The organism is Actinoplanes subtropicus, assembly GCF_000721705.1.
In the GTDB taxonomy this organism is placed as follows: domain Bacteria; phylum Actinomycetota; class Actinomycetes; order Mycobacteriales; family Micromonosporaceae; genus Actinoplanes; species Actinoplanes subtropicus.
In genome coordinates this window covers 115,343-230,685 of the sequence record NZ_JOJL01000002.1, presented here as the reverse complement: position 1 = coordinate 230,685, position 115,343 = coordinate 115,343, and the positions used below count along the sequence as shown (strand labels likewise).

Sequence of the window (115,343 nt, the reverse complement as noted above, 5' to 3'; positions counted from 1 at the left end):
GCGTCGGCACCCGTGACTCGCGTACTCGTGACCGGCGGCGCCGGTTTCATCGGATCCCATGTCGTGCACGCGCTGACCGCCGCCGGCTGCGAGGTGACCGTCCTCGACCGCGGTCACCCGGCCGCGCACCGCGACCCGCTGCCCGCGGAGATCGCCGGCGCCCCGGTGTCGGCGGCCGATCTGCGCGATCCGGCGGCGGTCGATGCCGCGCTGGCCGGCGTGGACGTGGTCGTCCACCAGGCCGCGATGGTCGGGCTCGGGGTCGACCTGGACGACCTGCCCGAGTACGTGGGCTGCAACGACCTCGCGACCGCCGTGCTGCTGGCCCGGATGGCCCGGGCCGGGGTGCACCGGCTCGTGCTGGCCGGCTCGATGGTGGTGTACGGCGAGGGCGGCTACTCCTGCGCCCGGCACGGCCGGGTCCGGCCCGGTCCGCGGGAGGTCGCCGATCTCGCCGCGGGCCGCTTCGAGCCGCCCTGCCCGCGCTGCGGGGAGCCGCTGGCGCCGGAGCTGGTCGGCGAGGACGCCGCGCTCGACCCCCGCAGCGTCTACGCCGCCACCAAGGTCGCCCAGGAGCACCTCACCGCCGCCTGGGCCCGGCAGACCGGCGGCGCCGTGGCGGTGTTGCGCTACCACAACGTCTACGGGCCGGGGATGCCGCGGGACACCCCGTACAGCGGCGTCGCGGCGATCTTCCGGTCCGCGGTGGAGGCCGGCCGGTCGCCGCGGGTCTTCGAGGACGGCGGTCAGCGCCGCGATTTCGTCCACGTCCGGGACGTCGCGGCCGCGAACCTCGCGGCGGTCGCGGCCACCGGGGCGCTCGACGGCTGGCGGGCGTACAACGTGGCCTCCGGGCGACCGGCCACCGTGGGCGAGGTCGCCGGGCGGCTGGCCAAGGCGGCCGGCGGGCCGGAGCCGGTGACCAGATGAGCCCGGCCCCCGACCGCCCGGCCGCGCGGATGAGCCCGGCCCCCGACCGCCCGGCCGCGCGGATGAGCCCGGCCCTCGACCGCGCCTCCGCACGGATGAGCCGGGCGCGAGCCGATCGTCTCGCCGCAGCGGGGGCGGCCGCACTGTTCGTCGTCGCAGCCGTCGCGGGCACGTTGCTGGGGCTGGCCGGCCACCCGGTCCACGCGGGCGCCGCTCCCCTGTTCGCCCACTGGCTGCCGCACGTCGGCCCGGGCACCCCGCTAGCCGTCGCGGTGGCGGTGCTGGTCTGCCGGTACGGCCCCTGGCTGGCCGCCCGGCTGCGGTGGCGGCCGCTGCTGGCGGTCTCCTACCTGACCGCCCTCGCCTGGACGCTGTCGCTCGCGCTGGTCGACGGCTGGCAGCGCGGGGTGGCCGGCCGCCTCACCACCCGCCCCGAGTACCTGACCGAGGTGCCCGGCGTGACCAGCGTGCCCGCGATGCTGCGCGGCTTCACCGGCCGCATCCTGGACCACCAGCCGGACTCGTGGACCACCCACGTCGCCGGCCATCCGCCGGGCGCCCTGCTGGTCTTCGTCGGGCTCGACCGGCTCGGCCTCGCCGGCGGCGCCTGGGCCGGGCTGCTGTGCGTCGCGGTGGGCGCGCTCACCGCGGTCGCCGTGCCGGCCACCATGCGCCTGACCGCCTCGGAGCGGGCCGGGCGGGCGGCGGCTCCCTTCGTGGCCCTGTTCCCCGGCGCGATCTGGGTGGGTGTCTCTGCGGACGGCCTGTTCGCCGGCGTCACCGCGACCGGGATCGCCCTCCTCGCGTACGGCATGGCCCGGAGATCCGTGCCCGCGGCCGTCACCGGCGGCCTGCTGCTCGGCGCGAGCGGGTACCTCTCGTACGGCCTGGTATTGATCTTCGTGATCGTGGCGGCCGTCGTGCTCGCCGTTCCGGGCGGCCGTCGCCTGGCATGGTGGGCGGCGGCCGGCGCGGCCGTCGTGGTGGCGGCGTTCACCGCGGCGGGCTTCGACTGGCTGACCGGCTACCACCTCGTGACGCGGCGCTACTACCAGGGCCTGGCAGCCCAGCGCCCGTACGCGTACTGGGTCTGGGCGGACCTCGCGGCCGTCGCCGTCGCCGCCGGCCCGATGGGCGCTGTGGTCCTTCGCCGCGCGACCCGGGCGCTCCGTCGCCGGACCGTGCTGGGCGGCGCCTGGCTGCTGCCGCTCGCCGCCGCGACCGCGATCCTCGCCGCCGACGTCAGCGGCTACAGCAAGGCCGAGGTGGAGCGGATCTGGCTGCCCTTCGCGGTGTGGCTGATGGCCGGCGCCGCGCTCGTGCCCGGCCGGCCGCGCCGCCACTGGCTGATCGCGCAGGCCACGGTCGCCCTGATCGTCAACCACGTCCTGTTCACCGTCTGGTGACCGCGGTCCGGTGGCGACCGGCCGTTACAGTCCCGTCATGTCTGCGGTTTGGCGCCCCGGCGATGTCGTCCTCGGCCGGTACGAGGTGAAGGCCGTCCACGAGAACGGCGGGATGGGCCTGGTCTACCGGGTGCGGCACCGCCGCTGGAACACCGACCTCGCCATCAAGGTGCCGCGCCCCGGCGTGCTGAGCGAGCCCACCTTCCGGAAGCAGTTCGTGGCCGAGGCCGAAACCTGGGTCGGCCTCGGCACCCACCCGCACGTGTGTACCTGCCACTACGTCAGCGTCGACGACGGCGTCCCCCGCGTCTTCGCCGAATATCTCGAGGGCGGCAGCCTGCGCGACTGGATCGACGACCGCCGGCTCTACCGCGGCGACCCGATCGCGGCGCTGGCCCGCATCCTCGACCTGACCATCCAGATCTGCTGGGGCCTCGACCACGCGCACGCCAACGGGCTCATCCACCAGGACGTCAAGCCGGGCAACATCCTGCTCGACGCCGACGGGCAGGCCAAGGTCACCGACTTCGGCCTGGCCCGGGCCGCCGGCGCCCTGGTGACCGCGCCCGCCACCCCGACCAGCCCGGCCACCGTCACGATGATCGCCACGGCCGGCGGCCTGACCCCCGCGTACGCCTCCCCGGAGCAGGTGGCCGGCGCGAAGCTGACCCGGCGTACGGACGTCTGGAGCCTCGCGGTCGTCGTCCTGGAGATGTTCACCGGCCGGCTCACCTGGCCGTTCGGGCCGATGGCCGGCGCCGCCCTGGCCGACCACCTGGCCCGCCCGCCCCAGCCGCATCTGCCGCCGATCCCGGCCCCCCTCGCCGATCTGCTCGGCCGCTGCTTCCAGGACGACCCGGCGCAGCGCCCCGCGCGGATGGCCGACCTCGCCGCCGAACTCGCCCAGATCCACCAGGAGACGCTCGGCCGGCCGTATCCGCGCGCCGCGCCCCGCCAGGCCGAACTCCGGGCCGACGAACTGACCAACCGCGGCCTGTCCCTGCTCGACCTCGGCCGCACCGCCGAGGCGGAGGAGGCGTTCGCCGCGGCCCTCGCCGCCGACCCGCAGCACATCGAGGCGACCTACAACGCCGGCCTGCTGCGCTGGCGGCAGGGGCAACTCTCCGACACCGCCCTGCTCACCTCCCTCGACACCGTGCGCGCCACGCTCGGCGACCCGTGGCCGGCCCGCTACCTGATGGCCCAGGTCCACCTCGAACGCGGCGACCTGGCCGCGGCCTCGACGCTGCTGGCAGACGCCGGCGACGACCCCGACGTGTCGGCCGCCCTGGCGGAGGTACGTGCCATGGTCGGCAGCGACGCCCTGGCCGGCTTCGACGACCACGGCACGGCGGTGACGAGCGTGGCCGTGTCCGCCGACCGCCACGTCGCGGTCACCGGTGACGCCGCCGGCCTGCTCCGGGTCTGGGACTTCGACGAAGAACCAGGCTTGCGGTACGCCGTGACCGCGCACGAAGACGCGGTGCTGGCGGTCGCGGTCAGCGCCGACGCGAAGGTGGCCGTCTCGGTCGGGGCCGACGGCACCGTCCGCGTCCGCGACCTCGAGCGCGGCGGCTGGCGCCGGCGACGGCGCGAGCTCACCCTGGCCGGGCACACCGACGCGGTTACCCGGGTCGCGATCACCCACGACGGCCGCCGGGTGCTGACCAACGACGGCGAGACCGTCCGGGTCTGGGACGCGGGCAACGGCCGCTGCCTGCGGGTCCTCACCGGACACACCGGGCGGGTGGCCGTCGTGGGCGTCAGTGCCGACGGGCGGCAGGCGATGTCGGTCGCCGGTGACGGGACCGTCCGGCACTGGGACCTGGAGACCGGCGCCTGCCTGCGGGTACTGCCCGGTCCCGAGTGGATCGGCCACGGCGGGGTCAGCGCCGACGGGCGGCTCGGCCTGGCCGCCAGCCGGAAGACCGGCGCCCACCTGTGGGACCTGCCGGCGGGCCGGCTGCTGCGCACCGTCGAGGCGCATGCCGACGTGCAGATGGCGTTGCGCCCGGCGCCCGCCGCGATCAGCGCCGACGGGCGCCGCATGATCACCGCGGGCCGGTACCACACCTTCCGGGTGTGGGAGACCGCCACCGGCCGCTGCCTGCGCACCTACACCGGGCACGAGGCCGAGGTCTGGGCGGTCGCGCTCACCGGCGACGGCCGGTTCGCCGCCACCGCCGACCGCGGCGGCGTCCTGCGGTGGTGGCGGCTGCCTGCGGCGCACACCAGCCCGTACCGGCTGTGCCGGCCCCGCACCCACGTCGAGCTCAGCGGCCTGCGGAACCAGGTCGACGCGCTGCTGGCCCAGGCCGAGCAGGACCTCGCGGCCGGCCGCTACCCGGCCGCGCACACCCTGCTCAGCACGGCCCGGGCCACGCCCGCCTACGAACGGGAACCTCGCGTCCTGGACGCCTGGCGGCGCCTCGGCCGGCACGCCACCCGGGCCGGGATCCGCGCGGTCTGGCCGGTACGCACGCTGACCGACGCCGCCGGCATCACCCGGGGCGTCAGCCTCGACGCCGACGGGACGCACGCGCTGACCGCCAGCGACAACGCCGTCCGCCTCTGGCGCACCGACGGCACCGGCGCGTACCTCGAGCACGACACCGGCGACTCGCCCTCGACCGCGTCGCTGAGCGCCGACGCGACCGTCGGCCTGACCGCCGGCAAGCGCCTGCACGTGTGGGACGCGCGCACCGGCGAGCTGCGGCGCTCCTTCGGCGGGCACACCCACTACGCCGTGCTCAGCGTCCACCTCGCCGGCGAGGGCCGGCTGGCGGTCTCCGGCGGGGGCGACAACGCCGTACGGCTGTGGGATCTCGAGATCGGCAAGCAGGTACGCGCCTTCGAAGGGCACCGCACGAGGGTGACGTCCGTCCGGTTCGGACCCGGCGAACGGCAGATCGTGTCCGCGGGCGCCGACGGGCACGTACGCCTGTGGGACGTGGCCGGCGGCGAGTGCCTGCAGGTGTTCGCGGGCCATCGGGGCTCCGTCGCCACCGCCGTCCTGACCCCCGGCGGCGAGACCGTGGTCTCCGGCGGCGAGGACGGCACGATCCGCCGGTGGGACGCGGCGACCGGCGAGTGCCTGAGCATCCTCGAAGGGCACACCGGCTCGGTCAACGAGCTGGCCCTCAGCGGCGACGGCCGGTTCGCCGCGTCGGCGGGCCACGACAACACCGTACGGCTGTGGGACCTGGAGGCGGGCCGCTGCCTGCACACGGTCGACGGGCACACGTATCCGGTGTGGTCGGTGTCGTGGAGCGGCGACGGCCGGTACCTGCTGTCCGGCAGCCACGACCGCGGCATCCGCCTCTGGGAGATCGACTGGGAGCTGGCGTAGCGTCGGTCTCATGGAGACGTTCGGGCGCGACGGCATGCGATTCCCGGTGCTGGACGAGGGACCGGCGGACGCGGAGACGGTCGTGCTCCTGCACGGCTTCCCGCAGAGCGCGCGATCGTGGAGCGGCGTCTCCCGGCGGCTGGTCGCGGCCGGTTACCGGGTCCTCGCGCCCGAGCAGCGCGGCTACGCTCCGCAGGCCCGGCCGAGGTCCCGGCGGGCCTACCGGCTCCACGAGCTGGTGGCCGACGTCGTGGCCCTGATCGATGCCGCGGGCGCCGACCGGGTTCATCTGGTGGGCCACGACTGGGGTGGCGGGGTCGCCTGGATGGTCGCCGCCACCAGGCCGGATCGCCTGCGTACGCTCACCGCGGTCTCCGCGCCGCACCCCCGCGCGCTGGTCACCGCCATGCGGAGCAGCCCCCAGGTCCTGCAGGCCTGGCACGTGCTGTTCTTTCAGCTGCCGTGGCTGCCCGAGGCCGCGTTCCGCGCCCGGGGCGGGCGGCTCGCGGTGGCCCTGCTCCAGCATTCCGGCCTGGACGAGCGGGAGGCGAGGGCGTACGTCGAACGGCTCACCGCCGACCCGGGCGCCCTGTCCGCCGCGCTCCGGTGGTACCGCGCCCTGCCCCTTGACGTCTCGACCGGCCGCGCGGCCGGCGCGATCACCGTCCCGACGACGTACGTCTGGAGCACGGGCGACGTCGCCCTCGGCCGCCGGGCCGCGGAACTGACCGGCCGGTGGGTGACCGGCCCGTACGACTTCAAGGTGCTCGACGGCGTCTCGCACTGGATCCCGGAACAGGTCCCGGAGGAACTGGCCGACTGCATCCTGCGACGGATCACGAGCTGAGCCGGACCGGCCGCCGTTGCATCAGGACGGTGGCCGAGAGAACGGCGTCGATCGGGAAGTACGCGGTGACCTGGCAACCGAACGGGGCGGCCGCGACGGTCACGTCGTAGTGCACCGGACGCGGCTGGTCCCAGTGGATGCGCACCCCGTCCCGGCCGGCGCCGAGCAGTTCGTCCAGCTCGTCCCGGCCGGGGCCGGCGGGCATCGGGGTGACCCGCAGGGCGGTGAGCGTCCCGTCCTCCTCGCTGACCTCGACGCGGCCGGTGCCGGCCGGCGGCGGGGTCAGCAGCCGGTACCCGATGGCGTCGGCGAGCGCCCCGGTCAGGCCGAGCGCGGCCAGGATCGTCGCGGTGGGACCGGCCGGGATCACGCACAGCCGCCGGGCCCAGTCGGCGAGCACGAGGGCGTCGACGCGTCCCCGGCGGGTCTGCTCGGCGGCGGCCACATGCAGCACGGCATCGGGGACGGCGGGTCGCTGCCAGCACGCCGGCCAGTCCTCCAGGTCCAGCGCCGGACGATCGTCGACCAGCAGGGTGTAGAGCGGTTCGGCGGGGAAGTCGTTGACCCGGATCGTCAGCCGGGCGCCGCCGTGCGTCGCCAGGTAGGGGAACTCGCCGTCACCGCTGCGCGTCCACGCGATCGGCTGCCCCGCCAGATCCTCCACCACCCCGACGTTGCCGCACCGGCCGCGCGCTGTCGAGCGAGATCCGGGCGGCGATCGACCATGACCCACGTCACACCGGCCGCGGCCGGGACGACATAAGGTACTGTCGAGTAGTAACCGGAAGAAAACCCTCCATGCTGCCGCGCCCGGCCGAGGAGTGTCCCATGGCTACCAGCGAGATGTCCGACCTGCGCCAGTTCCCGGTGATCCGTACCTGTCCGTACACCCCGCCCACCGAGTACCGCGAGCTCGCCCGCGACGAGCCGATCGCCCGGGTCGGGCTGCCCGACGGCGGCTGGGCCTGGGCGGTGAGCCGGCACGAGCACGTACGCCAGGTCCTCAACGACCCCAGCTTCAGCGCCGACCGGTCCCATCCGGACTTCCCCAGCCAGGCGCCGGCCGGCCAGAAACCGCAGCGGCTCGACGAGGCGGACCGCACGATCCTCACCATGGATCCGCCGGAGCACGGCCCCGCCCGCCGCGCGGTGCTCGGCGAGTTCACCGTCCGCCGGATCAACGCGCTGGTCCCCGAGATCCAGCGGATCGTCGACGAGCAGATCGACCAGCTCCTGGCCGGGCCGCAGCCGGCCGACCTGGTCGAGACCCTGTCGCTGCCGGTGCCGTCGCGGGTGATCTGCGCGATGCTCGGCGTGCCGTACGCCGACCATCCGTTCTTCCAGGTCAACACGGCCGCGATGATCAAACGGGACACCCCGATGCCGGAGCGCCGGGAGGCCTTCGACCGGATCCGCGGCTACATGTCCGACCTGATCGCCACCAAGGAGGCGGACCCGCCCGACGACCTGCTCGGCCGCCAGATCCGGCAGCGGCGGGCCGAGGGCGCGTACGACCGCCGCTCGCTGGCCGCCCTCGGGTTCCTGCTGCTGGTCGCCGGGCACGAGACGACCGCCAACATGATCTCGCTGGGCACCCTCAAACTCCTCGACGACCCGGAGCAGCACGCGAAGCTGCGGGCCGATCCGGAGCGTACGGCCGGGGCGGTCGAGGAGATGCTGCGCTACTTCACCATCGCGGACAGCGCGGTGGCCCGGCTGGCCACCGCCGACACCACGGTGGGCGACGTGACCATCCGGGCCGGCGAGGGCGTGCTCCTGCTCGGCCTGGTCGCCAACCGCGACCCCGACGTGTTCCCCGACCCGGATGCCTTCGACGTCGAGCGCCCGGCCCGCCACCATCTGGCCTTCGGTTTCGGCCCGCACCAGTGCCTCGGGCAGAACCTGGCCCGCGTCGAGCTCCGGGTCGTCTTCGACGCGCTGCTACGCCGGGTGCCCACGCTGCGGCTCGCCGCCGGCGTCGCCGACCTGCCGATCAAGAGCGACGCGTCGATCTTCGGCCTGTACCAGCTGCCGGTGGCCTGGTGACCACCATGAAGATCGTCGCGGACACCACCCGCTGCGTCGGCGCCGGCCAGTGCGTCCTGACCGAGCCCGACCTCTTCGACCAGTCCCCAAAGGACGGCACCGTGATCGTCCTGGACGACGACCCACCGCCGGAACTGCACCGAGCCGCCCGCGAGGCGGCCCTGGTCTGCCCCAGCCAGGCGCTGTCCGTAGAGGAGTGACCGCGGGGCTCATCCACCCCCGGATCCGCTGCTCCCCCGGCCGACGGCATTCGTCCTGACGGTGCCGTTGCCGACCTTGCCGGTAGCCGGACTTCGGTGTGAGGCCGGACCTTGCCCTCAAAGTGGCAGGTGGTCTGGCCGAAGGCTGGTGCAGCTAGGAACGGACCGACTGCCGACTGAGTGTCTTCTCACCCACCGACAGCAGCGACCGGACGTCCGCGGGCCATGCGGTGACGTCCTCGCCGTGCCGGTGCCGCAGGGCCAGGACGACGCGGTCCAGTCCGAACGCGAGGCACGCGCTGTGCGCCACCCGCCCGTCGGCGTCGGTGATCGCGAAGACCTCGCCGAAATGATCCTTGTGGTAGTTGGCCGAGGCGACCGCCTGGGTGATCCCGTCCGACACGGCGACCGCCAGCTCCCACTTGAGCTGCTGCGACCGCTGGTTGGCGGCGAGCAGCCCGCCGGTCCGGCCGAAGAACGGATCGTTCGCGGCGACGACCTCGACGGCCAGCCCGAGCCGCCGCAGGAACTCGGCGGCCGAGGCCAGCATGCGATCCCGCCAGGCGTCCGTCGCGGCGGCTCGGCCGAGGCAGACCACCTCGTACATCCGGAACGACCGCAGCCGGCCGGTCTCGGCGGTGGCCTCGCCGCGGAAGCAGGTCGCCTCCACGCTGGTGAGGACCTCGGAGGACACGGAGTCGCCGCAGTACAGCGGATAGAGGTGGTGACAGGCGGCTGGGGTGAGCACCAGGTCGCTCGGTGCGACCGGTCCGCCTCGGGGCGCCGCGTAGACGCTGCCCAGCAGGTGTGGGAAGGACTCCCGGTAGCCCACCTGGTCGATGGTCCGGGCGGCGATGACCGGCGGCGCGACGTAGTGTTCGTTGCCAGGTTCGCTGAACCGGTTGTCGATGGCGAAGCGCAGTCCGTCGAGAAGACGCCCTTCCGTCCGGGAGGTCAGCGGCGCTCCGGAGGCTGTCACCGTTCACCCCCGGACAGCAGGAGCATTCTCGAGTTGGCCGACAGCAGCCGCCCGTTCCCGATCATCAGGGGCGCCGAGCAGGCGTCCCGCAGAATCCGAGCCACCGAGTAGGGACCGTCCTCGGTGAAGCCGGCCATCCCGCAGACGCCCAGAGCCATCCGCGCGACGTCGACGGCGCCCTCGGACGCCGCTACCTTGAGCGCGTTCAGCTCCACCGAACGAGACAGGGTGGGCTCCTTGCCGGAGCGCAGGACCGGCTCGAGCGCCTGGACCGCAGCATCGAGCTGGGCCCGGATGCCGGCCAGCCGGATGTGCGCGCGGGCGAGCGCCGGGTCGTCGACGATGGTCGCGTCGCGGCTCCGCCGGCGTGTGCAGCAGACCGCCCGGTCGACCGCCTCGGTGGCCAGGCCCACCCATACTCCCGCCCAGAGCAGATGGGACAGCGGAACCATCGTGCGGGCCGCCACCTCCCGGAACGGGACGGGGAAGACCTGGTCCCGATCGAAGGCGGCGGCGAGGTCGAACGCCGGGCTGCAGGTGCCGCGCATGCCCAGGGTGTTCCAGTCGCCGACCTTCTCGAGCCGCACCTGAGGCCGACTGACCAGCACCGCGACCTGGTTGCCCGGGTCGGCGTCCGGGGCGGCCCGGGCGGTCACCAGGAACGCCTCCGCGTACGCCCCGTACGAGACGGTGCTGCCCCGCTTGACCAGGGTCCGCTCGCGATCCCCGGCGGCGTCGGCCTGGACGCCGGCGTGGCTCTGGCGCAGATCGCCACCGGACTTGGGTTCGCTCGTCACCGAGGCGATCAGCCACTGGCCGCGCAGGACGGGTTCGAGCATCGGCGACGCCGGGTGATGGCGTACCAAGCAGGCCAACTGCACCTGGTGCATGGCCCACACCATTGCGCTCGCGCCGCAAGCGCGGCCGAGCCGCACGGCGACGGAGACGAGCTCGGCGAGGGTCAGCCCCGGTCCGCCGAGGTCTTCCGGCGCGACGGCGTTGAGCAGGTTCCGCTCGCGGAGGGCGGCCAGCGTCTCGGCCGGGAACCGTGCCTCCCGGTCCACCTCGGCCGCCGCCGCGGCGGCGCGTTCCGCGACGTACCGAAGGTCGTCTTCCCTCTCCCTCGCCTGCTCGGCGGCGGAAGCGTGGCCGGGCGCGGCCGACATCTCGGTGGTCATCGCGCCGCCGTTCCCCGGGCGCCGAGCACCGCGGACAAAGCGGCGGCGATGGCGTCGATGCTGGCGAAGGTCTCCCGCGTGAGTGCCTCGTCGGGGAACTCCACCGCGAAGTGGTCCTCCAGCCGCACCATCACCTGCACACTGGTCATCGAGTCCATGCCGGCGCTCCACAGGTCGGCGTCGGCCGGCAACGTGTCCACGATGCCGGCCAGCTTCGGAACGGTCCTGAGCACCGCTCTCGTCTCCTCGCGCATTTCCCCTCCTCGGTTCGCGCGCACACCGGCGCGTCTGATCGGTCAGGAACCCAGTTCGGCCAGGGCGCCCACCGTGATGTCCCCAGCGCCGGCCGCGGCGGTGAGCAGCGTGAGCACCTCGCCCGCCAGCGACTCGGCCTCGGCCAGCCCGGCCGGACCGCCACCGGCGAAGGCGCGGGCGGTCGTCCGGTCGGACGCGAAGGCGAACCGCATGGTGGTGACGCTGAGGTCGTGGGCCGGCCGGAACGGTCCATGGGTGACCACGGCGCGCGGCTCGGCCGGCGCCGGGCCCGACGTGCCCTCCTCCATCCAGACGTGCAGCTGCACATAGTCGACGCCGTCCGCCAGCAGCGCCTGACCCAGCTCGGGCACCTCGCACACCAGGTCACCGACGCTGCGGACGGCGTTGCGGAAACTCCGCCAGGACCGCGACATCGTCGACTTGAGGTAGGTCGTGACGCTCTGGTCCGGGTCGACCCGGCAGACGATGGGGCGGTCATGCGCGAAATAGCCGACGGCCGATTCCAGGCCCGGCTGCTGCCGGTTGGAGACCGGGGTGAACAGCGCGATGCGCGAACGCCCGGTGCGCCGCCAGATCGCCAGGCCGGCGAGGGCCGCCAGCACCGCGAACGGCGTTACCCCGCAGGCGCCGCTCAGCGCGTCCACGCAGGCGCGCAGGCGTGGGCCCGGATACCAGAGATCCACTTGGGAGCAGGTGAGTTCCGCGTCGTTGCCGGGGCGAGGCACCAGTCCGGACAACGGTTCCACCCCGTCGAGGGCCGTACGCCAGTAGCTCGCCTCTCGATCGTCCGACGCGGCGGCCCGGGCACGGTCGCGGCACAGCCCGGCGAAGCCCGACGGCGGGCCGGCGTCCCCGCCGTTCACCAGCGCGGTCAGTTCCTCGGCCGCGACGCGGGCGGAGTACCCGTCGCAGACGAAGTGGTCGAGATTGACCAGCAGGTGCCGGTCCCGCCCATCGGCCGACTCGACCAGCTCATGGCTGGCCCGGCCGGCCACCGACCGGTCCTGCGGGACGTTCCGCAGCTCGGCACGACGTCTGGCCAGCTCCTCGCCGACGTCCTGCCCGTCGGTCAACCGCCGTACGGTCAGCGCCGGCACTGTGTCCTCCACGGACTGCACGAACTGCGAGTGCCCGACCAGCCGCGTACGCAAGGCCTCCTGACGCCGATGCAGCCGGCGGACGGCCGCCCGGACGTCGGACTCCGGGATCCGCTCTGGGACCGGAACGCGCACCGTCATGTTGTGGAAGATGCCGGGCCCGAACAACCCTTCCAGGAAGAGCATGCTGCGTTGTTCCGGGGAAAGCGCGAAGTACGCCATCGCGAGCCACTCCGTTCAGGGACAGTTCCAGAAGAAGAGCAGGTTCTGTATCGCCAGCGCCTCCCAATCGCTGAGCCCGATGCCGCAGCCGCGCAGTTCCCTTTCCAGTTCGTCGCCGTCGAGGCCGGCGAAGCCGTCGCCGCGGCTCAGCGTGCGCAGCAGGGTGAGCAGGCGCCACCACAGGAGCCCACGCAGACCGTACGGATCCTCCGGGCCGGAAGGCGCAAACGGCGCCGACAGACCCTCCAGCACATCGCGCTCGGCGGCGAGGACCTCCTGGACGACCTTCTCCCGCGGGCCGATGCCGGACTCTCGCGCAAGCCGGTCCAGCGCGGCGCGCAGGCCGTCGGCGATCGCCCGGCACGCCCGCCGGGTCTCCGGCGGCGAAACGGGGTGGTTCTCCAGCATCCGGGTCGCGCGGAGCTTGACGGTCAGGAAGATGGCGAAGGGGTCGTCGTCGGCCGCCGAGGGACGGATCGCGTCCAGCGCCGCGGTGATCGGGTCGTCGCCGGGCGCCGGGCCACCGGCGATGCGGCCCACGGCGGCCCGCACCTCGCTCTTGCCGAAGTAGAGCAGGGACTCCCGCAGGACGCCCACGCCGTCGTCCGAGCTGTGCATCAGCGCCAGAATCTTGGAGAAGCTGCGCAGCTCGCCGCGGATGGACTGCGGACTCGCCTCGCGCGGCTGGGAAGCGCCCTTGAGCCGGGCCAGCCGACCGGGTGCATCGCCGTCCGGGTGGTGCAGCAGCAGCGCCAGCGAGGCGCCGAAGCCCAGGCCGCGGCGGGTGAGGAACCAATGCGTACGCTGGTTGTCGAAGACCTTGCGGCGATAGCCGTACTTGTAGAGCTCCTCGATCTCGTCGTCGCCGAGGTATTTCACCCGCCACGCCAGGACCCGGAATCCCGCCCGGGTCACCCGGTCGACGACTTGCTCGTGCAGCCCCCGGTGAATGGCGTCGGGCGTGACGATCATGAATGCGACCTGGTCGGCCGCGCCGCTCAGGCCGGCGGCGCCCAGGTCGGCGAGGTCGGTCGGGGACAGCGGGTAGTCGGGCAGCCGGGCGGCATCCCGTACGAGGTCGCCGAAGGTCAGGGACACGAATGGGCCTCCCTATGCGGTGGGGCGGTAGAAGAAGAACAGGCTTTCGAGCGCCGTGAGTTCCAGAGCGCTGAGGGGCACGCCCAGCGCCTCCAGCACGGCGGCGAACTGAGCGAAGGGAAGCTGCGGATACGCGGCGAAATCCGCCAGCAGACGCAGGCAGGCCAGCGCCGACGCGGGCGCGAACCGGGCCGGATCCGCGGTGGCCCCGAGTATCCCCGCCTCCTCCTTCAGCAGCCCGGCGATCGCATCGGTCTCCGCGAGGAATCCCGGGTTCTCGGCGACGACCGCGTCCGCGGCGTCGTATACCGGCAGCAGGTGCTCGACCACGCCCGGCCGGTCGGCGGCGATCTCGATCAGCAGCCGGCGCTTGACCCGGTACAGCAGCCGGTACTGCTCGATGCGGCTCATCTCGGCCGGCGCGGCGTAGGAGCGAAGCGCCCCGACCTCCGCCGCGGACACCGCGGGACGGTCGAAAAGCTCCTCGATCCGGCCGGGCTCGAAGAACACCGAGGCCTCGTACACCATGCTCAGCAGATCGTCGGAGCTGTGCAGCAGGGCGAAGGTCTTGTTCGGCGTCCGATAGGCGTTGCGCAGCGTCCCCGGCTCGGCCAGCAGGGGATCGGACCGGCCCTTGGCCGCGGTGAACGTCTCCTGGAAGCCGTCGTCCGACGGGTGTCGCAGCAGCAGGCCAAGGGATTCGCCCAGATCGAAGACCTTGCGCTTGATCCACCACGACGAGATGTGCCGGCCGGGGACGTCCGTCACCAACCCGTCGACGTAGATCCGCTCCGCCAGCTCCGGGGTCATGGTCCGCACCCGGTACGCCACCACCATGTCGCCGTACTGGTCCAGCAAACGGCGATGCACCCCCTGCATGACGCCGTCCGGGGTCACGATGGTGAACGCCATTCGCGGCAGTTTCGGCAATACAGCCGGGTCGAACCCCTCGACGTGCCGGGCGTAAAACCGCTCGAGAACCGGATAGCTCGCCCGCTGGGCCGCGAGCGATCGCAAAACCTCATGCGCAGCCAACGGAAAGTCGCCCCTCAATTCGTCGTACCAATTCCGCAGAGGACACACAATAGTGGTCCAGCATTTCTCGATGCGTTCCCGCGCCATAGCAGAACTGGTCGTCAATGCCGACCCGCAGCAGCGGCGCCGCCGAGTTCTCGGCCAAGAGCTCCGCCACCGCCGAGCCGAGGCCGCCGATGATGCTGTGCTCCTCCACCGTGACAACGAGCCTCGCCCGCGCCGCCCGCTCCTCGATCAGTAGCCGGTCGAGAGGCTTGAGCGTGTGCAGATGCAGCACGCCGGCCTGGATACCGCGGGCCGCGAGCGTCTCCGCGGCGCTCAGCGCGACGTCGCTCATCGTGCCGGTGACGATGATCAGAACGTCCGTGCCCTGGCGCAGCGGGACCCCGCGGCCGGGGGTCACGGCGGCGTCGCCCGCGCCACCCGCCTCGGACTCGGGCGGAATCCGTACGTAGGCCGGCCCCGGCGCCCGGATCAACCCCCGCAACAGCGCCTCCAGTTCCCCGAAGTCGCGCGGCGCGACCACCGTCATGCCCGGGATCGCCCGCATGATCGCCAGATCCTCGATCGCGTGGTGGGTGGGCCCGGACCGCGCCGCGCTCAGGCCGCCCTTGGTGACGCAGATGGTCACGTTGAGGTTCTGATAAGCGATCGACGTCCGGATCTGCTCGCAAGCACGCATCGAGGCGAAGGCCGCGAAGGTGTGCACGATCGGCCGCATGCCCATCAGCGCCATGCCGGCCGCCAGTCCCATGGCGTTCTGCTCGGCGATGCCCGCGTTGAGGAAACGCTCGGGCCACCGGTCGCGTACGGCGCTCGTGCCGCTGCTGCGCGAAAGGTCGCCGTCCACCACGACGATGCGCTCGTCCTGGGGCAGCAGATTGAGCAGCACCCTGCCGAACGGTTTCACGGTTTGCCCACGCATCCGGTGTCCGCCAGTGCCAATCGCAGTTGCCCGGCCGACAGGCTGCCGCTGTGCCAGGAATGGTCGCCCTCCATGAAGCTGACGCCCTTGCCCTTGACGGTCCGCGCCACTGTGACCGGCGTACGTCCCGGCCGCCCGCGGTCGAGGGCGGCCATCAGCGCGTCCAGGTCGTGGCCGTCGCACTCGGTCACGTCCAGGCCGAAGGACTCGAGCCTGTTCGCCAGCGGTTCGAGCGACACGATGCCGTCGACGGCGCCGTCGGCCTGGCCGCCGTTGCTGTCGATGAGGATCCGCAGGTTGTCCAGGCCGTGCTGGCCCAGGAACATCAGGGCCTCCCACACCTGGCCGGACTGCATCTCGCCGTCGCCCAGCACGACGTACACGCGGGTGTCGAGGCCTTGCCGGCGAGCGGCATCGGCCATGCCGACGGCCACCGACAGCCCCTGCCCGAGCGAGCCGGTCGAGACGTCGATCGCCGGGGTCGTGGTCCGGCAGGGATGGCCGAGGAGCCGGCCCCCGAACTTCATCATCGTCGTGAGGTCGGCCCGGTCGATTCGGCCCTGGTCGGCCAGGATCGCGTACAGGGTGATGCAGGCGTGCCCCTTGGACAGCACGAACCGGGTGTCGGGGAACCGCGGCGCGTGCCCGTAGAGCACGGCGACGAGCATCTCGACGCACGACAGCTGCCCGCCCAGATGGTGCGGCTGGTCCACGGAGAGCCATAGGGTCTGTTCGCGGATGTGTCTGGCGGTGGCGGCCAGCTCCGCCCCGCTCTGGACCGCCGGGCGCGCCGACGCCAGGGTGGCGCTCACCGCGGCAGCTCGTAGACGAGGACGTGCTTGAAGTCGGCGATCTCCCAACCGAGCTGCACGCCGTCGGTGACCAGGATCTGGCGGTCGTCGAACGAGCGGATCGCGTACGGGCGCAGCCCGCACGACGAGACGACGCCGTCCCACTCCTGGCGGGTGTAGATGAAATGTGCCTCGCGCATCTCCGACTCCCAGTCCGGGTCGCGATACTTGGTCAGGAACTCGAGGGCGTCGTCCTCGCGTATGACGATCGTGTCGTCGGTCTCCCGCGAGAACGTGATCGGCCGGATCGAGTAGTCGCCCAGGAAGCGGTCGAAGACGGCCGACACCTCCGGGTCGGTGAACCGCATCCGCACCATGCGCCGGCTGGCGATGACGTTCTCGTAGACGAGCACCCGGCCGCCCGGCCGCAGTGCGTCGGCTGCGGCCGCCAGCGCGCGCTTGACCCCGTCCTCGCCGGTCAGGGAGTACACCTCATGCAAGGAGCGGTTGAAGATGGCGGTGTCCATTGTCCCCGGAGCGAAGAGCGGCTCCTCCAGGGAACCCTTCACGAGAAGCACGTTGTCCCGGTCCGCGGCCAGATTCCGGCCGAGGATGTCCGTGCTGTGGTCGACACCGACGAACATACGGTCGGGGTGGCGCTCGGCCAGGTAGCGCAGGGGAATGCCGTTTCCGCAGCCGAGATCGCACACCCGCGGGCCGGTGAGGTGCTCCTCCATGAAGTCCATCACCGGCTTCTGCTTCGCGAAGCGCTTCGTCAGCCCTTGGATGAGCAGGTCGTTCTGCAGTGGCGCTCGGTTCATCAACTGCCTCCGGCGAGGGTCGGGATGTCGGTCAGCCAGTCGGGTGGCGAGGTCACGCGTTGAAACAGGACGTCGATCAGGCAGCGCCGGATCCGGGCGGTCACCGTGGACGTCCCGGTCCGGTAGGTGTGGCCGTCGACGGCTCCGACCTGCCGGATCAGCTGTGCGGTGTTGGTCAGGAAGGCCTCGTCGGCCGCGTAGAGGTCCACGCGGGTGAGCGGCCGCTCGACGACGTCCCAGTCGGTGAAGTGGGCCCGGAGAAGACTCAGCACGCTCGCCCGGGTCACGCCGGGCAGGATGCCGCTCGAGACCGGTGGCGTGGCGATCGTCCTCGAGTCGTGGCTCACGACGAAGATGTTGGCCTCCGCCGCCTCGGTCAGGTGGCCGTTCCCGTCGACGAAGATGGCGTTGTCGTAGCCGCCGGCGAGCGCCTCGGTGAGCCCCAGCCGCGCGTTGAAGTAGTTGGCCGTGGCCTTGGCCTCGGCGGGCATCGAGGCACCCGGCACCCGCGTCCAGGAGGAGAGCCGGCACCGGACGGTAGCGGGGCCGTCCGCAAATACCTGCCGGTCGGTGGCCCGCGCGAACAGGATCACGCGGGGCCGCAACTCGTCGAGCCGGACCAGCGACGACCCCTGCAGGACGGTGTCCCAGCAGACCATCACCTTGAGGTAGACCGGCTCGGCGCCGATGTCGTTGCCCGCGACCACGTCGGCGATGCCGGCCAGCAACTCGGGAAGCGTGAGCGGAACCGCCGTGCCCACCACCGACAACGACCGGCGCAAGCGGACGTGGTGCAGCCCCGGCCGGAAGGCCCGCTGCACCCCGTCCGGGCCGGGATAGCACCGCAGGGCCTCGAAGAACCCGATTCCCAGGGCCGCCGTGACGCTGTTGACGGGCAGCGTCACCTCCTCCTCGGGAACCAGCACGCCGTCGACCCACGCCAACATCACTAGCAGACCCCGATGCGGTGGAGGGCAGCGCACGCGGGCCGGACGAACTGCCTCTCCAGCAGGTCGTCGACGGTCAGTCCGGTGCCGGCCGCGGCGACCGGGAAGTAGCTGCTCTCGCTCAGTCCGACCGTTGCGCCGGCGTCGAACACGGTGACCTCGTCGTCTTCGGTGACGATGGCGTTGATGTAGAAGAAGCCGCGCAGGGCGAACTCGTCGGCAAGCGCGGCGCCCAAGCGGCGGAGCTGGTCGGCGACGCCCGCGGAGACTTCGGCCGGCACGAAGGCGTACCGGCGGGAGACCTTGGTCTCGTGGTCGAAGATCGGCCCGTCCATGCGGATCGTCATGGGCGTGAAGACCTCGAGGCCGGCCGCGTCGGCGTGGTAGCCGACGCACAGCTCGACGCCCTCGGCCTGCAGCTCGACCACGACCGTGTGGTCCAGCCGGAACAGGTAGCGCAGGTGCCGTCGCATCTCGTCGATGTCGCCGGGGCTGGGGAACAGCCGCACGCCCTGGCTCAGCAGGTCCGCCGTGGCGGGCTTCATGACCACCGGCCCGGTGATGAGGCCCAGCAGGTCCCAGGCGTGCGACGGCAGGTCGCGATCCAGCACGATCTGGTCCGGCGTCGGCCAGCCCGACCGGCGCAGGAAGGTCTTGAGACGGACCTTGTCGTAGATCTCCGCCTGTCTCGCGCCCGTTCCGACGAACGGGACGCCGGCCAGGTCGGCGACGGGCTCGACGCGGCCGTAGTTGCCCTGCGAGACGTCGATCAGCACGGCGAGCGACCCGCTGGCGACGGCGGCGACGAACTCGGCGTCCAGCCGCAGGACGGCCGCCGGTATGCGCCGGTCGGCCAGCACCGTACGGAGCCGCTCCCCCACCTTGATCGAGGACTGTTCCAGCAACCCGCGCCCGCCGACCACGATGCCGGCCACCTTGGACCCGGTCGTCACTGGATCGCGTCCCCGGACGCCGGAACCAGCCGGCGACGCAGCTCCGACTCGATCGCGGCGAGGTCGTCCCGGGCGCCGAGGCCCGCCATGCCGGGATCGACCTGCCGCAGCGACCACCGCTCGAGCAGCTTCAGCACGGGGAAGGCCGAGCTCCACGCGCCGTAGTCCTTCTCGACATTGCTCCCGCGGAAGACGTCGATGTTGATGGCCTCGGCGTTCTGCTCCGCCACCCGCACGTACGACCTCCAGCGGATCTCGGAGGCCTCCCCGCTCGTCATCGTCGCGTGCGACCAGTCGCTGCCGACGTCGTCCCAGTGAACGCCCGCCTGTGGGTCGCTGAGCACGGGCATGGCCCGGTCACGGATGTTGAACACGTAGATCCCGTAGAACCCGAAGAGGTGGTCCGACATGAACGCGACCGTCTCCGCCACGGTCTGCGGGGTCTCGCCCGGATAGCCGATGATGAAGTTCGACCACGCCGAGATCCGGTGCTTGCGCAGGTTGGCCAGGGCCGGGTAGGCGTCCTTCAGCCGGGTGCCCTTCTTCATCAGGTCGAGCATCCGCTGGCTTCCGCTCTCGAAGCCGATCGACAGCCACCGGTTGTTGGCCCTCTTCAGGCGGATGACCGTCTCCTCGTTGCGCAGCGGCGTCACCCGCGAATAGGCGCCCCACGGGATCGTCATCCTCGACTCGGCGTACAGGTTGAGGAAGTCGGTGAGCCGCTTCGGCGGAATGGTGAACGTCGAGTCGAGGGCGACGATGTCCTTCGCGCCTCGCCGTTCGATCGTCGTCCAGTCCTCGATGAGCTTTTCGGCGCTCTTGAACCGCCATTTCGTGGAGACCAACGGGTACGAGCAGAAGGCGCACTTGTAGGGGCAGCCGCGCATCGACTCGTACGGCACGGACATGCCGGTCAGATCGCCGGACGGAATCGTCACGGGAATCTCGTCCAGCGGTACGAGGTGATCGGAGGTGTACACCTGCTCGCCGTTCTCGTCGCGATAGCGCAGGTTGGGCACCCGGCCGAAGTCGGCGCCGCCGCGCAGCGCCGCCAGCAGCGGGGCGATGGAATGCTCGGCGTCGCCGACGATGGCCGCGTCGGCACCGCACTCCAGCATGCTCTCGGCATTGCGCGTCGCCAGATAACCGCCGACCACGAGGTAGCCCACGTGGAGTCGGCGCAGGTTGTCCACCACCCGCCGCAGGTCGGCGAAGTTGGTGATGTAGCTGGTGGACAGCAGGCAGACGGCGTCCTTGGCGGCCGCCCGCAGCGACGTATCCGACGCGGGAATGCCGCCGACGACGCTCGCCAACTCGACCTCGGTGACCGACGCCTCGTCCCCGATCAGACTGCGCAGCGCCACCGAGACGAGCGTGGGCTCCACGCTGGTGGTGGGCGTGAAGAGACGCTGCGTGCCGCCCTCGCGCCGGATCGCCAGATCGTAGATCGAATCGACACCGATCAGCCCGGTGATGCCGGTGGTGAGTTCGTCGTTGTGGAAGATGTTCAGACGGCCGACCGACTTCTTCTCGTCCACCTCGTGATAGGGCCAGAGACCGGAAACGAGGAGCACCTTCGAAGCATCGGTTCGAGCCTGCTTCAGCTCATACGTCATCGCGCTCTCCTTGTCCATCGACGGGTTCTGTCACTCAGCGGAGCACGCGCGCCGCGTCCGCGAACGGTGGCTCCGGGGCGTGCCGAAGCTCGACCGTGAAGCGATCACACAATCGGCGACGCATGTCGCCGTCCCAGGCCAGGTAGCCGCCGTCGGCCGCGCCGGCACTGCGCAGCCACCGGTCGTCGGCCAGGTCGCGGACCCGGAGCTCGTCCACGAGCCGGCTGCCGTAGAGGGCGTCCACATGGCCGGCCACCCACGCGACCGCCGGCCTGATGCCGTACTTGCCGGAGATTTCGATGATCTCGTCCGCCGACTCGCGACCCCGGCGGTGCCAGAACCGCCAGACGTCGGCGAACTGGGTCAGCCGCGCGTCCTTCTCGCGGATGGTGCGCTCGAACCAGGCTTCCCGGAAGAGGTGCAGCAGGACGAAGAGGAACCCGTACGGCGTCGACAGCGCGGGAAGACCGTCGATCTCGGTACGGACGGCGAGCGCCTCGTCCATCGGGATCTGCCACCCGCTACTGAACCATGTCAAGCTGTGCGCGACATCGACCATGTAGTACGGGATCCCGGCGCGGCCCGGAACCCGGAAGAAGTGCGGCAGGTGGTCCGGATAGAGCTGATAGGTCAGCTTGAGCGAGCGTGCGATGTCGACGAGCTCGCCGGTCCGATGATCGATGCGTTTCCCCCCGACGTAACCGAGCTCGAACAACGTCTCGGCCGCCGCCGCACTCTGGTCGGGCAGCACCATCAGGTCGACGTCGCCGAAATGGCGCGTACCGCGGCCGTCGTAGAGGAGCTGCTGGCACACCACTCCCTTGGTACAGGCGACCCGGATGCCCTTCCGCTGGAGGGCGCCGGCCACCGACCTCGCCTCGGCCACGTACTCGGCCGTCTTGTGCCGGTTCCAGTACAGCGCGCCGAGCAGGTGGCGTTGCACGTTGTGCGGCATGCGGGTCAGCAGCTCGGCCTGCACGAGGAAGTCGGCGAGAATGGGCACCAGCGCGTGGCGTGCGGCCTGGCTGAGCAGCTCGTCGGGATCGATCCCGCCATCGCCTATGCGCCCGCCCAGGTCCGCCGCTCGCCCGAACATTTCCGTGCCCGGGTCGGCCACCGAAACCAGCTCGAGCAAATGCCAGGCGGCACTCGGCCCTTCGGTCGAATGGTCCATGCGCAAATCCCTCCGATGGTCGGCACGGTTAACCTCGGCGAACTTCAAATCGGGAGGTGGCGGCGTTAGGAAAGACCGTAACATTCATATACGTCATTGAACAACACTCGTTTTATCGAACTCCGAACATGACTTGTCACTTATCGCCGGAGCCGGCTGCGCCGGAAGCCGACGAATACCGCGCATCGCCAGCATCGTGAAGCATCCAGCCATGGCCACCACGGTGCTGATTAATAGCGTCGGCACGGATCCGATGCCGGCGACCAGCGGACCGGTAAGCGCCCGGCCCACGGGAATCAGCATGATGGAACCCGTGACGTCGTACGCGTAAATGCGGTTGAGAACCGACGTCGGGAGGTGTCTCTGCTCGGTGCTCATCCACAGCACGTGCCAAATCGTCCGCCCCATCCCACCCACCGCCATCGCGCTGAAGAGGAACGCCGGAACCGCGTTCACCGCTACCACGAGGAACTGTGGGATGTAAAGCAGGAAAGCGCACGCCGCCACGAACAAGGGCCGTCGTGGCCTGATGCGAGCGGCCGCGATTCCGCCGATCACGCCGCCGACACCCTGCATGGCGACCGACAGCCCGTAAATGGTCGAACCACGGTGCTCGGTGATGGTCGACGCGCTGATCACCAGGAACGGGCCGAACACCACCAGGCCGAAGATGCAGAAGATCAGGATGACCGTCCACAGCCAGCGACGCGACACGAACTCGTGCCAGCCGTCCACCAGGTCGGCTAGCATCCGGCCACGGCCGACCGGCGGCGCGCCCGCCGGCAGCCGGACCATGACGAGGCTGAGGCCGCTGACCAGGAAGGTGATTCCGTCGACCGCGATGACCGCGGGCGAATTCGCGACGGCGAGCAGCGCGCCGCCGACGGCCGGCCCGATGATCGAGACCATCGCCTGGGCCGTACGCAGGACCCCGTTGGCCCGCTGGACGTCCGTCGTGATCCGGGTGACGAGGCTCCCGTTGCCCGGCTCGAACAGCGCCGTGCCGATGCCGGCGACCCCCTGCAGCCCGACGATCAGCCAGAGTGACGGCCGGCTCAGCAAGAGGGAACCGGCGAGCACCACCTGGACCACGAACCGCATGGCGTCCGCGGAGATCATCATCGGCATCACGCCGACGCGGTCGGCGAGCACTCCGGTGAAGAGCATCAGCAACACCCACGACGCCATCGACGCCGCAAGCACCAAGCCGACGCCAAATGTGCCGTAGCCCGCGTGCAGCACCGCGGCGGTCAGGGCGACCGGAAGCATGGTGTCCCCGAACAGCGAGGCTATCCGCGCGGTGAAATACATCCGGAAGTTTCGCGACCAAAGTCGTTCGTCGGCGACGCTCGTGGCGGACTCGCCGGATGATTGCGACATGCTGAAGAACCCTCATCACGTGGTTTTACGTTCGTTCAGGGGGCGGTCTCGACGATCGACCGCCGACTTGATGGACGCTAAGCCGCGCATGTACACAGCGCCCCCCGGCACACCGTGGACTTCAAAGAATCGGGCATGGAAAATAGACGGCAACGCCTCGAATAGCGCATTACGCATGCCGACCAAGCGCACCGTAAAGTTTCCTTGATGTTCAAGATACTAGGTTCGTCTCGTCAATCATGTCAACCCCTCGCCGAATGCCCATACCGCACGAGCCCGGCGCCGCAGTCGGCCGAACACACGCTGAGCTGGCGGTTTATGAATTGATGACCATTGGCATCTTTCCCCGTGAGCTGGCCTCCGAGATCCGGGCAATGTCCGTGCGTGTCCATGTAGGACGTGCGACGCACCGGCCCGTACGGTAGGCTGCCGACCGCAGCACCTTGGCCATTCCGGCACCCCAGCTGGGTGGAGGCTGATCGTTTAGGTGACCAACACCTTTATAATCGTCAAGGTAAACAGCCTACGACTCGGAGAATCGGCATGGCTCGACTGAAGCTCGGCATCATCTTCGGCGGCGTCTCCGAAGAACACCCCGTATCGCTCAAGTCCGCGCGCGAGGTCGCCCAGAACCTCGATCTCGGGAAATACGAGCCGTTCTACATCGGGATCTCCGAGCACGGCGAGTGGAAGCTGTGCGAAGGCCCGGACGCAGGCTGGGAGAGCACTTCCGGATCCTCGCCCCGGACGAGGAGCTCGACGCTGACCGGCTCAACTACCCGGTCTTCGTCAAGCCGGCCTGTTCGGGGTCGTCCTTCGGCGTCAGCAAGGTGAACGGGCGGGACGAACTGCCGAGCGCGCTGGAAGCCGCCCGTAAGTATGACTCGAAGGTGCTGATCGAAGAGGGCGTCGTCGGGAGCGAGATCGGCTGCGCCATCCTGGGCAACGAGGGCGACCTGTTCGTCGGTGAGCCGGATCGCGTCGCCCTGACTCACGGCCTACAGCCGCTACCCGCGAATGATGCGGGCCGCGGGACTGCAGTTCGGCGACATGATCGACCGATGGGTCGCGTTGGCCCTGGCGGCGAGGTAACGACGTTGGGACGGGCACGACTTATCCGCACTGGTCGTGCCCGTCCGGCGGCACGCCGGAAATTCCACCGTGGGGTCTGGGGCTCGGCCCCACCGCCCCTCGCCCCTCGCACGGGCCGGCGAGCCTGCGGGCCCTGCCCGTTGCCGTCGGCGGCAACCGGCACCAATTCCCGGGTTCTGGTACGGCAGCCGCCATTAGCAGTCTGACCTGCTGGGATGTGGTGGGCGTCCGACATGGACGCGGCCGCCTGTTGATCATGTATTGGTGAGAACAACAAGATCGAAGGCAGATCCTAGGTCTGCGGGACCAGGAGGCGGATCGACGCGGCGCTCGCCTCCAGGTCGACCGGGCCGGCGGCCGCCGTGCGTACCTGAAGGTGGGTGTCGGCGGCCGATGGCACCGCGGCCTGCAGGGTCAGCGTCTGCGGCGTCGCGGTCAGCGCGACCTTGGCGCTCGACAGATCGGTTTGGCCGTTCCAGAAGTCGAGGTAGACGTTGCCCTGTCCCGCCAGGGTGACCGAGACCTGGTAGCTCTGCCCGGCGGTCAGCGGGGCCGCCGGATCCACCCAGATCCAGGTGTCGGGGGCCGCGTTCGCCTCGGTCCAGTGGATCGCGCTGGTACCTTCCGGCGTCGTGGCCGGCGCCAGCGTGCCGGGGACCGAGCCCACGCCGTTCTGCACCGGGCCCTGCCACGGCAGACCGCCGGTGGCGGTCGTGCCCAGCAGGTTCGCGCCGGTCGGGACCAGGACGGTGGGCTTGCGGCCGGGCGGGAACTGCAGTGGGCCGGCCGGGTACGAGGGCGGTTCGTCGGCCGCGCCGGTGCCCCACTTCGGGTCGGGAGTCGCGCCGAGGGTGAAGGTCAGCCGGGTGGTGTCGAGCAGGCCGGCCGAGAGCCAGTCCTTCGACCAGGGCCGGCCGTCGACGGTGAGGGACCGGACGAAGGTGCTGGTGGAGGCGCCCTGCGCCGAGATGGACAGGTGGCGGCCGCCGGGGACGTCGATCTCGGCGCGGGGGAAGATCGGGGCGCCGAGGGCGAGCACGTCGGTGCCCGGCGTCGCGGGGTACATGCCGAGGCTCGACCAGACGTACCATGAGCTCATCGCACCGAGGTCGTCGTTGCCGGGTTCGCCGCCGGGGGTGTCCGCGTAGACCGTGTCGAGCAGGCGGTGCACGATCTGCTGCGTCTTGGCGGGCGCGCCGGCGTAGTCGTAGATCCACGGCGCGCCGAAGACCGGTTCGTTGCCCGCCCATTCGTACGGCAGATCCGGTCCGGCCTGCAGTTGCTGGAAGAACGTGTCCAGCCGGGCGATGGTGGCCGCCTTTCCGCCCAGCGCGGTGATCAGCCCGTTGATGTTCTGCGGGATCATCCAGGTGTACTGGGCGGCGTTGCCCTCCTGGAAGCCGGTCTGCCCGAAGCTGCCGATCCCGGAGGTGGTGGGGTCGCCGTCGGGGAAGAGGCCGCTGCCGTCGCGCGGTTCGATGTAGCCGGTGGCGGTGTTGAAGATGTTCGTCCAGTTCTGCGACTGCTTCAGGAAGGTCGCGGCGGTCGACGAGCGGCCGAGCGCGCTCGCCAGCGCCGCGATGGAGAAGTCGGCGGTCGCGTACTCCAAGGTCTCCGACGCGCCGTTGGGCACCGGGGAGAGCGAGCTCTGCTGGGTGTTGGGCACAAAACCCATGGAGTGGTACGCCGACAGCTGGGGACGTTCGGCGTAGAAGCCCTGGCCGAGTTGGGCGGGCGTGGGATCCACCGTGGCGCCCTTCACCATCGCGGCCAGCGCCGCCCGAGCGTCGAATCCGCGGGCGCCGAACGCGTACGCCTCGGCGAGCATCGGGTCGGCCGCGTCGCCGTTCATCACGTCGGTGTACTGGTTGGCGAAGCCCCACTTGGGCAGCCAGCCGCCCTGGGCCTGGTCGTTGAGCAGGGAGGTCATCATCTGGCTGGTCTCGTCGGGCAGGAGCATGGCGAGCAGCGGTATCTCCGAGCGGTAGACGTCCCAGCCGGAGAGGTTGGCGTACTGCACCTGCCCGTGGCGGGTCCGGTGGGTCGCGCCGTCGAAGCCGAGGTAGCTGCCGTCGGCGTCGGAGAACGTGCTCGGTTCGAGCATCGCGTGGTAGAGGGCGGTGTAGAACTGGACCTGCTGGGAATGGGTGCCGCCGCCGATCCGGACGCGGCTCAGCAGCCGGTTCCACTGGTCCCGAGTGGCGCCGGCCACCCGGGAAACGCTCCAGCCCTTGTTCTCCCGGGCCAGGTTGGCCCACGCGTTGGCGGTGCTGACGTACGAAAGGCCTACCTTCATCCGTACGGTGGACTGCTTCTGGGTGTCGAAGGTGACCCACGCTCCCGACCCCAGCCCGTCCGTGCTGGAGCCGGTCGACTTGACCACCTGCTCGGCGCGGATCGACACGCCGGACACCACCGCGTCCACCGGGCCGGCGCCGGGCGTGCGCACCTGGAACTGCGGCGCGCCGATCGAGCCGGTCGGGATGGTGGTGGTCACCGTGACGGTGACCGGCTTGTCGGCGAGCGTCACCGGGTCGCCGCCGACGTCCTGCCGTCCGTTGTAGAAGTTCAGGTAGACCTTTCCGGAGCCTCGGAGGGTCACGCTCGCCTGGTAGGACGTCCCCTGGGTGACGGCCGGCGGGGTGGCCTGGATCCACGTGTTGGCCAGCGCGTCGTCCTGATGCCAGGAGACGGCGCTCTGCCCGTCGGACGTGGTGGCCGGGGTGATCGTGGCCGGTGTGCCGCCGGCGGCGACCTCGTGGTAGCTCCAGTCGAGCTGGCCGGTCGGCGCGGTGAACACGTTGTCGCCCACCGGCGCCGTGTGCCACGTGCCGTGGGAGGCGAACGGGCGGTCGAAGGTCGCCACGAAGTGCACCGGGTAGGTGCCGCCGGAGCCGCAGAACTGGCCGGCGGTCTCGGTGCCGGTGACCGTGCGGTCGCCCACCACCTGGACGTCGGCGGTCTTGTTGCCGGACTGCGCCTCGCCCATCTTGAACAGCACGTTGGCCGATGCCGTCGGCGGGTAGGTGAAGGCGGCCATTCCGGTACGGGTGGTGGCGGCCAGATCGGCCTGGATCGGCTGCGCGCCGGCCGGGTCGAGCCGCACCGCGTACGAGCCCGGCGCGGCATGCTCGGTGGCGTGGTCGAACGCCGCCGTCGTGGTGGCCGGGGCGGCGCCGATCTCGCCGACGGTCGGCAGGATCGGGAAATCGCCGTACGCGTCGCAGCCGGGGCCCGACATGTGGGTCAGGCTGAAGCCGAGCGTCGAGGAGTCGTCGATGTCGTAGCCGCCGCCGTCGGGGCGCGAGGGCGTATCGGGGCTGAACGACACCATGCCGAACGGCGCGGTCGCCCCGGGGTAGGTGTCGACCTGGCCGACCGCGGCGCCCCCGTCACCGGTCCCGATCATCGGGTCGACCAGCGACGCGGGGTCGGTGACCAGAGCGGCGGGGGGCTGCGCGGCGGCGGGGCCGGCCGCCGTGGCGACGATCGCGGCGACGGTCACACCTACCGCAGCGATCCGGTGGCGACGGACCAAGGCATCGATAACGCCCACGACGTGACCTCCCCGCCTGACAACGTTGTCAGGTGAAGCTACCGGAGAATCGCTCCGTCCACAATGGCGATCATCGATACTTCGAGAGCCCCTCGCCGGGTCCGGCGTGGGGTCGGTGGGTCACGCTTCCGTCCCCGGGGGTGCGTCGGCCGCGGTCGCCGCGCCGATCCAGGCGGCGATCTGGGTGCGGTTGCTGAAATCGAGCTTGGTAAGGACGTTCTGGACGTGGGACTCGACGGTGCGGACGGAGAGGACGAGCCGGGCGGCGATGTCCCGGTTGGTGAGCCCCTGCGCGACGAGGCCGGCGATCTGTTCCTCCCGGCGGGTCAGCGGATCGGCGGTGGGCGACGCTGCCGGGCGGCACGGCGCGGCCGCCGGCTCGAGCCGCTCGTCGAGGGCCAGCTCGACGGCCTCGTCGAGGGTGAGGTGGGTGCCTTTGGAGAAGGCGGTGGCGTAGGCGGTGTCGCCCAGCCCTCGCCGGGTGTCGTCCTGGAGGGTGGCGTACCAGGGGCCGTACGGGTTGAACTCCACCGCCAGCACTCCTTCCCGACGTTTGACCGCGTCGAGGGCGCCCAGCAGGCCGGCGGCCCGTTCGTAGTGCGTGCGACGGACCGCGGCAGCCGTGAGGATGGCCAGGCAGACGCCCGCGGCGATCGAGTCCTGCACGATCCGGAACACTGCCAGCGCTTCCCGCGTGAACGATTCCGCCTGGTCGGTGTCCCCCCGCTGGACGGCCACGACGGCGAGGATCGTCGTGCCCCAGGCACGGGTCCATTGTGCTCCGTGGGCCTCGCCGAGGCGGCGGCATTCGTCGGCGAAGCCGGTGGCGCGGGGGTCGCCGGTGGTGGCCGCTCGCATGGCCGCGTTCAGCAGGGCGAGACTGAGGTGGCGCAGGTCGCCCGTGCCGCGGGTGGCCGTCAGCGACTCGTCGACCGGAACGCGCGCGTGAGCGGGGTCCGGTCGCGGATCGGCGCTGATGCCGCGGGCCAGGGCCACCACGGCGGCTGCGTGCGGGTCGTCGAGTCGTCCGGCGAGGGCTCGGGCCTCGGCGAGCAGGCCGGCGCTCGCCGGTGCGTCGCCCAGTTGCAAGGCCAGGACGCCGGCCTCGGCAAGGGCCTGTGCGCGGGTGGGGGTCGGGCGGGTGTCGGCGGCGAGGGTGCGGGTCAGCCAGGTCAGTGCCTCCCGCTTGCGTCCGCTGGCGGACCAGAGGTCGTGCAGGTCCACCGCCATCTCCTGGGCAGTCCTGGCGCCGCCGTGCTCGGCGAGGCTGTATTGCATGGCCGAGCGCAGGTTGGGCAGCTCGGTGCGCAGCCGCAGCAGCCAGTACATCTCCCGGGGCGACACCCGCTCGGCCGCCGCCCGCCGCAACATCTCCCGGTAGTGGTCCCGGTGCCGGGCCCGCACCACGGCCTCCGCACCGGACTCGCGTAGCCGCTGCTGTGCGTACTCCCGGGCGGTCTCCGACAGCCCGTACCGCGCGATGGTATCCCTGCTCTCCAGCTGCACCAGGATCGACTTGTCCAGCAGCCCGGCCACCAATTCGATCACCTCGCCCGGCAAGACGCCGTCCCCGCCGCACACCTGCTCGGCTGCCTCCAGGTCGAATCCGCCGATGAACACCGACATCCTCGCCCACAGCGTCTGCTCGGCCGGCAGACACAACCCGTAGCTCCAGTCCAGCGTGGCCTGCAACGTCTGCTGCCGATCGGGTGAGCTGCGCAAGCCCCCGGTCAGCAACCTGAACCGGTCGTCCAAGCGGTCCAGGAGCTGCCCGACGGTCAGCACCCGCAGCCGCCGGGCAGCCAGCTCCAGCGCCAGGGGGATGCCCTCCAGCCGATGGCACACCCCGGCCACCTGGGCCCGGTTCGCCGGGGTGACCTCGAACCCGGGCGCCACCACGTGGGCCTGCTGGGTGAACAGCTGCACGGCGGTGAACGCGTGCAGGTCTCCCGGCGGCAGCCGTTCGGGATCCGGCGCGGTCAGCGGGCCGACCGTGAACACGTGCTCACCGGGCACGCGCAACACCTCGCGGCTGGTCGCCAGCACGCGTAGTCCCGGCGCTGCTCCCAGCAGCCCGGTCACCAGCGATGCGCACGCGTCGACCAGATGTTCGCAGTTGTCCAGGATCAGCAGCAGCCGCTTGTCGCGCAGGTAGTCGTCGAGCACCGACGGCACCGGCCGAGCCGTCCGCTCCGCCATTCCCAGCACCATGGCCACCGTCGACGGCACCAGCTCCGGGTCCTGTACGGCGGCCAGCTCCACCAGCCACCCGCCGTCCGGAAACATCCGCTCGGCCTGCCTGCCCACCCGCAGCGCCAATCGGGTCTTGCCGATGCCGCCCATGCCGGTCAACGTCACCAGGCGCGACGCACCCAACAGGCGCCGCAGCTCCGGCTGCTCCCGCCGACGACCCACGAACTCGCTCAACTCAGCGGGAAGATTGCCTCTGCGAGATCGGACCGCCACCCCGACAACCTAGTACGTCCGCTGGGATACGCCCCCGCCGAACGCGGCCCGGCCGGCTCGCCGTCTGGCACGTGGACCACCCCCGCAGGGGTGACAGGAATGGATGTGCCGGACAACCGGGCGCACACTGCCGTGATGGGTGATGCCACCAGCAACAGTGCGGGCCGAGCGCGGCGGGCGCTGATCGCCGCCAGCCTCGGCTCTTTCGTCGAGGGCTACGACCTCGCGCTGTACGGCTTCTTCGCGGTGATCCTGTCGAAGCAGTTCTTCCCACCGGGTGATCCGACGGCGGCGCTGCTGGCCACCTTCGCGATCTTCGCGCTCGGCTTCGCGGCCCGGCCCCTCGGGGGCTTGGTCTTCGGTCACGCCGGCGACCGGGTGGGCCGGCGTTCGGCACTGGCCGCGTCGATTCTGTTGGCGACGGTGGGGACCCTTGCCATCTCGATACTGCCCACCTACGCGCGTGCCGGCGTATGGGCGTCGGCGCTCCTGCTCGTCTGCCGCATCATGCAAGGGCTGTCGACCGGCGGCGAGGTGGCCGGCGGGAACGTGTTCGTCCTCGAACACGCCCAGGCCGGCCGGCCCGGTCGGTTTGTCTCCGCGAACCTGGCCGGCAACAGCCTGGGCTTCGCCGCGGCCGCGGGCGCCAGCCTGGTTCTGGCGGCTGTCCTGGACGCGCCGCAGTTGGCGTCGTGGGGCTGGCGGATCCCGTTCGCCGTCGCGGCCCCACTCGGCCTGATCGGCGTGTATCTGCGGATCAAGGTGGCCGACACGCCGCACTTCCAGGTCACTGCGGTGCAACTGCAGCGCTTCCCGCTGCTCCATGCTGTCCGCACCGCCACCCGGGAACTCCTGCTGTTCGCCGGGTTCGCGGCGTCGGCCCTGTTGGGCGGATATCTGCTGATCGGATTCCTGCCCAGCTACCTGACCCGGGTCGCCGGGCTGTCCACCGGCGAAACGTTCGCGGCCACCCTGAGCACAGTGGTGATCCTGGCCGGCAGCCTCGTGCTGGGCGGCGTCCTGGTCGACCGGTTCCCACCCCGCGTCGTGGCCATGGCGACCGCGCTCGCCATGGCGGTCACCGCGATACCGGGCCTGCTGATCGCGCGCCAGGGCACGCTCGCCACGGCGATACTCGGGGCGGCCCTGTGGGCCGTCGTGCTGGGCGTGGCCAACACGGTCGGAGCGTCGTTGAGCCTGATGCTGTTTCCCACGCCGATCCGGTTCACCGCCACCGCCCTGGCGCTCAACGTGACCGCAGCGCTGTTCGGCGGCACCGGCCCGTACGTGTCGACGTGGCTGGTGGACAGCACCGGCAACCCCATCGCACCCGCGGTGTACCTCACCGTGGTCGCCCTCGCCAGCCTGGCCGTCGCAACAGCGCTGCCGCGAACCGACCGGGGCCTTTCCGAAGCCCCGGCCGCCCTCTCACTGCGCGGGCTGTGACCGACCCGCACCATCACGTTACCGCCGGCGAGCGCAGCGGAGATTCGACCTCGTGACGGTGTGAACCCAGCGCGCATTCCAAGAGTGCCGGAAACGGGGCTTCGCAAGATCAGGAGAGCGGCTATCGTGTCCGGCCGTGAAGATTCTTCCCGTTGCGGCGGGTGTTCTGCTGCTGGCGCTCTCGGCCTGCTCGTCCGCCGGGGCCGCCGGGGTTCGGGCCTCGGCGGCGCCCTCGGCCCCGGCGACCCCGGAGTATTCGGCGCCGCCGCAGACGGCGTACGAGAAGGTGAAGCCCCTGCTGGCCGAGCAGGCCCGCGCCCTGCTCGCCGGCGACGAGCAGAAGTGGCTGGCGCCGGTCGATCCCGGGCGGCCCGAGCTCGTCGCGCGGTACCGGACGATGTTCGAGTCGCTGCGGGCGCTGGGGGTCGTCAATTTCAACTACTTCGCCCTGGGTCTGAAGTCGGACCCGCTCGCGGCGAAGGTCTCGATCGACGCGACCATCGACTACTGCATGGCCGGCGGCTGCCCGCTCGGTGCGGTCGATCCGCCGCCGCCGGAGGCGCATCAGCTCCTGACCATCGAGACGGTGGACGGCCAGCAGCGGATCACGTCGATGCGGGTCGACGAGCCGAAGCGGGACGACCTCGACCCGGTGCCATGGGAAGAACAAGACCTGGTCGTACGAACGGGAGCACGGGTGGTCGTGGCCGGACCGCACAGCGAGGCGAAGAACCTCGATCGGGTGCTGGCCGTCGCCGAGCAGGCCGCGAAGCTCAACGACCGGTTCGCCGCGATCGAGGACAACCCGCAGAAGCGGTACCGGGTCTACCTCGCCGACGACAAGGCATGGCGGCGCTGGTTCGGCAAGTCCGGCACCAGCGGCGCCGACGGTTACACGATCAAGACCGGCGGGCCCGACAGCGAAGTCGTGCTGCGGATGGACGAGTTGATCCGCGACCCGCGCGAGCTGGCCGTGACCGTGAAGCACGAGATGGGCCACGTGGTCACGCTCAGTGGCACCAAATCGCATACGGACGGCGACATGTGGCTGGCCGAGGGGATCGCCGAGTACATCGGGGAGTACCCGACGCCGGCCGTGCACAGTCCCCGCATGGCCTCGGTCCGCGCCTTCGGGAAGCGACTCACCACGATCGCCCAGCCGCCGCTGCCGGACAACGCCTCGCTGCGGGCCGGCGACGCCTACTACGGGCTGAGCCATCTTGCGGTCGATTGCATGGTCGAGGCGTACGGGGAACGGAAGGTCTTTGACTTTGTGAACGTCAGCATGCGCGAGGGCATCGGCTATGACAGCGCGTCCCGCGAGGCCTTCGGCAAGCCGTTCGCGACCGTCGACAAGACCTGCGTGGCGTGGATCCGCAAACAGGTTCGAGCCTGACCGGCGGGCACCGGACGTCCCGGAGCGTCGCGCTGGCCAACGGTTCGGTGCTGTACGGCCACGCCGCGCCGGAGACGAGCAGCGCGGTCGCCACCAGCCGGAACGCGTCCGGGGCGCCCAACTCCCGCAGGTAGCGCAGGAACAGCCCGGCCAGCGCCTCGATCGCCACGCGCGACGCCCGCTTGTAGCGCAGCGCGACCTCGACGGTGACGTTGGTCCAGGACCGAGGCTTGAGCACTGTTGAGGTCACACCACACCGGCCGGCGGGCCATCGACTCGGCCACGATGGCGGCGAGCCGGTCACCGCGCTCGCGGACCGTGTCCTCGGCGGGCTGCAGCGCCTGCTCCAGCGCCGGCGCAGCGAGAGACCGACCGGCGGGCACGACTTGGTGGGGCTGGGTATCGTCGCGGTCATGTCGGATGGTTTCCGAGTCGATCTTCCCGCGCTGGAGAAGGCATCGGCGGGCATCAACATGACGCTCGAGGATCTCACCCTCGCCAAGATCGACACCTTGGACGGACAGTCTTCCGCGTACGGGCACGACGGGCTCGCCTCCACCGTCCGCGACTTCTGTGACCGCTGGGAGATCGGCGTCGAGCATCTGGCCGTCGACGGCCAGGAGGTCGCGGACCGGCTCACGCAGTGCGTCCAGGACTACCGCAAGGCGGACACCGGCGCGGCCGATCGGCTCAACGGCATCCTTCAGCGCCCGACGGGGCCCGATCCGGCGGCGCACTGATGGCCGAGCTGGGACAGACCGACGACCCGAAGCAGCTGGTGCCCGGTGACGCCGTCGCCCTCACCGGTATCGCGGCGTCGCTCCGCGCGCGCGGCGACGAGCTGGCGCTGGCCGGCAAGGGCCTGCAGCGCATCGACACGAGCGACGGCTGGAGCGGCCCGGCCGCGGACGCGTTCCGGGAGAAGTTCCACGGCCAGCCGGGCAAGTGGATCGAGGCGGGCCACTGCTTCCACGGCGCGGCCTCGGCGATCGAGGCATACGCCAAGACCGTGACGTGGGCCCAGTCGCAGGCGTACGAAGCGATCCGGCAGTGGACCGCGGGTCAGGCCGCGACCAGCGAGGCGCAGACCCGATATCAGCAGTACCAGCAGGCGGGCGGCACCGAGCCGTTCCAGGATCCAGGCGCGGCCGGCCGCGCCTCGGCGCAGCAGACGCTCGACCAGGCCCGGCGGCGGCTCAAGACGGACGGCGACACCGCGCAGACGGCGGTCGGGCACGCCCGCGACAAGGCGCCGCAGAAGCCCGGCTTCTGGAGCAAGGTCGGTGACTTCTTCTCCGACGTCGGCGCCGACCTCGAGAACGCCGGCGCGCACGCGCTCAACGGCCTGGCCTCGTTCGGCAACGCGATGGTGCACCACCCGGGCGATGTCGCGCTGGCGGCGGCCGGCGCGGGGCTGATGCTGGTCAGCGGCGTCGGCGACGCCGGCGGCGTGGTGCTCGACGCGACCGGGGTCGGCGCCGTCGTCGGCGTGCCGCTCAACGTGGTGTCGACGGCGGGGGTGGTGGCCGGCGGCGGCATGCTGGCCGGCGGGGTCGGCGACCTGATGATGAACGCGTCGGGCGACGATCACGTCTCACCGGCCCGCACCGACCACACCGGCTCGGGCGGCACGAACATCCGGGACGTGCACGGCGGCGACCGCACCGCCATGCGCGGCGTGGACGTCGACCACGTCTGGGACAACGGGGAGATGTACATCCAGGACGACGGCCAGATCGTCAAGGTCCTGGACAACGGCAACGGCACGTACGATGTCGTCGTCCGGGACATGAGCAACCCGACCGGGAAGCCCACCACCGTGCTCAAGGACGCCACCGACAAGTACGTCCAGAACAAACTCGACAGCGAGAAGTGGAGCTGAGGTTGGAGAACGCCGACTGGACCGGGCCGGTCAGCGAGCGCCTGCGCTGCTGCGTCTGCGGCGACGACACCGGCGGGGCCGAGGACTACGTCGTGCTCCAGGTGACCGCCGCGCCGAGCAGTTCGGTGCAGTATCTCGGCGCGCATGCCACCCACCTCAACGGCGTCCTGGCGCCGGGCTTCAGCGTCGAGGTCCACCTGATGTGACGGCGGGTGCGGCGACCACCCGGTCTCGTCCGCCGCTTGGCCGCGTACAGGTTCTCGTCGGCGCGGGCGAGCAGATCGGGCCTGGGGCCGCGCGGGTCGGTCAGGGCTTGATCCGGTTGAGGCGCTTGTACACCGGGGCCAAGCGGTCGTGCAGTTCGCGGTAGACGTCGAACACCTCGTCGTAGACGGCGTGGTCGGCGGTCGGCTCGAAGACATGGTCGTTGCGCATGAGGGCGGGGATCTCGTCGAAGCGGATCAGGCCCGCGCCGACCGCGCCGATCCAGCCCGCGCCGCGGGCATTGACCGCGTGCGGGCGGGCGTCGCGCCGGATCTCGATGCCGAGCACGTCGGCGAAGATCTGGCACCACGAGTCGGAGCGGGCGGCGCCGCCGGTGATCACCATGGAGGTCACCGGCGCGCCCAGGAACTTGTCCACCGCCCGCATCATCCAGCGGGTGTTGAGCGCGACGCCCTCGAAGACCGCGCGGAGCAGGTCGGAGCGGCAGGTGTCGAGCGAGATGTTGAGGAAGCCGGCGCGCAGGTTCGGGTTGTCGACCGGCACCCGCTCGCCGTACAGCCAAGGGGTGTAGAGGACGCCGTTGGCGCCCGGCGGCACGGTCGGGATGATCTTGTCGAAGGCGTCGAAGATGGTGCCCTCGTCGCGGCTGACGTGGCCGGCCGAGAGGAGCGGGTCGTCGTACTCGACGATCTTGTCGCGCAGCCAGGTCAGGTTCGCGCCGGCCGTGGCCTGCAGGGCGGTCATCAGGTAGCGGTCGGGCAGCGCGCACGGCACCGACGCGATCCCGGCGCCCACGTCGGTCTTCTTCCGCCGTACGTGGGCCGCGATCCACGACGACGTGCCGAGGTAGAGGTGGGGCTCGTCGTCCCGGACGGTCCCGGCGCCGACGGCCGCGGCCGTGTTGTCGATGGCGCCGGCCACCACCTGCACCGACGCCGGCAGGCCCAGGTGCGCCGCCGCGTCCGGCGACAGCGTGCCGATCACCTCGGTGCAGGCGACGATCGGCGGCAGCTTCGCCGGGTCGATGCCGCAGTCGGCGACCAGCGCGGGCGCGTACCGGATGTCGCCGGCCTTGCGGTTGTCGGTCACCCACGAGGTGAGGATGGAGTCCACGGTGGCGACCGTGCGGCCGGTCAGCCGCAGGTTGATCCAGTCGAGCACGTTGAGGAAGGTCGCGGTCCGCCGGTAGACCTCCGGCAGCTCGTCGCGAATGAAGAGCATGTGCGCCGCCGGGTCCTTGCCGGTGACCGACGGCATCCCGCCGGTGAGCCGCAGCCAGCGCACGATCCGGCGGACGGAGAGCCCGGCGTACGACGGGAAGCCGCCGAACTGCCGGCGCAGGTGCGCCGCCCCGCGCATGTCGAGCCAGCTGATGCACTGGGTCAGCGGATCGCCGTGCGCGTCCACGGCGATCGTGCCCTCGCCCTGCGTGGAGGAGCACACCGTGGTCACCGCGCGCAGCTCGTCGGGATGATCGCGGCCCAGGTCCGCGACGACGAGGGCCAGCGCGTCCCACCACGCGAGCGGGTCCTGCTCGGCGCCGCCGCCGGGCAGGACGAGCAGCGGCACCGACCGCTCCGCCCAGCCGGTGACCGTGCCGTCCGCCGCGACGAGCGCGGCCTTCATCCCCGAGGTCCCCAGGTCGATGGCGAGGACCTGCGGGGGCGTGGCTCCGGCCAATCAGACCCCCTCGACCAGCGCGAAGACCTGGTCGAACCGGGCCAGCGCGTCGTCGATGACCTCGTCGGTGTCGGCCATCGAGGTGTACATCCGCGAGCCGGCGAGGGTGATGATGCCGTGCGCGGCGTACGCGGCGCCCATCTGCTCCATCAGCTTCTTGCGGGGCTTGTTCTCCTTGAGGAGCTTCAACGGGCTGTGCATGTCGAGCAGCATGACGCCGCTGCATTCCAGGTGCACGATCGACCCCTGGTTGTACGCCACGTATGGCAGCCCGTACTTGTCGATGAGCCGCTGCAGGCCGCGGGTGAGCCGGTCGCCGGCCCGGCCCGCGATCACCGGCGCGTTGGTGCGGGCCATCTCCTCGATCGCGAAGTAGCCGGCCGCGCAGGACAGCGGGTTGGCCGACAGCGTGCCGCCCACCTGGATGTGCGCGCCGCTCTTGCCGTCCAGGCCGGAGCCGAAGACCGCCATGATGTCGGCCCGGCCGCCGACGCCGCCGGCCATCGGGTAGCCGCCGGCCACCGCCTTGCCGAAGACGGTCAGGTCGGGCTTGACGCCGAAGTAGCCGGCCGCGCCGCCGAGGCCGGTGCGGAAGCCGGTGACCACCTCGTCGAAGACCAGCAGGGCGCCGAACTCGTCGCACAGCTTGCGCACCTGGGCGTTGAAGTCGCGCGGCACCGGGCGGGTGCCGGACTCCGGGCCGAGCGGCTCGACCACCACCGCGGCGGTGCCGCCGCGCAGCCTGTTCTCCACCAGCTTGCGCTTGAGCTGGCCGAGGTCGTGCGGGAACGCCTCCCGGGTACGGCCGGTCGCGCCGAACGGGATGCCCTTGGCGTTCATCCGGAAACTGCCGGGCACGCGCAGCCCGTACACCATCGTGTCGGACCAGCCGTGGTAGGCGCCGCCCACCTTGATGACCATCTTGTTGCCGGTGAAGGCGCGGGCGGCCCGGACCGCGGCCATCACGGCCTCGGTGCCGGAGCCGAGCGAGCGGTACATCTCGATGTGCGGCATGTACCGGTGGATGATCTCGGCGAGCTTGAGCTCGTACTCGTGGAAAAGGCCGGTCACCGGGCCGGACTCGCGGATCACCTCGGCCACCCGCTCGTTCACCGGTCCGTAGTTGCTGCCCAGGATCGTCGGGCCGCCGGCCTGCAGGAAGTCGATGTAGACGTTGCCGTCCCGGTCGGTCAGGTGCGCGCCCTCGGCCCGGTCGACGGCGAGCGGGAACGGGTAGTTGAACGCCAGGTTGTGCTGGACGCCGCCCGGGATGCGCAGCTTGGCCCGCTCGGTGATCTCCTTGCTGGCCGTGCACTTGGTGTCGAAGTAGTTGAGCACGTCGAGCAGCGCGTCGTGCCGCAGCCCGCGGACCGGCTGCGCGACCAGGGCCTTGAGCCGCCGCATGGTGTCCGGCACATCGAGATACTCGGTGATCGCGTAGCCGAGGTCCTCGGCGGCCGCCTCCGGGGCGGGCGGCGTCACGGTCGCCGCGCTGGGCAGTTCCTCGTCCGCCGGCACCCGTACCGGGGTGACGGCCTGGGTGATCTGCGCGGCGATCCGCTTCTCGTCCTTGCGCAGCTTGCCGAAGGCCACCTCGCGGATCGCGGCCGGGATCGTGTAGACCTTGCCGGCCTCGGTGGTCAGCGCCAGCAGGTAGGCGATCGACACCTTCTCCAGCAGCGCCATGTTGAACACGGCCCGGTCCGGGTCGGTGCCGACCGCCACGATGCCGTGGTTCGCGATGATGAAGGCGTTGTCCCCGCTCGCCACCTTCTTCTGCACGTTCTTGGCGAGGAAGCCGGTGCCCGACGGCGCGTAGTCGACGATCGCGACCTCCTTGCCGAGGAACCGCACCTGCTCGTCGGTGAGCGCCGGGATCGGCTTGCGAAGAAAGGCCAGGGCCGAGGCGTACGGCTGATGGGTGTGCACGATCGCGTTGACGTCCGGCCGTTCGCGATAGATGTTGGCGTGCATCCCGCATTCGATCGACGGCGCGAGCCCGGCGCCGCCCGGGTCCGGGACGTGCTTGCCGGCGAAGTCGACCAGGCAGATGTCCTCGACCCGCATCTTGTCGTAGTCGTAGTTGCTCGGGGTCACGGCGTACAGGTCGTGCCCGGGGATGCGCACCGAGACGTTGCCCTCGGTCGCCTTCAGGTAGCCGCGCTCGAGCATCGTCCGGCACATGTCCACCACGTGCTGACGAGACATCCGATGGTCCACGGGAGCACTCCGATCGTCGATCCTGCACCACCATGGTCACCCTTGCACCGGCACAAAACACCGTCGTGGAACCAGCAACAATCGGTCGCTTTATTATCCCGCCGTGACAAAATTGGCCGGGTGACCGCCCCGTGGCAGCGCCTCCCGGAAGATCTCTCCACCGCGATGCGGCCGCGCCTGCCGGCCGCCGTGCAGGCGATCGCCGAGGCGGTGACCGAGGCGACGGCGGGCCTGGTGAAGACCGGGACGGCCAAGTTCGAGCGGGACGCGCGGGCCGCGGTCCAGGTCGCGCTGGAGCGCTTCGTCGACCTGGCCGGCACCGACGAGCCGGCGCTCCCGCCGCGGTTCCGGGAGGTCTTCGTGGCGCTCGGTGCGGCCGAGGCGCGCGAGCACCGCGGGCCGGAGGTGCTGCTGGCGGCGCTGCGGGTGGCGTCGCGGCTGATGCTGCGGATGGCCTCCGGGGCGCTGGCCGAGCTGCGGCCGGTCGGCCTGGACGAGCTCATCGACCTGTCCGACGCGATCAGCGCGTACGTCGACGAGCTCGCCACCGCCTGCACCGACGGGCTCGCGCTGCAGTTGCGCGAGCAGGCCGGCGAGGGCGAGCGCCGGCGCCGCCAGCTGGCCGACCTGCTGCTGCGCGGCGGCGCGCCGGCCGGCGTGGTGCTCACCGCAGCGGCCGGGATCGGCTGGTCCGGCATCGACGCGATCGTGCCGGTGCTACTGCCGGCGGAGCAGGCCCGCGACGCCCGGTTCCGGTACGGCGCGGACGGCGTGGTGGCCGAGCGGGACCGGGACGCCGTGCTGCTGCTGCGGGCCGGGCCGCGCGCCCAGCGGGCCGAGCTGGCCGAGGCCTTCCGGGGCCGGGGCGCGGTGGTGGGCCCGACGCTGGGCTGGGCCCAGGTGCCCGCGGCGGTGCGGCTGGCCGAGGTGACCGGCGCGCTCGCCGGCGGCGGCCCGGACCCCATCTTCGCCGACGACCACTTCGCCGACCTGGCGCTGCGCGGCGAGCCCGGCGCGCTGGAGGTGCTCTCCGCCCGGCGGCTGGCGCCGCTCGCGGCGGTGCGGCCGAGCCAGCGGGACGCGCTGCTGGCCACCCTGCAGAGCTGGCTGCTGCACTGGGGGTCGCGCACGGCGGTCGCCGCCGAGCTGTTCGTGCACCCGCAGACCGTGAGCTACCGGCTCAAGCGGCTGCGCGAGCTGCTCGGCGACGACCTGGACGACCCGTCGGCCCGGTTCGAGCTGCTGCTCGTGCTGGCCTTCACCCGCCCCTGACCGGACGCGTCGGGCGATCAGGTGCGGACCCGGAACTGGGCGACGACGGCCTGCAGCTCGCCGCTCATCCGGGCCAGTTCGCTCGTGGTGGCCTGAGCCTCGGTGACCGCGGCGGCGGTGCTCTGGGCCGCCTCGGAGACGTCGCTCACCGCGGTGGAGATCTCGGCGGCGCCGGCCGCCGCGTCGCCGACGTTGCGGACCATCTCGTTGGTGGTGGCCGTCTGCTGTTCGACGGCGGAGGCGATCGTGGCCTGGAAGTCGTTGATCTGGTCGATCACGGTCTGGATCTCGGCGATCGCGGCGACCGCGCTGGCCGTGTCGGCCTGGATCGCCTGGACCCGCTGGCTGATGTCCTCGGTGGCCCGGCTGGTCTCCTGGGCCAGCTCCTTGACCTCGGTGGCCACCACCGCGAAGCCCTTGCCGGACTCGCCGGCCCGGGCGGCCTCGATGGTGGCGTTCAGGGCGAGCAGGTTGGTCTGCTCGGCGATCGAGGTGATCACCGCGACCACGTCGCCGATCTCCTGCGAGGAGACGCCGAGCTTGCTGACCGTGACGTTGGTGGTGTCGGCCAGCGTCACCGCGTCGGCGGCCACCCGGGCAGCCTGGCTGGCGTTGCTGGCGATCTCGCCGATCGCCGCGCCCATCTGCTCGGAGCTCGCGGCGATCGTGGCGATGTTCGCCCCGACCTGACCGGCGGTCTGCGACACCGAGCCGACCTGCGCGCTGCTCTCCTCCGCGGCCGCCGCGATCTGCGTGCTGGTGGCGGCGAGCTCCTCGCTGGCGCCGGCCAGGGTGACCGCGTTCTGCTCGATCGTCACGATCGTGTCCCGCAGGACGCCCATCGCACCGTCGAGGTCGCCGGCCATCCGGCCCAGCTCGTCCCGGTTGACGATGCCGGACCGGACGGTCAGGTCCCCACCGGCGAGGGCCCGCGCGACGCCGGACACGGCGGTCACGGATCGCATGATGGCCTTCGCCACCCGCCAGGCCAGCAGCAGCGCGACCAGCGCACCGACGAGCAGCACGAGGACGACCGTGGTCCGCGCCGCCTGATAGTCATCGCGGGCCAGTTGCGCCCGCTGGTCCGCGCTGGCGCTCTCCGCCGCGAACAACTGGTCCAGGTCGGAGATCGCCTTCAGGGCGGCAGGCTGAAACTGGCCGGCCCGGGCCCGTTCGAAGTCGGCCGTGCGGCCGGCCCGCGACAGCGGCAGGACCACCGTGTCGCGAATCGCCGTGGCGGCCTTCCAGTCCGTGCTGAACTGCGCCATCACCGCGGGATCGACCGCCTCGGCGCCGTACGCCGTGGCCAGGCCGTTCAGCTTCTGGTCGCCGGTCGCGATGGCCGTCTCGATCTGCTGCTTCGCGGCGGCGTCCGTCGCCAGCCCGTGCCTCATGAGATCCACCCGGGCCTGCATCACCTGCCGGTCCAGCTGACTCAGCACGATCATCGGACCGACGTTGTCCACGTACATCGTCTCGGCCTGCGCGGCGCTGCCGTGCAGCTTGATCAACGCCACCACGGCGACCAGCACCGCGACGGCCAGTGTCACGACCGCCCCGGCGACGACCTTCACCAGTACCGGAAGGTCGCCCAAACTACGCCTGCCTGACGCCATTGCCACCCCCCAGAAAGGAGACTGTCCGTACCGACCCTACCGAGAAACGGTGAAATATACGGACAATCTCCCCTTTTCCGGGGGTGGGGTGTTAGCCGCTGACCCGCAGCCGGTCCGGGCGGTGGCCCACGGTCGGCTCCGTGCCCGCCTCCTCGACCTCCAGCAGGCTCATCTCGTGCCGCTCGGCCTCGTACGCCGCGTGCCCACCACGCAGCCCGAACAGGCGCTTGGACACCAGCAGGTAGACCACCGCGGCCACGTTGATCACCAGGGCGCCCAGCCGGAACCAGGTCACCCGTTCGGTGAGCTCGTAGATCTCGATCGGCAGGCCGAGCGAGGTGGCGATCAGCGCGAAGTACTCGCCCCAGCGCTTGATCAGCCACAGGCCGGTGCCCTCGACGAGCTGGAGCACGCCGTACACGATCAGGCCGATCGCGACGAAGAGCAGCGTGTTCGACCGGGCCTCGATGACGCGCCGGAGGGTCTCCACGACCGCCGAGTTCTCCAGGTTCCAGCCGATCTTGTCGGCGAACGGCTTGAGCAGCGGCACGTCCTCGTGGAACGCGCGCTCGATGGCGTCCCGGCTGCCCCGGAACTGGATCACGCCGTAGCCGGCGGCGAGGACGAGCAGACCCTTGGTGAAGCGCTCGAGGGCCAGCAGCCGCAGGATGACCGCGTCGCGCAGCGCCCGGCCGCGCCGCACGAGCGGCGCGTCGGCGGCCGGGCCGGTCATCCGGGGCTCGCCGAGCACGAAGTCGCCACAGCGGAGGCACCGCCAGGCCGTACCGAGCGACGTCTCCGCCTGCAGCCGGGCGCGAAGATCGTCCTCCACCGGCGCATATGTCAGATGTCCGCTACGCCCGCACACCCACAAGTTCAGATCCACACCACAGTTGATACAACAGCTCTGCTACTTTCCGCCGCGTGGATCGTATTGAGTGTCAGTGGTGCCGGCTGCAGAACGCGCCCGGCGCCACCTCCTGCCTCACCTGCGGCGCGCCGCTCGACGTCCGGAACATGGTCAGCGACTCGGGCTGGCGGGAGGCGCCGCGGCTGCGGGACATGACCGAGTTCCGGTTCGGCAACTCGACCGTGCAGGTCGAGGGCGAGCTGGTGCCGGTCGCCGAGATCGCGCTGTCGCAGGGCGACGCGGTGTATTTCGAACACCACGTCCTGCTCTGGAAGGACGAGCACACCCCGGTCACCGCCATGCCGACGCAGGGCGGCGCCCGGCGGATCTTCGGCGGGATGCCGTTCGTGCTGACCATGGCGTACGGGCCGGGCCGGGTCGCGTTCTCCCGGGACTCGCCCGGCGAACTGGTCGTGCTGCCGCTGCACCCGGGCATGGAACTGGACGTGCGCGAGCACGCGTTCCTGCTGGCCAGCAACACGATCGGGTATTCCTTCGTCCGCATTCAGGGGCTGGCCAACGTGCTGCACGGCGGCAACGGCATGTATCTGGACCGGTTCGTCACCGCGGGCGCGCCGGGCCTGCTGATGCTGCACGGCTACGGCAACGTCTTCGAGCGCTGGCTGCAGCCGGGCGAGAAGATCATGGTCGAGCCGGGCGGCTTCCTCTACAAGGACGCGTCGGTCACGATGCAGGCGGTGCAGATGCCGGTCAAGACCGGCCTGCTGCGCCGCGGCATGTATCTGGCCGAGATGACCGGCCCCGGCCGGGTGGGCATCCAGTCGATGTACGTCCACCACCACGCGGAGTGACCAGATGACCATTCCCGAGGGCCACGTCGTCTGCCACTACTGCCGGATGGTGCACCCCGCCGGTGGCACCTCCTGCCCCAGTTGCGGGGCGGCGCTGGACATCCGGACGTCGGTCTCCCGCTCCGGCTGGGTCGAGCAACCCCCGATCAAGGACATGGCCCGCATCCAGTTCGGCCAGTCCCGGGTCCAGGTCGAGGGCACGTACGTGCCGGTCGCCGACTTCGCGCTGGCGGAGCCGGACTGGATCTTCTTCTCGCACCACTCGCTGCTCTGGACCGAGCCGACCCTCCGCCTGTCCAACACGTCGCTGGCCGGCGGGTGGAACCGGATGATGTCCGGCCTGCCGCTGATCATGGTGGAGGCGCACGGGCCGGGCCGGATCGCCCTCTCCGGCGACCGGCCGGGCGAGGTGGTGGCGCTGCCGCTGATGCCGGGCCGGCAGATCTGGACGCGCGAGCACCGGTTCCTGGCCGCCACTGGCAACATCGCCTACACCTGGCAGCAGACCGGCATCTGGTACACCACCGGCTCGGGCGACGACAAGGAGACGCACTACCCGCTCGGCCAGTTCGGCGACATCTTCCTGGCCCAGCAGACGCCCGGCCTGCTCCTGCTGCACGCGCCCGGCAACACGTTCCTGCGCGACCTGGCGCCGGGCGAGACGGTGCTGGTGCAGCCGGGGGCGCTGCTCTACCGCGACGTGTCGGTCACCGCCCACCTGCACCTGGAGTACCCGCAGGGCGCGCCGACCATCTCCTGGCGACGGGCGTTCAGCCAGCGCACCATCTGGCTGCGGCTGGTCGGCCCGGGCCGGGTCGCGGTGTCGTCGGTCTTCGGCCACACCAGCTCACTGGCGATCAACCAGCACTCCCCCGCGACGTCCCGCCAGTGGTGAGCCGGCATGTCCGCGGAACGGCTGGACCAGGCGGTGGGCGGGCTGTACGCGACGTTCGCGGCCTTCGAGCTCGGGGCGGTGGCCGGGTGCCCGCACTGCGTCGACGGCGATGACCAGCGGGAGATCCGGCGGGTGCCGCTGCGCGAATTGACCGGTGACGACCTGGGGCACTATGCCTTCAAGGCCGTCACCACCTGGGGCGACGCCGACGACCTGCGGCATTTCCTGCCCCGCCTGCTGGAGCTGGCCGCGCACGGCGCCCTGCCGGTCGACCTGGCCGTCGTCCTGGGCAAGCTGCGGCTGGCGCGGTGGTCGCAGTGGCCCGAAGAGCAGCGGGACGCGATCGAGGCGTTCGCCGGCGCCTGGTGGCGGCACACCCTCGCGATGTTCCCCGCGGCCGACGACGCCGCCACGGTGCTGCAGGCCATCGGCCAGGCCGTCGACGATCTGTCCCTGTTCCTGTCGGGCTGGCTCGACCCGCCCGGCGAGCCGGCCGTGCGGCACCTCGCCGCCTTCGTCGACCACCTCGCGTACACGGCCCGCCGCCGGCCCACCGGCCTGGTCCTCGGTGGCTGGTGGCACGACCAGCCCGCGCAGCTCCTTACCTGGCTGGCCCGGCCGGCGCCGCGGGACGCGCTGGAGAACGCCTTCTTCGAGGCCGGCTCCGCGCCCATCGCCGCCGAAATGTCCGCCGCGGTGGACCAATTGGCGTGGCTGACCGGCGTGTCGATCCACGGGGTGGGCGGCGGCGCCTCGGATACTGAGACGTAAGCAGGCCCCTTCCAGGTATGAGATGGAAGGGGCCTCAGTGTCCGCCGGGCAGGCCCGAGCAGGCGACGTCGTCGACGCGGCAGGCCGTCGGCTGGGCGTCCACCAGGGTCGCGCCGAGGACCTCGTAGGCGACCGTGGCCGAGGCGCCGGCGGCGATCCGCCGGGTGGCGGCGTCCGGCGTGAAGGTCCACACCGCACCGTCGTGCTCGACCGTGGCGCCGGAGACGGCGGCGATCTGAAGGGTCGGCCGGGGCAGGGTGATGGTCAGCCGCCAGCCGGTGGACGGACCTGGCCCTTGGGCGTGGAGGGTCACGGTGGCCCGGTAGCCCAGAATTCCGCTCCCGTCCGCCGCCGCGTAGGCGGCCGTCAGGCGGCCGGGCAGGTTGGTGGCGGCGCTGGTGGTGGCCGAGCCGCTCGCCGGGTCCGGGACGACGGCCCGCGCGGCGGGCGCCGACGCCGACGACCGCGCCGGGACCGGGCTGGTGGTCGTGGTCGCGGGCGCGGCGATGCTGGTGACCGGCGGCGGCGGGGGCGCGGCGTCGCCGGGCTTCGGCAGGCCGGTGAGGCTGCCCGGCGCGCCCATCAGCACGCCGATCAGGATCGCGGTGCCGCCGGCCACCACGAGCACGCCCGCGGTCAGCCAGGGACCGGCCCGGCGCGGTGACGCCGGGCGTCCGGCCGGCCGGCGGCCCGGAAAGTTGCCGGTCTGGATCGCGGTGACCAGCCCGAGCATCGCGTCCAGCAGCACCACCGTCGGCGAGCGCCGGGGAGCGGGGTGCGGGTCGTTCATCGTGGGACCTCCGCCGTCAGAGCGCGTTCAGGCCGCTGAGCACCTGCTGGAGCAGGCTCATGGCGGGGCGCTCGGCGGCGTCCCGGGAGCGCGGCACGTGGATCAGGCCGCCGTCGCGCAGGTCGGCGAGAATCACCCGGACCGGGCCGAGCGGGAGACCCAGCCGGGCCGCGATCTCGGACACCGAGAGCGGCCGCTCGATGAGTCGCACGATCGTCGACTCCGCCAGCGACAGCTCACCGTCGGGCACGACGCCGGGCACCCGCTGCACGATCGTGCTCAGCGTGAAGTCGCCGGCCGGCGCCTCGGTCCGGCCCCCGGTGATCGCGTAGAGCCGGACGATCGGGCCGGCGTCGTCGTCCCACCAGATGTCGTCGATGCTCATGACACCGGCTGCAGCTCGGGCTCGAGGGGCGACATGTCGACCGAGTGCAGCCGTACGCCGAGCCGGTCCGCGAAGGTGGCGATCCGCACGCGCGTGCCGGACAGGTCGCTGACCGCGTCGAACACCACGGCGAGCAGCATCTCCCCGGTCACCGGGACGACCACCAGCATGCGGTAGTCCATCTCGACGACGGTCTGGTCGACCCGCCCGCCGCCGTTGTTGCGGTCGGCCGCCAGGGCGATCGCGTGCAGGCCGGCCGCGACCGCGGACAGCTGGTCCGCCCGGTCGGTCCGGGTCCCGGCGGAGGTGGCCAGCTCCAGGCCGTCGGTGGACAACAGGACGACGCCCTCGGTTCCGGGCAACTCGCCGTGCAGCTGATCGAGGAGCGGACCGGCACCCGTCGCACCGATGATCCAGTCGTTCACTGCGCCTCCGTTCCGTCGGGCCGCGGACTGCCCACGTTGGAAAGATCTACGGATGTGTCCGCCAGATCGCTCATCTTGCCGACCCGCGCCCGCATCCGTTCCACCCGGTTGATCGGCGGCCCATCCGGTGGTCCGTCCGGCGCCGGGCGGGAGACCAGGCCGGCGGGCAGCCGGACCTCGGCGACGAGCCCGCCGGCCGGCCCGCGCCGGAGCCCGACCTCGGCGCCCCACCGGGCGGCGAACCGGCCCACGGCGTAGAAGCCCAGCCACATCCCGCCCTCGGGCGGCCCCGCCGCGGACATCACCTGGCGGGCCTGGTCGAGGTCCAGGTCGCTCATGCCCGGCCCGGCGTCGGCGACGGTCACCGTGTAGCCCCCGTCGGTCCAGTGGCCACCCGCCCGCACCCGAGTCTCGGCCGGCGAGAACGCGACCGCGTTGTCGATCAGCTCGGCCAGCAGGTGGGTGATCTCGAGGACGGCGTCGCCGACCAGCGCGGCCGGCTCGATCTGGGCGGTGGAGACCCGTACGTAGTCCTCGACCTCGGCGGCCGCGCCGCGCACCACCTCGCCCACCGGCACCGGCCGGCGCCACTGCCGCGCGGACGGGCCGCCGGCCAGCGTGACCGCCTTCTCCACGTTGCGCCGCACCCGGGTGGCCAGGTGGTCGGCCCGGAACAGCCGGCCGAGCTTCTCCTCGTCGGACTCGCGCCGCTCCAGGCCGTCGAGCAGGCGCAGCAGCCGGTGCAGCAGGCGCTGGCTGCGCCGGTGCAGGTCGAGCAGGAGCGGCTGCAGGTCGACCGGGGCGTCGTCGCGGGCGGGCGGCTCTGCCCGGCGCGACGGCAGCCCGGGCCGGAACCGGCGGGCCAGGACGAGCACGCCGATCACCGCGACCAGGCCGACCCCGGCGATCAGCCCGGCGTAGACCGTCGCCCGGATCGCTCCCGGGGTGGCCCGGGTGACCGCGTCGTGAGCGGCGCGGGTCTCGGCCGCGCGCAGGCCAGCATTGACCGGGGCGGCCGCGGCCGCCCACTCGGCCGGGCTGACCCGCGTGTCCTTGCCCAGGATCACCCGCGCCTCGACCGCGGCGAGCCATTGTTCCGAGGCGGCCGGTGACCCGGTGCCGCGCTCGCCGGCCAGTTCGCCGACCCGCACCCGCTCGGCGTCGGTGAGCCCGGACGAGGTGCTCAGCGCGGCCCGGAGCAGCGCGTCCTCCTCGGACAGCGCCTCCCGCGCCCGGCCGGGCGGGCCGGCGGGCAGCCAGGGCAGGCCGACGCCGGCGGCGATGATCGCGCCGTAGGCGGACAGCACCGCGGACCGTCCGATCGCGCGGCCGTCCACCTGGGAGCGGACCGGGCCGAGCCCGTCGAACGCCGACACCAGCGCCGCCGCGGACGCGGTGTAGACCCAACGGCCGGTGAGCGTACGCAGGGCCTCGCGCGCCCGGTCGGTGCGCTCCCGCGCCGCGCCCAGGCCGGCCGCGTCCCCGCCCGCGAGGAACGCCACCGACAGCCGGCGTTCGTCCTGGGCCGCCACGACGGCCGTGTCCACCGCGCGGCCCAGCCGGTCGTCGGTGGCGCGCTCGCGTACCCGATCGGCCGCGCCCAGCACGGCCGGCACCGCGGCGGCCAGCCAGAGCGCGACGATGAGCAGCCCGGCCCGCCTCACGCGAGGACTCCGTCCGCCTGGTCGGCCAGCAACTCGCGCAGGCGGGCCAGCAGCTCCCGCCGGTCGGCACAGCCGAGGCGCTGCCGGATCCGGGCGACGTGGTGCTCGACCGTCTTCGCCGAGAGGAAGAGCCGCTCGGCGACCTGCTTGTAGGTCAGCCCGGCGACGACCAGCGCGGCCACCTCCCGTTCCCGCTCGCTGAGCAGCGGCGCGGTCGACGCCCCGGCGGCGGCCGGCTCGGCGGCGGGGCCGCCCTGCAGCGCCCGGGCGCAGTCGAGCAGCCAGGTCATCGCCTTGCGGTCGGCGGTACGGATCGCGGCCTGCCCGGCGAGGCGGGCGCCGTCCCAGGCGAGGCCGGTCGCGGCCAGCGCGCGGGCGGCGGCCTCGATCCGCTCGGGGTCGATCCGGTCGGTGATCACCGCGATCCAGCCGCGCCCGGCCGCGGCCAGCACCTCGGCGTACGGCCGGTCCGCGGCGAGCCGGTCGAGGGTCGCGGCATGCCGCTCGGCCTCGGCCGTCTCCCCCGCCAGGATCGCCGCGTGCAGCCGGCTCCAGTGCAGCGGCAGGCTCCACAACGGCGGGTCGCCCAGCCGGGCCAGCAGCCGGTCGGCCTCGGCCAGGTGGGCGGCGACCCGGCGGTGCTCGCCGAGCCGGGCCGCGGCCACGGTCAGCTCGCCGAGCGGCAGCAGCGTGAACAGGTCGGCGGGCTGGCTGATCAGGACCTGGCAGGCGTCCGGCCAGACCGCGCGCAGGCCCACCGGGTCGCTGTCCCGGCGGGCCAGGGCCACCCGGAGCGCGGTGGCGAACAGCTGATCGCGGCCGGGTGCGGGCGGGCCGCCGGCGTCGTGCGCCTCGGCGAGCAGCCGGCCGGCCGCGCCGAGGTGGCCGCGCAGCATCCGGGCCCAGGCCGACAGCAGCAGGTGGCGGGCGGCCAGCGGCGGGCCGCCGGTCGAGGAGCGGATCGCCCGGTCGAGGGTGGCCTCGGCGGTGTCCAGGTCGGCACCGTGCAGGGCGACGATCGCGGCCAGCGCCGCCGGGCTGTCCGGCAGCAGGACCGTCGCGCCGGCCGGTTCGAGCAGCGTCGCGGCCTGCACCAGGGTGGACAGCGCGGCGGTCGGCGACCCGGTGACCGACTCCCGGATGCCGCGCGCGGTCAGTTCCGCGGTCGCCCGCAGCAGGGTCGGCGGGCCGTCGCCGGCGGCGCCCAGCCCGGCGAGCAGCTCCCCCGCCTCGTCCCCGCGGCCGGCGCCGGTCAGCGCGGCGGCCCGGAAACCGGCGGCCGGCCCCGGGCCGGCCCAGCCGAGCAGCTCGGCGGCGCTCTCCAGCCGGCCACGATGGGCCATCGCGACCGCCGAGACGTACGCGGACTCGGCGCGCTGCGCGGGCGAGCCGTCGGCCACCGCGCGGTCGGCGAGCCGGGCGGCGAGATCGAGATCGCCGGCGAGCGCGGCGGCCAGGGCGGTCCAGGCTTGGGTAGAGACACAGCTCCGCCGACTGATAGTCCAGGCTTGGGTAGAGACACAGCTCCGCCGACTGATAGTCCAGGCTTGGGTAGAGACACAGCTCCGCCGACTGATAGTCCAGGGCCGACTGATAGTCCAGGCTTGGGTGGAGACGCAGCTCCGGGCCGGGACGCGGCTCGCCGCCCTCGGGCAGCAGGTGGCGCACCAGCGGCAGGACCGGGCCGCCGCGCGCGAGCTGGAGGTCGGCCAGCCGCTGCCGCACGTCGATCCGCTCGGCGATCGGGCCGAGCGCGGCCAGGGCGTGCCGGGCGAGCGGCGCCATCGTGCCGTCCGGGCCGAGCATCCCGGTGGCCTGGCCGGCCGCGACCAGCTCGGCCACCTGCCGGGGGTCACCGCCGAGCAGCTTCGCGATCAGGTCGTACGACAGCCCGGCGCCCGCCTCCACGGCGAGCAGCAGCGTGCGCAGGTCGGGCTCCAGCTCGCCGAGCTCGAGCGCGAACGGGGCGAGGGCGGCGGCGGGCACCCGGGCGGGCACGTCGCCGGGCCGGCCGGCAAGCGCGTCGGCCAGCCGGGCCACGTAGCGCGGGACGCCCGAGCTGAGCGCCGCCACGTACCCGGCGAGCGGCGCACCGACCCGCTGCTCGATCTCGGCGACGGTGAGCGCGGGCAGCATGACCGGCGGGCGCCGGCGCCGCAGCACCTCGGTCAGCGCGACCAGGCCGGACGGGCGCGGCCAGGGACGGTAGGCCACCACGATCCGGGCGTCCGGACGCTCGGCGTGCTCGCGCAGCTCCGCCAGCCGGGCCTCGCCGAGGCGGTGGGCGTCGTCGACGAGCACGAGCCGGTCGTCCGCCCGCTCCAGCTCGGCCAGGAGGGCGCTCTTGCCGAAGCCGCCCGGCGCGCACACCGCCGCGCGCAGCGGCACGGCCGGGTCGGCCCGCACCTCGCTCAGCAGGCCGGCGGCGCTCACCGGTCGCCCACCAGGGGTGCGGACACCTGGACGGGTGGGCGGGCCGGGATCTCGCCCGGGCCCAGCTCGGAGAGGCCCAGGCGGCTGTCGGTGATCGGGAGCAGCTCGGTGGGCAGGACGAGGGCCTCGGCGGCGGGGGCCGGCGGCACGGCGGGACGCAGCGACAGCGCCGTGCCCCGGGCGACGGTGAGCCACGGGTCGTCCTCCCGGATCACCGGCGCCGGGACCGCGTCGGCCAGCGCCGCGGTGACCAGCGGGTGCGCGGCGCCGCCCCCGGCCGGGAGCACCGCCGCCACCTCGGCGAGCTCGACCCGGGCGGCCCGGGCGGCGCGGTGCACCACGTCGAGCACCGCGGCCATCACCGGGACGCCGCTCTCGGCCAGGTCGTCGCCGCCGAAGTCGTCCGCCGTGGACACGCCGAGCACCTCCAACCGGCCCGCCTCGTCGGGGACGACCAGGGCGACCTCGACCGAGGCGCGGCCGATCCGGCAGGCCAGCGCCGGCCGGCCGGCGGTCACCGAGCGCCCGGTGGCCGCTCGGCGTACCACGGCGGCGGCCCGGCCGACCAGCACGACGTCGCTCATCCCCGCGTCGGCGAAGGCGGCCCGCAGCATGCCCACCCGGGCCGGCCCCCAGGCGCTGGGGTGGGCCACCGCGAGCCGCTCGGGCCCCGCCCCCTCGCGCGCCCAGATCTGGTCGGCCGCCGCCCGCGCCTGCTCGACCACCAGCGCCTGCGGCGTGATGAGCAGCCGGTCGCAGTAGACCGGCACGTCGTCGCCGCACCGGCGGAACAGCCCCGGCACGGCCGGCGGCGAATCCGTGGCGACCGGCTCGGGCGGCCCCCATCCGTCCGGCCCCGGGGCGCGCCGGCAGATCGCCGCCCAGGTGGTGGCGGATCCGACGTCGAGGCCAAGCAGGTACGGCAAGGGATGGCTCCTGATTCTCCGGATTCGGGACCCCATGTTCGTACCAGATCGGGCATCGGGGGTCTTCCCCCAAAATTCGTGGCGACCGATCCCCTAATCCCCTAACCCCGGCGCCGCCACGCGCCGCGTCGACAGGGGGACGCGCCCCGATGCCCGGCCCGGCGCCGCCCCCTAGCTTGGTGGCACACCACGAATCCGTGAGGAGTGCGTCACCGATGGAGTTTTCCCCGACGTTGCAGGACTTCGTCCTCAACCTGATCTACGACCCCGACGCCCGGTCGGCGTTCGAACTGGACCCGCACGGCGCGCTGGACGCGGCCGGCCTCGGCGACATCACCACCGCCGACGTGCAGGACGTCCTGCCGCTGGTGCTCGACAACGCGCCGCTGGGCGCGGTGCACGCGCCCGCCGGGCTGTCCCCGGTGGACGACGTGACGACCGGGGTGGCGCACCTCGACGTCGTCGGCGCGGTCTCCCAGCTCCAGGCGATCACCGCCCAGGTCGGCGGCGGGGTGTACTCGCACGCGACCGGCGACCTGAACGTCGCGGCCGCCGGGGTGGTGAGCACCGGGCTGAGCGTGACCGGCGCGTTCGACCCGGGCGTCCTGGGCGGGCTCAACACGGGCGGGCTCGACCTGTCCCACGACCCGGCCGCGGGGCTGGACTCGGCGGTGCACGCGCCGGTGGAGCACACCGTCACCGACGTGACGTACGGCGCGGACAGCGTGCTCACGCACGCGGGCGTCACCGGCACCCTGGACACCACGGTCAACGCCACGACCGGGGTGACCGGATCGCTCGGGATCGATTCCGGTGGCCTTGACGTCTCCGGGGTGCACGAGGCAACCTCTTCGCTGGCCGGGCACCTCGCCGGCGTGGACCACACGGTCGGCGGCCTGCTGCCCGACGGCACCGTGGACAGCGCCACCGGCGTCGTCGACCACCACGTGTCGAGCGTGACCGGGCTGCTCGGCGGCGCGACCCACCCGGCGGCCGAACCGGCCCCCGAGGCGGGCCACGACCTGCTCGGCGGGCTGACCGGGCTGCACTTCTGATCCCCGACCGAGCGGAGAGGACGAGCGTCACGATGGAGAGTTGGGAGACCGGACCCACGGCCTATGCGGGTCCGGTCTCCCCCGTCCGGCCGGGCCGGACGGAACTCGGCGCCCTGACGCCGGCGCCGCTGTGGCTCGACGTCCTCGACGCGACGATCCGGACCTGCACCGAGCACGGCCGCCCGGACCTCGCCGGCCGGCTGTGGCAGCGCCGCACCCAGCTGCTCGACCCGAGCCTGCGGGTGCTCGTCGTCGGGGCCGCCCGGCAGGGCAAGAGCCAGCTTATCAACGCCCTGATCAATGCACCGGTCTGCGTGACCGGGGAGGACCGGGGCACCGCCGTGCCGACCGTGGTCCGGCACGCCGCGGAGCCGACCGCGCAGCTGATCCGGCGCGAGGCGGCGGACGCCGGGTGGCCGGCCGACGCGGGGCCGAACGACCGGGTGCTCCTCGCCCCCGACCGGCTGGGCGACGCGCTGGCCGAGACGCTGGCCGGCCAGCCGGCCGGCTCGATCGAGCGGATGCACGCCGACGTGGGCCTGCCCCGGACGCTGCTCGCCGCCGGGCTCCAGCTGATCGACACGCCGCCGCTGCCCGGGCTGCCGGCCGGCGGGACCGCCGCGCTCGCCCGGGCCCGCGAGCTGGTCACCGGCGGGCGGGCCGACGTGCTGCTGTACGCCTGCGACGCCGAACGCGAGCTGACCGGCGCCGAGCTCGCCGTCCTGGCCGACCTCTCGCTGCTGCTGCCCGGCCTGGTGGTGGCGTTCACGAAGACCGACTACGCCCCGGACTGGCGGCGCGGCCTCGAGGCCAACCGGATGCGGCTGGTGCAGGCCGGGGTGCGGGCCACCGTGCTGCCGACCTCGGCCGCGCTGCGCGTGCACGCCACCCGGACCGGCGACGGCGCGCTGAACGACGAATCCGGCTTCCCCCGGCTCATCGCCCACCTGCAGGCATTGCTCGCGGCCAAGCCGGAGCGCCTCTCCCGGGCCGCGGTCGGCCTGCTCGGCCGGGCGGTCACCGACGAGCTGGCCGCCCCGCTGCGGGAGAGCCGGCGGGCGGAGGACGGCGGGTCTGACGCGGCAACCCGGCTGCACGAGGCCCAGCGCCGGATGGACGAGCTGCGCAAGTGCACCACCCGCTGGCAGAGCCGGCTGGCCGACGAGGTCGGCGACCTGATGTCCGACATCGAGCACGACCTGCGCGAGCGCACCCGGGCCGTGATCGCCCGCGCCGACGAGGTCTTCACCGAGTCCGATCCGCTGCGCGTCTGGGACGACTTCGAGCCCTGGCTGCGCGAGGCGCTGACCGAGACGGGGCGGACCAGCCTCGACTGGCTGGGCGAGCGGGCCGCCTGGCTGGCCCGCGCGGTGGCGGCCGAGTTCCCGCCCGAGCTCGGCCACGTGCTGCCGTCCTGGGTGCCGGCCGTGCCCGGGGACCTGCCCAACCGGGTGACCGAGCTGGACAGCCCGCACGTCGACCGGTTCACGCTGAGCCAGAAGGTGTTCACCGGCCTGCGCGGCTCGTACGGCGGGGTGCTGATGTTCGGGCTGGCCACCAGCCTCACCGGGATGTCGCTGATCAACCCGATCTCGCTGAGCGGCGGCGCGCTGTTCGGCGGCAAGAGCATCCGGGAGGAGGGCCGGTCGCTGCTCAAGCGGCGGCAGGCCACGGCGCGCGCCGCGGTGCAGCGGCACGTCGACGAGATCTTCATCGGGATGGCGAAGGACGCGAAGGATTCCGTACGCCGGATCCAGCGCGCCCTGCGCGACCACTTCACCGCGGTCACCGAGGACCTCCAGGACGCGATCGTCGAGTCGCTGCGCACCGCCAAGGTCGCGGCCGACCAGGACGCCGCCGCCCGCGAGACCCGGGCCCGCCGCGTCGAGCAGGAGCTGATCCGCCTCGCCGGCCTGCAGAAGCAGTCCCTCGCCCTGCTCCAATCGCCGGCCGCATGAGGGCAGGCCTCGAGCAACGGGCGGGTGACCTGCTCGACCGGGCGGCACAGGCGTTCCGCGGGCACACGCGGGCTGAGGCCTGGCTGCGCCACCATCGCGCACGCCTCGGCGAGCCGCTCCGGCTGGCCGTCACCGGTGGACCGCGGTCCGGCAAGTCCACCCTGGTCAACGCGCTCATCGGGGAGGACGTCGCGCCGGTGGCGGGAAATGCGGAGGCGGTCTGGTTCCACGACGGGACGCAGCCGCTGGCCCGGGTCTTCCCGGAGGCCGCCCCACCGTTCACGGCCCCGCTGGAGCGCGCCGCCCGCCGGGGCCACACCGTCGCGCTGCCGGAGAGCGGGATCCGGCAGGTGGTGGTCGAGTGGCCGTGCCGGGCGCTGCGGCGCACCCGGTTGCTGGAGACCGCCGAGGAGGTGCCGGCCGAGGCCGACGCGGTGCTGCATCTGGTGCGGCACCTCGGGGACGACGATCTGGCGCCGCTGCGGGCGGCCGGTGCTCACCCCGTACACACCCTGGTTTTGCTCTCCCGGGCCGACGAAATGGCCGGCGGCCGGACGGACGCCCTGCTCACCGCCAAGCGCATCGCCCGCCGCAGGCGAACCGACCCGCGGACGTCCGCCGTCTGCCAGGACGTGCTGGCCGTCTCCGCGCGGATCGCGCATGCCGGGCGGACGCTGCGCGAACAGGAGTACGCGACCGTCGTCGCCATCGCCGGGCTGCCACGCCCGGACGCCGAACCGCACCTGCTGTCGGCCGACCGCTTCACCGGCGCCTCGTTCCCGTCCGCGATTCCCGCCGGCCGACGAGCGGACCTGCTCGCCCGGCTCGGCCTCGGCGGCGTCCGGCTGGCCGTGACGCTGGCCCGGACCACCGCCCGCTCGCGCGCGGAGCTGGGTGACCAGTTGGCGCGGCAGAGCGGGCTGACCGAGCTGCAGGCCTCGATCAGCGACCTGCTCACCACCCGGCGCGGCGTGCTCAAGGCCCGGGTGGCCCTGGTCGCGCTCGAGCACCTGCTGCGCGCGGAGGCCCACCCCGCCACCGGCCACCTGGCGGCCGAGCTGGAGCTGCTGCTGGCCGGCGCGCACGAGCTCCGCGAGCTGCGCCTGCTCGCGGCGCTGCGCACCGGCCGGGTCGCGCTCCCCGGCGACCTCGCCCTGGAGGCCCGCCGGCTGGTCGGCGGCGACGGCGGCGCGCACTGCGAGCGCCTCGGCCTCGACCCGCAGACCCCGCCGGAGAAGCTGTGGCCGGCCGCCGAGTCGGCCGCGGCCCGCTGGCACGAGCAGACCACCGCGGCCGCCACCGCCGCCGGCCGCCGCGCCGCCGAGGTGGTGCTCCGCAGTTGCACCGCGATCCTGGACGACCTGGGCTGAGAACGACCCGGGCTGGCTCGCCATGGCCCTGGGGGCTGCGTGGTTGCGCTGGCGGGGCCGGCCGGCTTGGTGGGTGGCCGCGCTGCTGGCCATGGCGCGGGGCTGCGTGATTGTGCCTGGCGGGGCCGGTCGGGCTTGGTGGGTGGCCGGGCTGCTCGCCATGGCCCGGGGGCTGCGTGGTTGCTGCCCGTGCGGCCGGCCGGGCTTGGTGGGTGGCCGGGCTGCTCGCCATGGCCCGGGGGCTGCGTGGTTGCGCCTGGTGGGCCGGTCACGGTAGGCGATATGCGGCGAATGCCAGGGCACCAGGCAGCGCAGGGACGATCTTCGCGGCAACGATGAAGGGGTGCTGTTCGCCACGAACAGCACCCCTTCATCGTTGGCTGGCCGTCGGTGAACCTTGATGCGTATCTGTTTGCCACGAACCGCAAGTCATCACCGTCGTGGCCGGCCGCCCACCATGCTCGGCCGGCCGCACGGGCAGCAACCACGCAGCCCCGGGCCATGGCGAGCAAGCCCGGCCACCCACCAAGCCCGACCGGCTGCACGTATTGCCCATCGGCTCGGGCAGGGCGAGATCTGCGAGGTCGGTCATGCGCCGCAGCGTAGGTCGCCGCCCGGCCGGTCAGGCGGGTGTCTCGCGCGATCCGGATGCGGAGCGCGTCAGGCGACTGTCGGGAATGACGGCGACGCCGAGGATCTCGATCAGTGCCTCCGGCTGCCACAGGCTCGTGCAGCCGACGCCGGCCATGGCGGGGTAGACCGGGCCGGCCAGCTCGCGCCAGACCTTGCCGATCTCCTTGCCGTGCGCCTGGTAGTCCGCGATGTCGGTCAGGTAGATCGTGATGCTCACCAGGTCCTCCGGCGCGCCGCCGGCCTCGCGCAGCGTGGTGAGCACGTTGCCGAACGCCTGGCGGAACTGCTCGACGATGCCACCGGGAACGATCTTCATTTCGGCGTCCAGCGCGGTCTGGCCACCCAGGTAGAGGGTGTTGCCGCTGAGGGTGCCGTGCGAATAGCCGCTGGGCGCGGGCAGGGCGGCGGGGTTCACCGGGATCGGGGTCATGGGTATTGACTTTATCTGACGGCCGTGAAAAATACGAGATATGGAGCCGGACCTCAGCAAGTACGTCCTGGAAGGCGACAACTCGATGTACCGGCTGCCCAGCGGCCTGGTAGCCCCCGTGGTGACCCGCTGCGGCCGGGAGAACGCGAACACCGCCGACTCGGGCGGCGCGGTCCGCGTGTCGGGGGTGAGCATCCAGCACACCCCGGCCACCCGGCTGTGGTTCGGGAAGGTGCACAACGACCCCGGCTACCGCTCGGTGACCCACCACCACGGCGAGGCCGAGACCGGCGGCTATGTGCTCTCCGGCCGGGGCCGCATCTACTTCGGCGAGCGCTTCGAGGACTACGTCGACCTGGCGGCCGGCGACTGGGTGTTCGTGCCGCCGTTCATGCCGCACGTCGAGTGCAACATCAGCCGGACCGAGCCGCTCACCTGGCTGACCACCCGCACCCCGGAGAACATCGTGGTCAACCTGCCCGACGTCGCCGACGAGGACCTGCCCGACTGGGTCGACCGATGAGCACCTCGGAGATCGTCACCGCGGCGCTCACGCTGAAGCCGGTCGAGGCCGAGCACTTCGACGAGGCGTACGTCGGAACCACCCAGCCCTGCCCGTGGCCGAAGGCGTACGGCGGCGACCTGGTCGGCCCGGCCACCGCCGCGCTGGCCCGCTCGGTCGGCGGCGACCGGTCGCTGCACTCGATGCACAGCTACTTCCTGCGCCCGGCGGACATCGGCGCCGAGGTCCGCTACGAGGTGGAGCATCTGCGTGACGGGCGCGGCTACTCGACCCGGCACCTCCGGGCGTACCAGTCGGGCAAGGTCGTGTACGCGGCGATGGCCTCCTTCCACGTGACCGAGGCCGGCGACACGTTCGAAAGCGCCTTCCCCGACGGCGTACCCGACCCCTCGTCGTTGCCCAGCGCGGCGGAGTACCTGCGGGACGAGCCGGTCGACGCCGCGTCCAAGGTGTACTGGTCGGGCGGGCGCGGATTCGACATGCGGCACGTGCCCGGCCCGGTCTACCTGCGGGTCGAGGGCTCCCGCGAACCGCACCAGGCGGTCTGGGTCAAGCCGTTCGACCCGCTGCGGCCGGTCGACGGCCTCACCCGAGACCAGCTGCACACCGCCGCGCTCGCGTACGTCTGCGACTACACCATCCTCGAGCCCGTCCTGCGCGTGCTCGACCGGCCCTGGGACCAGGCCGGGCTGGTGACCGCCAGCCTCGATCACGCGATGTGGTTCCACCGCCGTGGTTCGGTCGACGACTGGCTGCTGTACGCCCAGGACGCCATCGCCGCCGACGGTGGCCGCGGCCTCGGCACCGGCCGCTTCTTCACCCGGGACGGCCGCCACCTGGCGACCGTCGCGCAAGAGGGCATGATCCGCGCCGCGTCCGGAAAGGACAAAAGCCTGTGGCCTCGCCATCCGCCCACGTAGACACGTTCACCCGCGACCACCTGCCGCCGGCGCACCGCTGGCCGGCCATCGAGTTCACCCTGCCCGAGCTGCGCTATCCCGACCGGCTCAATGCCGCGACCCACCTCATCGACCGTCCGGTGGCGACGTTCGGCCCGGACCGGCCGGCGCTGCGCACCCCGGACGGGGAGACCTGGACGTACGGCGAGCTCCAGCAACGGGCGAACCAGGTCGCCCAGGTGCTCACCGAGGACCTCGGCCTGGTGCCGGGCCAACGGGTCATGCTGCGCTCCCCCAACAACCCGTGGACGGTCGCGGCGTGGCTGGGCGTGCTCAAGGCCGGCGGCGTCGCGGTCACCAGCATGGCCGCGCTGCGGGTCCGGGAGATCGCGCCGATCGTCGAGCGCACCCGCCCCGCGTTCGCCCTCGTCGACAACCGCTTCCTCGAGGACGTCCAGGCCCTGGACGACCCGTCGATGACGATCGTGGACTACGCGACCCTCGCGGCCCGGGCCGGCCGGAAGCCGGGCCGGTTCGAGAACGTCGGGACGGCCGCCGACGACGTCGCGCTGCTCGGCCCGACCTCCGGCAGCACCGGCGCGCCGAAGATCACCATGCATTTCCACCGCGACCTGCTGTCCATCGACCACACCTTCGGGCGGCACGTGCTCCGGCTCGCCCCGGACGACCTGGTCGCCTGCTCCGCGCCGCTCGCGTTCACCTTCGGCCTCGGCTCGCTGGTCGTCTTCCCGCTGCGGGCCGGCGCGTGCGCGCTGCTGACCGAGGCGGCGACGCCGGTGCAGATGGCCGAGCTCGTCGCCCGCCACGGCGTGACCGCGCTGGCCACCGCGCCCACCGCGTACAAGACCGTCCTGCGCGCGGGCCGGGAGCGGGACCTCGCCGGCTTGCGGGTGGCGGTCTCCGCCGGCGAGCACCTGCCGCGGTCCACCTGGGAGGAGCTGCGCGACCGGCTCGGCCTGCGGGTGGTCGACGGCATCGGGGCGACCGAACTGCTGCACATCTTCATCTCCGCGGCCGGCGACGACATCCGCCCGGGCTCGACCGGCCGGCCGGTGCCGGGCTGGCGGGCCACGATCCTCGGGCCGGACGGCCGGGAGCTCGGCCCCGGCGAACCGGGCCGCCTCGCCGTCATCGGGCCGGTCGGCTGCCGCTACCTGGACGACGAGCGGCAGCGGGCGTACGTCCATGAGGGTTGGAATGTCACCGGTGACACCTTCGTCCGCGACGACGACGGCTACTTCTTCTACCGGTCGCGCACCGACAACATGATCGTCTCCTCCGGCTACAACATCGGCGGCGCCGAGGTCGAGGCGGCGATCGGCACCCACCCCGACGTGGTCGAGTGCGCGGTCGTCGCACGGCCCGACAGCGAGCGCGGCTCGGTCGTCTGCGCCTTCGTGGTCCTGCGCGCGGGCGCGACCGGGGACGCGGTGAAGGCGAAGGAGATCCAGGACCACGTGAAGCGGACCCTGGCCCCGTACAAGTACCCGCGCGACGTGCGCTTCCGCGATGCCCTGCCGCGCAACGCGAGCGGGAAGCTCCAGCACTTCGTGCTGCGCGGCATCGTCGAGGCCGAGCAGGCCGAGCAGAAGGAGAAGGTCCGTTGAAGGTCGCGATCGTCGGCGGCGGCCCGGGTGGGCTCTACTTCGCCGCGCTCATGAAACAGCTCGACCCGGCGCACGACATCACCGTCTGGGAGCGCAACGCCCCCGACGACACGTTCGGCTTCGGCGTGGTGTTCTCCGACGAGACGCTGGGCGGCATCGACAACGCCGACACCGAGTTCGCCGCCGCCATGGCCGGCCGGTTCGCCCGCTGGACCGACATCGACATCCACTTCCGCGGGGTCAGCCACACCGTCGGCGGCCAGGGGTTCGCCGCGATGAGCCGTAAGGAACTGCTCGGCCTGCTCCAGCGGCGGTGCCGGGAGCTCGGCGTCACGCTGCACTTCTCGACGCTCGCCCCGGACACCGAGGCGCTGCGCGCGACCCACGATCTGGTACTGGCCGCCGACGGCGTCAACTCCGCGATCCGGGCCGCGCACGCGGAGGTCTTCGGCCCCACCCTGGACCGGCGCCGCAACAAGTACATGTGGCTCGGCACCGACCTGGTCTTCGAGGCGTTCCAGTTCTTCATCAAGCAGACGCCGTGGGGCACCATGCAGGTCCACGGCTACCCGTATTCCGGCGAGGGCTCGACCTTCATCGTCGAGATGCACGAGGAGGTCTGGCGGCGCGCCGGCTTCGACGATCCGGCGCTGCCGGCCGGGGTCTCCGACGAGCGGGCCGTCGCGCGGCTGCGGGAGATCTTCGCCGACGAGCTGGCCGGGCACGAGCTGCGGGCCAACAACTCCAAATGGCTCAATTTCACGACCGTACGCAACAGGCACTGGCACCACGGCAACCTCGTGCTCGTCGGCGACGCCGCGCACACGGCGCACTTCTCGATCGGCTCGGGCACCAAGCTGGCCATGGAGGATGCCCTCGCGCTGGCCGCCTGCCTGCATGAGAACCCCGACATCGAAACCGCCTTGACCGCGTACGAAGCGGAGCGTCGCCCGGTGGTGGAATCGACCCAGCGGGCGGCGCAGGCGTCCCTCGAGTGGTTCGAGAACATCGGGCTGTACGTCGGCCAGGACCCGACGACGTTCTGCTTCAACCTGCTGACCCGCTCCCGTCGCATCACCTACCAGAACCTGCGTACCCGTGATGCCGCCTTCGCCGATCGGGTGGACGCCGCCTTCGCGGCCGCGCACCGGCTGGACACGGTCGCGCCGGCGATGTTCCAGCCGTTCCGGCTCGGCCGGCTCGAGCTGAAGAACCGCGTCATCGTGTCGCCGATGGACATGTACGCGGCGGTCGACGGCATGCCGGACGACTTCCACCTGGTCCATCTGGGTTCCAAGGCGATGGGCGGCGCCGGGCTGGTGATGACCGAGATGGTCTGCGTGTCGCCGGAGGGCCGGATCACGCCGGGCTGCACCGGGATCTGGACCGGTGAGCAGCGCGACCGCTGGGCCCGGATCGTCCGCTTCGTGCATGAGCGCAGTACCGCGCGGATCGGGCTGCAGCTCGGCCACTCCGGGCGCAAGGGCTCGACCCGGCTGATGTGGGAGGGGATGGACGACCCGCTGCCGGCCGGCAACTGGCCGGTCCTCGGCCCGTCCGCGCTGCCGTACGGCCCGGACTGCCACGTGCCCCGGGAGGCCACCCGCGCCGACCTGGACAAGGTGGTGGCGGATTTCGTCGCCGCCGCGCGCCGGGGCGCCGAGGCCGGCTTCGACCTGCTCGAACTGCACTGCGCGCACGGCTACCTGCTCTCCTCGTTCCTGTCGCCGGTGGCGAACCGGCGCACGGATGAGTACGGCGGTTCGCCGGCGAACCGGCTGCGGTTCCCGTTGGAGGTGTTCGACGCCGTGCGTGCCGTCTGGCCGGCTGGACGGCCGATGAGCGTGCGGATCTCGGCCACCGACTGGATCGAGGACGGCAACACCGAGCACGACGCGGTCGAGATCGCCCGGGCCTTCGTGGCGCACGGCGCCGACGCCGTCGACGTCTCCTCGGGCCAGGTCGCCAAGCACGAGCGGCCCGCCTACGGCCGCTCGTACCAGACGCCGTTCGCCGACCGGATCAAGCACGAGGTCCCGGGTGCGGCCGTCATCGCTGTGGGCGCCATCGCCTCGTACGACGACGTGAATTCGATCCTGCTGGCCGGACGCGCCGACCTGTGCGCGATCGGCCGCACCCACCTGTACGACCCGCACTGGACCCTGCACGCCGCGGCGGAGCAGGAGTATCGGGGCGCCGCCGCGGACTGGCCGGTGCAGTTCCAGGCCGGCCGCCGCAAGCCGCCGTCGTCCCGCACCGACGCCGTCCGGCCGCGGCTGTCGCTGCTCCGCCCGGCGGTCGCCGGGACCGACACCCACCTGCGCTGGAGACCGCACCGTGAAGTGGCGCTCAGGTAGGGTACGGCCATGACGGCGGAGGTGGCGACGGCGCCCGCACTGACCGGCCGCGACACCCGGCTCGCCCAGCTGATCATCACGATCTTCGCGCTGTACGCGCGGGCCGAGAACAACTGGCTGTCGGTGGCGTCCGTGGTGCGGCTGATGGCGGATCTCGGCGTCGACGGCCAGGCCGTACGCTCCTCGATCTCCCGCCTGAAACGACGGGGCGTGCTGTGCAGCGAGCGGCACGACGGCGCGGTCGGCTACTCCCTCGACGGCCCCACCCTGGAGATGCTCGCCGAGGGCGACATCCGCATCTTCGAGCGGGTCCGGGCGGTCGCCGCCGACGGCTGGCTCGTGGTCGTCTTCTCGGTGCCCGAGTCCGAGCGGGAGAAGCGGCACGCGCTGCGGACGAGCCTGACCCGGCTCGGCTTCGGCACGGCGGCGCCCGGCGTGTGGGTGGCGCCGGGCAACCTCGCGGCGGAGACCCGGCGGACCCTCGAGCGGCGCGGCCTCTCCGGCTACGTCGACATCTTCACCGGCGACTACTTCGCCTTCGGCGACCTGCGCTCGAAGGTGCCCCAGTGGTGGGACCTGGACGACCTGACCGCCCTGTACGAGGACTTCCTGAGCCGGCACCGCCCGCTCCTCGAACGGGTCACCGCGAGCGGGGCGACACCGCGGGAGGCCTTCGGAATGTACGTGCCGATGCTCACCGAGTGGCGGCGGCTGCCGTACCGGGATCCCGGCCTGCCCCTGGAATTGCTGCCGCCCGGCTGGCCCGGCGTGACCGCCAGTGCCCTCTTCGGCGAGCTGAACGCGGCGCTCGGCGCGCCCGCCCGGGAGCACGCGCACGCGGTCATGCACGGCTGAGCCGGATTAGAGATTTTTCGAATCAGCCCCGGTGCCGCGTGGTGCGGACAACTGTATGGTCATGCGGGGCAAACTGGGCGGGTCGTTCGACGATGTCAGCGTCAGCGTCAAGATCGTTTCGGCGGTGGTCACCGCGGTCGTGGTGACGGTAGCAGTCGGTGTGCTCGGCCTGGTGCGCCTCCGGGACAGTAGCAACGCCGCCCAGCTGATCTACAACAGCAACGTTGCCAACATCAAATTGGTCAGCCAGCTGAAAGCGGCGATCTACCAGGCCCGGCTGGCCGCGGCGAACCAGATCGGTTCCATCACCGCCGCCGACGTGACCAAGTACACGGGCGCGTTCAACACCAAGGCGGCCGAGTTCGACGCGGCGATGGCCAAGTATCAATCCAGCAACCCGGCCGGCGACCCGAACACCATCGACCAGCTCAACACGGCGTGGCAGCAATATCTGTCGCTGGCGAAGACCAAGCTGCTGCCCGCCGGGGCGAGCCACGACCTCGGCACCTGGGCGACGGTGCGCGACAACGAGACGAACCCGGTCGTGGCGAAGGTCGATGAGTACCTCACCGAACTGGACGCGGCCGAGACGGCCGACGCCGCACGCAACGCGGCATCGGCCAAATCCGGGTACCAGTCGGGCAGCCGGATCTCGATCGTCGTCATGATCCTCGGAGCGGCACTGGCGCTGGCCGTCGGCCTGCTGGTGGCGCGCCGGATCGTCACCTCGCTGCTGCGGGTCAAGGGCGTCTGCGACACGCTGGCCGCCGGCGACCTCACAAGGACCTCCGGGGTCACCTCCCGCGACGAGCCCGGGCAGATGGCCCAGGCCCTCGACGTCGCGATCGGCAACCTGCGCGAGACCGTGCAGACCATCGACACCTCCGCGGCCTCGCTGGCCAGCGCCACCGAGCAGATGAGCAGCACCGCCGCGCAGATCGCCGGCTCGGCGCAGGAGGGCTCCACCGAGGCGCAGGCCGTCTCGTCCGCCGCGGACGAGGTCTCCCGCAGCGTCGAGACCGTCTCCGCCGGCAGCGAGCAGATGGGCGCCTCGATCCGGGAGATCTCCCAGAACGCGGCCGAGGCGGCCCGGGTCGCCGCGGACGCGGTGGCGCTGACCGCCACCACGTCGCAGACCATGACCAAACTCGGCGACTCCTCCGCCGAGATCGGCGACGTCGTGAAGGTCATCACCGCGATCGCGGAGCAGACGAACCTGCTGGCGCTGAACGCCACCATCGAGGCCGCCCGGGCCGGCGACGCGGGCAAGGGCTTCGCGGTGGTGGCCTCCGAGGTCAAGGACCTGGCTCAGGAGACCGCCCGGGCCACCGAGGACATCTCCCAGCGGGTCGAGACGATCCAGGCGGACACCAGCGGCGCGGTCGCCGCCATCGACCAGATCTCGCAGGTCATCGCCCGGATCAGCGACTTCCAGACCACGATCGCCTCGGCGGTGGAGGAGCAGACCGCCACCACCGCCGAGATGAACCGCAGCGTCAGCGAGGCCGCCGCCGGCACCACTCAGATCGCCCATAAGATCACCACCGTCGCCCGGGCCGCCCTGATCACCAGCGAGGGCGTCGCCGAGACCCAGCACGCGACCAGCGAACTGGCCCGCATGTCCAACGACCTGAGCGCCCTGGTCGCCCGCTTCCGGTACTAGACATCTTCGCGCTCGAGGTGAGCGCGCACTCTTCTGTACCGGGCGGATGGTTCGCTGTCGGCTTGGTGGATGGCCGGGCTTGCCGGCCATGGCCCGGGGCTGCGGCGGGGCCAGCCCAGCTCAGTGGGTGGCCGGGCTAGCTCGCCATGGCCCGGGGCTGCGTGGTTGCTCCCGGCGGGGCCGGTCGGGAGCAACCACGCAGCCCCGGGCCAAGGCAAGCAAGCCGGCCGCACGAGCAGAACAGCGCACACCCGCCAACCGCCACATCTCGCCCAAACCTTGAGCCCCGAAAGATGTCTAGCTCACCAAGATCCGGTCGAAATCGGGGGCCCAGCCGCTTGGGTTGCCGAAGCGGATGGTGTTGGTGCCCGCGTTGAGCTGCAGCGACACCGTCACCGAGCCGATCGTGTCCCAGCCGCCGGTGCTCGGGGTGCTGACCGAGACCGCGGTGCCGCCGTTGGCGCTGACGGTTGTGGACCTGTTCTCGCCCGAGGCGTAGTAGACGGTCACCTGTCGGGCGCCCGCCGCGCTCGCCAGCACGTTGTTGAACTGCAGGTAGTTGCCCGCGCCGCCGCCGACGTAGCCGACCAGCGCGCCGCCCGAGGCGCCGGCCGAACCGCGTGCGGCGGCCTGGCCGGCCAGGGTGTTGCCGCTCGCCTCGGCCTCGTACGACGTGCCGGGCTGGCCGCCGCCGGTGAGCTTCCAGTACACCGTGTACCGCTGGTGGTGCATCTTGTAGAACGGGATCAGCGAGACCGCGCCGGTGCTCGCCGCGCCGGTGAAGTGCAGCGCGTTGGCCGGGTCCGGGGTGAGGCTCGCGGTCTGCAGGGTGGGCAGGTTGCCGCCGAGGTCGGTCGAGCCGTACTCGCCGGCCAGCACGATCGCGCCGTACTGAGCGGCGCCGATGCCCGCGTTGTCGTTGGCGCGCGGGAAGGTCAGCGCGGCCGGCACGGTCAGGTCGACCACGTCGCCGGAGGCCCAGGTCCGGTCGATGGTCAGGTAGCTGCCCGGCTGGGCCGTGACGCTCTGGGTCGTGCCGTTCACCTTGACGGTCATGCCGGTGGTCCACGACGGCACCCGGATCTTCAGGGCGATGTGACCCGTACCCGTAATGGTGATCTTGCTGGTCGAGGCGGCCGGGAAGGTGGTGTCCTGGCGGACCGTGATGCCCCGCCCCGGCCAGGTCAGCGTGGAGGCGATGAACAGGTTCACGTACAGCGTCTCGCCGCTGGAGAAGTAGATGCTGTCGGCGAACTTGGTCTGCGACTCCATGCCGGTGCCGTGGTCGCAGGTGAAGTCGTCGTAGTCGTTCGAGTACGTCTTGATGCCGCCGGCCCGCAGCGGCGTGTAGTACGTGACGAAGCCGTGGCTGGAGTTCGGGTCCTGCTCGCCGAGGATCTGGTTGAACAACGCCCGCTCGTAGTAGTCCATGTAGTCCGTACGACTCGGGTCGGTGAAGAACAGCTGCCGGGTCAGTTTGAGCATGTTGTACGTGTTGCAGACCTCGCAGGTGCTGTCGGAGAGCTCGGTGGAGATCCGATCCGGCGCCTTGAAGTACTCGCCGTTGGAGTTGCCGCCGATCACGTAGGTGTGATGCGCGGTCACGATGTCCCAGAAGTTGCGGGCGATGTCGCGGTACCGGCTCGTCCCGGTGGCGTGGTACTCCCGGATCGCGCCGAGGATCTTGGGGATCTGCGTGTTGGCGTGGAAGCCGGAGAGCTGGTCGCTGTCGGCGGCGAGCGGGTCGAGGATCTGCGCGTGGTCGAAGCGCTGGGCGGTGGCCAGGTGGCTGGCGTCGCCGGTGACCTGGTACAGGTTGGTGAGCACCTCGGGCATGCCGCCGAACTCGGTACGCAGCGCGTTCTGCATCTGGGTCGTGCTGAGCGGGTCGGTACGGGTCTTCACCCACGCCGCCATGTTGGTGAGCACGGTCAGCGCCTGGCCGTTGCCGGCCAGCAGGTACTGGTCGAGCAGGCCCGCCATGATCTTGTGGATCGTGTAGTACGGCGCCCACACCGACTGGCCGCTCTCCAGCCGGTCGAAGAAGTTCTCCGGGAAGGCCGACAGGTAGCCGGCGTGGTAGCCCCGGCTGGGCGAGGCCGCCTGGCATGCGGCCAGGGCGTTGACGATGTAGTCGCCCTTGGTCCGGTAGGACGCGGTGCCGGTGTTCGCGTACGCCTGGGCCAGCCCGGACATCAGGTGCCCGGTGGAGTGCCCGCGCAGCTCGGTGTCCGGGCTCTCCCAGCCGCCGCAGGGCTGCGCCGAGCTGGCGATGCCGGCGTTGGTGCGGAAGGTGTGCAGCAGCCGGTCGGCGTTCACGAAGTCGAAGTACGCCAGGGTCCGGGTCATGTTGTCCCGGAACGGGCCCGGCAGCAGGGAGACCGCCGTGAGCGGAAACGCGTACAGCGACACACCCGTGTCCGGTCGGGTCGCGGCGACGGCGGGCGCCGACCGCGTCACGCCGACGGCCGCACCCGCCGCGACGACGCCGGCGGCTCGCAGCAACGCCCGCCGGCCGAGAGTGAAGTCACGCATCGCTCGGTCCCGCTTTCCTCGAAAACCTTTTCACGAAAGCTATCAGCACATCGGCCGATGTCAATAGTCGCGGATCTTTCTTGCCTGACAACTGCCTTGCCGATGAACAGATTCAGGATCGAAAGGTTTTCGGCGGCGAGCCGAGGACGGTCGCCACGGCGACCAGCGCGAGGCCGGCGCCGAGAAACACCGGGAGCCCGGGCCGGCCGCCCGGCCCCGGCGCGACCGCGTCGATCGCCACCGCCCCGAGCACCTGACCGGCGATCAGGCCGAGCCCGAGCAGCAGCGCCCCGGTGTGCCGGACGACGCCGACCCCGATCGCGATCACCACGAGGCCGATCACGCCGCCGAGGAACCACCACGGCGCCGGCAGCACACCGGCCGGCCGGCCGCGCACCGCCACGTCGCCGCCGAACGCCAGGACCAGGCCGGCGGTGCCGACCACCGCGTTGACCAGCACGGCCGGCGCGACCGCCCCGGCCGCCTGCCGGACCCGGCCGTTGACCGCGCCCTGCACCGCGAGCCCGGCGCCGGCCAGCACCGCCAGCAGGACCAGCGCGACCGGCACCCCGGCCCGCGGCCGGCCGGCGGCGGCCACCGCCACCGCCACGACCGCGAGAGCCGCGCCGATCAGCCGGGCCCGGGTGAGCGGCAGCCGGCCGCCGGGCGCGAGGCCGGCCCGGTCCACCAGCAGAGCCCCGGCGGACTGCCCGGTGACCACGGCGACGGTGAAGACCGCCAGGCCGAGCCCGGCGACGCTGACTCCCTGGGCGGTCACGTAGAGCGCGCCGCACGCCCCGCCGGCGAGTTCCCAGGGGCGGAGCCGGACCGCGCGGCGCAGTCCGGCCCGGACACCGGCCCGGAACAGCAGCATGGAGACGAGCAGCAGCGCCGAGCCGTTGGACACGAGCGCGGCGGCCAGGCCGTCCCGCAGCTGACCGGCCAGCCCGCTGTTCACCCGCGCCTGCACGGCCGCGAGGATGCCGGCGGCGACGGCCGCCAGCACCCCGAGCGCGGCTGGCCGGCCGCGCAGCCTGGTCAGCCCCGCCACTCGTGGATCATGCCACGATGCCCTCGCGGGCCAGATACCTGGCGCGGGCCCGCGGCGACGCCGGACGAGTCCGGCCGCTCAGGCCGCCGCGATCCGGCTTTCGGCGGCCATCAGGGCCATGCAGTCGTCGGCCGGCATCGGCTTGGCCATGAGGAAGCCCTGGCCGTACGGGAATCCCATGTCCCGCAGCCGGATCAGCTGGTCCCGCGCCTCGATGCCCTCGGCCACCGCCTTCAGGCCCAGGTTGTCGGCGAGCTGCGCGACCGCCGCGGCGATCGCGTGCCGGCCACGGTCGGCGTCCGCGGCGATGCCGTCGACGAACGACTTGTCGAGCTTGAGGACGTTCGCCGGGAAGGCACGCAGCAGGCTCAGCGACGACTGGCCGGTGCCGAAGTCGTCCAGGGCGAGCTGGACGCCCATCTCGTGCAACTGCTGCAGGGTCTGCTTGACCTCCGGTCCGTCGACCACGGCGGACTCGGTGACCTCGAGGACGAGGTTGCCGGGCGCGAGGCCGGCCTCCGCGAGCACGGCGGCGACCGTGGCGGCGAAGTCCGGCTCGCGGAGCTGGCGGACCGCGACGTTGACGTTGATCGCCTCGATCGCGCCGCACGGCAGCTCCGCCCGCCACCGGGCGAGCACCGTGCAGGCCTCGCGGAGCACCCAGGCGCCGAGCGGCACGATCAGCCCGGACCGCTCGGCGACCGGGATGAACTCGGCCGGGGAGACCGGGCCGCGGACCGGGTGGTGCCAGCGGACGAGCGCCTCCGCGCCGTGCATCCGTTCGGTGCGCAGGTCGAAGACCGGCTGGTAGAGCAGCCGCAGCTCGCCGCGGGCGATGCCGTCGCGCAGCTCGCCGGCGATCCGGGCGTGCTCGGTCATGTCCTGCCGCATCCGCGGGTCGTACCGTACCCAGCCGGCCTTGCCGCCCTCCTTCGCGGCGTACATGGCGATGTCCGCGTTGCGCAGGACCTCGTCGGCGGACTCGCCCGGGGCGGCGGTCGCGATGCCGATGCTGGCGTGCAGCATGAGCTGGTGTTCGGCGGCCTGGACCGGTTCGCTCACGGCCTGCAGGGCACGGCCCGCGGCCCGCTCGGCCTCGGCCGTGCAGTCGGGGGCCAGCAGGACGGCGAACTCGTCCCCGCCGAGCCGGGCGGCCACCTCGCCGGGGCCGCAGATGTCGTGCAGCCGTAGCCCGATCTGCTGGAGCAGTTGATCGGCGGCGGACGGGCCGAGCGTGTCGTTGATCAGTTTGAAGTCGTCGACGTCGATCATCAGCACGGTCGCGGACCGGCCCGCCTGCAGGCGCTCGGTCAGGGCCACGCCGAACGCGGTACGGCTGGGCAGGCCGGTCAGCGAGTCGCTGAGCGCGAGCCGGCGGATGTCGGCCAGCGCCGAGGTGTTCTCCCGTACGGTCAGAAGTTGCCTTGCCACCAGGATCGCCGCGGTGAGCACCGCGCCCACGATCACGGCCCGGCCGCGGGTGTCGAGGTCCCGGGCCGACACGGTGATCACCAGCGCCGCGACCACGGTGACCGCGAGGTACTGCAGCGGATCGGCCAGGGCCCGCCGGCTCCCCCGCTCCCAGCGGCGCACGGAGCCGGCGTCGACCAGCGACTGCCGCAGGGCGGCCCCGCACATCACCAGGCCGACCAGGGGATACCCGACCACCGAGAGCAGCATCATGCCCATCGGGGTCCCGCCGAGGAACACGATCACCGCGGCGAGCCCGACCATCGGGGTCAGCGCGAGGACGGTCAGCGCCCCCTTGTCGATCCGCCCCTGCGGGCTGACCGCGGCCTTGCCGAAGACGACCAGCGCGAGCAGGCAGCCGACGCCGACCACCGCGGCCGTGGCCCGGGCGGCCACCGGCGGGCCGGCCGCCGCCTCGTCGAGCAGGGCGTAGCCGAAGAACACGCCGCCGGACACCGCCACGGCGGCGCCGTCGAGGACGAGACGTACCCAATCGAAGGTGCTGCGCTGGTTGAGCGGCACGTGCCGGAACGCGAGCATCGCGAGGTTGAGGCTGACCAGGGTCGGCGCCGCCTCGTAGAGCGGCATGCCGGAGTCCCCGCGGGCGGCCGCCACGATCGCGGCGATGGTGCTGACGAACAGCGCGGCGGCCGAATACGACCACAGGCGCCAGAAGCCGCGCACCGCGCCGGCCGTCCGCTCGCCACGGCTGACCCGGTAACAGGCGATCGTGGCCGCCAACAGCACGACCGATCCGCCGAGGTTGCCGAGAACCATCTGGTCAGGATGGCGAATCACCAGCCACACCGCTACCCACGCGAGGCCAGAAACGGCGACGAGGACCGGGGCAAGTGCGGCCATCCGGGCACTCGGCCGCCACCCGGTCTCGCCCGGATCGGATCCAGTCGTCATCGCAGCCTCTGCCACCTCGCGTGCCCGTTTGAGCATCACATCGGCCGCGGGGCGGCAGCGCTGAGCCGAATTCCGGCGTCCTAGCCGAGGCGGTCGGTGACCCACTCGTGGAAGGCGCCGATGTGGTGCTCCGAGGGGACCAGGACGCCGCCCTTGGCGTACGCCCGGGAGGACATCGCCGGCTGGCAGCGCTCGCAGGCGTCGAAGTCCTGGACGTTGACCCGGTGGAAAAGCTCCACCGAGCGGGTCACGTCCTTCCCGGAGGCGACGACCTCCGTGGAGTAGAGCCAGTCGCACTCGACGACGGTGCGGTCCTCGGCCACCGGGTACATCCGGTGGAAGATGATGTGGTCTGGGACCAGGTTGACGAAGACCTGCGGCTTGATGGTGATGGCGTAGTACCGCCGGTCCTGGTCCTCGGTCACGCCGGGCAGCTTCTCGAAGCCCTCGCTGCCGTCCACCGTGAAGCCCCGGATCTCCGAGCCGAACTCGGCGCCGTGCCCCACGTAGTACTGGGCGGCGTAGCCGTCGGCGAACTCGGGCAGCACCTCGGTCAGCTCGGGGTGGATCGTCGCGCAGTGGTAGCACTCCATGAAGTTCTCGACGATCAGCTTCCAGTTGGCCTTCACGTCGTACGTGATCCGGCGGCCCACCTCCAGGCTGTCGATCTCGTACGCGTCGATCGCCCCGGCCGTGCCCAGCCGCTCGCCGACCGCGCCCAGCACGTCCTCCTCGAACGAGGGCGGCTCGTCGGCCAGGCACACCCAGACGTACCCGAGCCACTCGCGCAGGTGCACGTTGACCAGGCCGTACTCGACCCGGTCGACGTCCGGCATCTTGGTCAGGTTGGGCGCGGCCACCAGCTTGCCGTCCAGGCCGTAGGTCCAGGCGTGGTACGGGCACTGGAACGCGCGCCGCACCTCGCCGCTCTCCTCGGTGCAGAGCTTCGCGCCCCGGTGGCGGCAGATGTTCAGGAAGGCGCGCAGCTCGCCGCCGCGGCCACGGACGAGCAGGACGCTCTCCCGCCCGACCGCCACCGAGCGGAAGCTGCCCGGGTTGGGCAGGTCGCTCGCGCGCGCGGCGCAGAACCACATCGTCTCGAAGATCCGCTCCTGCTCCTGAGCGAAGATCGCGGGATCGGTGTAGTAGTGGCCCGGGAGGGTCCGGATGAGGCTGGCGGGGAGGCTGACCAAGGGGTTCACCGGCGGATCCGTTCCATCTGGGGGTCGAAGAGCGGCTCCGCGGCGACGGTCGCCGGCAGCCGTTCGCCGAAGTACTCGACGGCGAGGGGGGTGCCGGGCACCGACAGCTCGCCGGGGAGCCAGGCGTAGACGACCGTGCGGCCGATGCTGTAGCCGTACGAGGCGCTGGTCACGTACCCGACCGGGCGGCCGGCGGCGAAGACCGGCTCCTTGCCCAGCACCACGGCGGCCGGGTCGTCGAGGGTGAGGCAGGTGAGCCGGCGCCGGGAGGTCTCCTCGGACCGGCCCTCGATCGCGGCGCGGCCGATGAAGTCGCCCTTGTCCATCCGGACGGCGAAGGCCAGGCCCGCCTCGTACGGGTCGTGCTCGGTGGTCATGTCGGTGCCCCAGGCGCGGTAGCCCTTCTCCAGCCGGAGGCTGTTGAAGGCGCTGCGCCCGGCCGCGACGACGCCGTGTTCCCGGCCCGCCTCCCAGAGCGTGTCCCACAGCTTGAGCCCCAGGTCGGCGGAGGTGTAGAGCTCCCAGCCCAGCTCGCCGACGTAGGACAGCCGCATGGCGGTGACCGGCACCTCGCCGAGGTAGGCCGGCTGGGCCCGGAAGTACTTCAGGGCGGTGTGCGAGAAGTCCGTCCGGGTCAGCGGCTGCAGCAGGTCGCGGGCCCGCGGGCCCCACAGGCCGATGCAGCAGGTGCCGCCGGTGATGTCCCGGACCCGCACCGAGCCGTCGGCCGGCAGGTGCCGCCGCATCCAGTCCTCGTCGAGCGGCCCGTTCGCGCCGACCTGGAACACCTGCTCGCCGAGCCGGGCGACGGTGAGGTCGCTGCGGACGCCGCCGTCGTGGCCGAGCATCAGGGTGTACGTGACCGAGCCGACCGACTTCGCGAGGTTGTTGGTGGTCAGGTGCTGCAGGAAGGCCAGGGCGCCGGGGCCGCTGACCTCCAGCCGCTTCAGCGGGGTCATGTCGTACATCGCGACCCGCTCCCGGGTGGCGAGGGCCTCCGCGGCGGCGATCGGCGACCAGTACCGCGCCGACCACTCGTCCCGCGGTGGCAAAGCCGTGAGCGACGTATGACCGGCCCCGGAGGGGCCCGGGTTCTCCGCGCCGTCCGTAGAACCAGGCGCCGGTAGCAACACAGCGTTCGACTCGTACCAGTACGGCCGTTCCCAGCCGGCGCCCTCCAGGAAGTACGCCCCGAGCTCGCGCTGCCGCTGGTAGAACGGGCTGGTGCGCAGCGGGCGGGGCCGCTCCATCGGCTGCAGCGGGTGGATGATGTCGTACACCTCGATGAAGTTCTGCTTGCCGCGCTCCTCGATGTAGCTCGGCGCCAGCTGCAGCTGCTCGAAGCGGTGCAGGTCGCACTCGTGCACGTCGGTCTCGGGCTGGCCGTCGACGAGCCACTGGGCCATCGCCCGCGCCACGCCCGCCGAGTGGGTCACCCAGACGGCCTCGGCGACCCAGAACCCGGAGAGGTCGGGGTGCTCGCCCATGATCGGGCCGCCGTCCGGGGTGAAGGAGAAGATGCCGTTGATGCCCTCCTCCACCTTGGTGCCGGCCAGGTGCGGCAGCAGGGCCACGCTCTCCTGCCAGGCCTCGGCGAAGTCCTCCTCGGTGAAGGGCAGCACGCTGGGCATCACCGGGGCGTCGGCCGGGGAGAGGATGTCGTCGACGTCGACCGGCATCGGGCGGTGCCCGTAGTAGCCGATGCCGATCCGGTCCTCGTGCTCCCGGTAGTAGAGGTCCTGGTCCTGGTGGCGCAGGATCGGGTGGGTCGCCTCCAGGGCCGGGTCGTTGACGCCGGCCAGGGCGGCCACCTGGCCGGTCTTGGCGTACTGGTGGGCGAGCGGCAGCAGCGGCACGGTGAGGCCGACCATGCGGCCGATCCGCGGGCCCCAGAAGCCGGCGGCGCAGACCACCACGTCGGCCGGGATGAAGCCCTGGTCCGTCTCGACGCCGGTGACTTTGCCGCTCTCCCGGCCGATGCCGGTGACGGTGTGCTCGCCGAGGAAGCGGGCGCCGCGGGCGATCGCGCGCCGGGCCTGGGCCTCGACCGCGCGGACGGCCTTGGCCAGCCCGTCGGTGGGCACGTGCAGACCGCCGAGGATCTTGCCGGGGTCGAGCAGCGGGTGCAGGGCCGCGCACTCGCCGGGGCTCAGCAGCGCGCCCTCGACCCCCCACGAGGTGGCCAGGCCGTGCTTGCGCTTGAGGTCGGTCCAGCGGGCCTCGGTGGTGGCGACCTCGAGGCCGCCGACCTGCCGGAAGCACCACTGGCCGTCGAGCGTGAGGCCGTTGAGCTTGCGCACGGTGTAGCTGGCGAACTCGGTCATGGTCTTCGACGGGTTGGTCTGGAAGACCAGGCCGGGCGCGTGCGAGCTGGAGCCGCCGGTGGCGAAGAGCCGGCCCTGGTCTACCACGGTGACGTCGGTCCAGCCGCGCTCGGTCAGCTCGTCCGCGAGGGCACTGCCGACGACGCCGGCGCCGATGATGACTACGCGAGGGGGGTTGGTCATGAAGGGTCCTCCCAACTCTGTTCCATCAAACGCAACTCAGAGTGGAATACGCAACAGGCTAGCGGAAAACGACGGTCCGGTTTCCGTTGAGCAGGACGCGACGTTCGACGATCGCCTGCACGGCGTGGGCGAGCGCCAGGGACTCGACCTCGCGGCCGACGGCGGTGAGTTCGTCGGGGGTACGGGCATGGTCGACCCGTACCACCTCCTGCTCGATGATCGGCCCCTCGTCGAGGTCCGGCGTCACGAAGTGCGCCGTGGCCCCGATGAGCTTGACCCCGCGCTCGTGCGCCTGGTGGTAGGGGCGGGCGCCGGCGAAGCTCGGCAGGAACGAGTGGTGGATGTTGACGGCCCGGCCGGCCAGCGCCGCGCAGGTGCCGGTCGACAGGATCTGCATGTACCGGGCCAGCACCACCAAGTCGACCTGGTCCTTCTCGACGATCTCCAGGAGGCGGGCCTCCTGCGCGGGCTTCGTCTCGGGGGTGACCGGCAGGTGGTGGTACGGCAGCTTGTAGGTCGCCGCGAGATCGGCGAAGTCGGGATGGTTGGAGACGATGCCGGTGATCTCGGCGTGCAGCGCGCCCGTGCTCCAGCGGAAGAGCAGGTCGTTGAGGCAGTGGCCGAGACGGGAGACCATCAGCAGCAGGCGCGGGCGATCGCCGGCGGCGTGCAGGCCCCACTCCATGTCGCTGGTGGAGGCGATCGCGGCGAACCGGGCCCGGAGCACCTCGGCGCCGAGGTCGTCGCCGTGCCGCTGGAAGTGCACCCGCATGAAGAACCGGCCCGAGGCGCGGTCGCCGAACTGCTGGTTCTCCAGGATGTCGCAGTCGTGCGCGACGAGGAAGCCGGAGACCTGGTGCACGATGCCGGGCCGCTCGGCGCAGGTGAGGGTGAGGATGTACTCCTGGACGGCCAGGCCGGTCGCTGTCGTCATGCGTTGCACCATACGATGCGCGTTGCGCGTTACACAACACCCTGCGGCACGTAGCCCATCCGGTTGCTGACCTCGTCGGCCGCCTCGATCACTTGGCGCGCGACCTCGGCGAACGACTCCCGGGCCAGGCGGTAGGCCGGCGCCGAGATGCTGAGCGCGGCGATGACCGCGCCGTCGGCGCCGCGCACCGGCGCCGCGATGGCGTTGAGCCCCACCTCGAACTCCTCGGCCGTGGCGGCCCACCCCCGTTGCCGGATCCGGCCGAGCTCCTCGTCGAGGGCAGCCGGGTCGGTGACGGTGGCGTCGGTGAACCGCGGCAGCGGATCGGCGAGGACCCGCGTGCGTACGCTCTCCGGACCGAAGGCCAGCAGGACCTTCCCGCTGGAGGTGGCGTGCAGCGGGGTGTGCTGCCCGATCCAGTTGTAACTGGCGATGGCCGCGGCGCCCCGCACCTGGGTGACGTTCACGGCACGGCCATCGTCCTGGATCGCGATGTTCACCGTCTCGCCGAGGTCGGCCGCGAGCCGCTCGCAGGCCGCCTGGGCCTGCCGGGTCAGGTCGAGCTGCGCGGTGATCGCCCCGGCCAGCCGCACGATGCCCAGGCCCAGGCGGTACGTGCCGCGCTCGGCGACCTGCTCGACGAAACCGCGGCCCTCCAGGACGGCGAGCAGGCGGAACGCGGTGGACTTGTGGACGCCGAGCTCCTTGCCGATCTCGGTGACCCCGGCGTCGCGCCGGCGGGCGAGGATCTCCAGGATGCTCAGCGCGCGGTCGACCGACTGGACGGGAGCCGGACCGGCCTCAGCAGGGTTGCTCATGGCGCAACAATAGGCGAACCCCGCCCTTGACTAACCGTCGGGCCCCGTGCAATCTGTTGCGTAATTCAACAACTGTTTCGCCTTACACAACGAGGGCGGGTGGCGTGCTGAAGAAAGTCGCTATTGTCGGCGCTTCGCTGGCGGGCCTCGCCGCCGCCCGCGCCCTGCGGCAGCAGTCCTACGAGGGCGAGATCATCGCGATCGGCGCCGAGCGGCACGAGCCCTACGACCGGCCCCCGCTGTCCAAGGACTTCCTGACCGGGGCCTGCACGGCGGCCGATCTCGCGCTGGGCGACGACGACGAGGACCTGGGCGTACGGTGGCGGCTCGGCACCACGGCCACCCGGCTCGACCCGAGGGCCGGCAGCGTCCACCTGGCCGGCGGCGAGGAGATCCGGGTCGACGGCGTGATCGTCGCGACCGGCGCCCGGGCCCGCCGGCTCCCGCACACCGGCCACCTGGCCAACGTCCGCACCCTGCGCACGCTCGACGACGCGGTCGCGCTGCGCGAGGCGCTGCTCGGCGGCGGGCGGCTGGTCGTCATCGGCGCCGGTTTCATCGGTGCCGAGGTCGCCGCCGGCGCCCGGTCGCTCGGCCTGGACGTGACGGTGGTCGAGGCCCTCCCGACGCCGCTCGCCGGCCCGCTCGGCGCCGAGATGGGCGCCGTCTGCGCCCACCTGCACGGCGACCACGGGGTACGGCTGCTGACCGGCACGCCCGTCGCCGGGCTGGCCGGGACGGACCGGATCGAGGCGGTCGAGCTGGCCGACGGCACCCGGCTGCCGGCCGACGTGGTGCTGGTCGGCATCGGCGCCCAGCCGAACGTCGAGTGGCTGGCCGGCTCGGGGCTGGCGATCTCGGGCGGCGTCGTCACCGACACGCACGGCGCGACCGGCCTGCCCACCGTGGTCGCCACCGGCGACTGCGCCGCGTCGTTCAGCCCGTTCGCCGGCCGCGCGGTCCGCGCCGAGCACTGGACGCACGCGCTCGAGCAGCCCGCGGCCGCGGTGGCGTCGTTGCTCGGCGCTCCCCCGCCCCGCCCGCCGGCGGTACCTTACTTCTGGTCCGACCAGTACGGTGTCCGCATCCAGTTCGCCGGCCACCGGGAGGAGGGCGACACCGTACGGATCGTCGACGGCGATCCCGAGCAGCGCGCCTTCCTGGCCCTCTACGAGCGCGACGGCGAGCCGGTCGCCGTGCTCGGCATGAACCAGCCGAAGCTCTTCACCCGGTGGCGCCGCCAGCTGCGGGCCCCGAGCCCGATACCCACCGCCGCCCTGGAGCCCCGATGATGCGACCCGTTTGCCCGCTCGCCGACATCCCCCGAGGCGAGGCGTACCGCTGGGCGATCGACACCCCGGTGGCGATCTTCCACACCGACGACGGCGAGGTGTACGCCGTCGACGACACCTGTACGCACCAGGACGCCTCGCTGGCCGACGGCTGGCTGGAGGGCTGCGAGGTCGAGTGCCCGCTGCACGCCTCCCGCTTCGACCTGCGGACCGGGCAGGTCGACGCGCCGCCGGCGAAGAAGCCGATCCGGACCCACCGGGTCGAGGTGATCGACGGCGTGGTGCACGTGGCGGTCGCCGAGGTCGAGGCGGGCCGGTCATGACGTACGACTTCGTGATCGTGGGCGGCGGCTCGGCGGGCTGCGCGCTGGCCAACCGGCTCTCCGCCGATCCGGCAAACAAGGTGCTGGTGCTGGAGGCCGGCCGCCCCGACTACCCGTGGGACGTCTTCATCCACATGCCGGCGGCGCTGCCGTTCCCGATCGGCAGCCGGTTCTACGACTGGAAGTACGAGTCGGAGCCCGAGCCGCACATGAACGGCCGCCGGATCTACCACGCCCGCGGCAAGGTGCTCGGCGGGTCCAGCAGCATCAACGGGATGATCTTCCAGCGCGGCAACCCGCTGGACTACGAGCGGTGGGCGGCCGACCCGGGCATGGAGTCCTGGGACTACGCGCACTGCCTTCCGTACTTCAAGCGGATGGAGTCGTGCCTCGCCGCCGGCCCGGAGGACGAGTTCCGCGGCCACGACGGCCCGCTCGTGCTGGAACGCGGCCCCGGCACCAACCCGATCTTCCAGGCGATGCTGGCGGCGACCCGGCAGGCCGGCTATCCCGAGACCACCGACGTCAACGGCCGGCAGCAGGAGGGCTTCGGCCTCTTCGACCGGACGATCAGCCGCGGGCGCCGGCTGTCGGCGGCCCGCGCCTACCTGCACCCGGTGATGAAGCGGCCCAACCTGACGGTCCGGACGAGGGCCTTCGTCACCCGGGTTCTCTTCGAGGGCACGCGGGCGGTCGGCGTCGAATACACCGTCGGCCGCGGTGCTCCGCGCCGCGCGTACGGGAAAGAAATGGTCCTTTGTGGCGGAGCCATCAACTCGCCGCAGCTGCTGCAGCTCTCCGGGGTGGGCAACGCCGGCGAGCTCTCCGCGCTCGGCATCACGCCGGTGCACGACCTCCCCGGCGTCGGCGAAAACCTTCAGGACCACCTCGAGGTGTACGTCCAATACGCCTGCACCCAACCGGTCTCGATGCAGCCCTACCTGAAGTGGCGCCACCGGCCGTGGATCGGCGCGCAGTGGCTGTTCCTGCGCGGCGGCCCGGGCGCGACCAACCACTTCGAGGCGGGCGGCTTCGTCCGGAGCAACGACACGGTCGACTACCCCAACCTGATGTTCCACTTCCTGCCGATCGCGGTGCGCTACGACGGCTCGGCGCCGGCCGGCGGCCACGGTTACCAGGTGCACGTCGGTCCGATGTACTCCGACGCGCGCGGGTCGGTGAAGATCGTCAGCCGGGACCCGCGGGTGCATCCGGCGCTGCGCTTCAACTACCTCTCCACCGAGCAGGACCGCCGCGAATGGGTCGAGGCCGTCCGGGTCGCCCGCGGCATCCTCAACCAGCCGGCCCTCGACGCGTTCAACGGCGGCGAGACCTCGCCCGGCCCCGCCGTGCAGACCGACGAGGAGATCCTCGACTGGGTGGCGCGGGAGGGCGAGACGGCGCTGCACCCGTCCTGCACGGCCCGGATGGGCGTCGACGACATGGCGGTGGTCGACCCGGGCAGCCTGCGGGTGCACGGCCTGGAGGGGCTGCGGGTGGTGGACGCCTCGGTGATGCCGTACGTCACCAACGGCAACATCTACGCGCCCGTGATGATGGTGGCCGAGAAGTCGGCCGACCTCATCCTCGGCAACACCCCGCTCGCGCCCGTCTCGGCTCCCTTCTACCGGCTGGAGGACGGCGCGTGACACAGCTGCTGATCGGCGGAGAATGGCGCGACCCGGTCGCCGGCGGGCGGCGGGAGATCCGCTGCCCCGCGGACGGCAGCCTGGTCGCCACGGTAGCCGAGGCCGGCCGGGCCGACACGCTGGCCGCCATCGCCGCGGCCCGGCAGGCGTTCGACGAGGGCCCGTGGCCGCGGACCCCGGCGGTCGAGCGCGGCGCCCTGCTGCATCGGGTGGCCGAGCTGATCGCGCGGGACAAGAAGGAACTGGCCCGCGCCGAGTCACTGGACACCGGCAAGCGCGTGGTGGAGAGCGAGTACGACATCGACGACGTCGCCGCCTGCTTCCGCTACTACGCGGGGATCGCGGCGACCGACGCCGGCCGGGTCATCGACACCGGGCGGGCCGACGCGATCAGCCGGATCGTGCACGAGCCGCTCGGCGTGTGCGGGCTGATCACCCCGTGGAACTACCCGCTGCTGCAGACCTCGTGGAAGGTCGCCCCGGCGCTGGCCGCCGGCAACGCGTTCGTGCTCAAGCCCAGCGAGCTGACCCCGTCCACGGCGATCCTGCTGATGCGCCTGCTGGAAGAGGCCGGGCTGCCGGCCGGCGTGGCCAACCTGGTGCTCGGCGCCGGCCCGGAAGCCGGAGCGCCGCTCGCCGAGCATCCCGACGTCGACCTGGTCTCGTTCACCGGCAGCCTGCCGACCGGCCGCGCCCTGATGGCGGCCGCCTCGGCCACGGTCAAACGGGTGGCGCTGGAGCTGGGCGGCAAGAACCCCAACGTCGTGTTCGCCGACGCCGACCTGGAGACCGCGGTCGATTTCGCGCTGACCGCGGTCTTCCTGCATTCCGGGCAGGTCTGCTCGGCCGGGGCGCGGCTGGTCGTCGAGGAGTCGATCCACGACGAGCTGGTCGACGAGATCGTCGCGCGGGCCGCCCGGATCCGGCTCGGCGGACCGTTCGACCCCGAGGCGGAGACCGGGGCGCTGATCTCGGCGGCGCACCTGGCCAAGGTCGAGGGCTACGTCGCGGCGGGCCTGGCCGAGGGCGCCGTGCTGCTGTGCGGCGGCCGCCAGCCGGACGACCCGAAGCTGGCCGGCGGCTTCTTCTACCTGCCGACCGTCCTCGACGGGTGCCGCCCGGGCATGACCGTGGTCCGCGACGAGTCGTTCGGCCCGGTGCTAACGGTGGAGACCTTCACCGGCGAGGACGAGGCGGTCCGCATCGCCAACGACACCGACTACGGGCTGGCCGGGGCGGTGTGGACGCGCGACGCCGGCAAGGCGCAGCGGGTCGCGGGGCGGCTGCGGCACGGCACCGTCTGGATCAACGACTACCACCCGTACGTGCCGCAGGCCGAGTGGGGTGGCTTCAAGCAGTCCGGAATCGGGCGCGAACTGGGCCCGAAAGGTCTTGACGAATACCGCGAGACGAAACATATATGGCAGAACATAGATCCACATCCTCAGCACTGGTTCCGCCCTTGACGGCTGGTCGATTGGAGCGTCGGTATGACCACGGAGACCTCGTCGCCGGTCATCTCGGTTCGTGAACTGTGGAAGGTATTCGGGCAGAAGGCCGAGCAGGTGCCGCGCTCGCCCGACCTGTGCGCGCTCTCCCGGCGCGAGCTGATCGAGCAGACCGGCTGCACGGCGGCGGTGCGGGAGGTCTCCTTCGACGTCGCGCCCGGCGAGGTCTTCGTCGTCATGGGACTCTCCGGGTCGGGCAAGTCCACGCTGGTCCGCTGCCTGACCCGGCTGGTCGAGCCGACCACCGGCGAGGTGGTGTTCGAGGGTGAGGACATCCTCGGCGCCGACAAGAAGCGGCTGCGCGACCTGCGCCGGCGCAAGTTCTCGATGGTCTTCCAGCACTTCGGCCTGCTGCCGTACCGGCAGGTGGTCGACAACGTGGCGTACGGCCTGGAGATCCGCGGCACCGGCCGGGCCGAGCGCACCCGGCGGGCCATGGAGGTCATCGAGCTGGTCGGCCTGGACGGGTACGAGCACTCCTACCCCGACCAGCTCTCCGGCGGCATGCAGCAGCGGGTCGGCCTGGCCCGGGCGCTGGCCGGCGACCCCGACGTGCTCTTCTTCGACGAGCCGTTCTCGGCCCTCGACCCGCTGATCCGCCGGGACATGCAGAACGAGGTCATCCGGCTGCACCACGAGGTCGGCAAGACGATGGTCTTCATCACCCACGACCTGTCCGAGGCGCTGAAGCTCGGCGACCGCATCCTGATCATGCGCGACGGCAAGATGATCCAGTGTGGTACGGGCGCCGACCTGGTCGGCGCACCGGCCGACGACTACGTCCGCGACTTCGTCCGGGACGTGGCCCGCTCGCACGTGCTCACGCTGCGCTGGATCATGCGGGACCAGCGCGCCGACGACGAGCTGGACGGCCCCGAGCTCGGCCCCGACGTGATCGTCCGGGACGCCGTCCGGGCCGTGCTCTCCTCCGACCGGCCGGTGAAGGTGGTCAAGGACGGCGAGTTGCTCGGCGTCGTGGGCAACGAGGAGATCCTGGCCGTCGTGGCCGGTGTGGAGGCGGGAGTCTGATGGCCACCACCACGACGACCACCGCGGTCGCCGCGCCGCGCACCCCGCTGCTCCGGCGCCTGGGCAGGCCGGCCCAGGTGGCCGCGGTGCTCGTCGCGTGGGTCGTCGTCTGGTTCCCGACGCACGGCACCGCCACGCTGAGCCTCGCCCCGGCCGACCTGACACCGCTGCACCGCTGGCTCAACCACGTCAACGACACGGTCGGCGCCAACCGCAACACCAGCCCGATCTTCCTGTACTTCTTCAACGAGATCCGGGCCGTGATCGACGGCCTGGTCACGTTCATCCAGGCGCTGATCTCGCAGGAGTGGTTCGGCCGCCCGGTGCCGCTGCTGGGCTGGCTCGGCGTGGTGGCCGTCGTCACGTACGTCTCCTGGGTCTTCGGAAACTGGCGGGTGGCGCTGCTCGCCGCCGGCGGCTTCGTGTTCTTCGGCCTGCAGGGCCTGTGGCAGGAGAGCATGGACACGTTCGCGCTGACCATCGCGGCCGTGCTGATCTCGTTGCTGTTCGGGATCCCGCTGGGCATCTGGGCCGGCCTGTCCGACCGGTTCAACCGGCTGGTGACCCCGGTCCTGGACTTCATGCAGACGATGCCCACGTTCGTCTATCTGGCCCCGCTGACCCTGCTGTTCCTGATCGGACCGGCCTCGGCGGTGATCGCGACGCTGATCTACGCGATGCCGCCGGCGATCCGGCTCACCGCGCACGGCATCCGCTCGGTGCCGCCGGCCGCGATCGAGGCGACCGACTCGCTCGGGGCGACCGGCTGGCAGCGGCTCACCCGCGTGCTGCTGCCGCTGTCGAGGCGCACCATCGTGCTCGGCATCAACCAGACCATCATGGCGGCGCTGTCGATGGTGACGATCGCCGCCCTCATCGACGCGCCGGGCCTCGGCCAGACGGTCGTCCAGGCGCTGCAGACCCTCGACGTGGGTACGGCGTTCAACGCCGGCCTGGCGATCGTGGTGATGGCGATCGTGCTCGACCGCGTGACCACCGCGGCCAGCGATCGCGTACGGGTGGCCGCCCCGGCCCGCCGGCTGCGCCGGTTGCTGGTGGCCGGCGGCGGCATCGCCGCCGTGGTCTGCTGCTACTTCTCCTACACGTACGTGTGGGCGGCCGAGTTCCCGGACGGCCTCGACGTCGGCAGCGCCCTGCGCCGGGGCGCCGACTCGGTCACCACGTGGGCCCAGAACGACCTCTCCGGCGCCACCGCGGCCTTCAAGAACCTGGTCACCTCGGTGCTGCTCAACCCGCTCCAGGCGCTGCTCGTCGAGTCGCCGTGGTGGCTGGTGGGCGCGGTGGCGGTCGGGCTCGCCGTGCTGCTCGGCGGGGTGCGCGCCGCCGTCACCACCGCGATCTGCCTCGGCCTGATCATCGGCACCGGCCTGTGGCAGGACAGCATGACGACGCTCGCCATGACCATCGTCGCGACCGTCATGGTGATGGTGCTGGGCGTGGTCTTCGGGGTCTGGATGGGCCGCAACCGCCACGCGGACCGGATCATCCGGCCGATCCTCGACGCCGGCCAGACGATGCCGGCCTTCGTCTACCTGGTGCCGTTCCTGGCGCTCTTCGCGGCCAGCCGGTTCACCGCGATCGTCGCGGCGGTGGTCTTCGCGGCGCCGGTCGCCATCAAGATCATTTCAGATGGCGTACGCGGAATCTCCGCCACGACCGTCGAGGCCGCGACCGCCGCAGGCTCGAGCACCTGGCAGATGATCACCAAGGTCCAGTTGCCCATGTCCCGGCAATCGCTGACGCTTGCCGCGAACCAGGGCCTCATCTATGTCCTTTCCATGGTCGTGGTCGGCGGGCTCGTCGGCGCGGGCGCGCTCGGCTACGACGTGGTCGCCGGCTTCTCCCAGGGATCGCTCTACGGCAAGGGTCTCGCGGCCGGAGTGGCCATCGTGCTGCTCGGTATCATGCTCGATCGCATCGCCCGAGCCGCCCAACAGTCGAACAAATCGAAGGGCCATTGAGACATGACAGTGATACGAACCCGAAGGCTGGCCGTCGCGGCCACCGCAACGATCACGGCACTGGCCCTGACCGCCTGCGGCGGTGCGAAAGTGGGCGCGACGAGCAGCGGCGGCGGCTCCTCCGCCCAGGCAGCCAACTGCGGCACCTTCAACCTCGCCGTCAACCCATGGGTGGGCTACGAGGCGGACGCCGCCGTCGTCGCCTACGTCGCGGAGAAGAACCTCGGCTGCAAGGTGACCAAGAAGAACCTCAAGGAGCAGATCTCCTGGCAGGGCTTCGGCACCGGCGAGGTGGACGCGGTCCTGGAGAACTGGGGCCACCCCGAGCTGGTGAAGCAGTACATCGACGAGCAGAAGACCGCGGTGGACGCCGGCCAGACCGGCAACAAGGGCATCATCGGCTGGTACGTGCCGCCGTGGATGGCCACCCAGTACCCGGACATCACCGACTGGAAGAACCTCAACAAGTACGCATCGATGTTCAAGACCTCCGAGTCCGGGGACAAGGGTCAGCTGCTCGACGGCGACCCGTCCTATGTGACCAACGACGCGGCCCTGGTCAAGAACCTCAAGCTCGACTTCAAGGTGGTGGAGGGTGGCAGCGAGACCGCGCTGATCCAGTCGTTCCGGCAGGCCGAGGCGAAGAAGACCCCGCTGCTCGCCTACTTCTACGAGCCGCAGTGGTTCCTCAACGAGGTCAAGCTCGTCAAGGTCAACCTGCCGCCGTACACCACGGGCTGCGACGCGGACCCGGCGAAGGTCGCCTGCGACTACCCGCCGTACGACCTCAACAAGGTCGTCAGCAAGAAGTTCGCCGACGCCAACGGCCCGGCCTACAAGCTCGTCAAGGCGTTCAACTGGACCAATGAGGACCAGAACTCGGTCGCCCGGTCCATCGCCGTGGACAAGCTGACCGACGACCAGGCCGCCAAGAAGTGGGTCGACGCCAACCCGGACAAGGTCAAGGCCTGGCTCGCCCAGGGCTGACCGCCCGCAACCGTTTCGAAGTCGCCGTGACGCCCCGGGCGCACGGCGACTTCGTCGGCGGCAGGGGCCGGAGGGTCAGCGTTCATGCCCGTCCCGCGCGGCGCGGAAGCGGGCGTGTCTCGGCGCCCCGATGAAGCGCCAGACCAGGCCGAGCGGGCCGGGCAGGTGCTTCCCGAGCGAGACCCGGCCGCCACCGGGCTGGGCCGGCACGTCTCGTTGACCTTCAGCCGGCGCGGCCCCGCAACTACCCCCGGACGCGGTCCTGGCCGATTTTGTACGGACGACAGGAACCCCGACCGTCACCGACCCGGCCAGCGTCCCCACCTGTCCGGCGGGGCGGCGGGTCGCCGCCCCGCCGGCGCGGTCAGCGGGTGTTGTTCCTGGTGAACGGCAGGATCGTGTCGATGTTCGTCTTGTCCACGAAGGACGGGCCGGTCAGCACCGCCTTGCCGCCGCCGATGTCGTTGCCGTTCTTCAGGTACAGGTAGAGCGAGGTGACCGCCATGTAGCCCTGGACGTACGGCTGCTGGTCGATCGAGAACTCGATCTTCCCGTCCTTGATGTCCTGCGCCGCCTCCTGGTTGAGGTCGAAGGTCACCAGCTTCGCCGAGCTGCCGGCCTGGTCCATGGCCTTCAGCGCGTCGATGGCGATCGGTGCGCCGAGCGTCACGAGGTAGTCGATCGACTTGTCCTGCGCGAGCTTGGCCTGCAGTGTCGACACCACGGCCGAGTCGTCCGCGCCGTTGACGTTGATGTTCTCGGTGGCCGGGATGACGCCCTTGACCCCGGCGCAGCGGGCCTCGAGCGCGACCGAGCCCTGGGCCTGGATCACGCAGAGCGGGTGCTTGGCGCCGGCGGCCAGGATCCGCTTGCCGGCCGTGTTGCCGGCCAGGTTCTCGTCGGAGCCGAAGTACATCAGCGCGCCAAGCTTCTGGTACTGGTCGATGCCGGAGTTGAAGCCGACCAGCGGGATGCCGGCGTCCCTGGCCGCCTTGACCGAGCCGGCGAGGGCGTCCGGGGTGACCAGCGTGGTGGCGATGCCGCTGACCTTGGAGTCGATCGCGTTCTGGATCAGCACGGCCTGCTTGGTGGCGTCCGGGTCGTTGGAGTACTTGAGCGTGACGCCGGTGTCCTTGGCCGCCTGCTGCGCGCCGGCCTTGATCTTGTCCCAGAAGGTGTCGCCCGGGGTCTCGTGCGTGATCATCGCGATCGTGAAGCCGGAACTGCCGGCCGCGTTGCCGCCGCCGCTGGTGCTGTCGTCGGCCGTCTTGTCCCGGCCGCCGTTGCTGCAGGCGGTGGCGGCGAGGGTGATCGCCGCGGCCAGGGCGACGAGGCGGGCACCGCGCGTTCTATGTGTCGTCATCGAGGTTCCTTCCCGAGAAGATGGGGTCTACGCAGATACGGCGCATCGTCCGTACCTTTTCCGCGGACATGCTGGTCTCCGGCGCTGAGGGGAGCCGGAGAGATGACGAATTAGGGCTGTGGTTGCCGCGCGGATGCGGCGCCTCGGAGACGTCATGCGTGGGGTGTTGCCGATCACATACAACTGGCACGTGCTAGTCGGTGTCAAGAGTTTGTTAAGACAAAGTCGGCCCGCCCGCGAGGGGATAGTCTGACCATCTGGCACGCCCGGCGCGCCCGACCGAGCGGAGGTGGCCCATGACCGGCGGCCCCGATCGCCCGTCCCGCCCCCCGACCATGGCCGACATCGCGGCGCATCTCGGCGTTTCCCGGCAATTGGTCTCGCTGGTCTTCCGGGACGCGCCGGGCGCCAGCGAGGAGACCCGCCGGCGCGTCCGCGAGGCCGCCGCGGAGCTCGGCTTCCGCCCGCACGTGGCCGCCCGGTCGCTGCGGCGCACCCACAGCACCGACCTCGGGGTCATCTTCGCGCCGGCCCACTCCACCGAGTTGGAGATGGTCGAGCACATCTACTCGGCCGCGTCCGCCGAGGGGTACGACGTGATCCTGAGCGCGCAGACCGCCGGGCGATCCACCGACGAAGCGGCCGACGAACTCCTCGGGCACCGGTGCGCCGGCCTCGTCGTCATCGGCTCGCACCTCGGCCACGCGGGCATGCGGGCGCTCAGCCGGCGCGCGGTCGTGCCGGTCGTCGACGTCGGGTCCCGGATGCGCAACGCCGACTACGACGTCGTGCGCTCCTCGGGCGACCGGGGCATCGACGACATGGTGACGTATCTGGCCGAGACCGGGCACCGGCAGATCGCGTATGTCGACCCGGCCGCGATGCCGGCGTCCGCGGTCCGGCGCAAGGGCTACGACCGGGCCACCGAGCGGCTGGGACTGGCCGCCGACGTGCTGTCCGTGCCCGGCAGGTACCGCCGCGGGGACTACTTCGAGGAGGCCGGCGCGGCCGCCGCCCGCCAGCTGCTGGAGCGGGCCGAGTTACCCACGGCCGTGGTCACCCCGAACGACCACACCGCCGTCGGCGTGCTGCAGATCCTGCTGCGGGCCGGCGTCCGCATCCCCGAGGACGTCTCGCTCACCGGCTTCGACGACTCGCCGATCGCGCGCCTCTCCTCGGTCGACCTCACCACGGTCCGGCAGGACCCGGCGCTGATGGGCACCGCCGCCGTCGAGGCCGCGGTCCGGCGCATCCGCGACGGCGCCGCCGCGCCGGCCGAGACCGTCGTGGAGACCTGGCTCGTCAAGCGCGGCAGCGTCGCCCCACCCCGGTGACCGGGCGTCCCCTCACGCCGGGGGCGGCGGGGCGGTGCTGCCGCGGACGACGAGCCGGGTGGCGCTCTCCGGTTCCGAGCCGGGCGAACTGCCCTCCATGGCCTGCAGGAGGACGCGCGCGGTGTGCCGCCCGTACGCCTGGATGTCGCGCGCCAGCGCGGTGAGCGCCGGCCGGACCAGCATGCAGAGCTGGGAGTCGTCGCCGGCCATGACGGAGAGGTCGTCCGGGACGGCGACGCCCATCTCCTGCGCGACGTTCAGCGCGGCGGCCGCCATCACGTCGTTGTCGAACATGATGGCGGTGGGCCGGTCGCGGCGGGACAGCAGCGTCCGGGTGGCCTCGGCGCCCTCCTCCCAGCTGTAGTCCGTCTCGACCACCGGGGGCTCCGCCAAGCCGTGTCCCAGCATGGCGTCGCGGAAGGCCGCCACGCGCACCTGCGTGTGTTCCAGCGCGGGCAGGCCGGCCACCCGCGCGATCCGCCGGTGCCCCAACGCCACCAGATAGTCGACCGCGGCCGTGACGGCGGCGCGGTCGTCGGTCCACACGGCCGGGGTCCGCGTGTCGGATCGGGGGCCGCCGACCAGAACGGCGGGTATGCGCAGCTCCTCGATGAGCGGGATGCGGGTGTCGTCGGAGTAGAGGTCGGTGAGCACGAGGCCGTCGACCCGCCGCTCGGCCCAGCAGAGCCGGATCGCCTCGATCGCCGCGCGGTGGTCGTCGACGACCTGCAGGAGCAGGGCGATGCTCTGCCGGGACAGCTCGCCCTCCAGCCCGGCGATGAACCGCATGAAGAACGGTTCGACGCCGAGGGTGTCGGCGGGACGGGCGATCACCAGGCCGACGCTGTGCGCGCGGGACCCGGACAGCGACCGGGCCGCCACGCTGGGCCGCCAGCCGATCTCGTCGGCGATCTCGAGGATCTGGCGGCGGGTCTCCGCGGACACGCCGGGCCGGCCGTTGAGCGCGTACGAGACGGCCCCGGTCGAGACGCCGGCGCGCGCCGCGATCTCCGCTATGGTCGGCCGTTTCACTGCGTCCCTCCTCCGTCGCGGAGCTGGTTGGCGCTGCGCAGGGCCGGATCGCCCGGTTCGCGCACGGCGGCGGGCAGCAGCCAGGTGGTCACGCCCCGGGCGGCCACCCCGGCCCATACGGTCGCCGTCGCGAGGCCGAGCAGGTCGAGATGGACACAGCCGGGCACGGTGGCCGGGGCGCGAACCCCGACCAGCCGAGCCGGTACCTCGCCGTGCAGGTCGAGGGGCGTCATTTGGTCGCGCCCATCGTGAGGCCGTTGTAGATGAAGCGTTGCAGGAACAAGAACACCGCCAGGGTCGGGAGGATGACGAGGACAGTGCCGGCACAGATGATCTCCCAGTGCGCGCTGTACGGGCCCTTGAACCGGAACAGCGAGGTGGAGATGACGCCGAGGTCGGGCGAGGGCATGTACAGGAACGGGACGTAGAAGTCGTTGTAGACGAAGACGCCCTTGATGATGACGACGGTCGCGATGGCCGGCTTGAGCAGCGGCAGGATGATCGTGCGGTAGATCCGGAACGTCGACGCGCCGTCGATGCGCGCCGCCTCGTCCAGCGACACCGGGATCGATCGCATGAACTGTACGAAGATCATGATCGACAGGATGTCGGTGCCGAGGTACAGCGCGATCGGGGCCAGCCGCGTGTTGAACAGGCCCATTCCGTTGATGATCTGGAACGTGGCCACCTGGGTGGTGATCGGCGGCACCACGGAGGCGAGAAGGAAGGCCCAGAGGACCAGACCGCGGAGGCGGAACCGGAACCGATCGATCGCGTACGCGGTCATCGAGCCGATGAACACCGTCCCGGTCACCGAGACCACCAGGATGATCGCCGTGTTCACCAGCGCGGTCAGCATGCCGCCCTGGGTGAACGCGAAGGCGAAATTGTGCATGTTGAACCAGTCGTGCGGCGGGTCCAGCGGCCCGCTCGTGGCCCGCTCCCGCTCGGTCTTCATCGCGGCCATGAAGATCACCAGCAGCGGCAACAGCGTCACCACCGAGGCGACCACCAGGGACAGGTACTTCGCACCTACCGCCGCCCTGCCCGCCGGGCTCAAGGTATGCCCATGCCGGCTCACAGCGCCGTCACCCCCTCGTCCGGTGCGATGCGCCGCTGCACCCAGGTGACCAGCAGGACCAACAGGAGCAGCACGAGCGCCGCGGCCGAGGCGAGGCCGACCTTGTTGAACTGGAAGGCCAGCTTGAGTGCCTGGATGACGAACGTGGTGCTGCCGTTCGCGCCGCCGGTCATGATGAACGGGATTTCGAACACCGACAGCGAACCCGAGACACAGAGGATGACGGTGAGGCTGAGCGTCGGCCGGATCCCGGGCAGGATCAGGTGCCGGAACTGGTGCCAGCGGTTGGCGCCGTCGATCTCCGCGGCCTCGTAGAGCTCCGCGGGGATCGACTGGATCGCGCCCAGGAACAGCACGAAGCTGAGCCCGGTGTACCGCCACACCGAGACCCCGGCCAGCGACCAGTTCACCAGGTCCGGGTCGCCCAGCCACAGATGCTGACCGTGCACGCCGGCCAGGCGCAGCACCGAGTCGAGGGTGCCGCCGGGCTGGAAGAAGTACAGGAAGATGAACCCGATCGCGACGCCGTTGACGAGGTACGGGAAGAACAGCACGCCCTTGAAGAAGTTCCGGAACCGGACGTTGAAGCTCAGCACCGTGGCGAAGTACAGCGACAGCCCGACCTGCACGGCCGCCGCGGCCAGGTAGTAGAGGCAGACGAAGAACACCCGGAACAGGTCCGGCCGGGTGAACAGCTGGGCGTAGTTGTCCAGCCCGACGAACTGCTTGGCCGGGCTGAAACCGTCCCACTTCGTGAAGCTGTACGCCACCAGGTTCGCCGCCGGCACATAGGTGAAGGTGACCAGGAAGGCCAGCGGCACCGCGAGGAAGAACCACGGGGTCAGCCGCGCGACCCAGCGGCGTTGATCAGACATGTCGCCTCTCCGGGAAGATCAGGAACCCGCGGTCTTCACGCCGGCCGCCCACTTCTTGTTCAGCTCCGCGAAGTACGAGTCGAGGCTGCCGGCCGCGGCGCCCCGCGCCATGTCGACGATGTGCTGGCGATAGTCCGGAGTGGCCAGGCCGACCTCGGACTCCTTGTCGATCGAGGTGACCGTGGCGGTCTTGGCCTGGTTCTCCTCGATGAACTGGACCCCCGCCTCCTGGTACGCCTTCATCGTGCCGGGCAGCGGCGCCGACTTGAGCGTCGGGAGCAGCTCCTGGTCCTGCGCGTACGTGCTCTTGTCGACGAACCAGTCGAGCCAGGCGCGCGCGGCCTCCTTGTGCTGCGAGTGGACGCTCACCGCCTCCTGATAGTCCGGGGCGACGAGCGCGCAGAAGTGCCCGTTGACCTGGGCCGGGAAGGGCATGAAGCCGATGTCGGCCGGGTCGCCGCCGCCCGTCTTCGCGGCGGCCTTCATCTGCGAGATCGCCCACGACGCCAGGACCAGCGTGCCGACCTTGCCGGAGGCGATGTCGCTCTTCGCGGCGTCCCACGATGCCGTGGTGGGGTCCGCCTCGGTGAGCTTGTCGTGCACCACGTTGTAGAGCAGCGTGTCGATCCGGTTGAGCTCCTTGCCGGGCGCCCACGGCGAGGTGTCGGCGGCGAGACCGTCCTGGGCGTTCGGATCGCAGCTGAGCTCGCCGAGGTAGCTCTGCCACACCGTCAGCGGCCAGCCCTCGTGATAGATCGTGTCGACCGGGGTGGCGGACGTCTTCGACTTGATCGCCTGCAGGTCGGCCAGGAACTCGTCGGTGGTGGCCGGCCACTTGGTGATCCCGGCCTGCGCCCAGACCTTCTTGTTGTAGACCATGCCGGTCGCGTTGCCGTTGATCGCCACGCCGTAGACCTGGCCGTCGTAGGTGCCCTTGTCGATGAACTGGTACTTCTGCTTGAGCTGGTCCGGCGCGCCGAGCGGGGCGAAGAACTTCGGGTAGTCGGCGGTCGGCACGGACGCCGGGATCATCAGCACGTCGCCGTAGCTGTCGCTGTTGAGGCGCACCTTGACGTCGGTCTCGTAGTCGGCGATCGGCTCGAACTTGACGTGGACGTTGGGATAGACCTTGTTGAACTCGGCCGCGTACCGCGCGAGGGTGCCGTCGGCGGCCAGATCGGTCTTGTGGGTGAGGACGGTGATGTCGCCGCTCACCTTGGTGGGATCCGCCGGGGCGGAGGCGGTGCCCCCGTCGTTGCTCCCGCCGGAGCAGCCGGTCACGGCAAGTAGCAGTGCGGCGACCACGAGGACCGCGGATCGTCTCTTCATATGCCATCTCCCGGAGCAGGGAAGCGCGGCCGTGAACTTAAGCGCTTAAGCAATGAGGCAGGATTGATGCCTGTGGATGATCCGAGAATGTAGGCGTCGCCTGCCAGCTCCGTCAAGGGACGCCCGTAACATTGGCAACCTTGCACTTAATCGTTTCACAGGCGCTCGGGGCCGGCCCGGCGCACCGTCGGACGGGCGCGGCGGGCCGGCCGCGAGCTCACCGCACGGGCATGAACCGCCGGTACACCAGGACGGCCGTGGCCGCGACGGTCAGGTGCATGAGCATCAGGGCGGAGACGGCGCCCCAGCTGACGCCCGGGCTGGTGCCGGCGGCGCCGACGGCGATGTCCGGAATCAGGGAGAGGGCGACCACGACCGGGGCGAGCCACCGGAGAACGGCCGCGGGCCGGGTCGCCCGGCGGCGGATGACCTGCCAGCCGATCGCGCCGGCGAGCACGCCCAGCACGGTCAGCGGCAGGTAGCTGGCGGGCTGCAGCGGCTGGAAGTCGTGCGAGGCGCCCAGGGCCCGGGCGATCAGGGCGATCACGACGGTCGTCAGGCCCGCCGCGACGGCGGCGACGACGGTGGCGAGGGCCACGGAGCCGATGGTGCGGCCGACGGACGAGCCGGCGGGTCGAGAGGTGACGGTCATAGCGGCCTCCTGGTTTATTTGAACGTTCATGCAAACCGTAGCCGATTTATATGAGAGTTCAAGTACTCGGGTAGGATGAGACCATGCCGGAACCGCAGTGGCTCGATGACCGGGAGGCGCGCGCCTGGGAGGCGCTGCTGTGGATGTCGCGCACCGTCGAGCTGGCGCTGGACCGTCAGCTCCAGCGCGACGCGCAGATCCCGCACGCCTCGTACGGAATCCTGGTCGCCCTCTCCCGGCGCGAGGGACAGGCGGTGTCCATGGGCCTCCTGGCCGAGATGCTGGGCTGGTCGCAGAGCCGGCTGTCGCACGCGGTGGCCCGGATGGAGGAGGCGGGCTGGGTCCGCCGGGTCGCCTCCCCCACCGACAAGCGCAGCAATCTCGCCCAGCTGACCGAGGCGGGCCGCGCGAAGCTGACCGAGGCGGCCCCGGGCCACGTCGAGGCGGTCCGCCACCTCGTTATCGACGCGCTCGAGCCCGAGCAACTCGACGCGCTGACCGAGATCGGCGAGGCCGTCATCCGGCGCGCGGCCGGCCTGCTCGGCGACGCCGTGCCCGTCAAGCGCATCCTCGACGACCGCGGCCCCGCCGGTTAGCGCCTCAGTCGCAGCTTCCCGAGCAGGGGACGAAGGGCGCGGTGGTGCCGGACAGCGACGTGGTGCCGAGCGTCAGGCCGGCGGCGGAGGCGGTGACCGTGATGGCGCCGGAGCCGGTGGCGCGGATCAGCGCGTACGCAATTCCTTGAAATGCCTTTCGCTGTGTGCCGCGGAAGCTCTCCTGCGCCGGGCTGCCGCTGTCGACCGCGACAAGCACGCCCGGCCCGCTGACGGTGAAGGTGATCGGGGCGGACGAGCCGGTGACCACCCGGCCGGACGAATCGGCGACGGTCGCCCGCACGTACGAGATGTCGTTGTGGTCGGTCGAAACGCTGCTGTGGTCGGGGGTGAGCAGCACCTTGGCCGCCGTACTTCCGGTGGCCGGCGGTGCCGTGGCCGGCGCGCCCCACGCGGCCTGCCACGAGTAGCCGATCGGCCGGACCGTCCCCACCCCGTCGATCAGGCCGAAGCTGCTTTCCGCGTTGGGCCACAGCCCGTCGGCCTCGCCGAGGTACGCGGCGCCGGTCCAGACGAACAGGCCGGTGACGCCGGGGTTGTTCTTGACCGTCGTCCAGTTCGAGGTGGCGGTGCCTATCTCGGTGAACAGGCCGGGCCGCGCCGGCGACATGCCCATCGCCTGGATGACGTCGTCCGGCCGGTAGTTGCCGCCGAAGACGTCCACGATGGTACGGGTAGCGCCGGTGACGTCACCGCTGTCGCCGGGCCGGAACAGCGCCTGGGTGACCGGCCGGCCCGGGTCGGCGGCGTGCGCGATGGAGACCATCCGGGTGAGCAGCGGGGTCCGGGTGGCGAGGGAGTCGCGGATCTCGTTGCCGGTGCTGTACATCGCGACGCTGGGGTGGTTGCGGTCGCGCATGACGATGCTGGTCTCGTCGACCTGGTACCAGGGCACCGAGCCGGTCGCGCCGGGCACCGCCGGGGTGCCGGTGGGCGTGGACGCGGTCTTGTTGAAGTAGGTGGCGTAGTCGCCGGCGTCCGCGTACTTGTGCGCCGTCCACACATCGAAGAACTCGTCCAGGACCAGGAAGCCCATCCGGTCGGTCAGGTCCAGGAAGGCCGGGCTCGGCGGGTCGTGCGCCGTCCGGATCGCGTTGACACCGAGGGCCTTGAGCTCGGCGAGCCGCCGCTGCATGGCGCGCTGCGGGACCGCCATGCCCAGCCCGTGGTAGTCCTGGTGCAGCGCGACGCCCTGGAACTTCACGGTCTTGCCGTTCAGGCTCATCCCGGTCGAGGCGCTGAAGGTGAGGCTGCGGATGCCGACCGGGGTGATGTCGTCGTCGACCGTGGCGCCTCCGACGTTCACCTCCGTGGTCAGCGAATACAGGTTGGGATGCTGCAGGTCCCAGAGTTTCGGGTGGCTCACCGGGAGGTCGTAGCCGAAAACGGCCGAGGCGCCCGCGGCGATGCTCCGGACCGCGGTGGTGACCGGGGCCAGCGCCGTGCCGTCCGGGTCGGTGAGCACGCCTCGGACGCTGACGTCGGCCGCGGTGCCGCCGCTGTTGACCACTGTGGTCTGTGCATGGACGCCGGTGGCGTTCGGCGTGGTCACGTAGGTGGCCCACTGGTCGACGTGCACCGGGTCGGTGGCGACGAGGCGGACATCGCGGTAGATCCCGGCGCCGGTGTAGAACCGCTCGGCCGGCTGCTGGGTGGTGTCGGTCTTGACGGCGATGACGTTGTCGGCGTCGCCGGGCGTGACGGCGGACGTGATGTCGTAGCGGAAGCCGGTGTATCCGTACGGGTGGGTGCCGACGAGGGTGCCGTTGACGTACACGCTCGCGTTGGCCATCACCCCGTCGAACTCGATGAAGACCCGGCGGGTGGCGGGCACCCCGGCGAGCGAGAAATGCTTGCGGTACCAGCCGATGCCCGAGGGCAGGTAGCCGCCGCGACCGGTGCTCGGCGCACTCTGCGAGAAGGGGTTGGCCGGCGGGTTGGGGCCCTCGATGCTCCAGTCGTGCGGCACGCTCACCTTGCGCCAGCTGCCGTCGGCATAGGACGCGGCACTGGCGCCGACGGCATCGCCGTAGTGGAACAGCCAGCCCGGGTCGAAGTCGGTGACCGTACGGAACCGGTTGCCGGCCGCGGCGGCGCCGGACGTGCTCGCGGCGACCACCCCGGTCGCCCCCAGCAGGACGGTGGCGCAGGCGGCGAGGCCCGCCCGCCACGTGAAGGTCATGGTCAGCCCTTTCGCACGGAGCAAGACTGTGAACGTTAACAACGGTGTACATCTATGTCTTACGGTCTGTCAAGCTCGAACCCGGCCACTACACTGCGACGTACCTGAATGCGGGGAGTGAGCGGCGATGCCCGACCAGGGCGCCGAGCTCGGCGTCGACCTGTATTGGCTGTCCACGGTGGCCAACGACGATCTACCGACGGTGGCGAACGTCTTTCACGACGCGTCCGGCCACGTCGCCTCGGCGGGCCGGCCGGTCAGCGGGCTGATGGCCCGGGCCGGCGCGTTCGGCGGCGGCACCAGCTCGATCTTCGCCGCCTGGGACGAGCTGTGGGCCACGACGACGAAGTTCATCGGCGACACCGGGACCAACCTGGACGACACGGCGCACGCCCTCAACCTCGCCATCGATCACTACGTGCACACCGACGGCACGGTCAAGGCGTCGTTCGACGGCATGAACCTGCAGAACGGTGTCCCCCACGCGGACCCGGCGAAGTGACACCATGAGCTACGACCAGCTGATGGAACACGCCTGGACCATCAAGATAGCCGCCGCCTCGGTCACCGCCGCGAAACCGCCGGACAGCATCAAGGACAACAAGACCGGCAACACCGCGATCCAGATCGTCAACCTGATGTGGGACGGCCTGGGGCCGCGACCGCCGTCGACCTACGGCTCGGCGACACCACCTGGCTGACCCGCGACGAGGCCGGGAGCGCCCTCGCGCCGGTCACCACCACCGTGGTCACCACCGGCCACCCCGACGAGCACTACCTCGGCTACCTGAAGATCACCTACACCACCGCCACGACGACCTGCCGCCCCCTGGCCTGGCGAGGCGTGGCAACGGTCGTACGCAACCACGCCGGCACCATCATCGGCGGCACGCTGCAGGGCTCCGACGACGGCTGCGCCCCCGGCACCCACACGACCACCCCCACCAGCCTGCTGCCGGTCCCCGACGACACCCGCACCCAGGTCTTCCCGTACTGCGACCTGCAGCGGCCGGCCGGGAGCGACGCCGCCCAGCTCGCCGACTGACCAACGTCCTGCCGGGCGGGCGCGCGACGCCGTGGTGGGCGTTAGAGTCGCCAGCCATGGGAGTCCTCACCTTCAGCCTCAACGTCACGCTGGACGGTTGCGTCGACCACCAGGAGGGGATCGCCGACGACGAGACGCACGCCTACTACACCCGGCTCCTGCACGAGGGCGGGGCAATGCTGTGGGGCCGCGTCACCTACGAGATGATGGAGAGCTACTGGCCGGCCGTCGCCCGCGGCGACGAGCAGGCGCCGCCGGCCATCCGCGAGTGGGCGGTCGCTCTGGAGGCCAAACCCAAGTACGTGGTGTCGTCGACGCGCACGGACTTCCCGTGGACCAACAGCCACCACCTCACCGGTGACCTGAGCGAGGGCGTGCAGAAGCTCAAGGACTCGACCCCGGCCGGGGTCCTGCTCGGCAGCGGCAAGCTGGCGACCGAGCTCGACCGCCTGGACCTGATCGACGAGTACAAACTGCTCGTCCACCCCATGATCGCCGGCCACGGCCCGACGCTGTACCAGGGCGGGCTGCCCGCCACGCGCCGGCTAGAACTGCTCTCGGCGCGGCCACTCCGCAACGGCGCAGTGGCCATGCACTATCGCCGCGCGCGCTGAAGGCGCCCTTCCCCGCGGCCCTGTCCCGCTACCGGCCTGCCCTACACGGTTCGCGGCATCCCTCGCAACGGTGAGCTGCCGGCGCCGGTGTCGGAATTTCGTCGTTGACCCACGCCGCGGGCTCCGGCCGTCGCAGCATGGATGGTGCCGCTGTCGGAGGTGAGGGCCCATGTCGCTGCGGACTCTGGCGCCGTCCGGCGCAGATGCGCTCGTCCAGTCCACCACGTTGTCCCTGGACGCGCTCGGCCGGAACGTGTGCAACACCTGGGACGAGGCGACCGGCAACGGCGGGCCGCCGTTCACCGCGGTGATTGTCGGGTCGGGTGCGTACGGCGGCTATCTCGCCGCCAAGCTGTTCCGGCTGCGGCCGTCCGCCCGGGTGCTGGTGCTGGAAGCCGGCCCGTTCCTGGTCTCCGAGCATGTGCAGAATCTGGGCGACGTCGGCCTCGGCATCCCCGCGCCCCTGCCGCCGGCCGCCGATCCGGGCACCGCACGCGAGCTCGTGTGGGGCCTGCCGTGGCGGGGCAACACCGACTTTCCCGGCCTTGCGTACTGCTGCGGCGGCAAGTCGCTGTACTGGGGTGGGTGGTGTCCCCGGCTGACACCCGGCGACCTCGCCGAGTGGCCTGCCGAGGCGTCCGGCTATCTGACCGACCATTACCTGGACGTGGAGAGCGAGACCGGGGTCGTTCCCGCGACCGACTTCATCTCGGGGGACCTGCTCCAGGCCGTGGGCGACCGGACGACCGCGGTGGCGGCCGCCGTCGCCGGTCTCGACCAGAACCTGGCGGGCGGCCCCATCCAGCCGGCGCCCATCGCCGTGCAGGGCGCCGCCCCCGTGTCCGGGCTGTTCAGTTTCGACAAGTTCAGCAGCCTCCCGCTGCTGATCGAGGGCATCCGCGACGACGTCCGGCAGTCCGGGGGCTCCGACGCCGCGCGCCGGCTCTTCCTCGTGCCACGGGCCCACGTCGTGCGAATCCACGCTGCCGGCGGAGTCGCGCACACCGTCGAGGCCGTCGTCGACGGGACCAGGAGATACCTACCGCTGTCGCCGGGCGCCGACGTGGTGCTCGCGGCCAGCACGATCGAGAGCACCCGGCTCGCTCTGCTGTCGTTCCCCAGCCCGCTCATGGGGCGCAACCTGCGAGCCACGTCCGGAGCGATTTCACCGTACGTATCCGGCGGTCCGCCTTCGCCCCGGTTCCCGGGCACGTGCAGACGGCGGCTCTGCTGGTGCGCGGAGAAGCGCCAACCGGCCGGTTCCATCTGCAGCTGACCGCGTCGACCAGCCGCGCCGGGTCGGACGCGCTGCTCTACCAGATGATTCCCGACCTCGATCTGCTGCGGCCGCAGCTCGCCAACGACGACCCGGACTGGATCACCGTCACCCTGCGCGGCATCGGCGCGATGGCCGGCGGCCCGGACAGCTGGCTCGACCTGAGCCCGTACGAGTTCGACGAGTACGGCGCGGCGCGCGCCTACGTGAACCTGGTCGCCGGCGCCGCCGACCAGGCGACCTGGGTACAGATGGACGCGACCGCGGTCGACCTGGCCCAGCGGATGGCGGGCGCTCCCGGGAACATCCAATACCTCTACGACGGTGGCTGGCAGACCACGCCCTTCCCGCCGGCGCGCCCGTTCCCGGCTTGGCATTGGGGGCTGGGCACGACCTACCACGAGGCGGGCACGATGTGGATGGGCGACGACCCGGACTCCTCGGTCAGCACGCCCTCGGGGCGGTTGCATCACCTGGCCAACGTCTACGTCGGGGACCAGGCCGCCTTTCCCACGGTCGGCTCGGTCAATCCGGTGCTCACCGGTCTCACCCTGGCCCGCCGCCTCGCCGAAACCGTCGGATGAGGGAACGCGGGGCGCGGCCGGTCGCTCGAGGTGCTCGTCCGACCAGCACGACAACGGCGGCCCGCACGACAATGGCGCGTACTGTCATCGGCCGTGCCGGCTCAGGGGCGTCTCCGGTCTGCACACCGGTTCCTGGTCCCAGCGACCCCGCAAAGCGTTGCCGGCGTCAGAGAAGGGCCCTCATGGCGTCGTTCTCGGCGGTCTGCTCGTTGATGACGTGCTTGGCGACGCTGTGGATGAAGACGTTCCGCTGGTCGCCGCCGTCGAGCAGGGACCGGGACATGGTGATGGCGCCCTCGTGGTGCTTGATCATCAGGCGGAGGTAGAGGGGTACGGCCTGGGCGGTCGGCGCCTGGCGCAGCCGGGTCAGGTCGGCCGGGGTCAGCATGCCGTGTTCGTGCGTCTGGTCGGCGGTCCGGTGCCAGGCCGTCAGCCAGGCGTTGAGCTGGCCGATCTCGCGCTGCTGCTCGGCGGCGATGAAGCGGGCGATGTCGGCGATCCGGTCGGGGACGCCGGGGCGGCCCAGGAGGTCCTCGCTCATCCGCACGGCCTGGGCGTGGTGGGCGATCATCATCTGCGCGTAGTCGGCGTCGGCGGCGCTGGGCACGGTCACCTCGGTTTGAGCGGCCAAGCGCGGCGAGTGCGGAGCCTGGTGGTCCCGGGTGAGAGCCACCACGGCCGCCGCGGTGACCAGCAGGACGAGGGCGACGGCCAGGTAGCGGCGTACGGCCAAGGCTTTTTCTCCGGAGAAAGGGCCCGGCCCGTGCGGGCCGGGCCGGGCGGGAAACTAGAACGTGGGCTGGCCGTCGACGTTCTCGCGGCCGTCGGGTGCGGCCGGGTTGATCGCGGTGAAGTCGCGCGGCAGGAGGTCGAAGCCCTGCCAGTGCAGCGGCATCGGGCTCTGGTCCTCGTCGCGCGGGACGTGGTGGAAGCCGACCCGGACCCACATGATCGGGTCGGTCATCGTCTCCTTGTTCTTCGCGAAGTCGAGGATGGTCTTCGCCGCCGGGCACTGCGGGTCGGCGTTGCCGGTCGCGAACTTCTCGCAGGGGTTCGCCTGGGTGAAGGTCACGTCGGGGGTCGTCTCCGGGTGCGCCTCGTAGACGTCGTTGGCCCCGGTCACCAGCTGGTACGAGCGCAGGTGGCCGTCGGCGTTCTTGCTGGTCGAGCTGACCAGCCGCCACCAGCGGCGGTTCGCCGTGGTGAAGGTGCCCTCCTTGGCGATGGCCGTCTTGGTGGTGGTGAGCTTGGCGCCCATCGTGCCGCGGCCGTTGACCTTGGTGTCGTACTGCTCGACCTTCTCGTTGCCGGCGCCGCCGATGTTGAAGTCCACCCGCCAGAAGGCGTTGTGGTAGTGCATCGCGGCGTAGTCCTTGGCGCCCTTGCCGATCGGCCAGCCGTCGTCGGCCTTCACGTAGTCGCCGGGCGACAGGTCGCCGGTGGCGCCGAGCCGGGCCGTGATCTCGCCGCTGTCGCCGAAGCGGTACTCGGAGACATACTCGTACCAGCCGACCTTGCTGATCGACCGGAGCACCAGGTCGTACCCCTGCTTCGAGTAGACCTTGGGGGTGTCCGGGTCGCCGTCGTTGAGCCGGTACGCGAGCCCGGCCGGTTCCGCGCTGACGCAGAGGACCGCACGGCGGGTGCCCTCGGGACCGCCGTCCGAGCCCGTACGCACCGAGCCGCCCTTGCAGTCGTCGCCGGTCAGGGTCTGCAGGTTGCCGTCGCCGAAGCCGTAGTCGGTCAGGTCGTTGAACTCCGTCTCGCCCGAGTCGTACGGGACGTTGAGCTGCCCCAGCCGGATCGACGCGAGCACCTGGGTCGGGGTGGGCGACCGCTTGGCCGAGAAGTAGACCTTGTCCAGCACCAGCCCGGCCCGGCCGTCCATGTGCCAGCACATCTCCCACGTCGTGCCGTTGGGCAGCGTCTCCTTGACGATGGCCGAGGAGAGGCACGACACGGGCGGGGCCGCCTGCGCCGCCGCTGGTGACAGCCCGGCCACCAGCGACGGAACGCTCAGGACGACGGCCACGGCAGCGGCGGCCTTGCGGTAGGACATTCCGGTTCCCATCAGGTGAGGCGGGCGACCGTACGCCCGGAGAGGTCGACGATGATCTTGTCGAGGTCGAGGATGTGCCCGTCCTGGGTCTGCACGATGAGCCGCAGGCAGCGGTTCCTGCCGCACTGGGACGCGCCGGTGTCCGCCGGGAGCGCGTGGTAGATGTGCGCGGTCGGGGTCAGCTCCTGACCCGTGTAGGCCTGACCGGTGGCCTTGGCGTACGCGTTCTTCAGCTCGGCCGCGAGCGGGTTCGCCAGGAGCAGGCCGAGCGCGGTCCGCACCTCACGCTCGGACGGCGGCAGCTGCATGCCGGTCGCGGCGTACGAGCCGGCGAGCTTACCGCCGGCGAGATCGACGACCTGCTTGACCAGCCGGTTGCCGTGATAGTCGTAGTAGTACAGCTCGGCCGTGCGGCCCGCGCCGTCCTCGGCGATGCCGGCCGAGAGGTATTCCACGCCGGCCGCCCCGGTCACGTCCTTGCCGCCCGCCTTCAGCGTGGCGGTCTCCGCCAGCGTCCGCGCCCTGGCCAGCTCGTTGCCGGTCAGCGCGTCCTGGCCGATCCCCGCCGACGGGGCCGGCCCCGGGTCGGGGTGGGACACGGTCGGCTGCTCCACGGCCGCCGTCGGTTTCGGCGACGGCGCCGCGTTCGCGTCCCACGACGCCACGCCGAACGCGAGGAACGCGCTGACCGTCGCTACGCCGAGAACCCACCCCGATTTGGGGTATCTCATTGGCTGCTCCCCAGATAGAAAGATCTGTGAGAGCCGATGTTTTCAGCGCGCGGCGATCGACATATCCCCGAAAGATGCCAGAAGGTCCCGGGCCGGCGCGTGGGGCGCCAAGCCGGCCCGGGACGGTATCTGGGGGCGGTCAGGCGCCCGGGTCGCTGGCGAACTGCCGGCGGCGCCCCACTCGGGGGCGCTCTGGTGCGTCCGGCGCGATGTCGTACGGTCGCTGGTTGCGCATTTCCCAGTAGAGCGCGAGGAGCGCGCTCGCCGTCGCGAGTTGCACGGCATGGGCCTCGTCGATCGTGTCCAGTCGTGCCTCGGCCAGCAGCGCCTCGGCCGCCCTCGCCAGGTCGGCTCCTCGTGCCCGGTCGGACGCTCCGTCGAACTCGGTGAACATGGCTGGCTACCTCCGTCTCGGTAGCCCCAACTCTTCTCCGGGTCCGTCCGGGGGAACACCGTGACAGTACGGAAATGGGTACTGAGATGTACCTAGGCGGTGCGCCCCTCGGTAGCGTACGGAAGGCCGGCCGGCGCCCGGCGCCGCGACCGCATCCCCACGACGGCCGTGGTCAGCGCCACCAGCGCCATCACCACCAGGTACGCGGCCGGCGCGAGCGGCGAACGGGTGCGGGCGATGAGCCAGGTCGACACGTACGGAGCCGTGCCGCCCAGCAGCGCAACCGTAACGTTGTACGCGAGCGCGGTCGCCGTGTACCGGATCGGCGCCGGGAACTCGATGATACTGAGCAGCCCGCTCACCGTGGCGGACGCCCCGATGCACGCGGCCCAGAGCAGTTGCCCGAGCAGCGCGGCGACCACCGTGCCCTGCTGCATGAGAACGAAACTCGGCCCCACGGTGACCGCGACGCCCGCGGCGCAGGCGATCCCGACGCCGCGCGGCCCGAGCCGGTCGACCAGGTAGCCGCCGGCGATCGCGCCGGTCATCAGCGCGACGAGCCCGGCGAGATTCGCGCCGTACGCCGCGCCGGGGCTGAGGTTCACCACCCGGTGCAGGTAGGTGGGCATGTAGCTGAACAGGAAGAAGCCGCCCACCGTGACCATGCTCAGCCAGCCGGCGTAGACCAGCATCCCGCGCTTGGCGGTGCGCACCGCCACGACGAGCGGCACGGCCGGCCCCGACCGGCGGGCCACGGCCGACATCGGGCTCTCCGGCATGCGGACGCGCAGGTACAGCACGATCAGGCCGAGCGGCACGGCCGCCAGGAACGGCAGCCGCCAGCCCCAGGCGGCCAGCTGTGCGGGGGTCAGGACGGTGGTCACCAGCAGGCTGATCGTCGCGGCCGCGGCGGCGCCCAGGTAGCTGGCCACCTGGTTGGTCGACACCGACCGCCCGGACCGGCCGCGACCCGCGTGTTCGAGGACCATGATGTTGGCGCCCACGTACTCACCGCCGATCGAGAGGCCCTGCAGCACCCGGCAGGCGAGCAGCAACGCGGGCGCCGCCGCCCCGACCGTGTGGTAGGTCGGGAGCAGCCCGATCAGCAGGGTCGAGACGGCCATCAGGAAGATCGAGGACAGCAGGGCCGTACGGCGTCCGAACCGGTCGCCGATGTGCCCGAAGGCCAGGCCGCCGAGCGGCCGGGCGACGAAGCCCACCGCGAAGATCGCGAACGTGTTGAGCAGGCCGACGGTCGGGTCGGCGGCCGGGAAGAACTGCTCGGCCAGGATGCCGGCCAGATAGCCGTAGAGGAGGATGTCGTACCCCTCGATCACCGTGCCGATGCCCGTGGTGACGATCGCACGACGGGATCTGGGTTCGGTCGTACTCGCAGCATCTGCCATGGGCCCAGAATGGTTGCGCGACCGGCGGGGCAGGAGGGGAGTCACTCAACCGGGCGACCCGGGTGTCCCGATCCAGGCCGCGATCTGCGCGCGGGACGTGAAGCCGCGCTTGGTCAGGATGTTTGCGACGTGGCTCTCCGCGGTGCGCTGCGAGATGACCAGGTGGCGGGCGATGTCGGCGTTGCTCAGACCCTGGGCGACCAGCACGGCGACCTGATGCTCGCGCGGCGTCAGCGGGGTCTGGCTCACCGTGTCCGCCTCGGGCGTCGGCCGACGTTCCCGCAGGGCGAAGGCGATCGATTCGTCGTACGTGAATCCCCGCCCCCGCCGGTACGCGTCGGCGAAGGACGGCTCGTCGAGAGCGCGCCGGGTCCGCCGCTCGCAGGCCCGCCGGTGCCCGACCAGGTGCCGGTACGAGTCGATCGACGTGCCGTGCCGGCTCCACTGCGCGTCGACCGCGCCCAGCAGGACGGCGGCCCGCTGCGGCTGCCGGCCGGTCTCCACCCAGGTGAGCACCTCCAGGCAGAGGGCGGCGCCGAGCGGGTCCTCCAGCCCGCTGGCCCGTTTCAGCCGGAGACCGGCCTCCTCGTGGGCGGCGGCCGTGTGCAGGTCGCCCTGCCGCCAGGCCGCCAGGCCGAACGCCCACATCGCGTTGGAGCGGTGAAAGTCCTCGCCGCGCGGCTCGGTCTCGGCCAGCACCTGCTTGTAGCAGCTGGCCGCCAGGTCGTGGTCCCCGTTCAGCCCGGCCGCGGCCACGAGGGTGAACAGCAGGTGCAGCCGCTGGTCCAGCGTGGCCGGCCCGGCGCCGTCCAGCCCTTCCAACGCCGTTTCCAGCAGGCGCACCGCGGTGGCCAGGTCGTTCTCGAACAGCGCGGTCGTGCCCCGGATAAAGGTCGCGGAGGAGCGCGCCAGGGAGTCGTCCAGCTGCCGCCCGATCTCCTCGCCCTCCGCCAGCAGCCGTCCGGAGGCCTCGATGTCGCCTTGGCCGAACGCCAGCCGGCTCGCGAGCAGCAGGGCGCGGGCGCGTTCGGCGGACGGTTCGGCCGCCCGGCCGAGCGCCCGGTCGAGCCAGCCGCGGCCCTCGTCGAACCGTCCCCTCCCCCACCAGTAGAGCGCGGGCAGGCGGACCAGGATGTGCAGGGCCCGCTCCGGCTCGCCGGCCACGCCGAGGCAGTAGTCCAGCGCCGTCCGCAGGTTGGCGTGTTCCTGGTTGAGCCGGCGCAGCCAGTAGGCCTGCCGGTTGCCGATCCACTCCCGGTTCGAGCGCTCGACCAGCTCCGCATACCAGTCGCGGTGCCGCCGGAGGAGCGCGGCCTCGTCGCCGTTGTCGTGCAGTTTCTCCCGGCCGTACGCCCGGATGGATTCCAGCAGGCGATAGCGTACGACGACGTCGCGGTCGTCCCGGCTCAGGATCGACTTGTCGATGAGCGCCGCGGTCAGGCTCAGCAGGTCCTCGGCGACCAGATCCGCACCGGCGCAGATCCCCTCGATCGCGTCCATCGCGAAGTTGCCGGCGAAGACCGACAGCTGCGCCCACAGCCGCTGCTCCGGCTTCCAGCACAGCTCGTAACTCCAGTCGAGGCAGCCCCGCAGCGTCTGCTGGCGCTCGGGCGCGAGGCGGTTGCCCCCGCTGAGCAGGGCGAAACGGTCGCCCAGCCGGGTGGCGATCTGCTGCGGGGTCAGCAGCCGCAGCCGCGCCGCGGCCAGCTCGATCGCCAGCGGCAGGCCGTCCAGCCGATGGCAGATGTCGACGACCGCGCCGTAGTTCTCCGGGGTCAGGCGGAAACCGGCCAACACCGCGTGGGCCCGCTCGGTGAACAAGGCCACCGCTTCGTACGTGGTCGCCTCGGTCAACGACGGCAGCTCCGCCGGGTCCGGGACCGGCAGCGGCGGCAGCGAGAAGGCCGCCTCGCCGATGAGTCCCAGGAGTTCCCGGCTGGTCGCGATCACCCGCAGCCCGGGGCAGGAGCCCAGCAGCGTACGGATCAACTCGGCGCACGCCGGCAGCAGGTGTTCACAGTTGTCCATGACCAGCAGCAGCGACCGCTCCTGGAGGTGGTCGCGCAGTGCCGCCAGCGGCGCCCGGGCGCTGTGTTCCCGCAGGCCCAGCGCCCCGGCCACCACGGTGGCCAGCCGGTCGCCGTCCGATGTGCCCGGCGCGGACGCCCAGTCCCGTTCGCCCAGCTCGGCCAGATCGACGATCCAGACGCCGTCCGCGTACGCCCGGGCCACCTGCGCCGCCACCCGCTGGGCCAGCCGCGTCTTGCCCACCCCGCCGATCCCGCAGACGGTGACCAGCCGGTACTCCGAGATCAGCCGCTTGACGTCGGCCAGCTCGCGACGACGACCCACAAAGCTGCTCAGGTCGGCGAGGAGGTTTCCACGAGCCGGATGCGCGGCGCGTCTGACCACAATGATGACCCTCGGAACACGCTCGGTGTGCAGTTGACTGCACGCAGTCTCGCGCACCCCGACCGGCCCGGCCATCCCCCTGACGGAGTACCCGATCTCTCCGTGGTCAGCGGGCGACGCTTACCTCGAGCGGACCGCGTTGCCCGCCGCCCAGGTCGGCCGCGGCCGCGTAGGTGGTGCGGAGGAAGTCGGTCAGCGATTGATTTGCCTCATCTTCCAACCGGCCAAGCCTGCCACGGCGGCCCGCCCGAAGGCGGGCCGTCGTCGTCAGGATGTCTTGACCAGGGCGAGGCCGTCGGCGAAGAGATAGCCGTTGCTGCCGGCGGCGCGATGGTACGTGCCGCCCCGGAGGTAGACCGTGTCGCCGGCCGAGGCGACCGACTGGGCGTGGGCAACGGAAGCCCACGGCGCCGACTGGGTCCCGGCCGCGCTGTCGCTTCCGCCGGGGGCCACATAGTACGTGGCCGCGGCGTACGCGGGAATGGTGTTGATGGTTGTCGCCGCGACGGCGAGGGCCATGGCGACCACGAGGACGCGGCGGATCACAGGAAACCGTCCAGGGCCGCGGTCGGGCGGTGGCTGCTCTCGTCCCACGCCGAACTGTTGTAGTTGTTGAACGAGGGATAGCCCTCCGGCTCCCAGTAGAACGTGCCCAGGCCGCCGAATCCTTTGATCCCGCCGACGAACGCCGTGAGCGAGTCGCGCACCTGGGTCGGCTTGCCCACCGGCCCGCCGTATTCCACCTGCAGAACCGGCCTGCCGTACGAGGATTGGATGGTCTTCATGTTCGCCAGCACCCCGGTGACGTTGCTTCCCTGGGCGTACGAGGAAAGCCCGGTGATGTCCCATTTCCCGCCGTTGTTCTGGTACGCGTTCAGGAAGTTCTGGACGCCGGCCAGATTCTGCGGCTGGGCCAGGTGCACCAGCACCGGCGTGCTCGGGAAGACCTGCTTGGACATGTCGTAGGCGGCGTTGAGCAGGCCGGTCATCTGGGCCGGCTTGCTGATGCTGCCGACCGGGTGGCAGATTCCGGAATTGGACTCGTTGCCGATCTTCACCCAGGCCGGCGTCACGCCGTAATACTTGATCACGTTGCAGGAGTGGTAGACGTAGTCGTACATCGCCTGCAGCATCTGGCTGTAGGTCATGCTCGCCCAGGCGGCCGGCGGGTTCTGCACGCCGACGGAGTTCCAGGTGTCGCCGAAATGGAAGCCGATCAGCACCTGCATGCCGGCGTTCTTCGCCCGCACCGCCATCGCCGCGGTCTCCTCGATGCTGCAATGCCCGTTCGCCGGATCACTCGACGGGTTGACCCAGGTGCGCAGGCTGATCGCGGTGATCCCGTAGCCCTTGAGGATGGTGAACACGTCCTGCTTCACCCCGGAACTGTTGTTCCAGTAGTAACCCTTGGCCTCCATCTGCGGCAGCCAACTGACGTCCGCGCCCTTCACGAACGTCGCGGCCTGCGCGGCCGGAGCGAAAGCGCCGACGCCCAGGACGAGAGCGCCGGCCCCGGCGGCCGTTCCGGTGAGCAGGGCGCGGCGCCGAATACCCACAGGCCCGGTGGATGGACTGGTGGTCATGGGGTGCTCCCTCCGTCATCACATCGAAATGCTTGAATGACTGTTGAGGAAACACGCTCTGCCCCGAGCCTGGCGCTGTCAATACACCAAACATGTTTGGGCTCGGCAGGGGACGGCCGGCTCAGGCCGGGCCGGCCGCCCGCTCGGCCGCGGCGCAGGGGTCGATGGCGGGCTCGATGTCGCGCAGGTCGCAGGCGACGCGGCGCAGCAGCAGCCGGAGCGCCCGGCGCTCGCCCTCGTCGAGGGACCCGAGCAGCGCGTCCTCCGCCGCGCGCACCCGCCGCTCGAGCTCGGTGTAGGCGGCGACGCCCCGGGCGGTGGCCACGATCCGGCGCTGGCGGCGGTCCGCCGGATTGAGCTGCCGCTCCACGAAGCCGGCCTGGACCAGGTCGTCGATCAGGTACGTCATCACCGTGCGGTCGATGCCCAGGTGGGTGGCGAGCGCGAGCTGGCTGGACCGGTCGTCGTGCACCACGGCCGCCAGCGTCTGGTAGCCGCGCGGGCCGCGCGGGAAGTCGCCGAGCACGCCCACGACGGAAGCCTGATATGCGCCGCCCAGCACGCCCAGATGCCACCCGAGGTCGCCGTTGTAGGCATGCCGTGCCGTCGTCATGACCATCATCATACCGGCGAAAGCGTGGTTGCCGATATCGTCTGTGAGACATACGATCTGCCACACAACGCATATCCGCGCGGAGGAGCTCTCGATGAACTACGGTCATCCGCTCGACTTCGGGACGCTCGTCACGCCCGCCGGCAGCGGCGCGGCCGACCTCGCCCGGCGCAGCGAGGAGCTCGGCTACGACCTGGTGACCTTCCCCGGCCGGCCGGGGTCGCTCGACACCTGGACCGTGCTGTCCTGGGCCGCCGCCCGGACCGAGCGCATCCACCTCGCCGCCGACGTGCTCGACCTGCCACTGCGCGACCCGGCCGTCCTCGCCCGCGCTGCCGCCAGCCTCGACCTGCTCAGCGGGGGCCGGCTCGACCTGGCGCTCGGAGCCGGCGGGCTCCCACCCGGCGCGGTCGCCGAGGCCGTCGACATCGTCCGGGGTCTGCTCGACACCGGCAGACCAGGACCGTTGCGGTACGCGGGTGAGCACTACCGGCTGGCCGGGGCCGAGCGGGGGCCCCGGCCGCGCCACCACATCCCGATCTGGCTGGGCGCCCGCGACCGGCGCATGCTGCGGCTGATCGGCCGCCGGGCGGACGGGTGGCTGGCCACCCTTTCCGGCCTGGCGCCGGGCGAGTTCCGCGCCGGCCACAAAATCATCGACGAGGCGGCCGCCGAGGCCGGCCGCGATCCGGCGGAGATCCGGCGGCTGGTCACCATCTCCGGCCGGTTCGCCGACCGGCCGGCGGGCTTCCTCGACGGGCCACCCGCGCGCTGGGTCGACGACCTGCTCCCGCTCGTGGTCGAGGAGGGCGTCGGCACCTTCATCCTCGCCGTCGACGACGACGCCACGCTGGAGCGATTCGCCCGCGAGGTGGCCCCGGCGCTGCGCGAGGCGGTCGACCGCGAGCTGCCGGCGCCCCTGCCGACGGGGCCGATTCGCGGCTCGGCGGTACGCGCCGAGCGGCGCGACGGCATCGACTACGACAGCGTGCCCCGGTCGCTCGCGGGCACGGCGGTCGAGCCGGGCGACATCGAGTACCCCGGGGTCCGCTCCAACTACATGCGCGGCGGCCGGCCCGGCATCGTGCTGCGCCCCCGGAGCGCGGCCGAGGTCGCCGACGCGCTCGCGTACGCCCGCCGCCACCCCGGCCTGCCGATGGGCGTACGCAGCGGCGGCCACGGCATCAGCGGGCGATCCACCAACGACGGCGGCATCGTCATCGACCTGGGCGCGCTCGACGGCGTCGAGGTGCTCGACGAGACCACCCGCCGGGTGCGGGTGGGTCCCGGCGCGCGGTGGAAGAAGGTTGCCGCGGCCCTGGAGCCGCACGGCTGGGCGCTCAGCTCCGGCGACTACGGCGGCGTCGGGGTGGGCGGCCTGGCCACCGCGGGCGGCATCGGCCTGCTCGGCCGCAAGCACGGCCTGACCATCGACCACCTGCGCGCGGTCGAGATGGTGCTGGCCGACGGCACGGTCGTCCGCGCCGACGAGCAGCACCACCCGGATCTCTTCTGGGCCGTGCGCGGCGCCGGCGCCAACTTCGGCGTCGTCACCTCGTTCGAGTTCGAGGTGGACGAGGTCGGCGAGGTCGGCTGGGCCCAGCTGGGGTACGCCGCCGACGATGTCGCCGATTTCCTGCGCCGGTTCGGCGAGACGGCCCAGAGCGCCCCGCGCGACACGACGGCCTTCCTGGTGATGGGCCCGCCGCGGCCCGGCCGGCCGGCCTTCGCCCAGGTGTACGGGGTGGTCGACGCCGCCGATCCGGACACGGTGATCGCCCAGCTCCAGCCGTTCGCCGGGATCGGGCAGCTGACCGATCAGCAGGTGGTCATCGTGCCGTACGCCGCGGTGATGGGTCTCGCCGGCGACGCCGAGCACCACGGCCACGGCGAGCCGGTCACCCGGTCGGCGTTCGTCCGCGAGGTCACCCCGGCGTTCGCGGCGGCGGCGGAACGCCTGCTGCGCAGCGGCGTCGTGAGCTTCTTCCAACTGCGCACGGTCGGCGGCGCGATCGCCGACGTGGACCCGGACGCCACCGCGTACGCGCATCGGGACGCCGGCTTCTCGGTGATCGCGATGGGCGCCGACCGCCGTCGCCTCGACCGGCTGTGGGACGAGATGGCCGAGCACTTCGACGGCCTCTACCTGAGCTTCGAGACCGACCTGCGGCCCGAGCGGATCGCCGACGCGTTCCCGCCGCGCACGCTACGAAGGCTGCGCGAGCTCAAGACCCGCTACGACCCCGGCAACGTCTTCCAGGACAACTTCAACATCCGCCCGTACGAGGGTGCGGAGGCATCATGAGCGACTACGGCCACGACCTGCTCTTCGGTACGTTCGTCACGCCCACCAACCAGCCCGCCACGCACGCGGTCGACCTCGCGGTGGCCGCCGATCGGGCCGGGCTCGACCTGGTGACCTTCCAGGACCACCCGTACCAGTCGCGGTTCCTCGACACGTGGACGTTGCTGTCGTACGCGGCCGCCCGGACCAGCCGGATCCGGCTCAGCGGCAACGTGCTCAACCTGCCGCTGCGGCAGCCGGCCGTGCTCGCCCGCGCCGCCGCCAGCCTCGACCTGCTCAGCGGCGGCCGGTTCGAGCTCGGCATCGGGGCGGGCGGCTTCTGGGACGCCATCGAGGCGATGGGCGGGCGCCGGCTGACCCCGGGTCAGTCGGTCGAGGCGCTCGACGAGGCGATCACCGTCATCCGCGAGCTCTGGGCCGCCGACCGGGCCGGCCCGGTGCGGGTCGACGGCCGGCACTACCGGGTGCACGGCGCCAAGCGCGGCCCCGCTCCGGCGCACGACGTGGGCATCTGGGTCGGTGCGTACAAGCCTCGGATGCTGCGCCTGATCGGCCGCGCGGCGGACGGCTGGCTGCCGTCGCTGGGCTACCTGCCCGGCGGGCCCGCCGACCTCACCGAGCTCAACAAACACCTCGACGACGCCGCCGTGGCCGCCGGCCGCACGCCGGGTCAGATCCGCCGGCTCCTCAACGTCGGCGGCCGGTTCGCCACGACCGGCCGGGCCTTCCTCGACGGGCCGCCCGAGCAGTGGGCCGAGGACCTCGCGGGCCTCACGCTGGAGTACGGCGTCAGCGGCTTCATCCCGTCGCCAGAGGTCCTTCCCGTAACCCACGGCTGGATGGCTCGCCAGCGCGCTGAAAGTCTGCCGGAGTTACGGGAAACGCTTCTGAGCAGGGGCTTAGCGCGCGGCCAGCTTCCGGGTTTACTCGGGAGCGCTCCCATGGAATTATGGCCGTCGATGCCCCACGGGAAACCGCCTTCCTCGGGCCTTTCAACCAGCCGTCGGCGGAATCGAGGAGCTACGATGCCGGAGCTGCGCACCAGGTCGATCGCGGTACTCGGCGCGGGTGCCGCCCTGATCGGTACGGCGCTGGCCGTGACCGCCGCCGCGGCCGGTGCGGCCACGACCGTCGCCGCCCCGGCCCCCTCGCCGCCGGGCCGGCCGTCGCAGTGCACCGGCACCTCGCCCATCACCTGCCACTTCGCGGTCTCCCCCGGCAACTACACCGTGACGGCCTGGATCGGCGACCGCGCCTCGGCCGGCAACACGTCGATGTCGGTCGAGGCGCGCCGCCGGATCCTGCCGGCGACCTCGACCACGGCCGGCACGATCACGCCGTACGTCTTCACCGTCAACGTCCGGCAGCCGGAGGGCCAGCCGACCGGCCAGGGCGGGACCGGGACCCCGGGCCTGGACGTGATGTTCGCCGGATCGGCTCCGCAACTGTCCGGCCTCACGGTCCAGCCGGCGAGCAAGCCGCTGGTCGTCTACCTGGCCGGCGACTCCACGGTGTGCGACCAGCCGGCCGCCCCGTACACCGGCTGGGGTCAGATTTTGCCGACCCACGTGGCGGCCGGCGCCGTCATCGCCAACTACGCCGACTCCGGGGAGAGCTCGGGCAGCTTCCTGAACACCAGGGCGCTGTTCCCCACGATGATCGCCCTGGTCAGGAACAACGACCTCGTCTTCATCCAGTTCGGGCACAACGACAAGACCACCACGGCGGCCGCCTACCGGAGCAACCTCACTTCGATGGTCAACCAGGTGCGGGCCAAGGGCGGCATCCCGGTGCTGGTCACGCCGCCGGTGCGGCACCTGTTCAGCGGCGGCAGGCTGACCCCCACCGCGCTGCACGTCAACGGCGTCGGTGTCGACCTGCCGGCCGAGATGCGCGGCGTGGGGTCGTCGCTGAAGGTGCCGGTGATCGACCTGACCGCCAAGAGCCAGGCGCTGGTCGAATCCCTGGGCCCGACCGCCTCCGCGCAGCTCTACCTGCGCGCGGCGGTGGACGGCGTCAAGGACGACACGCATTTCTCGGAGTACGGCGCCGGGCGGATCGCCGGCCTGGTCGTCCAGGGCATCCGCGAGCGGACCCTGCCCCTGACGGATTACCTGCGGTGAGAGTGGAGTCGACGATGAAGCGCAGCACCCGGGCCCTGCTGATCGCGGCGGTGCTCGCGAGCACCGCCGCGACCGTGGCCGTCACCGCCGGCACGAGCGACGCGGCCGCCGGAGGGGTCTATTACGTCGCGCCGAACGGCAACGACGGCGCGGCCGGGACGTTGGCCGCGCCCTGGGCTTCGATCGCCCATGCGCAGTCCGTCGCGCAGGCCGGCGACACCGTGTACGTCCGCGGCGGCAGCTATGCCTTCACCCGCGCCACCAAGAGTTGCGCCAGCCAGACCGCGCAGGTCGACGCGATCACGCTCAACAAGAGCGGCAGCTCCGGCAACCCGATCCGCTACTGGGCCTACCCGGGCGAGCGGCCGGTGTTCGACTTCTCCGGAATGACCGGGGTCAACTGCCGGATCAAGGGGTTCGACGTGACCGGGAGCCACCTGCACCTGAAGGGGTTGGAGGTCACCGGCGTACGGCAGAACAACAACCTGAACCACGAGTCGTGGGGTATCTGGGTGACCGGCAGCGACAACACGTTCGAACAGCTCAACGCCCACCACAACATGGGGCCCGGCCTGTTCATCCAGAACGGCGGCGGCAACCTGGTGCTGAACTCCGACTCGCACGACAACTACGATCCGCTCACCTCGAACGGGGCCGGCGAGAGCGCCGACGGCTTCGGCGCGCACATCGCGGCCGGTCACCCGGGGAACGTGTTCCGGGGCGATCGAGCCTGGAACAACTCGGACGACGGCTTCGACCTGATCAACGCCTTCTCATCGGTGCTCATCGAGAACTCGTGGACGTGGCACAACGGCTACGTTCCGGGGACGAACACGGCCGCCGGCAACGGGAACGGCTTCAAAATGGGCGGGTACGGCGGCGGCTACGTCTCGAACGGCGCCAAGCACACCATCCGGTTCTCGGTGGCGTTCAACAACCGGGCGGCCGGTTTCTACGCCAACCACCACCCGCTGGCCAACGACTACTTCGACAACACCAGCTACCAGAACCACCCCGACTACAACATGCTGGGCGTCGGTTCGGACGGCACCGCCATTGGGATCGGCAACCTGCGCAACAACATCGCGTACGGCGGAACCCTCACGTCGAACATCGGCGGGACGAATGCCTCGTCCAACTCGTGGAACCTGGGCGTGACGATGTCCGACTCGCAGTTCCAGAGCGTGTCGACCACCGGCTGGGACGCGCCCCGGCCGGCCGACGGAAGCCTGCCCGTGCTGCCCTCGCTGCATCTCGCGACCGGCAGCAGCCTGATCGACAAGGGCACCGATGTCGGCCTGCCGTACCACGGCCGCGCACCCGACCTCGGCGCCTTCGAAACGTAGGCGATCATGGACGGCTTCATCGGCACCTGACCACGTGATCGACAGAACACCGTTGCTCCGTCACCCCCTCGGCATACCGGACATATGATGTGTCATACAGGTTTGATGTCCGGACCGAAGGGGCCACGATCATGGCGACGGTGAGCTACGACAAGGCGACACGCATGGGCCACCGCGTGGCGGTCCTGGACGGCGGCGTCCTCCAGCAGGTCGACACTCCCCGGAAGCTGTACGACGAGCCGGTCAACGTCTTCGTCGCCGGCTTCATCGGCTCGCCCGCCAGGAACATCAAGACCGTGCCGCTGACCGACGAGGGCGGCCAGTTCGCCGGCATGCTGGTGCCGCTGACCCGCGAACAGGTCGCCGCCGCCCGGGCCGACGGAACGGAGCACGTCCAGATCGGCTTCCGGCCCGAGGACACCGAGATCGTCGGCGAGGCGGATGGCGGCATGCCGGTCCGGGTCGACCTGATCGAGGAGCTCGGGTCCGACGCGTACGTCTACGGGACCGTTGCCCTCGAGGGCCACGACGAGCGCTTCGTGGTACGCGCCGAGTCCCGCCGGGCGCCCCGGCTCGGCGAGATCGTCCACCTGCGGCCGCGGGTCGGCGCGCACCACGCCTTCCAAGCCACCACCGGCGAGCGGCTGTGACGGCCCCCGTACGCTGAGACTGTATGAGCGAGCAGACA

General features: G+C 71.8%; 98 protein-coding genes and 1 pseudogene (1 of these 99 cut by a window edge). 45 read left to right on the top strand and 54 right to left on the bottom strand.

Annotated elements, in window-relative coordinates:
• Positions 1-12 precede the first annotated feature (12 nt).
• The 4 genes from IH26_RS0103020 (at position 13) to IH26_RS0103005 (ending at position 6,532) form a co-directional block, all read left to right on the top strand.
• Positions 13-930, top strand: a complete 918-nt coding sequence (locus IH26_RS0103020) for an NAD-dependent epimerase/dehydratase family protein (RefSeq protein ID WP_084598584.1) — start codon at positions 13-15, stop codon at positions 928-930.
• A gap of 62 nt (positions 931-992) precedes the next feature.
• The gene (locus IH26_RS0103015) at positions 993-2,336 is read left to right on the top strand and encodes a hypothetical protein (RefSeq protein WP_030434541.1); all 1,344 of its coding nucleotides are present in this window, start codon (positions 993-995) and stop codon (positions 2,334-2,336) included.
• A gap of 37 nt (positions 2,337-2,373) precedes the next feature.
• Positions 2,374-5,685: a WD40 repeat domain-containing serine/threonine protein kinase gene (locus IH26_RS53020; protein ID WP_051807366.1), complete on the top strand. Its 3,312-nt coding sequence runs from the start codon at positions 2,374-2,376 to the stop codon at positions 5,683-5,685.
• A 10-nt stretch (positions 5,686-5,695) separates the two neighbouring features.
• On the top strand, positions 5,696-6,532 hold the full coding sequence (locus IH26_RS0103005; RefSeq protein ID WP_030434540.1) for an alpha/beta fold hydrolase: 837 nt from the start codon (positions 5,696-5,698) through the stop codon (positions 6,530-6,532).
• On the opposite strand, the gene IH26_RS59420 is transcribed toward IH26_RS0103005, so the two are convergent.
• Positions 6,522-7,196: a hypothetical protein gene (locus tag IH26_RS59420; protein WP_157437004.1), complete on the bottom strand. Its 675-nt coding sequence runs from the start codon at positions 7,194-7,196 to the stop codon at positions 6,522-6,524. The two genes, IH26_RS0103005 and IH26_RS59420, sit on opposite strands and share 11 nt — an antisense overlap.
• A gap of 164 nt (positions 7,197-7,360) precedes the next feature.
• Here IH26_RS59420 and IH26_RS0102995 point away from each other — a divergent pair, with 164 nt between their 5' ends.
• Positions 7,361-8,578 (top strand): cytochrome P450, encoded by a 1,218-nt coding sequence (locus IH26_RS0102995; protein WP_211268555.1) that lies wholly within the window; start codon positions 7,361-7,363, stop codon positions 8,576-8,578.
• Positions 8,579-8,583: 5 nt separating this feature from the next.
• The gene (locus tag IH26_RS0102990; RefSeq protein WP_030434537.1) at positions 8,584-8,778 is read left to right on the top strand and encodes a ferredoxin; all 195 of its coding nucleotides are present in this window, start codon (positions 8,584-8,586) and stop codon (positions 8,776-8,778) included.
• 154 nt (positions 8,779-8,932) lie between these two features.
• On the opposite strand, the gene IH26_RS0102985 is transcribed toward IH26_RS0102990, so the two are convergent.
• From IH26_RS0102985 to IH26_RS0102920, 14 genes are all read right to left on the bottom strand, one after another.
• Entirely contained in the window at positions 8,933-9,757 is an 825-nt protein-coding gene (locus IH26_RS0102985; protein ID WP_051807364.1) for a class-II aminoacyl-tRNA synthetase family protein, read from the bottom strand.
• Entirely contained in the window at positions 9,754-10,935 is a 1,182-nt protein-coding gene (locus IH26_RS0102980) for an acyl-CoA dehydrogenase family protein (RefSeq protein ID WP_051807362.1), read from the bottom strand. The genes IH26_RS0102985 and IH26_RS0102980 overlap by 4 nt, the downstream gene beginning before the upstream one ends.
• On the bottom strand, positions 10,932-11,189 hold the full coding sequence (locus tag IH26_RS0102975; RefSeq protein ID WP_030434534.1) for an acyl carrier protein: 258 nt from the start codon (positions 11,187-11,189) through the stop codon (positions 10,932-10,934). Before IH26_RS0102975 ends, IH26_RS0102980 begins: the two co-directional genes overlap by 4 nt.
• Before the next feature lie 42 nt (positions 11,190-11,231).
• Complete coding sequence (locus IH26_RS0102970; protein WP_084598583.1) at positions 11,232-12,530, bottom strand: condensation domain-containing protein; 1,299 nt, start codon at positions 12,528-12,530, stop codon at positions 11,232-11,234.
• A gap of 15 nt (positions 12,531-12,545) precedes the next feature.
• Complete coding sequence (locus tag IH26_RS0102965; protein WP_030434532.1) at positions 12,546-13,628, bottom strand: nucleoside-diphosphate kinase; 1,083 nt, start codon at positions 13,626-13,628, stop codon at positions 12,546-12,548.
• 12 nt (positions 13,629-13,640) lie between these two features.
• A complete protein-coding gene (locus tag IH26_RS0102960) occupies positions 13,641-14,540 on the bottom strand; it encodes a nucleoside-diphosphate kinase (RefSeq protein WP_030434531.1) in 900 nt (299 codons plus the stop codon).
• Positions 14,541-14,649: 109 nt separating this feature from the next.
• Positions 14,650-15,555 (bottom strand): transketolase family protein, encoded by a 906-nt coding sequence (locus IH26_RS0102955; RefSeq protein WP_169789707.1) that lies wholly within the window; start codon positions 15,553-15,555, stop codon positions 14,650-14,652.
• A gap of 14 nt (positions 15,556-15,569) precedes the next feature.
• Positions 15,570-16,400 carry a transketolase gene (locus tag IH26_RS0102950; RefSeq protein ID WP_051807358.1) on the bottom strand — a complete coding sequence of 277 codons (831 nt, stop codon included), beginning with the start codon at positions 16,398-16,400 and terminating at the stop codon, positions 15,570-15,572.
• Entirely contained in the window at positions 16,397-17,200 is an 804-nt protein-coding gene (locus tag IH26_RS0102945) for a methyltransferase domain-containing protein (protein WP_030434528.1), read from the bottom strand. Before IH26_RS0102945 ends, IH26_RS0102950 begins: the two co-directional genes overlap by 4 nt.
• The gene (locus IH26_RS55400; protein WP_051807356.1) at positions 17,200-18,147 is read right to left on the bottom strand and encodes an aminotransferase class IV; all 948 of its coding nucleotides are present in this window, start codon (positions 18,145-18,147) and stop codon (positions 17,200-17,202) included. The genes IH26_RS0102945 and IH26_RS55400 overlap by 1 nt, the downstream gene beginning before the upstream one ends.
• Before the next feature lie 2 nt (positions 18,148-18,149).
• Positions 18,150-19,100 (bottom strand): D-alanine--D-alanine ligase family protein, encoded by a 951-nt coding sequence (locus IH26_RS0102935; RefSeq protein ID WP_030434526.1) that lies wholly within the window; start codon positions 19,098-19,100, stop codon positions 18,150-18,152.
• Positions 19,097-20,716, bottom strand: coding sequence for a B12-binding domain-containing radical SAM protein (locus tag IH26_RS55395; protein ID WP_051807354.1), 1,620 nt, complete (start codon positions 20,714-20,716; stop codon positions 19,097-19,099). Before IH26_RS55395 ends, IH26_RS0102935 begins: the two co-directional genes overlap by 4 nt.
• Positions 20,717-20,750: 34 nt before the next feature.
• Positions 20,751-21,890 carry a nucleotidyltransferase family protein gene (locus tag IH26_RS0102925; RefSeq protein WP_030434524.1) on the bottom strand — a complete coding sequence of 380 codons (1,140 nt, stop codon included), beginning with the start codon at positions 21,888-21,890 and terminating at the stop codon, positions 20,751-20,753.
• A gap of 93 nt (positions 21,891-21,983) precedes the next feature.
• Positions 21,984-23,201: an MFS transporter gene (locus tag IH26_RS0102920; protein WP_051807349.1), complete on the bottom strand. Its 1,218-nt coding sequence runs from the start codon at positions 23,199-23,201 to the stop codon at positions 21,984-21,986.
• 612 nt (positions 23,202-23,813) lie between these two features.
• Between IH26_RS0102920 and IH26_RS64410 the strand changes: the two are divergent.
• A pseudogene (locus IH26_RS64410) lies at positions 23,814-24,268 on the top strand (D-alanine--D-alanine ligase); the annotation flags it as partial.
• A gap of 386 nt (positions 24,269-24,654) precedes the next feature.
• Here IH26_RS64410 and IH26_RS55390 read toward each other — a convergent pair.
• A complete protein-coding gene (locus tag IH26_RS55390) occupies positions 24,655-27,918 on the bottom strand; it encodes a GH92 family glycosyl hydrolase (RefSeq protein ID WP_157437002.1) in 3,264 nt (1,087 codons plus the stop codon).
• 120 nt (positions 27,919-28,038) lie between these two features.
• Positions 28,039-30,345: an ATP-binding protein gene (locus tag IH26_RS0102905; protein ID WP_051807345.1), complete on the bottom strand. Its 2,307-nt coding sequence runs from the start codon at positions 30,343-30,345 to the stop codon at positions 28,039-28,041.
• Positions 30,346-30,519: 174 nt separating this feature from the next.
• Here IH26_RS0102905 and IH26_RS0102900 point away from each other — a divergent pair, with 174 nt between their 5' ends.
• Both IH26_RS0102900 and IH26_RS0102895 read left to right on the top strand, forming a co-directional pair.
• Positions 30,520-31,830, top strand: coding sequence for an MFS transporter (locus IH26_RS0102900; protein WP_030434519.1), 1,311 nt, complete (start codon positions 30,520-30,522; stop codon positions 31,828-31,830).
• Positions 31,831-31,966: 136 nt separating this feature from the next.
• Positions 31,967-33,226 carry a hypothetical protein gene (locus IH26_RS0102895; protein ID WP_030434518.1) on the top strand — a complete coding sequence of 420 codons (1,260 nt, stop codon included), beginning with the start codon at positions 31,967-31,969 and terminating at the stop codon, positions 33,224-33,226.
• Here IH26_RS0102895 and IH26_RS64405 read toward each other — a convergent pair.
• Entirely contained in the window at positions 33,111-33,464 is a 354-nt protein-coding gene (locus tag IH26_RS64405; RefSeq protein WP_169789706.1) for a hypothetical protein, read from the bottom strand. The genes IH26_RS0102895 and IH26_RS64405 overlap by 116 nt on opposite strands.
• Between IH26_RS64405 and IH26_RS62600 the strand changes: the two genes are divergently transcribed.
• The 3 genes from IH26_RS62600 to IH26_RS0102880 are packed head-to-tail and all read left to right on the top strand — an operon-like array spanning position 33,457 to position 35,314.
• Positions 33,457-33,966: a hypothetical protein gene (locus tag IH26_RS62600; protein ID WP_245664889.1), complete on the top strand. Its 510-nt coding sequence runs from the start codon at positions 33,457-33,459 to the stop codon at positions 33,964-33,966. The two genes, IH26_RS64405 and IH26_RS62600, sit on opposite strands and share 8 nt — an antisense overlap.
• Positions 33,966-35,108, top strand: a complete 1,143-nt coding sequence (locus IH26_RS0102885; RefSeq protein WP_051807342.1) for a putative T7SS-secreted protein — start codon at positions 33,966-33,968, stop codon at positions 35,106-35,108. Before IH26_RS62600 ends, IH26_RS0102885 begins: the two co-directional genes overlap by 1 nt.
• Positions 35,099-35,314, top strand: a complete 216-nt coding sequence (locus IH26_RS0102880; protein WP_245664888.1) for a hypothetical protein — start codon at positions 35,099-35,101, stop codon at positions 35,312-35,314. The genes IH26_RS0102885 and IH26_RS0102880 overlap by 10 nt, the downstream gene beginning before the upstream one ends.
• Before the next feature lie 100 nt (positions 35,315-35,414).
• Here the strand turns inward: IH26_RS0102880 and IH26_RS0102875 are convergent, their stop codons facing one another.
• Together IH26_RS0102875 and IH26_RS0102870 are read right to left on the bottom strand one after the other, a co-directional pair.
• A complete protein-coding gene (locus IH26_RS0102875) occupies positions 35,415-37,013 on the bottom strand; it encodes a xylulokinase (protein WP_030434514.1) in 1,599 nt (532 codons plus the stop codon).
• The gene (locus IH26_RS0102870) at positions 37,014-39,221 is read right to left on the bottom strand and encodes an aminotransferase class III-fold pyridoxal phosphate-dependent enzyme (protein WP_245664887.1); all 2,208 of its coding nucleotides are present in this window, start codon (positions 39,219-39,221) and stop codon (positions 37,014-37,016) included.
• 132 nt (positions 39,222-39,353) lie between these two features.
• Between IH26_RS0102870 and IH26_RS0102865 the strand changes: the two genes are divergently transcribed.
• Positions 39,354-40,505, top strand: a complete 1,152-nt coding sequence (locus tag IH26_RS0102865) for a PucR family transcriptional regulator (RefSeq protein WP_157436998.1) — start codon at positions 39,354-39,356, stop codon at positions 40,503-40,505.
• 17 nt (positions 40,506-40,522) lie between these two features.
• Here the strand turns inward: IH26_RS0102865 and IH26_RS0102860 are convergent, their stop codons facing one another.
• A complete protein-coding gene (locus IH26_RS0102860; RefSeq protein ID WP_051807334.1) occupies positions 40,523-42,100 on the bottom strand; it encodes a methyl-accepting chemotaxis protein in 1,578 nt (525 codons plus the stop codon).
• Positions 42,101-42,212: 112 nt separating this feature from the next.
• The gene (locus IH26_RS0102855) at positions 42,213-42,953 is read right to left on the bottom strand and encodes a DUF2127 domain-containing protein (protein WP_245664886.1); all 741 of its coding nucleotides are present in this window, start codon (positions 42,951-42,953) and stop codon (positions 42,213-42,215) included.
• 92 nt (positions 42,954-43,045) lie between these two features.
• On the opposite strand from IH26_RS0102855, the gene IH26_RS0102850 reads away from it, so the two are divergent.
• The 3 genes from IH26_RS0102850 to IH26_RS55380 are packed head-to-tail and all read left to right on the top strand — an operon-like array spanning position 43,046 to position 45,509.
• Entirely contained in the window at positions 43,046-43,843 is a 798-nt protein-coding gene (locus tag IH26_RS0102850; protein ID WP_157436997.1) for an AIM24 family protein, read from the top strand.
• Between the two features lie 4 nt (positions 43,844-43,847).
• Complete coding sequence (locus IH26_RS55385; protein ID WP_051807330.1) at positions 43,848-44,738, top strand: AIM24 family protein; 891 nt, start codon at positions 43,848-43,850, stop codon at positions 44,736-44,738.
• Between the two features lie 6 nt (positions 44,739-44,744).
• Positions 44,745-45,509, top strand: coding sequence for a hypothetical protein (locus IH26_RS55380; RefSeq protein WP_030434507.1), 765 nt, complete (start codon positions 44,745-44,747; stop codon positions 45,507-45,509).
• A 34-nt stretch (positions 45,510-45,543) separates the two neighbouring features.
• Here IH26_RS55380 and IH26_RS0102835 read toward each other — a convergent pair whose 3' ends face one another.
• The 6 genes from IH26_RS0102835 to IH26_RS0102810 form a co-directional block, all read right to left on the bottom strand.
• Positions 45,544-46,299: a hypothetical protein gene (locus IH26_RS0102835; protein WP_030434506.1), complete on the bottom strand. Its 756-nt coding sequence runs from the start codon at positions 46,297-46,299 to the stop codon at positions 45,544-45,546.
• Between the two features lie 16 nt (positions 46,300-46,315).
• Positions 46,316-46,684: a DUF742 domain-containing protein gene (locus IH26_RS0102830; RefSeq protein WP_030434505.1), complete on the bottom strand. Its 369-nt coding sequence runs from the start codon at positions 46,682-46,684 to the stop codon at positions 46,316-46,318.
• A complete protein-coding gene (locus IH26_RS61120; protein ID WP_051807327.1) occupies positions 46,681-47,109 on the bottom strand; it encodes a roadblock/LC7 domain-containing protein in 429 nt (142 codons plus the stop codon). The genes IH26_RS0102830 and IH26_RS61120 overlap by 4 nt, the downstream gene beginning before the upstream one ends.
• Positions 47,106-48,773: a sensor histidine kinase gene (locus tag IH26_RS55375; protein ID WP_030434503.1), complete on the bottom strand. Its 1,668-nt coding sequence runs from the start codon at positions 48,771-48,773 to the stop codon at positions 47,106-47,108. Before IH26_RS55375 ends, IH26_RS61120 begins: the two co-directional genes overlap by 4 nt.
• Complete coding sequence (locus IH26_RS0102815) at positions 48,770-50,173, bottom strand: helix-turn-helix transcriptional regulator (RefSeq protein ID WP_051807325.1); 1,404 nt, start codon at positions 50,171-50,173, stop codon at positions 48,770-48,772. Before IH26_RS0102815 ends, IH26_RS55375 begins: the two co-directional genes overlap by 4 nt.
• 1,029 nt (positions 50,174-51,202) lie before the next feature.
• Positions 51,203-52,132, bottom strand: a complete 930-nt coding sequence (locus tag IH26_RS0102810; protein WP_030434501.1) for a hypothetical protein — start codon at positions 52,130-52,132, stop codon at positions 51,203-51,205.
• 215 nt (positions 52,133-52,347) lie between these two features.
• Between IH26_RS0102810 and IH26_RS55370 the strand changes: the two genes are divergently transcribed.
• From IH26_RS55370 to IH26_RS0102795, 3 genes are read left to right on the top strand one after another with little or no spacing between them, the layout of a single operon-like run.
• Positions 52,348-53,187: an IniB N-terminal domain-containing protein gene (locus IH26_RS55370; protein ID WP_051807323.1), complete on the top strand. Its 840-nt coding sequence runs from the start codon at positions 52,348-52,350 to the stop codon at positions 53,185-53,187.
• Positions 53,188-53,219: 32 nt separating this feature from the next.
• Positions 53,220-55,145, top strand: a complete 1,926-nt coding sequence (locus IH26_RS0102800) for a dynamin family protein (RefSeq protein ID WP_084598576.1) — start codon at positions 53,220-53,222, stop codon at positions 55,143-55,145.
• Positions 55,142-56,515 (top strand): ribosome biogenesis GTPase Der, encoded by a 1,374-nt coding sequence (locus tag IH26_RS0102795; protein ID WP_034213394.1) that lies wholly within the window; start codon positions 55,142-55,144, stop codon positions 56,513-56,515. The genes IH26_RS0102800 and IH26_RS0102795 overlap by 4 nt, the downstream gene beginning before the upstream one ends.
• Positions 56,516-57,137: 622 nt before the next feature.
• Here IH26_RS0102795 and IH26_RS0102790 read toward each other — a convergent pair.
• Positions 57,138-57,578 carry a RidA family protein gene (locus IH26_RS0102790; protein WP_030434498.1) on the bottom strand — a complete coding sequence of 147 codons (441 nt, stop codon included), beginning with the start codon at positions 57,576-57,578 and terminating at the stop codon, positions 57,138-57,140.
• Positions 57,579-57,618: 40 nt separating this feature from the next.
• On the opposite strand from IH26_RS0102790, the gene IH26_RS0102785 reads away from it, so the two are divergent.
• The 6 genes from IH26_RS0102785 to IH26_RS0102760 all read left to right on the top strand — a co-directional run bounded on the left by IH26_RS0102785 (position 57,619) and on the right by IH26_RS0102760 (position 65,503).
• Positions 57,619-58,101 carry a cupin domain-containing protein gene (locus IH26_RS0102785; RefSeq protein WP_030434497.1) on the top strand — a complete coding sequence of 161 codons (483 nt, stop codon included), beginning with the start codon at positions 57,619-57,621 and terminating at the stop codon, positions 58,099-58,101.
• Complete coding sequence (locus IH26_RS0102780; protein ID WP_051807321.1) at positions 58,098-59,021, top strand: acyl-CoA thioesterase; 924 nt, start codon at positions 58,098-58,100, stop codon at positions 59,019-59,021. The genes IH26_RS0102785 and IH26_RS0102780 overlap by 4 nt, the downstream gene beginning before the upstream one ends.
• Positions 58,997-60,628 carry an AMP-binding protein gene (locus IH26_RS0102775; protein WP_030434495.1) on the top strand — a complete coding sequence of 544 codons (1,632 nt, stop codon included), beginning with the start codon at positions 58,997-58,999 and terminating at the stop codon, positions 60,626-60,628. The genes IH26_RS0102780 and IH26_RS0102775 overlap by 25 nt, the downstream gene beginning before the upstream one ends.
• Positions 60,625-62,985 carry a bifunctional salicylyl-CoA 5-hydroxylase/oxidoreductase gene (locus IH26_RS0102770; RefSeq protein WP_030434494.1) on the top strand — a complete coding sequence of 787 codons (2,361 nt, stop codon included), beginning with the start codon at positions 60,625-60,627 and terminating at the stop codon, positions 62,983-62,985. Before IH26_RS0102775 ends, IH26_RS0102770 begins: the two co-directional genes overlap by 4 nt.
• A 9-nt stretch (positions 62,986-62,994) precedes the next feature.
• The gene (locus tag IH26_RS0102765; protein ID WP_030434493.1) at positions 62,995-63,840 is read left to right on the top strand and encodes a PaaX family transcriptional regulator; all 846 of its coding nucleotides are present in this window, start codon (positions 62,995-62,997) and stop codon (positions 63,838-63,840) included.
• A gap of 61 nt (positions 63,841-63,901) precedes the next feature.
• On the top strand, positions 63,902-65,503 hold the full coding sequence (locus IH26_RS0102760; protein WP_030434492.1) for a methyl-accepting chemotaxis protein: 1,602 nt from the start codon (positions 63,902-63,904) through the stop codon (positions 65,501-65,503).
• A gap of 297 nt (positions 65,504-65,800) precedes the next feature.
• Here IH26_RS0102760 and IH26_RS0102755 read toward each other — a convergent pair whose 3' ends face one another.
• From IH26_RS0102755 to IH26_RS0102725, 7 genes are all read right to left on the bottom strand, one after another.
• Complete coding sequence (locus IH26_RS0102755) at positions 65,801-68,038, bottom strand: beta-L-arabinofuranosidase domain-containing protein (RefSeq protein ID WP_030434491.1); 2,238 nt, start codon at positions 68,036-68,038, stop codon at positions 65,801-65,803.
• Between the two features lie 112 nt (positions 68,039-68,150).
• Positions 68,151-69,089: a DMT family transporter gene (locus IH26_RS0102750; protein ID WP_051807319.1), complete on the bottom strand. Its 939-nt coding sequence runs from the start codon at positions 69,087-69,089 to the stop codon at positions 68,151-68,153.
• A gap of 78 nt (positions 69,090-69,167) precedes the next feature.
• On the bottom strand, positions 69,168-71,336 hold the full coding sequence (locus tag IH26_RS0102745) for a putative bifunctional diguanylate cyclase/phosphodiesterase (RefSeq protein WP_245664885.1): 2,169 nt from the start codon (positions 71,334-71,336) through the stop codon (positions 69,168-69,170).
• A gap of 215 nt (positions 71,337-71,551) precedes the next feature.
• Complete coding sequence (locus tag IH26_RS0102740; protein WP_245664884.1) at positions 71,552-72,673, bottom strand: aromatic ring-hydroxylating oxygenase subunit alpha; 1,122 nt, start codon at positions 72,671-72,673, stop codon at positions 71,552-71,554.
• Positions 72,670-75,180 carry a GcvT family protein gene (locus IH26_RS0102735; RefSeq protein ID WP_030434487.1) on the bottom strand — a complete coding sequence of 837 codons (2,511 nt, stop codon included), beginning with the start codon at positions 75,178-75,180 and terminating at the stop codon, positions 72,670-72,672. Before IH26_RS0102735 ends, IH26_RS0102740 begins: the two co-directional genes overlap by 4 nt.
• Positions 75,181-75,238: 58 nt before the next feature.
• The gene (purU, locus tag IH26_RS0102730; protein ID WP_030434486.1) at positions 75,239-76,114 is read right to left on the bottom strand and encodes a formyltetrahydrofolate deformylase; all 876 of its coding nucleotides are present in this window, start codon (positions 76,112-76,114) and stop codon (positions 75,239-75,241) included.
• Between the two features lie 29 nt (positions 76,115-76,143).
• The gene (locus IH26_RS0102725; protein ID WP_030434485.1) at positions 76,144-76,932 is read right to left on the bottom strand and encodes an IclR family transcriptional regulator; all 789 of its coding nucleotides are present in this window, start codon (positions 76,930-76,932) and stop codon (positions 76,144-76,146) included.
• Positions 76,933-77,036: 104 nt separating this feature from the next.
• On the opposite strand from IH26_RS0102725, the gene IH26_RS0102720 reads away from it, so the two are divergent.
• Genes IH26_RS0102720 through IH26_RS0102690 form a run of 7 tightly spaced genes read left to right on the top strand, consistent with a single transcriptional unit; the run spans position 77,037 to position 85,702 of the window.
• Positions 77,037-78,224, top strand: a complete 1,188-nt coding sequence (locus IH26_RS0102720; protein ID WP_245664883.1) for an NAD(P)/FAD-dependent oxidoreductase — start codon at positions 77,037-77,039, stop codon at positions 78,222-78,224.
• On the top strand, positions 78,221-78,547 hold the full coding sequence (locus tag IH26_RS0102715; RefSeq protein WP_030434483.1) for a bifunctional 3-phenylpropionate/cinnamic acid dioxygenase ferredoxin subunit: 327 nt from the start codon (positions 78,221-78,223) through the stop codon (positions 78,545-78,547). The genes IH26_RS0102720 and IH26_RS0102715 overlap by 4 nt, the downstream gene beginning before the upstream one ends.
• Positions 78,544-80,196: a choline dehydrogenase gene (betA, locus tag IH26_RS0102710; RefSeq protein WP_030434482.1), complete on the top strand. Its 1,653-nt coding sequence runs from the start codon at positions 78,544-78,546 to the stop codon at positions 80,194-80,196. Before IH26_RS0102715 ends, betA begins: the two co-directional genes overlap by 4 nt.
• Positions 80,193-81,662 carry an aldehyde dehydrogenase family protein gene (locus IH26_RS0102705; protein ID WP_030434481.1) on the top strand — a complete coding sequence of 490 codons (1,470 nt, stop codon included), beginning with the start codon at positions 80,193-80,195 and terminating at the stop codon, positions 81,660-81,662. Before betA ends, IH26_RS0102705 begins: the two co-directional genes overlap by 4 nt.
• Before the next feature lie 24 nt (positions 81,663-81,686).
• Positions 81,687-82,733 carry a quaternary amine ABC transporter ATP-binding protein gene (locus tag IH26_RS0102700; RefSeq protein ID WP_030434480.1) on the top strand — a complete coding sequence of 349 codons (1,047 nt, stop codon included), beginning with the start codon at positions 81,687-81,689 and terminating at the stop codon, positions 82,731-82,733.
• Positions 82,733-84,715, top strand: coding sequence for an ABC transporter permease (locus IH26_RS0102695; protein ID WP_030434479.1), 1,983 nt, complete (start codon positions 82,733-82,735; stop codon positions 84,713-84,715). Before IH26_RS0102700 ends, IH26_RS0102695 begins: the two co-directional genes overlap by 1 nt.
• A gap of 3 nt (positions 84,716-84,718) precedes the next feature.
• A complete protein-coding gene (locus IH26_RS0102690; protein WP_030434478.1) occupies positions 84,719-85,702 on the top strand; it encodes an ABC transporter substrate-binding protein in 984 nt (327 codons plus the stop codon).
• A gap of 75 nt (positions 85,703-85,777) precedes the next feature.
• On the opposite strand, the gene IH26_RS63770 is transcribed toward IH26_RS0102690, so the two are convergent.
• Entirely contained in the window at positions 85,778-85,912 is a 135-nt protein-coding gene (locus IH26_RS63770; RefSeq protein ID WP_281179672.1) for a hypothetical protein, read from the bottom strand.
• 154 nt (positions 85,913-86,066) lie between these two features.
• Complete coding sequence (locus IH26_RS0102680) at positions 86,067-87,065, bottom strand: sugar ABC transporter substrate-binding protein (RefSeq protein ID WP_030434477.1); 999 nt, start codon at positions 87,063-87,065, stop codon at positions 86,067-86,069.
• 296 nt (positions 87,066-87,361) lie between these two features.
• Here IH26_RS0102680 and IH26_RS0102675 point away from each other — a divergent pair, with 296 nt between their 5' ends.
• Positions 87,362-88,399: a LacI family DNA-binding transcriptional regulator gene (locus tag IH26_RS0102675; protein ID WP_034213391.1), complete on the top strand. Its 1,038-nt coding sequence runs from the start codon at positions 87,362-87,364 to the stop codon at positions 88,397-88,399.
• Positions 88,400-88,411: 12 nt separating this feature from the next.
• Here the strand turns inward: IH26_RS0102675 and IH26_RS0102670 are convergent, their stop codons facing one another.
• The 6 genes from IH26_RS0102670 to IH26_RS0102645 all read right to left on the bottom strand — a co-directional run bounded on the left by IH26_RS0102670 (position 88,412) and on the right by IH26_RS0102645 (position 93,368).
• Positions 88,412-89,431, bottom strand: coding sequence for a LacI family DNA-binding transcriptional regulator (locus IH26_RS0102670; RefSeq protein WP_030434475.1), 1,020 nt, complete (start codon positions 89,429-89,431; stop codon positions 88,412-88,414).
• A complete protein-coding gene (locus tag IH26_RS62595; protein ID WP_030434474.1) occupies positions 89,428-89,664 on the bottom strand; it encodes a hypothetical protein in 237 nt (78 codons plus the stop codon). The genes IH26_RS0102670 and IH26_RS62595 overlap by 4 nt, the downstream gene beginning before the upstream one ends.
• Positions 89,661-90,491: a carbohydrate ABC transporter permease gene (locus IH26_RS0102660; protein ID WP_030434473.1), complete on the bottom strand. Its 831-nt coding sequence runs from the start codon at positions 90,489-90,491 to the stop codon at positions 89,661-89,663. Before IH26_RS0102660 ends, IH26_RS62595 begins: the two co-directional genes overlap by 4 nt.
• A 17-nt stretch (positions 90,492-90,508) precedes the next feature.
• Positions 90,509-91,387, bottom strand: coding sequence for a carbohydrate ABC transporter permease (locus IH26_RS0102655; RefSeq protein WP_051807316.1), 879 nt, complete (start codon positions 91,385-91,387; stop codon positions 90,509-90,511).
• Positions 91,388-91,405: 18 nt separating this feature from the next.
• Entirely contained in the window at positions 91,406-92,716 is a 1,311-nt protein-coding gene (locus tag IH26_RS0102650; RefSeq protein ID WP_030434471.1) for an ABC transporter substrate-binding protein, read from the bottom strand.
• A gap of 217 nt (positions 92,717-92,933) precedes the next feature.
• The gene (locus IH26_RS0102645; protein WP_034213389.1) at positions 92,934-93,368 is read right to left on the bottom strand and encodes a DUF6069 family protein; all 435 of its coding nucleotides are present in this window, start codon (positions 93,366-93,368) and stop codon (positions 92,934-92,936) included.
• Positions 93,369-93,451: 83 nt separating this feature from the next.
• On the opposite strand from IH26_RS0102645, the gene IH26_RS0102640 reads away from it, so the two are divergent.
• On the top strand, positions 93,452-93,964 hold the full coding sequence (locus IH26_RS0102640) for a MarR family winged helix-turn-helix transcriptional regulator (RefSeq protein ID WP_051807315.1): 513 nt from the start codon (positions 93,452-93,454) through the stop codon (positions 93,962-93,964).
• Between the two features lie 4 nt (positions 93,965-93,968).
• On the opposite strand, the gene IH26_RS0102635 is transcribed toward IH26_RS0102640, so the two are convergent.
• Positions 93,969-96,164, bottom strand: coding sequence for a glycoside hydrolase family 2 protein (locus IH26_RS0102635; protein WP_030434468.1), 2,196 nt, complete (start codon positions 96,162-96,164; stop codon positions 93,969-93,971).
• 127 nt (positions 96,165-96,291) lie between these two features.
• Here IH26_RS0102635 and IH26_RS0102630 point away from each other — a divergent pair, with 127 nt between their 5' ends.
• The 6 genes from IH26_RS0102630 to IH26_RS61960 all read left to right on the top strand — a co-directional run bounded on the left by IH26_RS0102630 (position 96,292) and on the right by IH26_RS61960 (position 99,683).
• Positions 96,292-96,666: a hypothetical protein gene (locus IH26_RS0102630; RefSeq protein ID WP_051807314.1), complete on the top strand. Its 375-nt coding sequence runs from the start codon at positions 96,292-96,294 to the stop codon at positions 96,664-96,666.
• 4 nt (positions 96,667-96,670) lie between these two features.
• Positions 96,671-96,865: a hypothetical protein gene (locus IH26_RS0102625; protein WP_030434466.1), complete on the top strand. Its 195-nt coding sequence runs from the start codon at positions 96,671-96,673 to the stop codon at positions 96,863-96,865.
• Positions 96,805-97,209, top strand: a complete 405-nt coding sequence (locus tag IH26_RS0102620; RefSeq protein WP_030434465.1) for a hypothetical protein — start codon at positions 96,805-96,807, stop codon at positions 97,207-97,209. The genes IH26_RS0102625 and IH26_RS0102620 overlap by 61 nt, the downstream gene beginning before the upstream one ends.
• 56 nt (positions 97,210-97,265) lie before the next feature.
• Positions 97,266-97,823 (top strand): dihydrofolate reductase family protein, encoded by a 558-nt coding sequence (locus IH26_RS0102615; RefSeq protein ID WP_030434464.1) that lies wholly within the window; start codon positions 97,266-97,268, stop codon positions 97,821-97,823.
• 169 nt (positions 97,824-97,992) lie between these two features.
• Positions 97,993-99,099, top strand: a complete 1,107-nt coding sequence (locus IH26_RS52990; RefSeq protein WP_211268554.1) for a GMC family oxidoreductase — start codon at positions 97,993-97,995, stop codon at positions 99,097-99,099.
• On the top strand, positions 99,057-99,683 hold the full coding sequence (locus IH26_RS61960; RefSeq protein ID WP_211268553.1) for a GMC oxidoreductase: 627 nt from the start codon (positions 99,057-99,059) through the stop codon (positions 99,681-99,683). Before IH26_RS52990 ends, IH26_RS61960 begins: the two co-directional genes overlap by 43 nt.
• A 166-nt stretch (positions 99,684-99,849) precedes the next feature.
• On the opposite strand, the gene IH26_RS0102605 is transcribed toward IH26_RS61960, so the two are convergent.
• From IH26_RS0102605 to IH26_RS0102565, 9 genes are all read right to left on the bottom strand, one after another.
• A complete protein-coding gene (locus tag IH26_RS0102605; protein WP_051807312.1) occupies positions 99,850-100,416 on the bottom strand; it encodes a DUF305 domain-containing protein in 567 nt (188 codons plus the stop codon).
• A gap of 54 nt (positions 100,417-100,470) precedes the next feature.
• On the bottom strand, positions 100,471-101,742 hold the full coding sequence (locus tag IH26_RS0102600; protein ID WP_034213386.1) for a copper amine oxidase: 1,272 nt from the start codon (positions 101,740-101,742) through the stop codon (positions 100,471-100,473).
• An 11-nt stretch (positions 101,743-101,753) separates the two neighbouring features.
• Positions 101,754-102,473: a hypothetical protein gene (locus IH26_RS0102595; protein ID WP_030434461.1), complete on the bottom strand. Its 720-nt coding sequence runs from the start codon at positions 102,471-102,473 to the stop codon at positions 101,754-101,756.
• Positions 102,474-102,612: 139 nt separating this feature from the next.
• The gene (locus tag IH26_RS0102590; RefSeq protein WP_030434460.1) at positions 102,613-102,867 is read right to left on the bottom strand and encodes a hypothetical protein; all 255 of its coding nucleotides are present in this window, start codon (positions 102,865-102,867) and stop codon (positions 102,613-102,615) included.
• 92 nt (positions 102,868-102,959) lie between these two features.
• Positions 102,960-104,273 carry an MFS transporter gene (locus tag IH26_RS0102585; RefSeq protein WP_030434459.1) on the bottom strand — a complete coding sequence of 438 codons (1,314 nt, stop codon included), beginning with the start codon at positions 104,271-104,273 and terminating at the stop codon, positions 102,960-102,962.
• Positions 104,274-104,318: 45 nt separating this feature from the next.
• The gene (locus IH26_RS0102580; protein WP_063763636.1) at positions 104,319-106,685 is read right to left on the bottom strand and encodes an ATP-binding protein; all 2,367 of its coding nucleotides are present in this window, start codon (positions 106,683-106,685) and stop codon (positions 104,319-104,321) included.
• A 267-nt stretch (positions 106,686-106,952) separates the two neighbouring features.
• On the bottom strand, positions 106,953-107,231 hold the full coding sequence (locus IH26_RS0102575) for a right-handed parallel beta-helix repeat-containing protein (RefSeq protein WP_030434457.1): 279 nt from the start codon (positions 107,229-107,231) through the stop codon (positions 106,953-106,955).
• Positions 107,228-108,268: a glycosyl hydrolase 53 family protein gene (locus IH26_RS0102570; protein WP_030434456.1), complete on the bottom strand. Its 1,041-nt coding sequence runs from the start codon at positions 108,266-108,268 to the stop codon at positions 107,228-107,230. Before IH26_RS0102570 ends, IH26_RS0102575 begins: the two co-directional genes overlap by 4 nt.
• A gap of 121 nt (positions 108,269-108,389) precedes the next feature.
• Entirely contained in the window at positions 108,390-108,881 is a 492-nt protein-coding gene (locus IH26_RS0102565) for a MarR family winged helix-turn-helix transcriptional regulator (RefSeq protein ID WP_030434455.1), read from the bottom strand.
• Between the two features lie 94 nt (positions 108,882-108,975).
• Here IH26_RS0102565 and IH26_RS0102560 point away from each other — a divergent pair, with 94 nt between their 5' ends.
• From IH26_RS0102560 to IH26_RS0102535, 5 genes are all read left to right on the top strand, one after another.
• Positions 108,976-111,186: an LLM class flavin-dependent oxidoreductase gene (locus IH26_RS0102560; RefSeq protein ID WP_030434454.1), complete on the top strand. Its 2,211-nt coding sequence runs from the start codon at positions 108,976-108,978 to the stop codon at positions 111,184-111,186.
• Positions 111,183-113,309 (top strand): LLM class flavin-dependent oxidoreductase, encoded by a 2,127-nt coding sequence (locus tag IH26_RS61955; RefSeq protein WP_211268552.1) that lies wholly within the window; start codon positions 111,183-111,185, stop codon positions 113,307-113,309. Before IH26_RS0102560 ends, IH26_RS61955 begins: the two co-directional genes overlap by 4 nt.
• A 14-nt stretch (positions 113,310-113,323) precedes the next feature.
• Complete coding sequence (locus IH26_RS0102545) at positions 113,324-114,655, top strand: right-handed parallel beta-helix repeat-containing protein (protein WP_030434453.1); 1,332 nt, start codon at positions 113,324-113,326, stop codon at positions 114,653-114,655.
• 131 nt (positions 114,656-114,786) lie between these two features.
• Entirely contained in the window at positions 114,787-115,305 is a 519-nt protein-coding gene (locus IH26_RS0102540) for a TOBE domain-containing protein (RefSeq protein ID WP_084598572.1), read from the top strand.
• A gap of 23 nt (positions 115,306-115,328) precedes the next feature.
• Positions 115,329-115,343: the 5' end (the start) of a MarR family winged helix-turn-helix transcriptional regulator gene (locus IH26_RS0102535; protein WP_030434451.1), read on the top strand. 456 nt of this gene lie beyond the right edge of the window; the window shows 15 of its 471 coding nt (coding positions 1-15); the start codon lies at positions 115,329-115,331; its stop codon lies beyond the right edge, outside the window.

What these genes read in the sequence shown, in the direction of transcription:
- IH26_RS0103015 (WP_030434541.1), top strand. Translation starts at nt 993, where the DNA reads ATGAGCCCGGCCCTCGACCGCGCCTCCGCACGGATGAGCCGGGCGCGA.
- IH26_RS53020 (WP_051807366.1), top strand. Translation starts at nt 2,374, where the DNA reads ATGTCTGCGGTTTGGCGCCCCGGCGATGTCGTCCTCGGCCGGTACGAG.
- IH26_RS0103005 (WP_030434540.1), top strand. Translation starts at nt 5,696, where the DNA reads ATGGAGACGTTCGGGCGCGACGGCATGCGATTCCCGGTGCTGGACGAG.
- IH26_RS0102995 (WP_211268555.1), top strand. Translation starts at nt 7,361, where the DNA reads ATGGCTACCAGCGAGATGTCCGACCTGCGCCAGTTCCCGGTGATCCGT.
- IH26_RS0102990 (WP_030434537.1), top strand. Translation starts at nt 8,584, where the DNA reads ATGAAGATCGTCGCGGACACCACCCGCTGCGTCGGCGCCGGCCAGTGC.
- IH26_RS0102980 (WP_051807362.1), bottom strand. Translation starts at nt 10,935, where the DNA reads ATGACCACCGAGATGTCGGCCGCGCCCGGCCACGCTTCCGCCGCCGAG.
- IH26_RS0102975 (WP_030434534.1), bottom strand. Translation starts at nt 11,189, where the DNA reads ATGCGCGAGGAGACGAGAGCGGTGCTCAGGACCGTTCCGAAGCTGGCC.
- IH26_RS0102970 (WP_084598583.1), bottom strand. Translation starts at nt 12,530, where the DNA reads ATGGCGTACTTCGCGCTTTCCCCGGAACAACGCAGCATGCTCTTCCTG.
- IH26_RS0102960 (WP_030434531.1), bottom strand. Translation starts at nt 14,540, where the DNA reads ATGGCGTTCACCATCGTGACCCCGGACGGCGTCATGCAGGGGGTGCAT.
- IH26_RS0102945 (WP_030434528.1), bottom strand. Translation starts at nt 17,200, where the DNA reads ATGAACCGAGCGCCACTGCAGAACGACCTGCTCATCCAAGGGCTGACG.
- IH26_RS55400 (WP_051807356.1), bottom strand. Translation starts at nt 18,147, where the DNA reads ATGTTGGCGTGGGTCGACGGCGTGCTGGTTCCCGAGGAGGAGGTGACG.
- IH26_RS55395 (WP_051807354.1), bottom strand. Translation starts at nt 20,716, where the DNA reads ATGACGTATGAGCTGAAGCAGGCTCGAACCGATGCTTCGAAGGTGCTC.
- IH26_RS0102925 (WP_030434524.1), bottom strand. Translation starts at nt 21,890, where the DNA reads ATGGACCATTCGACCGAAGGGCCGAGTGCCGCCTGGCATTTGCTCGAG.
- IH26_RS0102920 (WP_051807349.1), bottom strand. Translation starts at nt 23,201, where the DNA reads ATGTATTTCACCGCGCGGATAGCCTCGCTGTTCGGGGACACCATGCTT.
- IH26_RS0102900 (WP_030434519.1), top strand. Translation starts at nt 30,520, where the DNA reads ATGGGTGATGCCACCAGCAACAGTGCGGGCCGAGCGCGGCGGGCGCTG.
- IH26_RS0102885 (WP_051807342.1), top strand. Translation starts at nt 33,966, where the DNA reads ATGGCCGAGCTGGGACAGACCGACGACCCGAAGCAGCTGGTGCCCGGT.
- IH26_RS0102870 (WP_245664887.1), bottom strand. Translation starts at nt 39,221, where the DNA reads ATGTCTCGTCAGCACGTGGTGGACATGTGCCGGACGATGCTCGAGCGC.
- IH26_RS55385 (WP_051807330.1), top strand. Translation starts at nt 43,848, where the DNA reads ATGACCATTCCCGAGGGCCACGTCGTCTGCCACTACTGCCGGATGGTG.
- IH26_RS55380 (WP_030434507.1), top strand. Translation starts at nt 44,745, where the DNA reads ATGTCCGCGGAACGGCTGGACCAGGCGGTGGGCGGGCTGTACGCGACG.
- IH26_RS0102835 (WP_030434506.1), bottom strand. Translation starts at nt 46,299, where the DNA reads ATGAACGACCCGCACCCCGCTCCCCGGCGCTCGCCGACGGTGGTGCTG.
- IH26_RS0102830 (WP_030434505.1), bottom strand. Translation starts at nt 46,684, where the DNA reads ATGAGCATCGACGACATCTGGTGGGACGACGACGCCGGCCCGATCGTC.
- IH26_RS55370 (WP_051807323.1), top strand. Translation starts at nt 52,348, where the DNA reads ATGGAGTTTTCCCCGACGTTGCAGGACTTCGTCCTCAACCTGATCTAC.
- IH26_RS0102800 (WP_084598576.1), top strand. Translation starts at nt 53,220, where the DNA reads ATGGAGAGTTGGGAGACCGGACCCACGGCCTATGCGGGTCCGGTCTCC.
- IH26_RS0102795 (WP_034213394.1), top strand. Translation starts at nt 55,142, where the DNA reads ATGAGGGCAGGCCTCGAGCAACGGGCGGGTGACCTGCTCGACCGGGCG.
- IH26_RS0102790 (WP_030434498.1), bottom strand. Translation starts at nt 57,578, where the DNA reads ATGACCCCGATCCCGGTGAACCCCGCCGCCCTGCCCGCGCCCAGCGGC.
- IH26_RS0102785 (WP_030434497.1), top strand. Translation starts at nt 57,619, where the DNA reads ATGGAGCCGGACCTCAGCAAGTACGTCCTGGAAGGCGACAACTCGATG.
- IH26_RS0102780 (WP_051807321.1), top strand. Translation starts at nt 58,098, where the DNA reads ATGAGCACCTCGGAGATCGTCACCGCGGCGCTCACGCTGAAGCCGGTC.
- IH26_RS0102765 (WP_030434493.1), top strand. Translation starts at nt 62,995, where the DNA reads ATGACGGCGGAGGTGGCGACGGCGCCCGCACTGACCGGCCGCGACACC.
- IH26_RS0102760 (WP_030434492.1), top strand. Translation starts at nt 63,902, where the DNA reads ATGCGGGGCAAACTGGGCGGGTCGTTCGACGATGTCAGCGTCAGCGTC.
- IH26_RS0102755 (WP_030434491.1), bottom strand. Translation starts at nt 68,038, where the DNA reads ATGCGTGACTTCACTCTCGGCCGGCGGGCGTTGCTGCGAGCCGCCGGC.
- IH26_RS0102745 (WP_245664885.1), bottom strand. Translation starts at nt 71,336, where the DNA reads ATGGTTCTCGGCAACCTCGGCGGATCGGTCGTGCTGTTGGCGGCCACG.
- IH26_RS0102735 (WP_030434487.1), bottom strand. Translation starts at nt 75,180, where the DNA reads ATGACCAACCCCCCTCGCGTAGTCATCATCGGCGCCGGCGTCGTCGGC.
- purU (WP_030434486.1), bottom strand. Translation starts at nt 76,114, where the DNA reads ATGACGACAGCGACCGGCCTGGCCGTCCAGGAGTACATCCTCACCCTC.
- IH26_RS0102725 (WP_030434485.1), bottom strand. Translation starts at nt 76,932, where the DNA reads ATGAGCAACCCTGCTGAGGCCGGTCCGGCTCCCGTCCAGTCGGTCGAC.
- IH26_RS0102715 (WP_030434483.1), top strand. Translation starts at nt 78,221, where the DNA reads ATGATGCGACCCGTTTGCCCGCTCGCCGACATCCCCCGAGGCGAGGCG.
- betA (WP_030434482.1), top strand. Translation starts at nt 78,544, where the DNA reads ATGACGTACGACTTCGTGATCGTGGGCGGCGGCTCGGCGGGCTGCGCG.
- IH26_RS0102700 (WP_030434480.1), top strand. Translation starts at nt 81,687, where the DNA reads ATGACCACGGAGACCTCGTCGCCGGTCATCTCGGTTCGTGAACTGTGG.
- IH26_RS0102695 (WP_030434479.1), top strand. Translation starts at nt 82,733, where the DNA reads ATGGCCACCACCACGACGACCACCGCGGTCGCCGCGCCGCGCACCCCG.
- IH26_RS0102690 (WP_030434478.1), top strand. Translation starts at nt 84,719, where the DNA reads ATGACAGTGATACGAACCCGAAGGCTGGCCGTCGCGGCCACCGCAACG.
- IH26_RS0102680 (WP_030434477.1), bottom strand. Translation starts at nt 87,065, where the DNA reads ATGACGACACATAGAACGCGCGGTGCCCGCCTCGTCGCCCTGGCCGCG.
- IH26_RS0102675 (WP_034213391.1), top strand. Translation starts at nt 87,362, where the DNA reads ATGACCGGCGGCCCCGATCGCCCGTCCCGCCCCCCGACCATGGCCGAC.
- IH26_RS62595 (WP_030434474.1), bottom strand. Translation starts at nt 89,664, where the DNA reads ATGACGCCCCTCGACCTGCACGGCGAGGTACCGGCTCGGCTGGTCGGG.
- IH26_RS0102655 (WP_051807316.1), bottom strand. Translation starts at nt 91,387, where the DNA reads ATGTCTGATCAACGCCGCTGGGTCGCGCGGCTGACCCCGTGGTTCTTC.
- IH26_RS0102650 (WP_030434471.1), bottom strand. Translation starts at nt 92,716, where the DNA reads ATGAAGAGACGATCCGCGGTCCTCGTGGTCGCCGCACTGCTACTTGCC.
- IH26_RS0102645 (WP_034213389.1), bottom strand. Translation starts at nt 93,368, where the DNA reads ATGACCGTCACCTCTCGACCCGCCGGCTCGTCCGTCGGCCGCACCATC.
- IH26_RS0102640 (WP_051807315.1), top strand. Translation starts at nt 93,452, where the DNA reads ATGCCGGAACCGCAGTGGCTCGATGACCGGGAGGCGCGCGCCTGGGAG.
- IH26_RS0102635 (WP_030434468.1), bottom strand. Translation starts at nt 96,164, where the DNA reads ATGACCTTCACGTGGCGGGCGGGCCTCGCCGCCTGCGCCACCGTCCTG.
- IH26_RS0102630 (WP_051807314.1), top strand. Translation starts at nt 96,292, where the DNA reads ATGCCCGACCAGGGCGCCGAGCTCGGCGTCGACCTGTATTGGCTGTCC.
- IH26_RS0102625 (WP_030434466.1), top strand. Translation starts at nt 96,671, where the DNA reads ATGAGCTACGACCAGCTGATGGAACACGCCTGGACCATCAAGATAGCC.
- IH26_RS0102615 (WP_030434464.1), top strand. Translation starts at nt 97,266, where the DNA reads ATGGGAGTCCTCACCTTCAGCCTCAACGTCACGCTGGACGGTTGCGTC.
- IH26_RS52990 (WP_211268554.1), top strand. Translation starts at nt 97,993, where the DNA reads ATGTCGCTGCGGACTCTGGCGCCGTCCGGCGCAGATGCGCTCGTCCAG.
- IH26_RS0102600 (WP_034213386.1), bottom strand. Translation starts at nt 101,742, where the DNA reads ATGTCCTACCGCAAGGCCGCCGCTGCCGTGGCCGTCGTCCTGAGCGTT.
- IH26_RS0102595 (WP_030434461.1), bottom strand. Translation starts at nt 102,473, where the DNA reads ATGAGATACCCCAAATCGGGGTGGGTTCTCGGCGTAGCGACGGTCAGC.
- IH26_RS0102590 (WP_030434460.1), bottom strand. Translation starts at nt 102,867, where the DNA reads ATGTTCACCGAGTTCGACGGAGCGTCCGACCGGGCACGAGGAGCCGAC.
- IH26_RS0102585 (WP_030434459.1), bottom strand. Translation starts at nt 104,273, where the DNA reads ATGGCAGATGCTGCGAGTACGACCGAACCCAGATCCCGTCGTGCGATC.
- IH26_RS0102570 (WP_030434456.1), bottom strand. Translation starts at nt 108,268, where the DNA reads ATGACCACCAGTCCATCCACCGGGCCTGTGGGTATTCGGCGCCGCGCC.
- IH26_RS0102565 (WP_030434455.1), bottom strand. Translation starts at nt 108,881, where the DNA reads ATGACGACGGCACGGCATGCCTACAACGGCGACCTCGGGTGGCATCTG.
- IH26_RS0102560 (WP_030434454.1), top strand. Translation starts at nt 108,976, where the DNA reads ATGAACTACGGTCATCCGCTCGACTTCGGGACGCTCGTCACGCCCGCC.
- IH26_RS61955 (WP_211268552.1), top strand. Translation starts at nt 111,183, where the DNA reads ATGAGCGACTACGGCCACGACCTGCTCTTCGGTACGTTCGTCACGCCC.
- IH26_RS0102545 (WP_030434453.1), top strand. Translation starts at nt 113,324, where the DNA reads ATGAAGCGCAGCACCCGGGCCCTGCTGATCGCGGCGGTGCTCGCGAGC.
- IH26_RS0102540 (WP_084598572.1), top strand. Translation starts at nt 114,787, where the DNA reads ATGGCGACGGTGAGCTACGACAAGGCGACACGCATGGGCCACCGCGTG.